The sequence below is a fragment of the Chloracidobacterium sp. genome (genome assembly GCA_016716305.1).
Lineage (GTDB): Bacteria > Acidobacteriota > Blastocatellia > Pyrinomonadales > Pyrinomonadaceae > OLB17.
The window spans coordinates 288,357-403,699 of the sequence record JADJWP010000002.1; the positions used below are offsets into that span (position 1 = coordinate 288,357).

Here is a 115,343-nt window from a genome sequence, read left to right on the forward strand (position 1 = left end):
GAATTCGAACCAGAATACCGAGCCTCAGTTGGCAAATCCCGACGCTGTAAATCCCGTTCCGATCGCAGACACCGATCCAGATCCCAACGTCGCTGTTGTCCCTTCTGGAACCATCGTACGAACTGCGGAATCGGACCTAAGCAGTAAGCCTGTTTGGGGCTTTATTTGGCTGGCAATGACCTTCGGGGCGCTTTCGCTGCTAACTCCATGCGTATTCCCAATGATCCCGATCACGGTATCCTATTTCACCAAGCATGGCTCTGAAACACATCTTGGGGCGATTCGCGATGCGTTGATCTATGCCCTCGGAATCATACTCACTTTTACGGGGCTTGGTGTCGCCTTGGCGCTTCTATTCGGTGCAGCGGGAATCAATCGATTTGCTGCCAATCCGTATACAAATCTCCTTATCACAGCGATATTTCTTTTGTTTGCCTTCAGTTTGCTCGGCGCCTATAACCTCGGAGTTCCGTCCGGGTTGCTGACAAAGCTTGACGGAATGACACGATCGAAGAGTGTCGGCAAGACGTTCGCCCTACTGCTGATGGGGCTCACCTTTTCGCTGACGTCGTTCACCTGTACGGTTCCGCTGGTTGGCGTGATCCTGGTTGCGGCGGCCCAGGGCGAACTCGTTTATCCCATAATCGGAATGCTGGCGTTTTCGAGCGTCTTCGCCTTGCCCTTTTTCGTCCTGGCCATCGCTCCGAGACTTATGCACTCATTGCCGCGGGCGGGCAGCTGGATGAACTCAGTAAAAGTTGTAATGGGCTTTCTCGAGATCGGGGCTGCTTTGAAGTTTCTTTCGAATGTGGATCTTGTTTGGGGCTGGAATATCTTTACGCGTGAGGTTGTGATCGCCGGCTGGATCGCACTTTCGGTCCTTATCTTTCTTTACCTGTTGGGTGTTTTCAGGTTTTCTCACGATTCCGAGGACACTCGTATCGGGCTCGTCCGCGTGCTGAACGCCTTCCTTTTCGGAACTTTGACGTTCTACCTCATAACAGGATTGTTTGGGAGCAGACTGGGCGAGATAGAGTCGTTTCTTCCGCCGGCAAAGGAGTCGGTTTCGGGGCGATCGTCAGCGGGTTCGATCGGCGATGAGTTGGCCTGGATCACGAACGATTACGCCGCTGCCGTTAAGCAAGCAAAGGACGAGAACAAGAACATCTTCATCGACTTTACTGGTTATACCTGTACGAACTGCAGATGGATGGAAGCAAATATGTTCCCCCAGCCCGCGATTCGAACCGAGCTTGAAAGGTACGTCAGGGTGAAGCTCTTTACCGACGGCGAGGGCGATCCCTACGAAGGGTTCCAAAAGATGCAGGAAGAGAGGTTTGGGACCGTTGCGTTGCCGCTTTATGCCATCGTCACTCCGGACGAGAGGATCATCGGGCGATTTGAAGGCCTTACTCGCGACCAGAATGAATTCGCGGAATTCCTAAAGAAGCAATGACCCCGCAAAGTCGGTCTAGCGAAGCGACTTATTGATCGACTGAAGCATCGCATTTCCCGGACAAAGAATGTCCTTTCCGAGCGAGTTCAATGGCAGATCGCTTGTCTTTATCAGTTCATGCAGATCACTTGCTTCTCCGTCCATATACAATAACCCGGTCAATATCTCGCCACGCTGCTTTGCATTCTGAACTGCATTGATCGCGGAAAGCCGATCGAATGGATCCCAGTCCTTGGCTAATTTGTGTAAACGAATGACGGACCCGTCATGCATTGTCAGATCGTTCACAGCGCCAGATTCATATGTCGTCGTGATCTCTTTCATCATCGGCACGAAATCCATCGTTCCGGTCACCTCTACGTGCTCTCGGACATAATCGTATGACTTCGTAGATCCGGGATTATTGTTGAATGTCACACACGGCGAGATGACGTTCAAAAATGCAAACCCCTTGTGTTTCATTGCGGCTTTCATCAGCGGGATCAGCTGGTCTTTGTCACCAGAGAAACTCTGGGCGACGAATGTCGCTCCCAGCTCGATCGCAAGGCTGGCAAGGTCGATGGCTTCGAAGAGGTTCACACTACCAGCTTTGCTCTTGGAACCGGCATCGGCGGTCGCGGAATCCTGGCCTTTGGTCAAACCGTAGCAGCCGTTGTTCATCACGAGGTAAACCATGTTCAGGTTTCGCCGGACGACGTGGACGAACTGCCCCATTCCGATCGAAGCCGTGTCGCCATCGCCCGAGACGCCGAAATAGATCAGGTCGCGGTTCGCGAGATTCGCACCCGTCGCGACGCTTGGCATACGCCCGTGGACCGAATTGAACCCGTGCGAATTCGACAAAAAGTAAGCTGGCGATTTCGAAGAGCAGCCGATGCCCGAAAGTTTTGCCACCCTATGCGGCTCGATGTTCAACTGCCAACACGCCTCAACGATCGCCGCGTTGATCGAATCATGCCCGCACCCCGCACAAAGCGTCGAAAGCGAACCCTCATAATAATCGACCGTGTACCCAAGGTCGTTCTTCGGCAACGCCGGATGTCTGAATGTTGATCGTATGTAGGTCATTGTCTTTATTGGTCTTTAGGAGGAGGTGGGCCTGTCCTGAGGCCGCCCGAATATGTTTTTCGATATTGAGTGATCTCGTCCGCAAGTTTTGCATCCATTTTTCGAAGTTTTGCAATCTCTTCGTCCGTCTCTTTATTCTTGGATTTGAACGTATCTGCCATTTGGACGTAAGCCTTGCATATTGCGTACTGAGCTTGTGCGAAGTCCGGTTTTTTTTCCAATGCCTTCCTAAAGTAAACGATCGCCTTTTCCTGTCTTCCATCTACAACCCAAGACTCACCATCCATCACCATGAGGCCCATTTGAAGCAAGGCCTCTGGGTCGTTCGGTTTCTTCGCAAGCGCATCTTCGGCCTTTTTCTTTTTCTCGGCTCGTTCAAGCAGCGTGATGAAATTGGGGAATGTATTGTCTTTGTCTGACTTTCTCCCGTCCCAAACCTCGCGCGCCTCTTTCAACCGGCCTTGTTCGACAAGTAGCCTGCCTAATTCGAATCGCCCAATCATTTTATTGGGGTCAAGATCCATCACGTTTCTATAGACTTCCTCGGCTCCTTTTTTATCTTTTGAGACCGACAAAAACATCCCCAGATCTTTGTACGCGTTAAAAAGCGTGGGTTTCAGTTTTATTGCTGTGCGGTACGCTTCTATGATCTCGCTATAGTCTTTTGCCCCAATAGACAAGGCATCAGCCAATGCTACGTATGCCTCCGCATATGCAGCGTCAAGTTTTATCGCTTCACGAGCGGCGGCAACAGCCTCTTCTCTCTCGTTGCGATGCCGATCAGCGCGGGATTTATTGACGTGAAGACTCTTTTCTTTTGGGTTTAAGAAGATCGCTTTGGCAAACGCTTCGGAGGCGCTTTTCATTTTCCATTGAGCCATATAAACCGCTCCGGAAATGTAGTGTGGCCGGAAGTCCGATGGTCGCAACTCTACGGCTTTCACGCATTTTGCAAGTGCTTCTTCGTATTTTCGTTGCGAGTAGAGTTGAAAGGCATCTTTGATGAGATCGTCAAACTCGTCCAACACAAAAGGTTGAACTATTTGAGACTCCAGCCGCGCCGCGGGGACGTTTCCTCCGACGAGAATCGGGACACTAACTGCGACCAGCATTATCAATATGAGTCTGTAAATCATTTCAATCTTTCTTTTATCTGCCTAAATATATTATCCGCCGTGATCGGCATGCCGTCGTAGTTTAGGACGGAGATGAGCTTGGCGGCGTCGGTGCCGAGTTCGATCATCATCAGGCTGCGAAATTGAGCATCGCGGTTTTGTTCGATCACAAACAGTCTTTCGTGGGCATCTACGAACTCAACGAACGCCTTGCCGAACGGAAAGCCGCGGGGCCGCATGCCGTCGAGCGTAATACCCTCGGCGGCCAGCATCTCGAGAGCCTCCGCCGCAGCGTATGCCGACGTCCCGAAAAAGATCACGCCATCCGAATGACCAGTGACAACCGCTCCGGGTTCGGATTCATGAGACATCCCCGGACTAAAGAAAACCGGCTGCGGAACGAGCTCCTTAGCCGTTTCCCATTTCTGCGATAGCCGTTCCATATTGCGCTGATAGGCGGAGCCATCCTCAGTATAGACCGCATACTCGTCGCGACTCGACCCACGTGTTACGAAGGCTCCGCGTGTATGGTGCGTTCCGGGGATCGTTCGATAAGGAATTCCATCGCCGTCGATGTCCAGATATCGGCCCCATTTGCCTTTGAACTGTTCAAGCGGTTGAGTTGCCGAGTGGTCACCGTGAGTCTGTGCGTCGAGTTCCGAAAGGGATGCACCCATATGGCCATTTCCGCTGCCATTCGTAACGGGCTGATGCTCATCGACAGCAGCCTGCATTCGGTCTATCGCACTTCCCAGGAACTCCAGTTGCTCGGTCGTGAGAACCTTTCCACGGTCATACGCCCGCGAATCGTCCCAAACAAGCGGATCGGTCACGTGATCGTTCATGCCGAGATCCAGGTCGGTCATGACGATGACCGGCGTTTGCAGGCGTTCGGTCAGATCAAAGGCCTGGGCCGTCATCTCGAAGCACTCTTTCGGCGACGCGGGAAACAACAGCGGATGCTTCGTGTCGCCGTGCGATGCGTAGGCGGCAAGCAGAATGTCCGATTGCTGCGTTCGCGTCGGCATTCCGGTCGACGGGCCTGTGCGTTGAACGTCTATCAGCACCGTCGGCACTTCGGCGAAGTAGCCGAGGCCGAGGAATTCATTCATCAGCGAGACGCCTGGGCCGCTGGTCGCGGTAAAGGCCCGTGCTCCGTTCCACGAGGCCCCCATCACCATCCCGATCGCGGCGAGTTCGTCCTCTGCCTGGACGATCGCGTAGTTGTTCTTGCCGGTTTCGGGATCGACCCGATATTTCGAAGCATATTTCGCAAAAGCGTCGACCACCGATGTCGACGGCGTGATCGGGTACCACGCGGCGACGGTCGCACCGGCGTAGATCGCGCCGAGAGCACAAGCGGAATTGCCGCCGTATAATATCTTCTCGCCGAGCAGATCGCGGCGTTCGACGCGGATGTCGAGCGGGCAATCAAAATTCTCTCGAGCATGATCGACACCGATGTTCAAGGCCCTGATGTTCGGCTCGATCAGCTTTTCTTTCCCTTTGAATTGCTCAGCGATCTGCCCTTCGAGCACTGTAAATTCCAGATCGATCAGTGCCGAAAGTGCACCGATATAAATAATGTTCTTGAACAACTGCCGCTGCCGTGCGTCGGTAAATTCGGCGTTGCAGAGATTCATCAGCGGGATCGGAATGTGTGTTATGTCGTCGCGTTGGTAATCGGGCGGCAGGGGCTTTGACGAGTCATAAAGGAAATAGCCGCCTTGTCGAACATCGGCGTAGTCCTTCTTCATCGACTGCGGATTGACGGCGATCATCAGATCGACGCCTTCACGGCGGCCGAGATGACCTTTCTCGCTCACCCGCACCTCATACCAGGTCGGCAGGCCTTGTATGTTTGACGGAAAGATGTTCTTCGGTGTAACGGGCACGCCCATGCGAAACACCGCCTTGGTAAACAGAGCATTTGCCGATGCCGAACCAGTGCCGTTGACGTTTGCGAATCTCACTACGAAATCGTTGATCTTGCCAGCTTGGGTCATCAGTTTAATATTCTAGACCTCGTAATGTCTTTTGCAAACTACCGGTTGGATTTCAATTTACCTCCCAGGATCGCCATTGGAAGCAGGATCGCCGTAAAGACAAAGTGATGCCAAACGGGAACAAGCGGCCAGGACATAAAGGCCTTCAATAAACCCATTGCGAGCAGCAGAAAGCCGAGCACCAACGGCGCGCGTTTGTTTGCACCGGCGACGATCGCGGCCAGAAAGCCGGCTATTGCCGAGACTACTGTAGCTAGGACAATTTGCGTGAGCAGAAAACTAGTTTCCCCACTGAACGGAGCTTCGTTTTCGATCGCAGCTTGGAACGCACTTTGCTGAGCGCCGAACGCCGGCCAAATGGCCGAAAGGACTATTTCACTGCCAAACCATACGATCGCCCAGCCAAAGAATCCTGAAATAACGCCGAAGATGATACGTAACATATTTGACTCCTATCTGCGCCCGATCAATGCCCCATGGAGCAACACGTCATTATCGCCGACGCGTAAAACCGTGAGTGCGTTTCGTATACTATCACTAGTTCTCTTCTATTTGAGGAGCACCGATTCTAACCTCGCCGTCGCGTGTGTATGTGATGCAGATGTTGCCGTTTGGCGAGATCAGGCTGTCGGTCACCTTGAAGGACGCCGGGATGGTGCCGCTTTCGAATAGACGTTTTCCGGTGCCGAGGGTGATCGGGATTATCATGAGCTCCATCTCATCGACGAGGTCATTTTTGAAAAGCGTCTGAAGCAGGTTCGCGCTTCCGAATACGTACAGATCGGGTCCGTCGGTTTGTTTAAGTTCGCGCACCTTTTCCGCGAGATCGCCGCCCAAAAAGACCGTCGGTTGCCAATCGCTCGAGGTGCGTGTGTTCGAGGCGACGTACTTCGTCGCGGTCATCACATGCGGCCAAAAATGCGAGTGCGTCGGCCAGTACGGCTCCCACATGTCAAACGTCTTCCGCCCTAACAGCAGATCCACCTCTTTTCCCAGTCGCCGCTGTATCACCGCCCCGGCTTCCTCGTCCGTATATCCGAAAAACCACCCTTCATACTTAAACCCGTCCTCCGGGCTCGACTGTATGACACCATCGATCGTCATGAATTCTGCGGCAATTATTTTTCTCATCTTAATTTCATCCCCAACCGAAATCGCCTACCACAATTTCCACCACGATTTTTTATCGTCTTCCATTTTCCAACCATCAGTGTTGCTGAATGTTTCAAAATTGTATTTTGGCTCGTAATCGTAGTCCTCTGATTTTGTTTTTTTGTTGTAAGCATCTGCTGGCAAATACAGCAACGGCTCAAAATCCATCTCTTTTGGCATTTCTGTTGGATTTGCCTTAACTCGGTTGAAATAGTCTTTGCCATTAGCGACCACACAACACCTAACATACAAAAAGTAGTCCACTGAAAAGTGCCCGTCCTCGCCCTTGTAGGATTCTTCACCAATGTTTGAGGCGTAGGTAATTCCGTCTAATAGAAAAAGTTTCTCCGATAAAATATCGGCAAACTTGTAAATGTCCTCGACTGGCATGGACGCGAGATGCTTAACGGCAGGTCGCAAAACAGCGTCGTCGTTGCCGGTCTTTGTCCAGTCAAATAACTTGATTACTTCCCAAAAGATGTCTTCGTCCATCGGTTTGTAGTCCTCAACGGGTTTTGCCTGAACTTGCGACAGTTCGCTAATTTCTTGGTAGCCCTTACCTAACTTTTCGTTGGTGAGTTTTTCGACTTCCTTTCGACACGTTTCTCTGTCCTCGAAAGATTTTGAGGTTGTTCTTCCTTCCGTTCCGATTTTCCCCCAGGTTACTGTATAAGAATTTCCTGCCTGTTCAATAGTCCAAAACTTATTGGAGTCGCCTGTCTGGTTGATGTAAATTCTCTTCATAATTAGATTTTCACACTACATTCTCATCCGCAGTCCTGACTCATGTTTCGACCATTTATGATTTCTGAGCCTCAAACCCAAACCGAATCGCCGCTGCGAGGACATCGGTGTTTATATCTTTTAGAGTTTTGAACCGAATGCAATAGCGGGTCACGGTGGCTTTGCCGAGGGTGCTGGCGTATGTTTCGGCCAGGTATTTTTTGTCTTCGATGCCGAGGATATAGACAGAGATCCCGGTTTTGTTTGCGCTCAGGCCGATCTGATAGAACTCGCGGATCGTCCCATCGGCGTATTTATGAGGGCGAGATCCGTAGCCGATATCCGGATTAGAAACGACCTTACCTTCGCTGTTTTTGCCGTCGAGAAACCACAGCTTACATCCCGGACTGATCTGTAGTATGCGCTCGTGCAGCACTTGCAGATCGCTGCGTTTTGGTTCCGGGTGGCTTGCAATGTACGCGTCGATTTGTTCGTTTACTTTCATCTTAGTGAGGCTGTTCTAGCAGTCTTTTTCAGTCATAGCCCCGTCGTTTACGGCGGGGTAAGCTTGGGTGCAATTTACGAAGGGCGTTTTAACGTCCTTGTTCTTCCGGGCTTAAGCCGCCGGATTTCAAGCCCGTTGAAACGGGCTGAAAAGCATCTCACTACCTACACCCCGCCGTGAACGACGGGGCTATGCTTCCTTCGGGGAGCCCGCGTAAACGAGGCTCAGAAAATTAGCAACATAACCTGGCAATTCTTCCTCTATTTGCTTTACGGCTTCGCATCCAGGAAGTCGTTCACCATCGGCACGAGCGTTTGTCTGTGGTTCATCAGGGTGACGTGGGTGGTGTCGGGCAAAATTACCAATCTCGACGCTGGGCGAGGCTGCATGTCGCCGTGGATGTTGCCGCCGCCTTTTAGGCGGTACATTTCGGCGATGTGTTCGAACCGCACACCGTCGGCGTCGCCGTGGATGAAGAACATCGGTGCCTTTGTCGCTGCAAATTTGTCGGCGCCGAAATCGTACGGTTTCGAAGCCATCGCGACGACGTGCTTGATGAAGTCCGCGAACTTGTCAGGTGTCGGGCTAAGCCTTTTGTACTCAGCCTCCATTGGCGTGCCTTTGAATACTTCCGCCGTGAGATTGGGGAGAGCTTCGCGACCTTCTTTGACCCAGCCGTCGAGGCGGAACGGGGCCGAAATGCTTATGACCTTTCGCACTTTTTCAGGATGACGGATCGCACACTGCATCGCGACACCGGCCCCCAAGCTGTAACCCATTATGTCTGCCTTTGGGATCTTTAGATGATCAAGCAACGCGGAAACGTCGTCGGAAAGATTTTCAGCAGTAATATCGCGATCGATGTCGGCCGTACGACCATGACCCTGCATTTCCACGGCGATCACTTTGCGCGTTTTGGCGAGTTCGCTGATCCAATCATTCCAATCACCCGAGATCGCCATAAACGCCCCATGCAGCAACACCACCGGCTCGCCCTTGCCGTGAATTTCGTAATACATTTTTAGCCCGTTAACCGGCGCATAACCTGTAGTCGGCTTTTGCTGCGCCGATGCGATACCTGCTAACAACGTCATCGTCGTTATGGCGAAGGCGAGTGTCTTCATAATTGGTTTCCTCATGTTAGTTCTGAATCTCATAGCCGTGTTTTGTGCACGATGACAAGAGTTCGATTCGAAATCTCTCAGCGTCGAACCCGCCGAGCTTCTTCTTTTTGTCCACAAGAACAGAGGTAGACATGTAGATCAGACCCAACGCATAACTTGGTACGGAACCAAGTGGCAGATCTAATAACACATCGAAATCCGGTCGGACACTGTAATGTCCAACATTTTCATATACTTCGGTTCGCAGGCCGGTTAGTCTCGAAATGCCGCCACCGACCTTCTTCTGGAACCGAAACGGAAAAGGTGGTCGCCGGTCAATCCCAAACTGGCTTAATTCAAAATCGATCCAAAGATGCTGCATCGTTCCACCATAATCTCTACTTACGTCCTTTTCTATGATGTCGAAAACATCTTGAAGTCGAGCAGCGATTCGCTCCGTCGCAAGGTCGCAAATGTTTGCATTGATATTTACTTTCATACCATCTCATCGATTTTTCGCCCGCATATCGGTCCATCTTACTCTGCTCGCATGCCCTTCAATAGTTCTTCCAAATTTTGCAGCTGCGCCTTCGTTCCTTCGGCGAAGCCGAATTCGATCATTTGCTCGAGGCGTTCCAGCGACTCGTTGTAGATAGAAACGTGAACCGTCGTCTTTCCGTCTTGCTCGCTGAAATTCATGTCCCAATCGGAGCCGGGCAATTGCGGGTTTTCGTTTTCGTCTGCAAATGCGTTAAAGAGCTTGAAATTGGTTTTCGGGGTGATCGAAGTATATTTCTGCAAAACCCAACGCTCGACGCCTTCAGGGCTGACCATGGCGTAAAATCTCTTGCCGCCAACGGTAAAGTCCATGGCCTTTGTCCGTGACGCGAAAGGTTTCGGTGCCCACCACTGGTCGAGCAGCTCGGCCTTCGTGTATGCGTCCCAGACCAACGACAGCCCGGCATCAAACTCTTTGGTTATGGTGACCGTCTTTGTTTCTTTGTTTACGATAAACTCCATATTCATCTCTCTTCTAACAGTGCGGAAGCCCGCGCGTGAGCAAGGGGGTAATACCAACGTTGAACGTTACGCCCTTACTTACGTGCGGGCTTCTGCACTTAATACTTCGTCGAGCCGCGTATAGCTTGTCTCCATGCCGTCGGTCATGCCGGTTGCGAGAGCCGCATCGCGGTCGGCCTGCGACGCATATTTGATCGTGGTCGCGACGTTCGTGATGCCGTCGATCTCGTCGAACGTCACGGTAATGATCGACGGTTCACCGCCCATGGAAATGCCCATATTGCCCGGATCGAAAGCTTGCGTATGAACGATCTTGGCATGCGGAACTACCTCGAGTACGTCGCCGGTAAACCCAAACTCCATGCCGTCTTCGTCATTACGCCAACGCCATTGATACGTGCCGCCGACGCGCATATCCATATCGCAGACAGGCATCGACCAATTAGGCGGACCCGTACACCAGCGACGCAGCAGATCTGGTTCCATATATGCACGCCACACCATCGCGGCGGGGGCATCAAAGCTCCGTTTAACTAGAACCTCGGTATCTGACGACAATGTTGCTTCGGCTGGTTTCATTTCTTTCGCTCCTTTTTGTCCTGTTGCTTTAACTCGGCCAGCAGAACATCGAGCTGCTCGAACCGGCTTTCCCAGATCTTTCTGTATTGCTCCAGCCATTCGTCGATCTCTTTCATTTTTTCGATCTCCAGGCTGTAATAAATTTCGCGGCCGTGTCGCGATTGCGTCACAAGCTCGCATTCGGCAAGTATCCGGAGATGTTTAGAAACCGCTTGCCGCGTCGTGTGAAAATTCTCGGCGATCGCATTCGGCGTCATCGCCTGAATCGCTATCAACGCAATGATCGCCCGCCTCGTCGGATCAGCTATGGCCTGAAAAATGTCTCGTTTCATATCAACGAACAGCAGTATGCAACCATTCAGTTGCATATGTCAAGTGCAACCGAACGGTTTCGTAATGTGATTCGAGCGATTATCTAGGAGAGCGGTTTTATCAGGGTGTTATCTCGCGGATGCGCGATGCAATAAGCGCCTATTTCGGCTTTCGCAAGATCTTCTCCATTGTTTTGCCTTTGGCGAGTTCGTCGATGAGCTTATCGAGCCAGCGGATCTTTTGCATCAACGGGTCTTCGATGTCTTCGACGCGGATGCCGCAGACGGTACCTCTGATCAGTGGGGCGTTTGGGTTGAGTTTCGGGGCCTTTTCAAAAAACTCGCGAAAGCTGGTCCGCGTCTCGATCTGCTTGGCGAGCCCGGCCTTCGTGTATCCCGTGAGCCAGCGAATACATTCGTCGACCTCATCTTTCGTGCGGCCTTTCTTCTCCGCCTTCGCCACATAATGCGGATAAACCCCCGCAAAACTCATTGCATATACTCTGTCGTTTGGCATCGATAACCACCTCAACTCTCGGCCGTTTTCGGTTGCGGATAAGCAACTTGCCGGTCTTTCAATACGCCGGTCGAAATCAACAGGATCAACAGGACACCGAAGCTTGCTACGAACGTTGCGGTTTCATTCAACGAACCTACAAATTCCGTCAAAGGCTTGATCAGATCGAAATAGATCAGCAGTGCGTTGATAAGTTGATTAATCAGCAAAAATGATCCGCCCAGCAAGACCGGCCAACCAAATCTGCGATTCTTTACACAGTACATAATTCCTATGACCAAACAAATCGCAAGGCCAGTCAAAGCGGCGGTTCCGAATCTGTAGAAAGTTTCCGGCCCCTCGATCTTAAATTGGGGCACCCATGCAAGCAACGTGAAAAATATGGCGATACCCATAAACAACAGCGTCGTGCTCAACAGAAATGCTCCATGGATCGCCCGCCTTTTCCGCAGCACAAATCCCATTAGGATTAAGAAACCTAGCTCCAGAGTTCCCATCACGTTTTGGACCAACAAAGCATCGCCTTCGCCAGAGATCATCCCCTTGCGGGCCGAGTGAACTGACATAAGAGCGGTTGAAGCAACCAGCAAAGGGCCGAATAACAAGATCGACAGCCCAACGGTTTTATGACTTAGAAAGCTTTTCTTCCCGATCAGGGTGAGCTGGATAAGCAACAGCAGCAGCCAAGCAAACACCGTAATTACGTGGAGATAGTGATACGTAGTCGGCCTAGCATCAGCCCCGAAAAAGATCTTCCAGAACCCTGCGATGCTTAATAGAATTACGGTTACGATCAGAACATAATCGAGAATGTACTGTCGCACGACCTTCATCTTAATCTCAATTCCTGTCCGTTACCCCGCTCCATTTCCATTCCTTTCGATCTGGACTAGATTGCCTACGACGGTTGGTCCGTATTTGAGGTGGCCGGCTTTGGTGATGTTGTACCAGAAGGCCTGCATGTCCCAGGCGGCGGTGGGGCAGCGTTCGGCGCAGAGGCCGCAGTGGAGGCAGACGTCTTCGTCCTTGACCATGACACGGCCGGTTTTTAGACCGTCGGCGACGTAGATGTCCTGCTTTAGATTCAATGCGGGAACTTTTGTGCGTTGCCGAATGTCGGCCTCTTCGCCGTCTGCGGTAAACGTGATGCAGCTGGTCGGGCAGATATCCACGCAGGCGTCGCACTCGATGCATTTTGGGGCGTCGAAAACGGTCTGCACGTCGCAGTTTAGGCAGCGTTCGGCTTCCTTGTAGCCCGCGAGCGGGTCAAAACCGAGTTCGACTTCTTTTTTGCGGTCTTTGAGCGTGAATTCTTTCGGAGCCTGCGGCACGGCGAGGCGGTCGTATTCGTCGATGGTGCTGTCGTAGGCCCATTCGTGGATTCCCATCTTCATCGAATGAAGATTTACGAAGGGCGAAAGGCGTTCGGTCTTTACGTCTTTGCCGTTGCAGAGAAGATCGATCGAAACCGCGGCCTGGTGACCGTGGGCGACGGCGGTGATGACGTTCTCGGGCCCGAAGGCAGCATCACCGCCAAAGAAGACCTTTGGATGCGTTGATTGAAAACTGACCTTATCAACGACAGGCATTTCCCAATTGTCGAACTCCACACCGCAGTCACGCTCTATCCATGGAAAACTGTTCTCCTGGCCGACGGCGATCAGGACATCGTCTGCCGGATAGAACACGTCGGGTTCGCCCGTCGGCACAAGGCTGCGTTTTCCGTTCGCATCATACTTCGCCTCAACCTTTTCAAAGGTCATGCCCGCGAGTTTACCGTTCTCGATAACAAACGATTTCGGCACATGGTTGTCGATGATCGGTATGTCCTCGTGCATTGCGTCTTCCTTTTCCCAGGGCGAAGCTTTCATCGATGCGAACGGCGAACGGACGATGACCTTCACGTCTTCACCGCCGAGTCGCCGAGCGGTTCGGCAGCAATCCATTGCGGTGTTGCCGCCGCCGAGGACGATAACCGTCTTCCCGATCTTGTCGGTGTGTTCAAAGGCCACCGAGCCGAGCCAATTGATGCCGATGTGAATATTCGCATCGCCTTCCTGACGACCCGGCAGATCCGGCAGATCTCGTCCCCGCGGAGCCCCGGTGCCTACAAAGACCGCGTCGTAATCCTGTTCGAGGATTTCCTTGAGCGAGGAAACGTAATGCTTGAAATGGGTGTGGATACCGAGACGGAGGATGTAATCGACCTCGTCGTCAAGCACCTGCTCCGGCAAACGGAATGCCGGTATCTGCGAACGCATGAAACCGCCACCCTTGATCTGCTCGTCAAACAAATGAACCTCATAACCCAGCGGCGAAAGGTCCCTTGCGACCGTAAGCGATGCAGGACCGGCACCGATCAGTGCGACCTTTTTGCCGTTCGGGGTGAACGGCCCCTGGGGCATGTATGGAATGACATCGTCTCGATTGTCGGCGGCAACGCGCTTCAATCTACATATGGCAACTGGCTCTTCGTCGATACGGCCGCGGCGACAGGCGGGCTCACAGGGTCGGTCGCACGTTCGACCAAGCACGCCCGGGAAAACGTTGGAGTCCCAATTGATCATGTAAGCTTCGGTGTACTTACCCTCAGCGATCAGACGGATGTATTCCGGAACAGGCGTGTGTGCCGGACATGCGTATTGACAATCTACGACCTTATGAAAGTATTCGGGATCCTGAATGTCTGTAGGTTTCAAGTCGATATTTCCTTTTGTTGTGAGTATTTGCCGCAACGTAATGATAAATGATGTTTTGTCACAATGCTAGGAAAATGCTAAGCAAACACCGTGTCGAAGAAGATATTTCGCATACGTCACCAAAAGCAATTGGCAATGTGCGTTTGCGTACAAACAATCAAGTTTCGACTCAATACACTTGTAGGTTATGGCAGAAGAAAATGGAACAGGAAGTAACGCAGTTTGGGCGATCGCACTGGTTGTCGTGGTCGCGATCATTGCAGGTGTTGTTTATTACAGCGGGGTCTTAAGGTCGAAGCCCGCTAAGGAGAGAGACATTGATATCAACGTAACTGTGCCCGCAGCAACCGCCCCTTCACCGGCTCGTTAGTAACTGGAGAACTTATGCAAACGGAAGTAATCGAAGTTGACGGCAAAGAGGTCGTAGTCCGTGAAGATACCGCGAAAGCACATCGATTCGTGATGTGGGGCTACATTGTTGCAGGTATTGGGCTCGGGATCATGGTCGTGCTTGGCATCTTTCTATATATCGTGGCGGCAGTTGATGGAAATCCTGATGCCCCCGCCAACTCAATAAACGCGACCCGCGAATGATCGGTCTCGAAATTCTTAACGCTCTTGCACATAGTCCATCGACGCCGCTATTTATAGAACTGGGGCCAACGAAGCCCTTTCACCATCGTCCATTGGGCAGATTCATCAAGCTGTAACAAAGCTGCTGTTCGGTCACGGAACGGACTACTGAAAAGGCTCTCCTTTTGTAGAACGTCTTCGCGCGTCACAAATATCTTCTCGTTATTTCTATTCGTTGAAGGCGGTGCCGGACTCGAATCCCGCACCGCCATTCATTTATTTTTGAAGCTCAACTGCAAAGCAGAGTTATGGACTTCCTTTGCCAGTTACTGGACAAACGCATTGGGAACCGGCTTGTCCGTTCCCAAACCGAAGGATTGAACACCCATTGTTCCGCTCGAAGTTCTCAAAATGTACCAAGCGCCATTTCGATATATTGCGACATCTGTTTTGCCGTCGCCGTCATAGTCGGCCGGAACCGGGATGTCGGTGCTTAAGCCCCAATTCAAATACACAGCCTGACCATTTGAGCTCTGCTTTATGTACCAGGTTCCATTCCGAAATACTGCAAGGTCGGTTTTCGAATCACCATCGTAATCAGCGTTTACAAACCTATCAGTCGGTAGTCCCCAGAAATCGTATCTGATCTGCAGATTCGAGCTTTGAAGTATGTACCATTCTGAAGTCGATGTCCGAAAGACCGCCCTGTCGCGCTTTCCATCGCCGTCGAAATCGCCAGGCATCGGGATATCGCCCGAGAGTCCCCACGGCAAATAAGTGACGTCGCCTCCAGGATTATTTAGGGAGCCTCTGAAATAAAAGCTGCTCTGCCCGCCGCCGACCGGTGCCCTGAAAACAGCCGGATCAGCTTTGCCGTCACCGTCCCAATCTCCAACGACTGCCGGATCGTCGCCGGTCTGTCCGAATCTCTCGATCCGAACGGTCGTGCTGGAACTTTGAAGGATGTAGAATGCTGCAACTGTTGGATCATCCGGGCGCCATACCGCGATATCTGCCTTGTCATCGCCGTCAAAGTCAGCAGGGGTTATATCGTCGGTTGAGATTCCCCACTGGATAGCGCCGACCCCGTTCGTGGTCTGATTCAAATACCAGGTACCGGTAGATTGACGAAATACGCTGGCGTCCGCCTTTCCGTCGCCGTCAAAATCCGAAAAGCCGTGTCGAATTATCACGGGCGTTGCAGGTTGAGAGACCGCGTTGGTCGTGTAGGTTTGATCGCCGTTATCGTCGTCCTGATTGTCGCCGTGAAGGCCCGCGGCATAAAAGGTCACTGGCCCAACATTGGTTGCAGGTGCCGTCCAATTAAATGTCCACGAAGACGAACCGGTTTGGCCCGGAAAAACGCCAGCGGCGGCCTGTTCGATATAGCTTTTGCTATTAGCAGTCCTGATCCGGGTAGTAGCATTAACATTCGCGAATGTGCCCGCAGCCGTGTTCGATCCGGTGAGCGACGTGAGTTCAAACCCCCAACTTGACCGAGACATATCGGTTGTAGAATTGTGCACTTGGATGGAATATGTTTGTCCCGGTACGTAATTGGTCGGAACGACTATCGAGAACTGTCCCGTTTGGGGATTAGATGCGTGGCAAGATGTACAAGTGGACTCACCTGGAGCTCCCGTCCGACCTGCGGGTGGGCCCGAGGTGGATGCGATCGCTGTCGGAGACACGCGTTCTGTTGAAAAAACGATAAATGAAACGAATCCTGCAAATATCACGATCGTGATGATCTTCAGCGATCTTATAGCGGTTGTCATTATTTTATCCTCCGTGAGACATATTGTATTGCGTGGGCCATTCCGATGCTCTAGCTCGTTCGTGTCCACTCGGTTCGATTTCGTATAGAGAGCAGGCTGTCCATCAGCAGATCCAATATTCCTGGCCGAGAGTTTTCACGATGAGATCGTAAATGCTCCGATCTGGAGTTGGAGCTTTTCGTCCGATCTCTTTATCACGCCGATGGCGGGCTTCAACGCGTGGTACACAAACCTGACGCAATACGGGTGCCACGTTAAAAGTGGTTGATTCCGAGCGTTTCAACATATCTCGTCAGGTATTTTGGTCTTGCTCTCAATTTGATAGAAAAGAGCTGTCGCGAACCAGTGCACGGACGAGCGCGAATAAATTCGCTGTTTTCGGACAATCGTGGCTGCCGTCTTCTTTATGCCGCAATGCGGAATTTTCGGTAACGACCATATGAGATTAGACATTCTCTTGTTTTCACTTTTCCAAAACAGGGCCATCCGGTTTCGATTCGTTCGGCCTCGATCAGATGCAGAAATTGCCGAATATTAGTTTCGGTACGCTTACTTTTAATTTGATGCCAAACGGTTTAAGATTTCGGGGGCTGTCTTCACATCCTTCATCTCGATTTGTGTGCCCAAATTCGCTGACGAAACCTGGAATATCATGACCTTTTTTGTTTCTACCTTTGAGTCGTTCAGCGGCTTGCCCGATGTCGTTGGCTTTATCCTCGTAGGTGTGTTCGGTGCCGCCGTCGGGAGCTTTTTGAACGTTGTGATCCATCGCGTGCCGAGGGAAGAATCCATCGTTTTTCCAAATTCCGCATGCCCAAAATGCGGAGCTGCGATAAAACAGTACGACAACATTCCTATCCTCAGTTGGCTGTTACTTCGCGGAAAATGCAGAGGCTGTAAAGAACCGATCTCAATACGCTATCCGGCAGTGGAGTTGCTGAATGCGGTTTTGTGGCTGCTCGTTTTTTGGCAGTTCGGCCTTAGCCCGCTGTTGCCGGTCGGCTTGGTTCTCGTTTCGGTGATAGTCGCCCTGATGTTCATCGATGCGGAGCACATGATACTTCCAAACGCGATAACCTACCCGTTCTTGCTTTTCGCGCTATCAGTCAGGTTGGTGCTCCCGCTCGTTTTCGGCGACGCAGTTTTCAGCGACATGTCCTATAGCCCGCTTTCCGGTATTCTGGTGGAGTATCCGGCTGCAGCGGTCTCGCTGCTTGGTGCGATCCTGGGTGCGGCGGCCGGAGGTGGTTCGCTTTGGTTCGTCGGCGAGGTTTGGAAACGATTCAGGGGTGTCGAAGCGATGGGTCTCGGAGATGTCAAGATGATGTTTGGCGTTGGTGCTCTTTTGGGCTGGCGATTGTCTTTGCTATCGATCTTCATTGCAGCCTTTGCCGGAGCAATTGTCGGCGGCGTTCTGATCGCATCAAAAAAGGACAAGAGTCTTCAAACTCAGATACCATTTGGGATCTTTCTGGGAATCGGGTCGATCGCGGCCTTTCTGTTCGGTGAGAGGATCATTGCTTGGTACGTGAATAACTTCATTCCTTAAACGGTCTTTGCCGATCCCTCTAGACAGCTTGAAGAACAATACACGATCTTATTTCCGAGCATAATGGCGTTATTTTCTGAAACCCATTTTCCACACTTAGAGCAATTGACAAGAACCTCATTCGAGCGGCCAGGCAAGTCGGATTTGCCGTTATTGACTTTCGGATTTCCGTCTCGAGCGGATTTGATCATCCGCCACATCTGGATCACTGTCCAAATTTGACGCCGATATCGAAAAGCGGTCAGCCCGAAGAGTACCGCGATCACCAATAGAACTAAAAGGGCCTCTCTCATTGTTTTGGCGGGTTCTGGGTCAATATCGACGATAGCTCATTCACCGCCGGACTTTTCGGATTGATGACCTTCAACTGTTCCAAAAGATCGGCGGCCTCGTCCCCGCGTCCCATACGCCAGAGGGTCTGAATCGCGAATTGAAGCGTCTTTTCATTCTTGGGGTCGATCTTTAATGAACGGTCGAATTCTCGCTTTGCAGCGGCCAGATCCTGCGGGTCCTGAAGAAAATAGGAAAGCCCTAGGTCGGTGATCACGTTGCTGTCCGTTGGATTATCCGCTAGCGCCGCTGAATAATATTTCCGGGCTTTTTCAAAACTCTCGTTTTGTTTACCAAAGTAACCCATATCGAAATGAGCATTTCCGGCCGCCACTTTTAGTTCCCGGTCCTTTGGAGAAAGCGAAATTGCTCTTTCGATCAATCTGGCCGATTCACCCAACAGCCGAACGTCCTGCTTCATCGAAGAATATCGGTAAAGCGCAAGGCCCAAATTACGCTGAAAGCCGAGATTTTCCGGACTTGCGTCAGCCTCAGAGATCTTGGCCTGGATCTCATTTTCGGCAAGTTCGGTCTGACCTGTTTGCTGAGCGGAACTGCCCGAGGTCGATCTCAATCGTTCGTTCTCGGCCCGCAGCACATCCATTTCGCCACGATTAAATGTATTTGCAAGGAAAAACCCAAAAGCGAATCCAAGCAAAGCAACGGCAGCAGCAACAAGGAAGGTATTCTTCTCCATGTAAGGTGATTCTAACAAAACCGGCACGTCTAAGAAAAAACGCCGGCCCAAATGGACTGCGGCGTTTTACGTCGTCTGAGCTAATGGGACGTCTGGCTATTTACTGTCGTCGTCAGACGGCGGTATGTAGGGCAGATCTTCGGCACGGCGTCTAGTCGGGGGATCGCTTGCCCTACGGCGCGGGACGGCACCGGTCGTCCGTCGGTCGACGCTTCCGGCCGGCAAGCCTTTTCCGTGTACGGCTTCGACGAGAATTCGGGTTATTTCCTGAGATAGGGTCCTGTGTTCCGCGGCGGCACGACGCCTGAGCGACTCTTTTAGCTCATTTGGAACGTAGGCGCCAATGAATACACCTTTTCTGTTAGCCATACGATCGATTGTTTCTCCTAGAATTACGTGAACGACGGAAAAAGTGCTTGCCGTGGTACAAACCTATAAGCCGAATTTTGTCCTGCCGAAACCGACAGTTGACGATCATTCATCTAGGCCGGACGTTACCATCCGACTCTAGCGACCTACCCGAAAACACCGACGATGTTTCCATCGTACATCGGGCGGGCAGCCCGTTAGCGTTTTCCTATTTGGTCTTGCACCACGAGGAGTTTACCTGGCCGCGCCTGTTTCCATGCACGCCGGTGAGCTCTTACCTCACCGTTTCACCCTTGACCTTCGAAAAGGCAGGTCTGTTCTCTGTTGCACTTGTCGTAATCGCCATATTCTGGCGATTCCCGGGTGTTACCCGGCTCGTTGCCCTTTGGTGTTCGGACTTTCCTCTGTCTTACGACAGCGACCGTCCAGTTCGCCCCACGGCGAAGCTAGAGGATTATAGCAAAAATCGTTCAGTATTAAAACGGTGTAAACAGGGTTTCCCGTCATTGTGGCCATCGAATTGTGAACGGCGTTCAAAATCTGTTCCCGATCAAGAAATCGTCTGGGAACAAATGTGCCCATTTTGACCGGACAGTTGCTATCGCCGATCGCTCGACCTCATCTGCAGTCTTGCATTCTAATATCCGTTCAGCCAGATCCCGTGCCTCCTCGTAAGCAATTCCTCGGATTATTCGCTGGACTCGTTCGATCGAACTGATATTCATGCTCAGTTCCGTTGCCCCGAGACCGACAAGGATCGGCACATAGAATGGCGAACCCGACATTTCTCCGCATAAAATGACGGGCTTTTGACGCTGCCCGGCAGCGGTCAAAACGGATCTGATCGCCTGGATCACAGAAGGATGTAGTGTGCGGTACCAGTTGGCAACATTCTCATTATCTCTGTCGACGGCCAAAAGGTACTGAATTAAGTCATTTGTTCCTAGACAAATAAAATCGACTTCTTCAAGTATCGCGTCAATCACCAGAAGAGCGGCAGGGACCTCGATCATAGCGCCGATTCCCGGCGTGTCTACCGACGTGCCTTTCTTTTCAAGATCGATCCGCTCAAGATTAAGCATGTTCCGAACTTCGCGAATCTCGGCTAATCCCGCGATCATGGGAATGACCATGTCGATGTTCTGCTCCGTATTTGCTCGCAGGATCGCACGGAGTTGTACCCTTAGCTGTTTTGGGTAGGCTAAGCTCAATCGAACACCTCGCAGCCCGAGGGCAGGGTTACGTTCCCGGTCTTCTTGACGTTCGATCAATTGGCCGATACCTATGTCAAAGGTCCTAATTCGCAAGCGGTCCTTTCCGGCGACTGCCGCTAACCTGCGATATGCTTCGAATTGTTGGTTTTCAGATGGAAAGCCTTTGAATCGATTAAAGAGTGACTCCGAGCGAAACAGGCCGATCCCCTTTACTCCGAGCGTCTTAGCCCGCGAGTAAGAAACAGGTAGGTCAGCGTTTGCCCGGATGATCACCTCACGCCCATCTAATGTGGTCAATGGCTTAGACGGCGCGAGCTTCCTACTGGACGCGGTTTTTACGGATCGGGCTTTCGTTAATCGATACTCTTCGGTTGTGGCATCGGAGGGATCAATGATCACAAGTCCATTGTAACCGTCTACAATGGCCTTATCACCGGTTTCCAAACGACGAAGAACGTGCTTCAGGCCCGTGACCGCGGGAATGTTCGATTCGCGTGCAAGAATGAATGTGTGTGACGTCCAGCCACCGTGCTCCGATATCAATGCGACCGGTTTTTTGCCATGCAGTCCGGCAATGGTCGAGGGGCGAAGATCTCTTGATGCAATGATCGAGTTGGGTCCTAATCGGATCTTCGGACTCGCCTTTCCTGCCAAAGCATTCAGAATTCGGTCAGCAACGTCCTCAATATCGATATACCGATCCCTGAGGTGTTCGCTTGTCATTGCGTGAAAGCGAGCGATGTATTCGTCGGCGACACACTTTAGAGCCCACTCGGCATTTACGCACTGTTTGACTACATGATCTTCGATCTTGCTTCTGAGCGTCTTATCGTCAAGTATCAGTTGCTGAGCTTCGAATATTCCAGGACCGGATATCGAGCTCTTTCCTGACTCCGCACTAGCGAGTTCACGAAGTTGCTTTTCAGCGAGGCGAAAGGCAGAACGCAGACGTTTGATCTCTGAAGCGGTCTCTTCCGAAGGTAGATCGACGCGGAAAAACTGTCGATTTCGGCCATGTAGACAAATAACTTTGCCAAAGGCGATGCCCCGGGAAACAGCCTTTCCTTTGATCCGCGTCTCAACTTTGTCGAAAACTGCGGAAGAACGATTTCCGTTGCTTTGAGTAGGCATCTTCGAAATGAGAGCTGCCGTTCGTTGGGACTCAGCTTCCGAAGCTGAAGCCTCCGCCGCTTCCGCCTTGCGATGGGAAAAACGGCTTCAAGAGTCCGGCAAATGCCGCAAGGTTGCGTGTTTGAATGAGAATTTCACCGGGGCCCGTAAACTCGGCGACCATACCTTCACCGCTGAGAAAGCTTCTGAAGAATCCACTCTTCGCAGCTTTGCGAAGACTGTACTGCAGGTGCCCTTCCCACGCGACAAGATGTCCGGTGTCGATCACATACTGTTCACCGGGTCTGAGTACCTTGCGATGTATAGCTCCGAACGATGAAACGAGCAATAGGCCTGTCCCCGTAACCTCTAAAACAAAAAGCCCCTCGCCGCCAAAAAATGATTTCGTCCCGCCAAATTTGGTATCTACCTGCAGTCCAACGTCACCGGCCAAATATGAACTCGATTGAACCTTGAACATCTGGTTCGCCATTTCAATACCGGTTATGTCTCCGGGAGCTCCGGGAGCGAGCGTTACTTCGCCCGGGCCCCCACGAGCCGTGAAGGTCGAAACGAAGGCTGATTCACCGCCAACCGCCCTTTTCAAGGCGCCGAAAACACCACCTTTCATCTCGGAATGGAGATCGATGTTTGCTGACATCGAAACCATCGCTCCGGCTTCTGCGGCGATAGCTTGCTCTGGCTGAAGATTGACAACGGCCAGCGCAAACGAACCGGGATGCTTGATCTCCCAAGTGTATCCACGGCCCTGACCTCTGCCGTCGGCGTCTAAGTGAAACGCACCTGCTGCGGTTCCCTGCTGCATAGGCGGAGCCTGCTGCTGAACGTGGGGAGCCTGCTGCTGATCGGGCGTAGCGGCGGCGAGCGTGAATCCGCATGATCCGCAGAAGCGGGCATTAGGCAAAAGCTCGACGGTACATCTTGGGCAATTCATACAACGACACCTCGCGATTTCTCAACGATAATTCCGCAAGCCTCGTCGGCGTTGTGTGCGAAATCAAGCAGAGCAACGTCCTCAGCCGAAACGACCAGGTTGCTTTGCCACGCATGGACCACATCTTTCCAACAATCACCGATCAGCACCAGCGGGCGACGATCGAGAACGCCCGTTTGAAGCTTGTTCCAAACAAGCGAGATCTCGGTTACGGTCCCCATGCCTCCGCGGAACGCAACGAATCCAACCGAACGCGTTATCAGGTTTTGAAGACGCTCGTAGAAGTGATTTGTTGCGACCTTATCGGTCAAGTAGCGATTTGGCTCCGATTTAAACTGGTTCATCACGATACCGAACACGCGACCGCCAGCCTCACGAGCTCCGCGAGAGGCGGCCTCCATAACGCCAAGGTAACCGCCGGTGCATATCGTGAAACCCGTTTTAGCTAGTTTGAAACCGAGTTCCTCGGCATCTTTGTATTCAGGCGATCCGGGGCCGCACTTGGAGCCGCCAAAGATCGTCACTATTCTGTCGTTTCCACTTACGATCACAATCGTTTGACCATCCTGATCTCACTGATTTCGAACATCTCGATTATAGCCAAGTAATGACGTTTCTCAAATTGCCGCTTTTTTCTCAGCTTCTTCCGGGGTGACATTACCGGCATCATGAATTGCCTGGGTAGTATTCGTGAAAAGAAGGATCAGGCTGCCGGTCACGAAAAAGAAGATCAGCGCCAATATTGCGGGCCTGAACGATCCCGTAATTCCAACGACCACGGCAAATACCAGATTCCCCAACCAAGAAGTACCCTTTTCCGAGATCTCGTACAATCCAAAAAAAGAGGATTCGCGATCTGCTGGGATCATCTGCGAAAACAATGATCGGCTCAGCGCTTGTGCGCTTCCGAGTACCAAGCCGATGAATACCGCCATGATCATCGCTTGGAACTGGCTTTCAAGCAGTGCGTAAGCGTATATCACAATTCCGCACCATATCAGCAGGCTGACAATGATGGTTCTCTTTGCACCGATCAGCCGCGCGATACGCTCGAAGATGATCGCGCCAAATAAGGCAGAAACCTGGGCAATAAGGAAGATTCCGAGAAGAAAGGATTGGCTTGGCTGAAGCCCGTTTGCGACGAATAGTTCCTGTGACAAAAAGATCGACGAATTCAGTATTACGGTCTGGATCCCATCGTTGTAAAAAAGGTACGCAATAAGGAATAGCAATGTGTATTTCAGGCCGACCAGCTCTTTTAGTGTTCGCCATACTTCCTTAAAACCGATGACCATCAAGGGATCGTGGTCCGCGCGAACGCGGTTTGCCTGGCGCGAGCGGATCAAACGGAAGGTCACGATCGCGAAGAGCCCCCACCAGAGCGATGCCGCCAGCATCGAAATACGTACAGCCTCGCCCTCTGTTACGCCTAATGACGAAGCATAGTTGATCATGGCAAGGTTGAGGACAAGCATAACGACCCCGCCCAGGTAACCTGCGGCAAACCCGTAACTCGAAACGCGGTCGCGCCGATCTTCGGTGGTCAAGTCAACAAGGAACGCGTTATAAAATACATTTGCGGCCGCAAATGACATATTAGCTATTACTAACAAGATACAGCCCCAAACATAAGAATCACCCTTAATAAAGAAGAGGAGCGAGCTCGCGATCACGCCCATATAACAGAAGAAGGCCATCATTTTCTTTTTCAGGTGCGTGTAGTCGGCGATCGACCCGAGTATCGGCAGAATGAAGACCTGAAGGAATATTGAAACGCCGAGGGTTGAAGTGACCATGTTATCTGAGGTGACCGTGCCGAGTGGGCCCAGGGTCAACACAGTACCGCCCTTGCCAACGTCGGCTTGAGCTAATGCCGTGAGGTAAGGGCCGACCAAAACTGTTACAACGGTCGTATAAAAGGCCGAATTCGCCCAATCGTAGGTGAGCCAGCCAAATATCTCTCTTCGGTTGTTCTTGGGAAGTCGTTCCTGCATCGAATCATCGTAACAGAACTTGCATAATGAGCATCACCGCAGTGACCATTGCCGACCTTTAGGATTCTGAGGGGAATATCGCATAATCTTGACATCGGACCGGAAAAGTCGTAACTTTCTGACGCTGTTTTCTTTTACCGCAACGCAAAATGCGACTATTCTCTGACATCTCGTTATGAACGGATTCATGCGAGCGGCCAGAATTTTTCAATTTTCCGAGGAGGGAGTATTGCGTATGTCTTGGATGAAAGGTAGGAAGTCCTCACGAACGATCTTTATGGCGGCAGCGGCGATCAGCTGTGTAGTTGGGGCAATCATATTGAACACGAGAGATCAGGCGGTCGAGGCAAGCAAAGCAGTGGCAAAGCCTGTGGCGGCATCACCGGCGGCGGTATTTCCGGCAAATGCGGGGACGCTTGGGCCGATACCGGACAATACATGTACGGGGCCTGGCCGATCGGTGACGTTCACGGTTTCAGGATTGACCGGAGCACCATCGAACATCGTGGTGAATTTCACGTCGGGATCACCGGCCCACAGTTGGGTAGGCGACGTGGACACGGTATTGCTGGCACCGGGTGGAGCACCGACCCACGAGATCTTCACATTCACGAATCCGGCTGGATCAGGATTTGGGGATGATTCGAATCTGGCCGGGCCGTACAATTTCTTTGATGCGGCGGCGGGAAACTGGTGGGCAGCGGCAACGGCGGCGACATCGGTACAGCCGGTAGCAGCGGGAGATTACCGGACTGCGAGCCCGACGGGAACGAACACATCGATGAACCCGGTATTTGCGGGAGTCGCGAATCCGAACGGGACGTGGACGTTGAGATTCAATGACTGTGCACAGGGCGATACGGGCGGCATCACCGCGGCCAATCTAACCATAGAGACCGCTTCGGCACCTGAACCGGCGGAATTCGATTTCAATGGCGACGGTAGAACCGACTATACCGTTGCCCGTGATGTTGGTCCCGGAGCAAGCGGTGCGACAAACCAGATCCGCTGGTTCACCAGAGAGAATGGGTCGGGGACGGTTACAAGTTATGATTGGGGATCCGCGACGACGGATTTCATCACGCCGTCCGATTTTGACGGTGACGATAAAACGGATTATGCGGTTTGGAGAGAAGCAGCCGCAGGTGTGGCCGGATTCTACATTTTGCAGAGCCAGACCAATACCTTTGTGTTCCAGAACTTTGGCCAGACCGGCGATGATCCCGCGATCATCGGCGACTATGACGGAGATGGCAAATCTGACCCGGCGGTCTATCGCTGTCCACCGTTTTCAGACCCGGACGGCCAGTGCTTTTTCTATTATCGCGGGAGCAATGCTAACCCAGGCGGAAATATCACGTTTGTGCCATGGGGATTCGGCGTTCAGGGTGACTTCTTCCCGAATCCGGGTGATTTCGATGGTGATGGTCGATACGACTTTTGTATTCAGCGATCTAATCCGGCGGCACCCGCGCAGGGACAATTCGTCCTCTTGAGGTCCTCCGACAACGGTATTGAGTACATCAACTGGGGAACGTCCTCGGACTTTATTATCCCTGGCGACTACGATGGCGATGGAAAACACGATTTTTGTGTTCGCCGTACAGTCAGCGGTGCCCGGCAACACTGGGTTTTGACTCGAACCGGGGCGACATCATTCGTTCAGTGGGGTTCTACCGGAGACGTCAGTGCTCCCGGCGATTATGACGGCGACGGATCGACCGATTTCGCGATATGGCGTGGGAGTGCAACGCCCGGACAATCGGGATTCTGGGTACGCAACTCGAGCAACGCGGCAGTTTCGTTCGTTCCATGGGGACAATGTCCAAACGTGAGCACCTGTGACTTCGCAGTCGCGAGTTCTTGGGTACACTGATCACCGAAAGCACCTGAAACAGCAAAGGCCGGGGACACCCTCCCTGGCCTTTTTTATTTCAAGCGCTGAAGCAAACGGACATACGACGTGTTCGAAAGGGATTTGACGATGTTAGCAGGGATTCCTAATCCTTGACATAAAAGTCGAAAAGAATTAAGTTACTCGCACTGTTCCGTTTAGTTTCACTAAATCAAAACCAAACTTATCAGCCGAAAGTTTTGATCTTGGCCGAGATTTATGATTAGGCTTTTGGGTGTTTTCTCCGAGGAGGGAGTATTGAGTATGTCTTGGATGAAAGGTAGGAAGTCCTCACGAACGATCTTTATGGCGGCAGCGGCGATCAGCTGTGTAGTTGGGGCAATCATATTGAACACGAGAGATCAGGCGGTCGAGGCAAGCAAAGCAGTGGCGAAGCCTGTGGCGGCATCACCGGCGGCGGTATTTCCGGCAAATGCGGGGACGCTTGGGCCGATACCGGACAATACATGTACGGGGCCTGGCCGATCGGTGACGTTCACGGTTTCAGGATTGACCGGAGCACCATCGAACATCGTGGTGAATTTCACGTCGGGATCACCGGCCCACAGTTGGGTAGGCGACGTGGACACGGTATTGCTGGCACCTGGCGGAGCACCGACCCACGAGATCTTCACATTCACGAATCCGGCTGGATCAGGATTTGGGGATGATTCGAATCTGGCCGGGCCGTACAATTTCTTTGATGCGGCGGCGGGAAACTGGTGGGCAGCGGCAACGGCGGCGACATCGGTACAGCCGGTAGCAGCGGGAGATTACCGGACTGCGAGCCCGACGGGAACGAACACATCGATGAACCCGGTATTTGCGGGAGTCGCGAATCCGAACGGGACGTGGACGTTGAGATTCAATGACTGTGCACAGGGCGATACGGGCGGCATCACCGCTGCGAACCTCACCATCGAGACCGCTTCGGCACCGAGCGATGCTCAGCTCGATTATGACGGCGACGGCCGTTCAGATCACGTCGTTGTTCGAAATGTCGGCGGCGGAGCGAATGGGCAAGTTCGTTGGTTCATTAATCCGAATTCGGGCGGGGCAACTCAATCGTACGATTGGGGATTGGCCAGCGATTTCTTTGTTGCGGGCGATTTTGACGGTGATGCAAAAGATGACATTGCTGTTTGGCGGGCCGGAGCACCGGAAGCCGCAACCTTCTTCATTCTGAACAGTCAAACCAGCACCGCGCGCGTTGAGGCATTTGGCCAGACAGGCGACGACCCAACGGTCGTTGGTGATTATGACGGTGATGGGAAAGTTGACCTCGCAGTTTATCGTGCTGGAGGATCTGGCCAGCAGTCCACATGGTACTACCGTGGATCCCTCAACAATCCCGGCGGCAACGTTGCATTCGTTCCGTGGGGCATCGGCGGTGACTTCCCTGCTCCCGGCGACTACGACGGCGATGGCAAATACGACTTCGTCGTTCAGCGTGGCGGTTCGCCAACGGTGTTCTGGCGGCTATTTGCTACTGGAGCAACGAGCGCGATTCCTTTCGGCGGCTCGAGCGATCTGATCGTTCCCGGCGATTATGATGGCGACGGTGCAACGGATATAGCAGTTGTTCGGGTGAGCGGAGGTAATTTCCAGTGGTGGTATTACGGAAGTAATACTAACACCGGCGTTTACGCGACGACATTTGGCAATTCCGCAACCGATTTTGTCCTTGCAGGCGGTGATTACGACGGTGACGGTCGCGCCGACTTTGGCGTATGGCGAAGCGGCGTCTTCTGGTATCAAAGTTCTGCATCGCTTGCGGTCTCTAACAATTCACTCGGAGCTGCCGGTGACTATCCGGTCGCCAATTTCTCCGTACATTAATTTGAATATTCGTTCATTACGGAATTGGCCGGCTCGCCCGGCCTTTTCCATTTTGCGCGATGACTTCCTACCGAGGAATCGTAGAAAACGACCGAATGTCGCTGGTTTTGGAAATTAACGGCTTTGACGTAAAGTGTTGTTTGTTCCCTCGGGTTTACGGATCCCTTTATGAAAGCAATGATCCTTGCTGCAGGTTTCGGTACAAGGCTGTTCCCCCTGACGATCGACCGAACAAAGCCGGCGATTCCCTTTTTAGGCAAGCCGTTGGTCGGATATGTGGCCGAATACGTAGCTAAATTCGGATTCAACGATATCGTCGTAAATCTGCATCATCAACCTGAGTCAGTGGTCTCAGCGTTGGGCGACGGCAGCAGCTTTGGAGTGAACATCGCATACACGGTAGAGCAACCGAACATTCTTGGTACCGCCGGTGCGTTGGATAATGCCCGACACCTCCTCGAGGATGAGACCTTCCTTATCGTCAACGGCAAGATAATCACAGACATCGATATAAATTCTGCCCTGGAGACGCACCGCCGAACCGGAGCGCTCGCCACGATGGTCCTAAAGCCCAATAGTAAACGTGAGCACTTTACGATCGTCGAGACCGAAGACGGACTGGTGAAAGGATTCGGAGGCTTTGCCGAGCCGCTTTCGGAGGATGAGATCCGCAACACCGAAAGCGACATCGAAAAACCATTGATGTTTACTGGTATTCATATCGTCGAACCTGAGGTCTTCGACTATATTCCGCGCGGTATCTATTCCGATATCGTCCCGACCTTCTACGATCCAGCAATTCGAGAAGGCCGCACGATCGCCGCTCATATCGACGATGCAAGGTGGTTCGAGCTTTCGACGATACCGCGCTATCTGGATATTTCGCTGGCTATGATGAATGAAACGGATGTTGATATCGGCACAGGCTGCTTGATCTCGGGTTCGGCGTCGATCCGCGATTCAGTATTGTGGGACAATGTCACGGTCGGCGACGACGTCCGGCTCTATCGAACGATCATCGCAGATGGCGTTTCCATAGAGGGCGGCGCATGCTTCGAAAATGCTGCTATCGTACGTGCAGAAATGGTCCGAACCTGTTCGGAAATTCCCGAAAAGGCACTTAAGGGCTACATTCAGGGAGAAAACTACGTTGTCCCGCTGAATTGATATCTATGTCTGATTTTCGCTCGAGGCTTGAAAGCTTTCTCGTGGCTCGCAACGAGAAAGGCCTGATTCGGCAACTTACTCCCGACGCCTCTACACGTGAGTACTTTCGGATAGGGTGGCGCGGCGAATTTGCGATCGCTTGCGTCTATCCGGAACCGTTTAGTTCCTCAGAGCAAAGCTATCTCGATGTATCCGAGCTTTTTCTTAGTGCCGGATTGCCGGTTGCCCGCGTGATGGACGTAGACGAGGCCCTCGGGGTCATTGTGATCGAGGACTTTGGCGACCGGATACTGCGTGATGAACTGCAAACTTCGGACGATGAAGGGCGCGAAGAACTTATAGTTAGAGCGATCGATCTTATACCGCATATCCAGGCTGCGACCGCAAAGGCGTTTCAGGTCGGGTCGATTGCATCTAAACTAAAATTCGACAATGAGAAACTGTTCTGGGAGCTTGCTTTCTTTAAGACACATTATTTCGCTACTTTCAAACAGCAGCCACTCGTGCCGACTCTCGATGAGGCCCTGGATCTGGAATTCAGGAAATTGTCGCTCGATCTGGAACGACGCGCGTCCGTTTTGTGTCACCGCGATTTTCACGCTGCGAATTTGATGCTGGATAAAGACGGCAAGCTCAGGATAATCGATCATCAGGATGCACGGATCGGGTCGGTTGCATACGATCTGGTCTCGTTTCTTCTGGACCGAGTCACAGTTCCGCCTTCGGCTGATTGGCTGGCTGACAAACGACGACATTTCTTGTCAGAACGGGTTCGCGTCGGTTTGGAGCCGCTCGATGAGGACGCGTTCAGCACCGAATTTCGTCTTCAGACGATTCAAAGGTGTCTCAAGGCTGTCGGAACATTCTCGTATCAGTCGGTAAATCGGGGCAAAACCTATTTCGTTCCCTTCATTAAGCCGATGTTTCAGATCGTGCATCGCGCCGCAACCTCATTGGGCGGTTTCCCGGTGTTGGTCGAGGTACTGGAAACGGAACTCGAGACCTAAGATATTTGGCCTGCGGCAGGAGTTGGTCTAGATTTTACCAACACCGCTAGACGCGAAAATGGTCGGCCCGCCAGTTTTTGATCGCCATCTTTATTTCCTTTTGGCTCACAAGCTTGCCGGCTGCGATGTCATCGACTAGTCCACTGAGTTCCGCGTCTGAAGCAAATCGAAGGGCGACTATCTGACCAACACGGAACTCTGACGCTTTTGCGGCGAGTTCAGGCGTGAGTACGGCCTTGTACCGGAGCCTTTCCTCCAGTCGAATCAAGCGATCTTGTGCTCTGAGAGCTTGCAGTCTCGCCGCAAAACTGAGCAGGACGACCGCGATCGAGAGCACAAGATACTGAACACGAAACCATTCAAATTCCAAGACCACGCACACCGTCGCCCAAACAAGATTGACGGCGAGCAAGGGGAATATGGCGAAATGAACTAGTGGAAACCAACGCGTGTGATTCCGGTAATTTTGTGATTCGGGCATAGGTGATCGTGCGTGAGGCAAAGATCGCATCGGCGGAAAAAGTCTAGTCTATCGAAGACTCATAGTTTTGTTTGCGCCAATGTTACAGGCGGCTTCGTCGTAAAGTCTTCGCCTGGGTTAACGAATAGGTTCTGCTCGAACCGATACTGCTTATCATAAAGCTGCTTATACCGACCATCGATTTTGATGAGTTCGTCGTGAGTCCCCCGCTCGAGTATCTCGCCTGCTTCGACCACCAGAATCTGATCTGCGCTTCTGATCGTAGACAATCGATGAGCAATAACAAATGTCGTGCGGCCCTTGCGAAGATTATTCAGGCCCTCCTGGATCAGAGCTTCAGATTCGCTGTCGAGACTTGAGGTCGCCTCATCAAGGATAAGTATCCGCGGATCGGCCAACAAGGCTCGCGCGATCGCGATCCGCTGACGCTGGCCGCCAGAGAGTTTCACTCCGCGTTCGCCAACGATGGTGTCGTAACCGTTCGGAAACTTCTCGATGAACTCGTCGGCATTCGCGACCTTGCAAACCGCTCGAATCGACTCGAGGGTCGCGGTCGGGTTTGCAAATCGAATATTCTCTAATATAGAGCCATCGAACAGAAAGTTGTCCTGCAGGACGACACCGAGATGACGGCGGTAATCGCGTAGCTTCACAGTCTGGAGATCTTGACCGTCGATCTTGACAACACCAGCCGTGGGCTTAATGAAATTCAGGACCAGGCTTAAAATTGTCGATTTCCCAGAACCGCTCGACCCGACCAAAGCCGTTGTCGTTCCGGCATTCGAGCGAAACGAAACTCCCTTCAAAACAGGCACACCCTTTTCGTATTCGAACTCGACGTTCTCGAATTCGATCGTGCCGTCCGCGTTTGTGATCGGCCGAAGCTTCGAGTCCTCTTCGTCCTCCGTAGTCATCGCCATGACCTCGCGAATACGATCGAGCCCTGCAAGAGCCTCGGTTATCTGAGTACCTACGGACGTCAATTCAAAGACCGGGATCGCAAGTAAAAAAGTGAAAGAAATGTACATCAGAAAATCGCCCAAAGTCATCGTTCCCGCCTGCACGGCGTTGCCGCCAATGACGATCATGATAACCGCGACCGCGCCGATAACAATTGACGAAAATGATCCAATGGCGGAAACGCCCGTGACCGTTTTCGCAATGTTCCTGAATAGTCTGTGAGCACCCCTGGCAAAGCTCAGGTCCTCGCGTTTTTCAGCAGTGTAGGCCTTAACGACCCGTATGCCGCCAAGGCTCTCGCCTAGCCTTCCTGTAACCTCGGCTGTGATCTCGCCGCGTTCGCGAAAGATCGGCCGCAATACCTTGAATGCATATAGCAACGCACCGCCAAAGATCAGAAGGACCACTATCGTGGCCGCAGTTAACTGCCAGTTTAGGTAGAACAGAACGCCGATCGCTATCACTGCGGTCACGAGACTGCCAAGGATCTGGCCAAGCCCTGTTCCCACAAGGTTCCTGATCCCTTCGGCATCGTTCATTATTCGCGAGATCAGCTGGCCGCTTTGCGTCGAGTCGAAGAACGAGATCGGAAGGCGTTCGATATGACTTTGAACCCTTTTGCGCATTTCGGTGATCGCCCGTTGGGCGGCAACACCAAGGATCTGCGAAAGCGCAAAAGACGTCGTTCCCTGAACGAGAGTGGAAACCCCGATCGCAAGAGCGATCCATTTGATAAGGTCATATCGCTGATTAACAAAAACCTCATCTCCGATGAACTTCGTGGATGCCGGCAAGACCATCCCGGCGAGACGCGAGATCAGCATCAGAACGCTGCCGGCCAACAATCTCCAGCGAGCGTTCCAAATTATCTTCCGGGCTTCCGCCCAGGCGGTCGAATAGTTGACCTTTTTCTTTTCGTGTGCCAAACAATCCGAGTCTGAATATCGTTCTCGGAAAAGTCAAATTGTTTCAGTCCCCGAGTGTCGACGAACCGTCAACCGCCCTTTTTAGTGTCAGATGCGTGAGGTACCTGGTTATTGCCTGATGAGCGTCCGATAGATCAATCCTGGTCTGAGAGGAAATCGATCCCATTCAATTCGTCCACGACATTTATCAAGCGGCTAGGCTCGTGAAAGCGGAACCGGGTTGTTCGAACGCTTATTATATAGCTCTGCCCTGACGCGACACCATTGAATGAAAAATATCCGAGTGAATTCGTGCGAGTAGCTCTTGTGGTTCCGTCCAAAGCTGAGAGCAAAACGGTGATGTTAGGAAGACCCCCACCGTTCGACATCGCGGCTCGACCTGAGATACTGACCTGAGCAGCGGTTGGCGAAAACTCAGGCACCCAGAAGCCGGAAAAGGCCAGCATTGACGGGGTAGAAATTGGGCCACCGCCCGCTGACTGCCCGGTAGTGAAGATAAGTTCAAAGGTGCCTGCCCCAGCCGTTCCACCACCCGGAGCGATCACACTTTTCTCGATCTGGAACGGCCCGCCCATTTGCGACTGCAATAGGACCGGGAAAAATAAGATGACCACAAATATCTTCATTTCTTTTCCTCCTTGACCGAGCAAACATCAGCCGAAGGAAGAACCGAGCAAACCAACCTCGTAAGTTCTCGGATCTGTCTCGCCTGGATCTCGATCTGCTCCTGCTGTTCCTTTATCGCGTTGACGAAAACCGCGGACATCCTGCCATAATTCACACCCTCGATATCCCCATCTTTGTTCTTGAACGTCAAAAGCGGTTCGATCTTCGCAGTTTCCTCGGCAATAAACCCCAGATCCCGGTCGCCCGAAACGATCCAATCAAACGTGACTGGACGCAGCTGACGGACAATGCTCAGACCGGTACGAAAATCTTTAACGTCCCTTTTATACCTCCGCGAGGACGAGCAGAATGAAAAGTTCCCGGTCGAAGTATTCCAACAAACATGGGTGCTCGTCGCGGAATCGAGGTTTTGTACTGAGAGTATACCGTTTGGCGTAACCGCAAGCCGGTCCGTGCCCCCGAGGCTCAATCGGGCTGTGAAACCGGAGGAATAAAGACGCCATTGCGACGTTGGTGTTTCCCGATCGGAAAGGAAATAACCTGCTTGGTTACCGAATGAAAGCATTTCACCGTTGACATGGAGGGTTCTGGTTGGGCTGCTGGTACCGACCCCGACAGTCGTGGCCGTGGCCGTACCCGTCGTTATTGAGCTGGTAGAGATCGAATTGGACGTGATCGAAAATGATGAGACCGAACTCGCATTGATCGTGCTTGTCACGAATAGGGAGCCTGGCACACGAACTGTGTCGGCCGAACGTCCAAGTACAACCGAATTGCTTGCATTCACAGACGCCCCGGCCCCGATCGCTGTTGCAAACGACAGGCCATCAGCGGCCACGTTTGCTGCGCTTCCGACCAACGTGTTGTTGCTTCCGGTCGTATTGCCTACACCGGTTCCGTTACCGAAGAACGCGTTGCTGTTTCCGGTGAGATTTGCAACACCGGCCTCTTTGCCGAAGAATGAGTTGGCAACCCCGGATTGATTTAGTTGACCGGCTGCCATACCGAAAAAGGAATTGTCTGAACCGTGATTCTGAAAACCCGCCGAGTTTCCGAAGAACGAGTTTGAACTGCCGTTTGCTAGACTGTTTCCTGCCGTTCCGCCGACTATCGTATTAAACGACCCTGAAACGAAATTGGTCCCGGTGGAACGCCCCACAAAAAGGTTAGACCCCGGACTATGCAAAATTCTACTGACGCCGATATTGAATTGGATCCCGGCTCTTACGACCGGAGCCTCAAAACTGCCGGCGACGTTTAGCAACCCGGGTACAACCACAGTGTCGGCCGGCCGCGGAATCCCATCGTATGTCCCGGCGGACTTCCCAAGCACGATAGTGTCATCGTCTGAGACTGTGGCGTACGAGCCGATCGCGGTCCCGAACATGCGCGTATTTGAGCCGGTGGACGCGAATGCCCCTACAACAGTATTATTGCTCCCGGTTGTATTCGCCGCTCCGGCCCCATATCCGAAGAATGCGTTGTCGCTGCCCGTCGAGTTGATGAATCCGGAAAGTCTGCCATTAAATGTATTTCGGCTACCCGTCGTATTTTCGCGACCCGATTGAACTCCGAAAAAGCTGTTATCGTCTCCGGATGCTGTATTCTGTCCCGAAAAGAAGCCGGCGAAAGTGTTTCTATTTCCGCTGTTCAAAGTGCTGCCTGACGACATCCCTAAAAAGAGGTTCTGGTTTCCGGACGTTATATTCCCCCCGGAATTAAGGCCGACCACCAGATTCGAAAGACCAGGTGCAGAAAGAACGGGATTCCCTAGAATTCGGTACGCCGTTGACACGTCAAAACCCGAGGCTCGTCCGGTTCCGTTTATTTCAAAACTCGCGGTTTGCTGATTCCCGGACTGGTTTTGAATATAGCTACCGCTACCAGGTAGCGGATCTCGCTGATCGGCCATTCTTGGATCATCGGTACGCACATATTGGGTTGCCGCAATGCCCCCGAGGTTCGATGAATCGAGTGCCTGACTTGCGAAATTCGCATTGACCGAAGTCGCGGCTTGAAGGGCCTGCACCGCAAAGGGCGACGATAGCAACTTCTGACGTGGCGTCAGGGTGACATAGTCGTTCGCGGCAGCTGTGCTTATGCCAACCTCGATCCACCTATCCTCGCCAGACAAGGATGCGGCTCCAAAATCGAGGGTAACCGTGAATATTCCGGCGATCGGCTGGACATTCGCTATATTAAGAGTTGAACCGACCTGATTGCCGCCGAACTGTGAGTCAAAGAGCCGAAATCTAAGGTCGTATTGAATACTTGCTGGCGAACCACCGTCAAGAAGCTTTCCTTGAAAGGTGAATTCGGTAGTTTGAGCGGATACCGCTGCTGCACATGCCGCAATGATTATCGTTCGCAATAGCTCCTTCATTAAATACCTCCAAAATGCAATTCGCCGGTGAGTTTGATGTGTTCCGTTACGGCTTCCCGGCGACTTCGAACCCCATCGGAATCTCGATATAACTCCAGATCAACGGCGGATAAGAAAGCCCGCGACAACAAGGACGAAGCCGAAAAGTGTCACTATCACAGCCGTCACCATTGACCTTTGTGCCCCGGCATTCATTTCGGCACACGTTTTCGCCCAACCTTCTGCGATAGCTCCTCGCTTCCGAAGTTCATCTTGAGCTTCTGAGGCCGAATGTTCTACAGCCTCAGCTCGATTGAAAGACTCGAAGGCCGCATCGAGTTTCACTCTTTCCCTTTCAGCTTCGACACAGGCGATCCCTCTGTTGCCGGATATGGCTCCACGAATGCCCATCAGCGAGAAAATTCCTGCACCGACGAATATCAGTAGCCCAAGGACCAAAAGAAGGGTTCCGAGTCCGGTCATCTTCTTCGGAATCTTGGCCAATTCATTGCTCGAGTCTTCCATAACCTCTAACCCTTGTTTCTTCGTGAGATCCTTTGGTGCTGAGGTCCGCATCGACGTCCGACGATCTGACCTTCTGAGCCAGAGCGAGCTATCTGGTTTGAGGTGGACGTCATATCAAACCACTGCTTTTTTTCTTCGTCCTCTGAAAACGAAAATTCCAGAAGCGAAGAGGATCAACCCGCAAAACGCGATGAATCCGAAAATTAGGACCACCGGCAGGTCTTTTTGTCTGACGGCCAGACATAATTCCCTGGAATCCTTTTCGATCTTTTGAATGTCGATCGTCTGAGACCGTCTCGATGCTTCGTCTTTGTACTTTCTTGCCATTTGTTCTTCACAAGGGTCAGACCATTTTTCAACGAATCCCCAGCCAAGGATGGTGACCGGTGCAAGGAATGTAAATAGCCCTAGGATCATAAGAACAACCGCAATGAAACGACGGAGTAACGATTTCTCCGGTGCTTTTTCGATTTGCATAATTGCCTCTCATCGATGTGCGACGCCCTGGTCGCCGAAGTTCGTACGACCACCTTTCGACGGGAGTATTGAAAGACGTGCCCCCGCGAAGCCGTCAGGAACAGGTCTAGTACGTACTATTTTCCCAACGGAAAGTTCGCCAGATTTCCGTACAGTGGTTCAGTTAACGAACCCGCAGGATTCCGTTTGTCGAGGGTTCCCAGGATCTTGACCGGCGTTATTACTCCCCCGTAAACCATTGGCATATACTGAGCCCATGGATTCGCGGGGAGAAAGCCCTGTGAGTCGATCGTAAATGACAGTTCGCGAACCTGAACTCCTTTGTAAAATATCTTCACGGTATAATCACCGGGTTTGTCGCGGGTGAATGTTGCCCTTGGGTATTTCGTTCGGCCATAGTCGTTATTCTCGATAACGAAGTTTGTCCAATAGAACTTCCATAGTTTGTAAGAGCAAACATCCGGTTGAAGGAAGCAGTCTTCGCCACGCGACCTTTGGGAATTGACATAACCTCCATCGTCCGTCGAGGCGACCATTGCTCCGTTGTGAAAAAGCCTTGCTTCAAAACTCTTTGAGTCGAGATTGCCTTTGAACCAAAGGAAAACCGAGGGGTTCAACTGATCGCTGTGCCAATTATCAAAATCCAGGCCTACGGCGCCAACTGACAAACTCCAGTCCTGATCGACATAAAAAAGGCTATAGGTGGGTTTGGGCGGATCGGACATCGGTAATTTCGCGACCCTGAATATGCCCTGAAAAACGACACTGCCGGATTTTGAATCAGTCACTTTCACCCCATACGTACCCAACACGTTTGTTGCGTTCTGTTTAAAGGAGGCATCGTCATTAGGACTCTTAAGGCTGGTGAACGCCTCTCGATAACTGTTCGACGCGTCAAGTTGTTCAGTAAACCACGGTCCTCCGTTAGGCTTTGTCCATTCAGCCACATACCGAAGTACAGTGCTCTTGTCGAAATAACTGTCAAAGCTGATACGAGGTATGAATCTGGAGACCTCGTTCAAATGTTCAGTTTTGACGCTGATCTCGATGGTTGTTCCGAGTAGCTTCGGTGTGCTCGTAGCTTCTTCATAGGTAAATTTGGGGTAACCGGCAGCCGATTTGGTTTGTGTTGACCCGGCAGGACCCGGACGATTCTGTGCAGGTTCCTTGGTCTCAACTTGTTTGGACTGGTCCTGTCTGGGCTGCTCGTTTATCTTGGGCACCTTCGGTATCCCGATCTTTATCTGAGCGGTCCCAAACGAGTGAAGCGTCACAAGCAAAATTGTTGTGATCAAAATTGTTGATTGTGTTTTCATTTTATTTCTCCGTTATCGTTTCGGCTGAATGAGTAATGGTCGGACAGGTCGCCCTTGACTCGTATCGTTAACTGGGTATATTCAACTCTGCCTCACCGGCTGCAACCCGATCGTATCTGCAGAATGTCGTACGAGAACCATTGCGTTCACTACGTTTATTGGCATAAACTTCTGCTACTCACTGCGATCGAGCCATATGTTCAATCCGTAGAAGCACATCGTTGGCTGGTTCGTATTTTTGAGGTTAAGGTAGGATCTCCGAAAAATACTTGAGAAAACTTCCGTTTTTTCTCCAAAAAACTTCCAGTACATGAAATGAGCAAGAAAAGGTCGAAGATCTATGAATTCGCAGATTTCCAACTAGTGCCGACCGAGGGGTTGCTCCTGAGAAACGGTGAACCTGTCCCGCTTGCGCCAAAAGCATTCAGCACATTGTTAATGCTTATTGAAAACAATGGCCACCTTGTCGAAAAAACGGAATTGATCGAACGTGTCTGGGCCGATGCGTTTGTGGAGGAAGCTGCGGTTTCGCGATGTATCTGGACAATACGAACAGCCTTGGGTGTCGATTCGAATGGCCAAAAGTACATCCAGACAGTCCCAAAACGAGGTTACAGATTCGTTGCGGAGGTAAACGAGTTCGACGGTGAAGAACCGGGCGCCAAGTCAATATCGAAAGAAACAGCCGCGATCCAATACTCAGCAGTACGTCTGCTATCTGATGCCCGCCCTGCCAATACCACTTCAGGCGCGAATGATGTTGTTTCGAAACCGCCCGGTGGTCTATCAGTAGCCTTCGACGATCAAACAGGCAAACTGGAAGATGCGCCTCCGAAACCCGTTAATACGGGACTCGTGTCGCGAAATAATCGCAGATTTGCGACATTTGTGATAGCGGCTCTTTTAGCGGTGGGCGGGATCGTCACTGCTGCCTTTTTGGGAATTTCGAGTGGTCAGTACGATACACCGATCGTTTCCCGCAGTCTTAGTGTCGAACGCTTGTCCAACGACGGCGGAGCGCTTCACGCGGTGATCTCTCCGGATGGAAAACAGATCTTCTATGCACGCGAACTGGGCGATCTTCAGAGCATCAGGCTTCGTGATGTTGAAACCGGAAACGATACAGAAGTGATCTCTAGTGCCCAGACCCATTATTTTGGGCTTACGATCGCCCCGGACGGAAGAACCCTTTACTTCGTCCGCAGGAGCGAAGGTAATCAAAGATCAGACCTGTTCCGTGTCCCAGTAACGGGCGGCATTCCACAAAAGATAGCCGAGAACGTACAGGGCTGGACCGGGATATCATCGGATGGCGATCGTATTTCGTATGTTAGGTGCCTTCGGCTTCAAGAAGACTACTGCTCGCTTTTCATTGCAGACACGACAAATGGCGGTAACGAGAGAAAGTTGATCACACGGGCTGCACCGGTTCGAATCGGCGACAGCATCTTTACACCGGATGGCGCCGACGTCATTTTCGCCAATGGGCAATCGCTAACGGGCGCGAACGAATTCATTTTGAGCAAGGTGAATATAGTGACCGGCGAGGAACTGAATCTCTCATCCGAACGGTTCTTTGACATAAAGAACATCGAATGGCTCAAAGGCAGTAGATCCCTGCTCATGACGGCTGCGAGGGGAAGGAGCGATCGGTCGGGCTTCTGGAAGGTCGATTCCGATACATGGCAGGCAGTCCCGCTCGGGGGATTTAGCGGCAACTTTAATAACGTGAGTCTGGATCAGGCCGCGACCATTTTGGTTGCGACCGAAGTAACACCGGATTTCCGCCTTCGGGTCCACGGACTCGGGGAAACATCCGAAACCATCACACTCGCGCACGGTGGTGCATCCGATTTTACCCCTGACGGAAAGATCGTTTTCGGTTCAAACATATCGGGGCAACTGGATATTTGGATGTCGGATCCGGATGGACGCGGCCTCCGTCAACTTACCAACGCGCCTTCTGAAGAACGAACGGTGATCGCCGGTCATGATGGCCGTTCGCTTTTTTATTCGAGCAACCGATCAGGTGATCTGCAGGTTTGGAAGATGAATCTGGATGGTTCAGAGCCAATTCGAATAACGACGAAAACGGGCGGTTATCCGACGTCCGTTTCAGTCGACGGCAGATGGGTCTTTTTTGAATCACATATCGACAATACCATATGGCAAGTTAGTACCGATGGCTCGGTCGTGGAACGACCGATCACGAAAATCTCATCATGGCCTGTCTCGATTTCACCGGACGGATCAACACTCGCATATACCGAAACGGTTGGACAGTCCTCGCACGTTTTCCTTACCAGAACCGACGGGAATGCTCGCGTTCGGAGCTTTGACCCGGTACCCTTGGGAGGAAGGATCGAGAGTCTGAAATGGTCGGCCGACGGAAGAGCGATCTACTATCTTCTCCGCGGCCCGGCTGACGGCACCTCGTCGATATACAAGCAACTGAAAGAGGGCGGTTCGGCCATCAGGCTCCATGAGATCCAAGTTGGGAACGTCATCGCGGTACACAGTTTTGCAGTTTCGAGAAACGAGCGACTGGCGATAGTCTCGTCCGGGGAATGGAAACATGATCTGGTACTGATAAACGGGATCAAACAAAAAGAACGATGACTTCGGTTCGAACAAAAGCTTTTCGTGAATCCTTCCGTTTCCAGCTAACTCGGACGCTGCGAAAGGCAGCGCCCATCGCTTAGGTTGTTTCTTGCATTTCATCTAGAATTGTATTTTCGCCTAATTATGAATCAAACATACATCGAGCATTTAAGGGACCACGTTGGCCAGGACGTCACACTCAAGGGCTGGCTTTATAATTCGCGATCGAGCGGCAAACTCGTCTTCTTGCAGCTTCGTGACGGTACCGGGATAGTTCAATGCGTCGTATTTAAGGGCAACGACGAGGCACTTTTTGAGGTAGCCAAGGGCCTAGGACAAGAATCGTCGATCATCGTCAAAGGCAGCGTCAAGGAAGATGCGCGTTCGGCCATCGGCGTCGAGATCGACGTTACCGGCATCGACGTTCTTCAGAACGTTCACGATTATCCTATAACGCCGAAAGAACACGGCACCGAGTTTTTGATGGATCACAGGCATCTGTGGATCCGTTCAAAACGCCAGCACGCGATCCTTAAGATCCGGCATACGGTTATCAAGGCGGTTCGGGACTATTTCGATGATAACGGCTTCACATTAGCCGACACACCGATATTTACACCTGCGGCATGTGAAGGCACGACGACGCTTTTTGAGGTTGATTATTTCGGCGACGATAAGGCCTATTTGACCCAGTCGGGCCAGCTTTACAATGAAGCGACCGCAGCTGCATTTGGGAAATCATATGCTTTCGGCCCGACCTTTCGAGCGGAGAAATCCAAAACTCGACGCCACCTGACCGAATTCTGGATGGTCGAACCCGAGGTTTCATACGCCGGCTACGAAGACATGATGGACCTTGGGGAAGGCCTCATTTTGGCGATCGTTGACCGCGTACTCAACGACCGAAAACAGGAGTTAGCGGCACTTGAACGCGACGCGGATGTCCTCGAAGCGATCAAAGGCCCCTTTCCACGGCTGCATTATGATGATGCAGTGAAATTGCTCCAGGAAGGCCACGCAAAAGGCGAACTGGAAAACGACTTCGAATGGGGCGGAGATTTTGGCGCACCGGACGAAACATACCTCTCGAAGCAGTTTGGGCTTCCGGTTTTTGTGCATCACTTCCCGACCGCGATCAAGGGCTTCTATTTTGAAGTGGATAAGGAACGCCCCGAGTGTGCTCTCGGCATCGATCTTTTGGCGCCAGAGGGCTATGGCGAGATCATCGGCGGTGGCGAACGAGCTGCCAACCTTGATTACCTGATCGAACAGCTAAAGGCACATGACCTGCCGCAGGAGACATTCGAATGGTACCTCGATCTGCGTCGTTTTGGCTCAGTTCCGCACGCGGGATTCGGCATGGGCATCGAGCGCACCGTCGCCTGGATGTGCGGTATCGAACACGTGCGGGAGACGATCCCTTTCCCAAGAATGCTATATCGCTTGAGGCCGTGAACAAGATCTCAGTAGTTTGATACGAGTTCAGGCATTGGCCGGAACTGGTCAACCTTCAATCGATGCGTTCCCAAATGTCGGTCAATGTTCGGCCTGATCGCGACAATTGAGCCGCATCTGGCCGATCAGAAGGCCGGCTAGCAGCCCAACTCCGATCCCGACCCCAAAAGTGACGCCGACCGCACGAAACGGTTCCTTTTTGATCAGATGTTCCGTGTCGTCGATCATATCCTCGGCGGCATAGCGGCCCTTCTTTGCCAATCGCTTTGCATTGTCGACCGCATCTTCGACGAAATGTTCAGCCTTATCTCTGAATTCCTCGACACCATGTCTAGTCCGAGCTGCTGCGCTTTCGACTGCCTCGACCGCGTCATCAAACATCGCTTTGCCATTGATCTTTTCGATTTGTTCGATCATTTCTCCACCTCCTGACATTCGCCCCTGTGCATCCCGGAATACCGTGTCGAGATAAGGGGCTATAATTGAATCCGATAAGACTGATCGCAAATTACGAGCCAAAGCCATTTACGGAAATCATCGAGATTTCCGGCATTCCCCGATCGTGACCTGAACGATTCGAAGCATTTGTTCGCGCAAATGCGAATAATTCCCCAGCGCAGATTCATCAGGTAAAATACTTTCAAAGGTATATGAGACACGTGAAAGATATCATCCCCGCGCGGCAATCGCTGCTACCGGGCGGATTCATCGTCTATCGAGCATTGCCGCATCGGCAGTTGCGCAGGGTCGGAGGATTCGTTTTTCTCGACCATTTCGATCAGCCCGACATATCGCCGGAAATGTTCGACGTGCCGCCCCATCCGCACATCGGGCTTCAAACCGTAACTTATTTGTTCGACGGTTCAATACTTCATAACGATTCGCTCGACCACGAACAAATGATCTTTCCGGGGGAGGTCAACTGGATGACAGCTGGCCGTGGAATTACGCATTCCGAGCAAGTCGTCACGCGTCAACCTCGACTTCACGGTCTGCAAACGTGGGTCGGGCTGCCGCACGACAAACGAAAGATCGAGCCAGGATTCGAACACTTCGGTACCGGCCTTCTGCCCGCACTCGATCACGAAGGGGTACTTATCAATGTCATTGCCGGTGAACTCTTTGGAAGGCGCTCTCCGATCCCAACGCACCAATCGCTCGTCTATCTCGATATCCGGGCACACGCAAATGGCAACGCGGAATTTTGGGTCGAGGGTTCTCACGAACTCGCAGTCTATGTCTGCGAGGGGACCATCGAGATCGGTGGTGAACCGATCAGCAAATATGATCTTGCCAGTCTTTCCGCCGGCGAAGCGTTCGGCTTTTCGGCGGTGAGCGACGCACGGTTCGTTCTGTTTGGAGGAGAACCGCTTCACGAGCCGACGGTCATCTACTGGAACTTTATTGCCGATTCGATCGAAGAGGCAAAGCAAGCCGAACGAGATTGGGAATCCGGAAACTTCCCTTCGGTCTCAAGGTACAGGTCGTCGTCTATACGTGATGAATCCGACCGAACATTGCTATGAGACCTTTTCAGAATCGGTTAATTTCGTACTTGCGCCTCCCAGCGACAGCTGTGTTAGTCTTTTGGAGTAAGCACTTACCATATCTTTCATTGAATGAGGGAGGGAACGACTATGTCCAAATCGCCGGGCGATCTGCGGACATAGGATAATCAACACAACTTATGCTCAAACCGATACTCACGAACTTGTTAAAAAGCGTTTCTGTAATTGTTTTGTTCGTCTTTACGGCTGCCGGACAGCAGCTCGTATCCTTCGAGCAAAATGGCAGAATGTCGGCGGCTGAACTTAATGAACGCATGGCAAAAGTGTATGGCAAATACGCTGTGCCCGCCGCGAACGCCGACGTCGAACTTTACAGACTCACATACAAGTCGCTTGACGCCCGCGATCGCGAAACCGAGCTTACGGGCCTGATCGCCTGGCCGGTCGGCGGTGCTCCAAAAGGATTAGTGGTCTACTGCCACGGCACGACAGTCGATCGCGATCGGTCGCCTTCCCGTTTCAAGGGTAAGGGAGAGGCCCCCGAAACGGTCGAAGCGATCACCGGTTTTGCGACCGGCGGCTATGCCGTTGTTATGCCTGACTATATTGGTTTGGGCGATCATATGGCGGCCCATCCGTACCCGTTGAGCATTGTGAACGCTCGTTCGGGTATCGATATCATTCCAGCCGCACGCGAGGCCGCGCGTCAAAAGGGTTTCGAGATCGGGAAAGGCCTCTTCGTCACCGGATATTCCGAGGGTGGCGGTGTCGCGATGGCGTTGACACGGGCGTTACAGGCCTACACCGGTCCGGAATTCGCCGTGACTGCATCGGCACCAGCGAGCGGTCCGTATGATCTTTCCGGGACAACACGAAAGTTCATGCTCCAAGAGACCGGGGAACAAGTTGGGTTTATCCTCCGCATTTATCTGATGTCATACGCAGTGAATTATCTTGTTAAGGATAAGGGGCTTAAGTGGCGCGATTTCTACAAGCCGACACTTGCCAACGCGCTGGCGGTCAACTATAACCTCAAACCGACAGATGACGGTGTGATCAAGAATATCGGTATAACCACAACTTTGATGAGGTCTCAAAATCGGCTTGCTAACGTGATGCAGCCCAAATTCATGACGGCCTTGCGAAATAATGACCGTCGAAATGCATTTGTGAGAATGCTGCAGGAGAACGACGTCTACGATTGGTCGCCGCGCGTTCCAATGCTGCTTATCGCGCTCGAAGGCGATGTGGTCGTTAGTCCCGAAAATACGACAGTGGCTTTCAACGCGATGCGCCGACGCGGCGTAACGAATTCGACGCTTCGACGCCTGATAATGAAAGACGCGGAACTCAACCACTTGAACGGCATTGCACCTGCGCTTTCGTTTGCACGAACATTTTTTGACAATGGGTTTCCCGCACTTCGTGATGCTCAGTGATTAACTTTCAAGGTCAGACAAGAAAAAGCCGGGCTATCATTCCCGGCTTTCCTTTTTCGCTCGATCTGGAACTACTTCTTTTTGGCTATCTCGGTCCCGAACCGCGTTGAGCCCTGGCCGCCCCATTTTCCTTCGAGTGTCCCGGTTTGCGTTACCTCGTACATAACGAATCCACACTGCTGCCCGCCAAAACCGACTGCCGACATATCACCCATGCGAATTCCGAATCCCTTTAGTTCCGAGGGGGCTGCTCCCCACCGAAATGAATAACCGTCGCCGTCCTTTTCGATGTTGAGGCCGAGGCTGTAAGCCTTTCCGTCGGGGCTTTTTCCGCTTGCTTCGTACTTCCCTTCAAGATCACTTCCGCTGATCCGCTTGGCCTTTTCAAACTCCGCCTTGTTAACGCCCCAATAGCCCGCCTTTCCGTCAAGACTGCCGTCCGTTCCGATCTTATAGAGCACCACGCCGCACCCCTTTCCGTTTTCACCTTCAGTGAACGAAACAGCAACGATATCACCAGTCTGAACACCTACGCCGTCATAAGTCCGGCCGCCACTCGACCATGAAAACTGAAACACATCGTCGCGCGGCGTGATCGTCAGGCTCCCGGTGTAGTCGCCCGCCCCATCAACGTTCTTACCCGTGACAGTATAATCGCCCGCGATGGGCGCTGTTTTGCTTGGTGGTTCAGATGCTGGCGAAGGACCCGCGTCGGCTTTATTGACAGTGGCAGTATTGGCGGTTGGGGGAGATTGATTTGTGCTGCCGCAGCCGACGATAATGAAGGTGAGGATAGCTGTTGCTATAACAAATGAGAGGCTATTGTTCGATTTTGTCACACGATTCTCCTTGAATAAGCTGTTCTGAATGAACTTGGACAAATCTTATACCACTTCAGGTAAAGGCGCCATCATCAGCTTGCGTAAGATGATAACGAGATCAGTTTCGCGTTTGTGCGGTCTAGCGGCCGTTCTGCTTATCTTTGTCCATTCACCTGCAGTACACGCGCAGCAAAGGATCAGCGATCTGGAGTCAACCGTGATCCTTATTTCGATCGATGGATTTCGGGCTGACTATTTCGAAAAACATCAGCCTCCCTTTATCACTGAACTCCTTAGACGCGGCGTGCGGGCTCGATGGATGACGCCTGTCTTTCCGACGAAGACCTTCACGAATCACTACACTCTAGTCACCGGGCTTTATCCTGATAATCACGGGATGATCGAGAATAATATGTACGACCCGGGTATCGGAGCGGTGTTTGGCATCAGCAAAAAGGAGCAGGTTACCGACCCGAGGTGGTGGGGAGGTGAACCGATCTGGCGGACAGCCCAAAGGCAAGGGCAGATTTCCGCATCGTTTTTCTGGCCGGGTTCTGAAGCACCGATCGGGGGTATGCTGCCGAACTTTTTTAAAGAGTACGAGCACACAACGCCGCATGAGGTCAGGGTCGATACCGTGCTTGGCTGGCTCGATCTTCCGCGAGGCCAACGCCCGAGGATGATCACGACCTATTTTTCCGATGTGGACGACGCGGGTCATGCATATGGCCCCGACGATCAGCGAACAAGACAGGCAGTCCTGAAGGTCGATTCAAGCATTCGTCGTCTTTTCGAAGGGCTGCGGGCCCGCGGCATCGAGAAAATGGTCAGCGTTATACTTGTTTCCGATCACGGGATGTCGCCGTACCGTGTCGGTGACAGCATCGTTCTTGATACAATGTTCGATCCGAATGACGCGGAACGCGTTTTCTGGGTCGGCGAATTCACGCAGATCTTCCCAAAACCCGGGCGGGCCGATGCGATCTTCGACGCCATAAGGTCGAAACTGCCGCCGACCGCTACGATATACCGGAACGGCGAATTTCCGCCGCGCTTCAAATTTGGAAAGAATAAGCGGATCGCTCCGATAGTCGTAGTCCCAAATGAAGGGTCTGTCATAACTACGAAAAGCCGTGCTGAATCGGCGAGACGCGATGGTCGGTTCGATAACATCCGCGGGGCGCACGGCTACGATAACGGCCTGGAATCAATGCGCGCGATCTTTGTCGGGCACGGCGGTCGTTTTAAGCGCGGAGTGGTCACCTCACCGGTCTCCGCAATAGATGTGTATGAGTTGATGTGCAACATTCTGAAAGTGAAACCGGCAAAGAACGACGGTAGTTTGAAACGTATCCGCCACGTCCTTAGATAACGAATGTCTATGGTTTTCTGGGCGCCCGTAGTGTGAGTACAGCGATCTCGGGCGGCACCAGAAAACGGAACGGCATGATGCTTGTACCTATGCCGGTCGTTACAAAAAGGTGCCTGCCGTCTTCCTTTATATGGCCGGAAACATACTTCTGACCGAAAGACGAAGGCACCAGCGGCGAGCCGACTATCGGTAGCCAGACCTGCCCGCCGTGACTGTGGCCGGCGATCATGAGCCGGAAGCGGTCACCGAGACTCTTGTGATAGTTGAGAACGTGAAAAACGTCGGGACTGTGTTCTAGAACAATAAAATCGCCGTTGGCATACGGCTGGCTGACCCCGCGGACCATTGCATCGAACGTGTACCACGAATCGAGCCTAAGATGGTCTTTCAGCCCAAGGATGTTTAGCTTTTTTCCTCCCCTTTCGATAACGGCGATCTCGTTTTGCAGGACAATATACCCAATGTTACCGAGTGATGAGGCAATTGTCTGATCACTGTGCCACCCGTCGTGATTTCCCAAAACGACAAATACGCCAAACTTCGATTCGATCCCCGAGAGCCCGTCCGCGATCTCGCTAACGGGCATGAGTATCGATTTCCGATCGGACGTGTTCGCTACATAATCGCCGAGCATGACGACCGCGTCAGGTTGCTGTCGGTTTATCTGTCTGACGATCTCGCGAAGCTTCTCGTGATCGATTCCGTTCGAGCCGCCGTGAATGTCGGAAACTGCTACGATCTTTAGTCCGTCAAATGCCGGTTCGAGCCCCGTAACAACGATCTCGCTGCTGTTTATGACAAGACGTCTCGGTTCAATGAAATATGCATATCCCAACAAAGCGAACGCGACAGCGGTCGTTAGCAGAACAATGTAGATATTTTTGATCGGGAATGCCATCTATTGGGCGGCGTTCAACGTGACGACATTGATCTCTGGCGGAACTCGGAATCGGAACGGCAGGACACTGGTCCCAACACCGCTGGAAACATACACATGCTTGCCGTCGACGATGGCATGGCCATCCATGAACCGTTTGTCATTAAAGACAGCGAACGGGCCTATGATCGGCCAATTGAGTTGTCCTCCGTGCGTATGCCCCGAAAACATAATGGCGAAGCCCTCAGGCATTTGCAGCGAGGAATCGGGATTATGAGTCAGGGCGATGATGTTCGTTTTTTCGGCAAGTGCCTCAAATGGTTCGAGCGGTACACGCCGGTTGCGGTAAAGATCTTCGATGCCCCAAAGCCTCACCTTTTCGCCGTTGATCTCTATTTCCTGGATCTCGTTCTGCAGGACGGTGATCCCGGCAACCTCTTCGAACTTGCGATGGATGTTCGGCTCGTTGTGATACCAATCGTGGTTGCCAATGATCGCAAATACTCCGTATTTCGCCTTGAAGCCCTTGAGGCTGGCAGCTATGTCATCGACCGGAACCCATAGTTCAGTTCGGTCCGTTCCTTCTGGCTTCCGTCTTGCCTCGCGGTCCCAAACGCGTTCGCTGACGTAATCGCCGAGCAGAACGATAAGGTCGGGGTTCTGCGCATTTGCCTGTTCGACGACGTAGCGGATGCGCTCAGGCGGCGCCCAATTCGAGCCGGTATGAAGATCGGCGATCGTAACGACCTTGAGTCCGTTGAGATTCGGACTCCAATGCGGGATAGTCAGTGTGTCGTGTATAACAACGAACTGCCGCGGTTCGATAAAATAGGCATAAGAAAGAAATGCCGCCAAGAGCAAAATTATCACGCTGAAAACGATTCCGATTCGCTTAAGCCATTTCTTCATTCGATAAGCTCCTGCTGACTCTTGTTTACGACCGACCAAAATACTCGTTCCAACGTTCATCGACGAGCTTGGCGATATCGGCTCGAACCTCGACGACACCGGGATACCAAGGCTTCATACGAGCGTCGATGACTATCGGCGACCCATAAGCGATATGATTGTTCCGGACTTCCGCGGTTCCGGCCGAAATATCGGTTGCCGGATCGAACCGAGTCCACGTCGCCCAAAGGAACTTATCCGTGTATCTCGCGACATCGGCGTCGTCGTGGATCACGACGACCTGCCAATCGTCGAACATGCCCGAGGCGGCAAGGCGTTTCCCGAGTTCCCTCTCACTCTCGAACGCTTCGCCCTCGACGACCAGACAACCGCCGCAAACCGGCAACGCCTTCCGGACGCCGGGCGGAAGCTCGCCGCTGAACTCGCGAACGAGGTCTCTTCTCGCATCACCGGTCCCCATCAAAATGGCTTTACTGCCATGATTTATCTTTCCACTTGCGTAATCGAGCGTATCGAAAGCCGTTTGGGATAAGATGAAAAGATCACGCTGCCAATCGACCCGGGCGAGAATGTACTCGAACAGCGACCCAAAATCGCGCAGGTCCTGTTCTTTGTCGGTAAGCAGCAAGAATTTTGTCAGAGCAAGCTGTCCTTCTCCAAGTATCCGGAATCCTGCAGAGAGCGCCTCACGGCCGTATCGTTCTTTCACGACTGCCGCAGCGAGCGAATGAAAACCAGTCTCGCCGTAACTCCAAAGATCCTTCACCGCCGGCATCACCAGTGGGAAAAGGGGCGAAAGCAGTTCTTGCAAATAATCGCCGATAAAGAAATCTTCCTGACGCGGCTTTCCGACGACGGTCGCCGGATAAATGGCATCCCTTCGGTGAAAGACGGCGTCCGCGTGGAAGACCGGATACTCATGCGCAAGCGAATAATAACCGTAATGATCGCCAAAAGGCCCCTCGGGACGGCGTTCGTCCGGCGGAACATAGCCGCAGATCGCAAACTCTGCTTCCGAGAGCAAACGGTGGTGGCCGGCGATCGGGTTGTCAGCGACGCCGATCTTCGAATCGGCGAGTAAAGATGCGAGCATGAGTTCGGGAACGTCCTCCGGCAAAGGCGCGATCGCTGCAAGGATCATAGCCGGCGGGCCACCGAGAAAGATCGTAACCGGAAGTGATTCGCGTCGCTGTTCGGCTTCGAAGTAATGAAATCCGCCGCCCTTGCCGATCTGCCAGTGTATTCCGGTCGTATTCTTGTCATACCGCTGGATACGATACATGCCGAGATTCGGCTTGTGGGATGAGGGGCTCTCTGTGTAAACCAGCGGCAGCGTGATGAAATGCCCGCCGTCCTCATGCCATAGTTGAAGAAGGGGTAGCTTTTCAAGATCGACCTGCGGCTGACGCGATTCGAGCACCGGCGGACTTCGAACCGTTCTGGTTCCCAGCCGCAATGCGGTCAAACCCATATCTCGGTAGCCCCATAGCTTCCCGATCTTGGGTGGGACGAGAATATCGACCATTTCGACGGCTCGTTTTACAAACTCTAGCGGACGTTTCCCAAATGCCAGTTCAATACGCTTTACGGTGCCGAATAGATTAGTGACAACCGGGAATGTGGAACCCTTTACATTGGAAAAAAGCAATGCCTTGCCCTGCTCTTCGATAACACGTCGATGTATCTCAGCGATCTCAAGATACGGATCAACCTCGGCTGAGACCTCGGTGAGTTGATCCTCTTTCCGAAGGACTTCGATGAACGACCGCAGATTCTTGTGCATATTTCCGTTACAACGCTAAAATCAATTGAAACAAAGCAATCGCGAAACGGCAAACCAAAGCCAATATCAAAACTTCTACATGCGAGAGAAACCATTATTCAGCACTCCGCATCAAACCCAGCCTAGCTTATCGGATCCCGATATGGTCACGGTCACAATTATGCTAATCAGAACTCTCCTCGTTTCATTGCTTGTTAGCTGCCACTTTACTGTATTCGCGCAGACGGCTGACCAGATGCGCTCCGCTGCCGAGGCAGAGCAGGCAGCCGTCAAGGCCTACCGGGCAAGAGAAAACGGCGAATTCCTTCTTCAGATCGCGAAAGCCAATTCAGATCGTCCAAATCATCCGCGGCTGATCTACAATCTCGCCATTGCTAAAACGCTTAATGGCCTGCACACCGAAGCTCTGGATCTACTCGAACGGTTGGCCAAAATGGGTCTTTCTTACTCCTTTGAACGGAACGAGGACCTGAAGCCCTTGTTCGAAAACGAACGCTTCAAAGCGATCGTGTCACAGATCGCAAGCAATCGGATCCCGATTAATGCCAGCGAGAAGATCTTCGAGGTCGATGACAAAACACTCATCGCTGAGAGCGTTGCTTTCGACCCGAGGTCCGGATCGTATTTTGTAGGCAGCGTGCATCGCCGAAAGATCATTGAGATCGATAGAACCGGAAAGCAATCCGAATATTCAAGGCCAGAGGACGGACTGTGGAGCGTGCTTGGTTTAAGGGTCGATACGGCACGCGGTTACCTTTGGGCTGCAAGTTCGGCTGTACCGCAAATGGCGGGATTTAAGGAATCTGACAAGGGGCGTGCCGGAATCTTTAAGTATGACCTTCGTACCAGAAAACTGCTGCGGGCCTTTCTCTTGCCGACCGGTGAGTCACACCTTCTCGGTGATCTATTGGTCGATGGCGAGGGCAATGTCTACGCGACCGACAGCGTTTCACCAAACATCTACAGAATAGATCTTCGAAAGAACGAAATTTCACTATTTCTTAGTTCCGACCGTTTTTCCTCTCTCCAGGGTCTGGCATTTGGGAAGCGGAACGAGGAGTTGTTCGTTGCCGATTATTCCAAGGGTGTATTCCGTATCGACGTCGCGACAAAGGCGATCACGCAGATGAAGCCCGCCGATCACGTTACATTATTGGGTATCGACGGCCTTTATTACTATCGGGGGCAGCTGATCGCGATCCAGAACGGTGTGAATCCTAACCGCGTCGTTCGTTTTCAACTGCGCGGAAACGAGATCAGTGAGACTCGAACGCTGGAAGCCAATCATCCGGACTTCATGGAACCAACTCTCGGTACTCTCATCGGTGACGAACTGATCTACGTAGCCAACAGCCAGTGGCCATTAGTGAACGAAAAAGCCGAACTTACGCTTGAAAAACTACGTCCTCCCGTGGTTCTTAGGCTCAATCTAAAAAAGGCGCTGGCAAAATGACCAACGCCTTAACATCGTTGTCTCAGACAAACTCAACTGGTTTTTCTTAAACCCGGTCTCGTGATATCCAACTCCGCCACCGGGATCACGTTGACAGCCCTATCCGGGAATCTCTTGGCAAGATCAGCCTTGAACTTCGAATAGTCGCCGACGATTATTATATCGCCGCCGAGAAGATGGGCCTTTGCGAAATCCCGGATCTGGGCGTCGGTCACACCGCCGACGTCTGTCACATATGAATTCAACGTTGTATTGGGCAAATCGAACGTATAGAGGTCAGCGAGTGCATTAACGAGTCCGCCGGTTGTCTCGATATTGCGCCCAAATCCACCTGTGAGTACGGCCTTACGCGGATCCAGTTCTGCCGGCAGCACTTCACCAGTCGTTAACCTGTTTACTTCGGCGATCATCAGCTCAGCCACTTCCGGCGCTGATTCATTCTTCGTTTGGGTCCGAGCCGTGAACCGTGCGGCGGCGGGTCGCCATGCAAATCCGCTGCCCGCCCCGTAGCTCAGACCCCGTTTAATCCGAATTTCCTGGTTCAGCCGCGATGAATAACCGCCACCGAGTAGCGAGTTAAGAACAGCTGACGGGTAAAAATCAGTCTTTTCAAACCGCCGAACGCCGTTCAACGATCTGGCGTAGGTTACGGCCGCCTGTCCGGAATCCGGTACGTCGATAACCAAAAGCCGATTTGATGCTGTCGAGTTTGAACCTGACGACGGAAGAGCCGTATATCTTGCCTCCTGAGCATCGCTCGCCCAAGAACCAAAATATTTCTCAGCGAGTTGAGTTGCCGCGGCCGCTGAAATGTCACCTGCGAAGATCAGGACCGAAGATCTAGGACCTATTTGTTTATTGTAGAAGGCGCGTAGATCATCGACCGCGATACTTTCGATGCTTGCGGTCGTGCCACCCGCGGGGTGTTCATTAAAGGTATATCGGCTGGCGACATAGCCGGCGATAAAACCGGGCTGCGTAAGGTTGTAAGTCAGTCCGTCGATCGCCTGAGTTTTGAGAAGATCTAGTTCGGACCGTGGAAAGGTCGGATTTCGAACGACATCGGCCATGATGGACATTGCTTTTTCGATCTTGTCCGACGTAACGCCGATCGTCACAGCCGAACTGTTCCAACCCGCGCCTGAATTGATGCCGCCCCCCAGAAACTCGATCTCTTGTGCTATCTGTTCAGCGGAGCGCGTTCTCGTTCCTTTCGTCAGCATCGACGTGGTCAGATCAGCAAGGCCCGCCTTTTCCAACGATTCGTTGTAAGCTCCGGTGCGAATTAGTAGTTGTACCGTTATCATCGGGATCGACCGCTTTTCAACGACCGATACCGTCAAACCATTCTTCAACGTTGTCTCTTTTATCGCCGGAATCGTTACCGAACGTGCCGGGCCGGGCCTCGGTTCCTGCGATAAAGATGGAACGACCGAAGCGCAAATGATGATCATCGTGACGAAGATCGTAATGATCGCCGCGGTTCTTGTCGTATTATGCTGATACTGACCTGCGTGTCGATCTCTGCCGATTGGCGACCGGAGAGGTTGATTAGTTTTCATTGGTCTTCACCTCCGCCTTCGCTTGGTTGTAATAGATCACGACGCGATTGTTGTCTTTCATATATTGCCGCATTACACGCTGGATATCGGCCGGCGTCACGGCCTGTAGTTTTTCGACCTCATCATTTACAGCTTTCGGATCGCCAAGGTAAGCAATGGCTCGCTCGATGATTATCGCCCGGCCATCGTTATTTTCTCGTTGTTGGATCGCCGATGAGATCACTTGATTCTTAGCCTTTTCCAACTCCTGGGCCGTCACGGGTGCATCCTGCATCTTTTTGATCTCGGCCAGCAACCCCTTTTCAAGAGACTCCGACGTACCGGTATCGGAGGCGATGCCGACCAACGTTATCAGCCCTCTATCTACCCTGATGTCTGCCCGGAAAGACGCGTCCTGAGCTATCTTTTGATTACGTACGAGTTCAATATACATTCGTGAGCTTGCGCCGCCTGAAAGTATATTCTGAGCAAGAATTAGAGCCGGCACGTCGGGGCTCTTTGGACCTGGGGCGAGATATGTAATGGCGACCGCCGGAAACGGCACGATCGGGGCAAATTCGGCATATCGCCTTTCGGCAGTCCAGTCAGGCTCGGTGACATTCACTCGAGGAATATTTCCGGCTGGTTTCGAGATCTTTCCAAAATACTTATCGACCCATGCAGTCAACTGCGCTTCGTCAAAATCGCCGACGACGATCAGGACCGCGTTGTCCGGACGATAAAACTCGCGATAAAACTTCTGGGCATCCGCCGGAGTTGCTGCGTCAAGCTCTTCAAGATTTCCGATCACGCCTCGCCGATACGGATGCCTTTGATATGAAAGGCTGTCTATCAACTCAAAAAAACGTCCATAAGGATTCGCCAGCACTCCCTGGCGAAACTCTTCTTTCACAACATCGCGCTCTGAATTGAAGTTTGTCTCGTCGACGTTCAGATTTACCATCCGGTCGGCCTCGGCCCATAACAGAACTTCAAGATGGTTCGATGGAACGACCTCGTAATAATTCGTGTAGTCTGGCCAGGTCGAAGCGTTGTTAAAACCGCCTACGTCCTCGGTCAACCGGTCCAACTTTTCGTTTGGCATGTTTTTGGTCGATTTGAACATCATGTGTTCGAACATATGTGCAAAACCGGACCGTCCGGGGGGATCGTTCTTGCCCCCGACGTTATACCAAACATGTATCGAAACCGTCGGGCTCGAGGTGTCGCGATGGGTCACGACTCGCAGCCCATTTGAAAGCGTGCGTTCCTTGATCGCCAGCGGCGGCACCTTAATCTGGGCGACCGCCGTAACACTAAGCAGCAACAACGAACAACACAATATCTTCAGCATTTTCATATTTCACCAAATGAAATTTAGCAGCGACCGACGTACGAGAAAAAGTAGTTCGTTACCGATCGCATCAACTTGGATGCGAGCTGTCGCCAAACGGTGACGGGCGTGTATGCGCTATTGAGCGTAGTCGTAAAAGCCCTTTCCGGACTTTCGTCCGAGCCAGCCGGCATCGACGTACTTTTTAAGCAACGGGCACGGACGGTACTTGGGGTCGCCTAGGCCTTCATGGAGGACGTTGAGGATCGCGAGGCATACATCAAGGCCAATGAAATCAGCTAAGGTTAACGGACCCATTGGATGGTTCATGCCGAGTTTCATGATCTCATCGATCGCTTCCTTTGTAGCAACGCCTTCATGGAGGGCAAAAACGGCCTCATTGATCATCGGCATGAGTACACGGTTAGAGACGAATCCGGGATAGTCATTACATTCGACCGGGACCTTCCCGAGTCTTTCCGATAGTTGCTTTACCGTCGCATATGTCTCGTCAGAGGTCGCGATCCCGCGAATTACCTCAACCAGCTTCATTAATGGAACTGGATTGAAAAAATGCATTCCAATGACCCTATCAGGCCTGGCCGTTACAGCAGCGATCTTCGTGATCGAGATCGAGGAAGTGTTCGATGAAAGAATAGCGTCCGGCCCACAGATCGAATCAAGCTGTTGAAAGATGCTTTTCTTTATCTCGAAATTCTCGGTTGCCGCTTCGACGACGAGAGCACATTCCTTGAGGTCATTAAGTTCGGTCGTAACCTTGATGCGTCCGAGGATCTTCGACCGCTGTTCCTCGGTCATAGTCTCTTTTTTTACGAACCGGTCAAGACTCTTTCCAATGTTCGCGAGGCCTCGTTCGACGAGTTCAGGTTTTACGTCACACATAACGACGTCAAATTCCGCGCCAGAGGCAGTCTGGGCGATGCCGTTCCCCATTGTTCCGGCACCGATCACTCCGATAGATATGGTCATTTGCTTTATCCCTTTAGAATTGATTTGGATCGAGAACGGAATAGAATATCGAAAGCCACCTGCGAAAACAAAGACAGTGACGGGCAGCGTGTGTGGGCCGGTGATTTTGGTTCAAATCTATTCAGTCCGGTCGGCGGAACATGCAATATGATAACGGGTCGAAAAACAAACGTCTTCCAACCCGCACAAACTACCGAACTGGCCATTGGCGCTATTCGCGCTCAATCGCCATCGCAACTGAGTTGCCGCCTCCGAGGCAAAGGCCCGCTACCCCTCGCTTGGCCCCTCGGCGTTTCATTTCATATAGCAGAGTTGTTAGCACACGTCCGCCGGAATTGCCGATCGCGTGACCCATGGCAACCGCGCCGCCATTGACATTGACCAGTTCAGGATTGATCCCAAGCTCTTTCATGACACCAAGAGCCTGGACCGAGAACGCCTCGTTCAGCTCGAATAGGTCAACGTCCTCGAGCGACCAACCAGCTTTAGCGACAGCGCGTCGGATGCCCTCGACCGGTGCGAGCATGATGTATTTCGGTTCGATGCCTGAAACTGCATACGATACGATTCGTCCCAGCGGTTCGATACCAACCTCTGCAGCCTTGGCAGATGACGTGACGACAAGAGCCGAAGCTCCGTCGTTCACTCCTGGTGCATTGCCGGCGGTGACGGTTCCGCCATCTTTCTTGAATGCCGGCTTGAGTTTTGCGAGAGCTTCGATCGTGGTTTCCGGACGGACCGGTTCGTCGTGATCGAGCAAGATCGGATCGCCTTTCTTTTGGGCTATCTCGATCGGGATGATCTCGTCCTTGAAGCGGCCGGCTGCCTGTGCTTCCGCAGCCTTGCGGTGCGAGTTGAACGCAAATTCGTCCTGGAGTTCACGTCCGATCTGATGTTTTTCCGCAACCACCTCACCCGTATTGCCCATGTGCCAGTTTTCGAACGGACACCAGAGACCGTCATGGATCATCAGGTCTGTAGCCGTCTGATTTCCCATTCGAAATCCCTCACGCGCCGTTTGCAGGGCGTAAGGGATGTTAGACATCGATTCCATTCCACCGGCAACGACGAGGTCGCTGTCGCCCAACTTAATAGATTGTCCGGCAAGCGCTACCGCACGCAATCCCGAACCGCAGACCATATTGACCGTGAGCGCTGAAACCTCGGGCGGTAATCCTGCTTTCAATGCAGCTTGTCTCGCCGGCGCTTGCCCAATGCCGGCCTGGACCACGCAGCCCATTATCACCTCATCGACCGCTGCGGGATCGACACCAGCACGTTTGACAGCTTCCCTTATCGCGATCGCACCAAGCTCTGGCGCGGTGAAACCCTTCAAAGCACCCTGAAATTTGCCGGTCGGCGTTCGAGCGGCGCTGATTATTACTGCTTCATTCTTGATCGTCATAATTGGTAATATCCGTTATCAAAATAGCTCACTATAACACTCTAATTCTAAGCTCTCTATTCGTCCGTTTCAATCCGGAGGTGTCCAGACGTCTAAAGATTAATACCAGAGAGCATGCAAAACATAATACGACAGCGATCAGATATTGACCTTAATTTCGCAACGTGTAAAATTGGTCTATCCGAAAGTTCTCTAACGAAACATACGTCCACAAATTAGGATTAGGAGGCCGCGATGTTACTTGCCCTCGAAGGAAGCTCGCCAACGATCTTCGGCGAAAACAACTATAAATATTACGTTTGGGAAGCTTATCTTACTACTAAAGAGCCGCATGGCATCTACATACCGGGACCGGCAGCGATCTCGAATTCCTTCAGCGGCATTAACATCAGAAAAATGGCCGATCGCGCCTGTTCCTACATCGGCTCAAATAGCGGAAAAGTTTGCCTGATCGGGTGGAGCCGCGGTGCGGCGGCGTGCATTCAGGTGGCTCATAACCTCAAGGGCCGAGGCACAAAGGTGGACGCAATGTTCCTTTTCGACGCGGTCGACCAGGATACGTCAACAAATAGCGACCTCGATCTTATCCCCGACAGCGTCGTGAATGTGTACCACGCCGTTGCAACCAAAAAGAGTTGGATGGATAGACAATTATTTCCCACTTGTGGAAAACGGGTGGCGAAAGGCGTCAATCTCGATCGGAAGGACTTCGACACATCTCATGGTGGAGTTGCCGGTGCAGGGGACGACGACGCCGGTTCAAAGGTTTGGATGTGGGAAAAAATGCGGAACGAAGGCGTTATTTGATGTGCCTGCTTAAATTTGATCGCGATGGTTCTTATATGCGCCGAAAGCGCTCTGAGGAACTTCGCTCAAGATCTTCGCGATGATCGGGATGAGCAACTGCGATAAGGGCAGCGGCCCTTTGCCGGAGGTTCTTTCCATAAAGATCTGCTACCCCATATTCGGTCACGACGTAATGCACGTGTGCTCGGGTGGTGACGACTCCTGCACCTTCCTTAAGAAAGGGAACGATCTTGCTTTCGCCCCTCGAAGTGATGGATGGCAACGCTATGATCGGCTTTCCGCCTTCTGATAACGAAGCCCCTCGGATAAAATCCATCTGACCGCCTACACCCGAATACTGCCTTGTCCCGATCGAATCAGCGCAGATCTGACCTGTAAGATCGACCTCGATCGCGCTGTTGACAGCGATGACGCGGGGATTTCGTCGGATGACCGCGCTGTCATTGACGTAGGCAATATCCAGCATTAGAACCTGCGGATTATCGTCGATGAAATCGTAAAGCCGTCGCGTCCCCATCACGAAGCCAGCTACGATCTTCCCAGGATGCTTTGCCTTTTTACTTCCGGTAACAACACCTTTTTCGACGAGTTCGATCAACCCGTCCGAAAACATTTCGGTATGGATCCCAAGATCCTTGTGTCCGAGCAGGGACGCAAGCACTGCATTTGGTATCGAACCAATTCCCATCTGAAGCGTTGATCCATCTTCGATCATTTCAGCAACATAGCTGCCGATCGCCCGATCGATGTCGGTGAGTTCGGGCATCTTGACCTCAGGCAGCGGCGTGTCGACGAAAACTGCGTGATCGATATCGCTGATGTGAACCAGAGCATCGCCATGCGTTCTTGGCATTTGCGGATTGATTTGAGCGACGACGATCTTTGCACACTCGACCGCCGAGCGTGCGATGTCGACCGAAACGCCCAGCGAACAAAACCCGTGCTTGTCTGGCGTCGAGACGTGGATCAATGCGACATCGATGGGTAAAACTCCACGTCGAAAAAGCGCGGGTATCTCGGAGAGGAAGACCGGGATATAGTCAGCCCTGCCATCATTGACCGCGCTACGAATATTTGGGCCGACGAAAAATGCATTTACCTTGAAACTCTCAACATAGGCCGGCTCCGCATAGGTCGCTTTCCCTTCTGTGTGGAGGTGCACGAACTCAACATCACGCAGCTCCGCTGCCCTTTCGACCAAAGCGTCGATAAGGATCTGCGGGACCGCCGCAACGCTGTGAACGAAAACGCGGTCATTGCTCTTCACCGGCTTTACGGCATCTTCTGCTTTATTGTGGATTTCCATCTGGGGTTTCTTTCATCACGTCCGTATTTCTATGTTCGCCTGTTGTTTTTTAATTATGCTAAGGTTTTCCAATGCCTTTAGAATTTTTGCCGGGCGATTATCTCGTTTTCCAGCTCGAATCCGGATTCGGAATTTTAAGAATATTGCATCGGGACGATTCAACCGATGGCCTGATTTGGCACATTGCCGTGTATTCGGATCTTTTTCTAGACGTAGAGTCGATCGAAAACTCGGACAGTTGGGCTCATGATCTGAGTGTCGCGTTACCTCACGTTGCGATGACCAACCGTTCGTTCGAAAGCACCCAAGTAGCTTTTCTCGCTAATATTCCACTGAGTTCGCATGAACTGATCCCGCTTGAGAAGTGGCGATCGGATCCAGATAGGGCCGTCGTCGATCGGTCGGTTCGGCTTATGCTCGGGCTACGGTAAATACTACTGTTTTGGCAAATTGATCTTCGTTGCAGTGCTTTTTGAAAAACTGGCTGTGACAAAATCGGCGTAATTCGCGGCGTTGATCTATGCAACCGAAATCGGCACGCTCTCGCGTTTTGGCCTCAACATATCGATCGGCATTTTCACTATTCCGGTTCTTACATAAGTCTGGATATGCCACGCGGTCATCGCGAGCAAAAACCCTGCTGCCGGATAGATCACCCGTGGGACACCTTCGCGGCACCAAAACGTATAATGGACAACTATCGCAAAGATAAGCGAAACGGCAGCCGTGATCAGCGTAAGAAACGAATCTGAAGTTAAGTGAACTTCGATAGGCTGCTCTTTCTGAACGACGCCATCCAAATCAGGAACAAACGATCCGCACATCCGGCAAAAGTTCAAAGGTTCCTGCTCACCAGTTCCGCAATTCGGACCGATAATAATATGTTTGATCATACGAACCGAAGGATGGTTCAGTTCATTTGCGTCTTCGCCGTTCCATTTCCCTTTCTAGCAGCACGAGTTCGCGGCTCACTTGACCTGCCGTTGAGGTATTCTCTTCCGCCCGTCTAATCAAATATGGAACAGCATCCTTTACAGGACCGTAAGGAACATATTTTGAGACGTTATAGCCATGTTTCGCCAAAACATACGAAAGGTTGTCGCTCATCCCGTATAGCTGCGAAAAATTGACGTGAGGATGCTTTGGCGGAACGTTCTGGTCATGAAGCTGCTCGACAAGGCGACGGGTACTGGCTTCATTGTGCGTGCCCGCGACGAATGCGATCTCGTCCAAATGAGACAGGCAATAATCGACTGCAGCATCGTAATCGGCGTCCGTGGATTCTTTATCGGGCTGGATCGGCGAATCGTAACCCATGTCAGCGGCACGTTCGCGTTCTTTTTCCATATAAGCTCCGCGGACAAGTTTCATCCCAAGAACGAACCCCTCGCGTTTCGCAAGCTTTCGCGAATCGCGGAGAAACTGCAAGCGGTCTTTTCGATAGAGCTGGACCGTATTGAATACGATCGCCCGGCCGACGTTGAACTTTGCCATCATCTCGTTCGCCATTCGATCGATCGCATCCTGTATCCAGGATTCTTCAGCGTCGATGAATACCGGCTGGCCGAGCCTGTGCGCAAGCGAGCATATTTCCTCGACCCGGGCATGGATCGCCTCGCATTTCATTTGGCTTTTCGCGTCGAGTTTCTTCTTCGAACTCATTCTTTCGAGCGTGCCTAAAGGGGCAATTCCCGAGACCTTGAAGACCGCGAAGGGAATATTCGGGTCGTTCTTGGCGCGTTCGACGGTCCGCATTATTTCGGCCTTGGTCTCATCGAATTCTAACTCCTTTGTCTTTCCTTCAACGGAATAATCGAGAATCGTCCCAATACCCGCCTTACCGAGCCGCTCGATCACGAGCTGGCATTCCTCGATAGTCTCTCCACCGCAAAACTGCTCGTATATCGTGCGTTTTATCAAGCCTTCCACCGGCAGTCCCAGACCGAGCGCGAATTTAGCCGCTCCGGTGCTTATTGCATTCAGAAAAGGCGAATTCATCATTCTGAAAAGTCTGTACTTTTCCTGGAGTTCTGTGTCTGATTTATCGGCAAATGCAGTTGCGGTGTCCTGGAAATCGATTGCAAGTTCGCTCATATGATCGTCGCGGGTTCGGCAAGAACAAAGCCACAGATTATGCCATAGAAATACTTTTGTAAAATTGTGACTTTGCGTAATTTGCTTTAGTATCTTTGTTTTACGAGAACTAAAGCAGCGAAACAGTTATGAGCAAAGCATTACCGAAGCGATCCGAGAATTATTCGGAATGGTATAACGAAATTGTCAAGCGCGCGGATCTTGCCGAAAACTCGGCGGTACGCGGATGTATGGTCATCAAGCCTTACGGCTTTGCAATATGGGAAAAGATGCAGCGTGCTCTGGACGACATGTTCAAAGCAACAGGTCATCAGAATGCTTACTTCCCTTTGTTCGTCCCAAAATCGTTTCTGGAGAAAGAAGAAGAACACGCCGAGGGCTTCGCAAAAGAATGTGCTGTCGTGACGCATTACCGTCTCAAAAGTAATCCTGACGGCCCTGGGCTCGTTGTTGATCCGAACGCGAAGCTTGAAGAAGAACTCATCATCCGGCCGACGTCGGAAACCGTCATTTGGAACGCCTACAAGGGTTGGATACAGTCGTGGCGTGACCTTCCGGTTTTGGTGAACCAATGGTGTAACATTGTTCGCTGGGAGATGCGCACCAGGATATTCCTCCGTACGGCAGAGTTCCTTTGGCAGGAAGGGCACACCGCACATGCGACCGAGCAGGAAGCGATCGCCGAGACCGAGCAAATGCTTGGTGTTTATGCCGATTTCGCCGAAAACTGGATGGCGCTGCCTGTCGTCCAAGGCGTAAAGACGCCAAGCGAACGGTTTGCAGGCGCTCTGGAGACTTATTGCATTGAGGGCATGATGCAGGACGGAAAGGCTCTGCAATGCGGCACGTCGCACTTTCTCGGACAGAATTTCTCGAAAGCGTTCGATGTAAAGTTTGTCAACAAAGAGAATCAACTAGATTTTCCGTGGGCGACGAGCTGGGGCGTCTCAACACGACTGATGGGAGCGCTCATCATGGCGCATTCCGACGATCAGGGACTTGTTCTTCCCCCAAAACTTGCTCCGATCCAGGTGGTCATTATCCCGATTTACAAGACCCCCGAGGATCTCGCTGCTTTGAGCGAGAGGATCGGTCCGATCCTCAATGCGCTTAAAGCGGCCGGCATATCCGTAAAATACGACGACAGCGAAAACCAAAGATCCGGGTGGAAATTTGCCGAATACGAACTCCGCGGAGTTCCGGTTCGCCTTGGCATTGGCATGCGCGATCTCGAAAATGGCACGGTCGAGGTCGCTCGTCGTGACACGCTGTCAAAGGAATCACGGCCCGTCGAAGGAATAGTTGAGTATTTAAGCTCCTTGCTTGACGAAATACAGGCAAATATTTACCGAAAGGCGATGGAATTCCGCGAAACGAATACATTCAATGTCGACACTTGGGATGAATTCAAGGAACAGATAGAAAAAGGCGGCTTTTTGATGGCTCATTGGGATGGCACAGCCGAAACTGAAAATAAGATCAAAGAAGAGACCAAAGCCACTATCAGGTGCATACCTCTTAATTCGCTGGAAGAGGCAGGAAAGTGCATTTATACGGGTAACGAATCGGGCAAACGCGTTGTTTTCGCCAGGGCCTATTGAAACAAGGAAATCCGGTTGAAGTTTGGACGGCTACGCGCCGTCCTTTTTCTTTTTCAACAGAAATCTAATCTGTTACACACCACTCATTTCGACTTTTTCGGGTTTTGACTCGTCCAAGAATGTGAGAATGCGAATGTTTCGCGTTCGTTTCCGCAGATGCGGTATTATTCTCGTGCAAGATCGTTCGCCTACACGAGTAGATGTTTAAGAACTTTACGGATGAGCAACTTGTCGAATTGGCAATTTCGGACGACCCCGAAGCTTTCGGCGAAATCGTTAAACGCTGGGAACGAAAGATCTTCGCTCTCTGCTTCGGTATGCTTACACGTGAAGATGAGGCAAGAGATGCCGCGCAGGAGACTTTCATCGCCGCGTATCGCAATTTGGCAAAATTCCGCGGCGAAGCAAAGGTGTCGTCTTGGCTTCATCGAATCGCGGTGAACCAGTGTTTGACAACCAAGCGTCGAAACAAGGCCCGCTCAGAGGATTTTCTCGATGACGAATCCAATGAGGAAGATAGGGTCTTCGTGGCACCGGCCAAGTTTTCGCCGATGATCAATGCAGAGCAAGGCGAGCGACTGGTGATCGTCAGGCAAGCGGTCGGTTCGCTTCCGGTCGAACTGAGGCAAGTGATCGTCATGAAAGAGTTTGAGGATATGACGTTTCAAGAGATCTCAGAGACCCTGGAGCTTCCGCTGAGTACGGTAAAAAGCAGGCTATATACGGCGTTGAGGCAACTTAGGATGAAATTGGAACGGTTACCGATCGAGGTGGCATAAATAAAATGACCGAGAAAGTGGAAAAGCACAACTGCAACTTCAGCGGGCAGATCGTTGCATATATCTATAACGAAATGCTTGCGGCCGAACGGGAGAGTTTCGACGATCATTTGCCGAAATGCAGCTTTTGTATCGATGAACTTGCGGGACTGTCTAATGCAGCCTTTTCGCTGCGTGAATGGAAGGATGTTGAATTCGCTCCTTTGTCCGACCCCGTAATAGAATTACCGAGCGTTGCTGATACATCGTTAGGTCATACGCCAGGTTGGTTTGACGGTTTTCGAGCGATTTTTCAAGTTCCACGTTTGGTCGGAGCCGGTTTTTCTGCAGCCGCGATCGTGGGAATATTGGTTCTTGCAGGATTGGTCCTCGACCTTCGCGTACCGGTTGACGTTGCCGTCCTCGAAAATCGCAATTTGCCCGCACCGTCGCCGGAAAAAGTATCTGCAGTGAGCAGCAATGAGGGTGCTATTAGAACGGTTGGCGAAACCGTGGTCAGCGATACCCTTCAGACTTCGCGATCAGATACGGTCCTTCCGGTTCCTCCTAGTGCGACCCCGACGAGATCCGAACCGGCGAAAGCGATCAGGACATCGTCGCGACCGACAGAACGACGAACGAACGCAACCCGTCCGAATCGCGGTTCGGAGACCACAAATATAAGGTCTCCGCGGTTGCTCGAATATGAAGAAGATCAGGACGACAGCCTTCGTTTGGCTGACCTTCTGGAAGACATTGAAACAAGTGATTGAAGCCCATGTTTAAGACCGTATTTAAAGAATGTGCCCTTTTCGGGAATTTGTTTCTGGCATTTCTCCTGTTCACTGTCGGTGTGTCAGCCCAGGTCACGCAACCGGTTGACCGCCCCGAAGGGCCCCCGCCTGATGGCCAGGCAATTCGGCAGCCTAATCTGTTGCGCGAACTCGGCCTGACACAACCGCAGATACGGCAGTTGCGGCTTTTGAACGTTGAGGGCCGGCCGTTGATGCAGGAAGCACAACGCAAACTGCGGGAAGCGAATCGGGAACTCGACCTTGCGATATATGCTGATAATATGCAAGAATCCGAGGTCGCTGAAAAGCTTCGAGCGTTTCAGTTGGCTCAGGCCGAGGTCGCAAAGCTTCGCTTCCAGGGTGAGCTCGCGATCCGCAGAATTTTGACTCCTGAGCAACTTGTCAAATTCAGAGAGCTACGAGCGCGTTTTGGACAGATGAGAGAAAATATGCAGCAACGGCGCGGGAATAGGCCGGCTCAACCTCGCGACGGCGTGCCGGGCCCAAAAAGGCCCCTAGATCCGCCTAGTTTATAGGTTCCCCCAAAGCAACGGCAAAAGCAGTCGACCTTAACCGGCCGGCTGCTTTTGTTTGGTGTTTGCTTTAGTTCGTTGTAACCTTTAGCAGTTGATCCAAAAGCCTTACCAATTTTTCGTTTGACGATGAATCCAGTCGCTAAATTTCTCTCCGAACTGCAAGATATAAGTCTGCTTATTTGGCGTGGGATCGTAAGCCTCGCCACGGGGCCGCGTTATCTTTCAGAAACTGTAAGGCAAATGGATCTTATCGGGGTCGGTTCATTACCGATCGTCCTTTTGACTGGATTCTTCACAGGCGGCGTCCTCGTTCTTCAAACATTCCCTACCCTTGAATATTACAGTATCCAAAGTGAATCGGGCCGTTCGGTCGCGACGTCTCTCATCCGCGAATTGGGCCCGGTCCTATCTGCGTTAATGGTCTCTGGACGCATCGGATCGGCGATCTCCGCTGAGTTGGGGTCAATGGTCGTCTCGCAGCAGATCGACGCAATGCGGGCATTAGGTACGGACCCGGTCCGTAAACTGGTAGTTCCGCGAATAATTGCCTTGATAATGATGCTTCCGCTTTTGACCGTTGCAGCAGATATCTTCGGCCTGATCGGCGGCGGCGTTGTCGCGAACTACCTTTACAACCAGGACGTCAATGTGTTTGTCGAATCGGTCCGAAACGGAATTTCAACGTCTGACATCATTGGCGGCATGATAAAACCGCTGTTCTTTGGATTGGTCATCGGAGCAGTTTCGTGTCACAAGGGATTGAGCACCTCGGGTGGCACGGTCGGCGTGGGCCGTTCGGTCACGAACGCTGTTGTGATCTCGTCGATCTGGGTCATCATTTTCGACTTTTTTCTTTCGAAGGCGCTCCAGTACGTTCTCGACATCGGCCGTATCTAGACCCTATAATCGGTGAAATCTTATGCTTGCGTCCGATATTGATGAACACAAAGACTCCCACGGTTTCAATATCGAGGACGCCGAAAGCATCCACGATGCGGTCGACGAACCCGATCGGATATTGCCGGTCATCGAGTTTCGAGACGTGCATTTGGCATTTGACGAAAAGAAGATCCTTGACGGTATCAGCTTTTCAGTTCGAAGGGGCGAGACAAAGATCATTCTTGGGCGCAGCGGCGGCGGCAAATCGACGATCATTCGGCTGATCCTCGGACTACTGAAGCCGGATTCGGGCGCGATCCTTATCGATGGTGAGGACATTACGGCATACGACGAGCCTGAAATGATGCCGGTGCGGCAAAAGATCGGGATGGTCTTTCAGGAAGGAGCATTGTTTGACTCGATCTCGGTGCACGACAATGTCGCATACCGTCTATTGGAACAGGGCGTATCGGAGGACGAGGTCGAGATCGAAGTAAAACGAATGCTCAGGTTCGTCGATCTCGAGGACGCGGTCGATAAGATGCCAAGTGAGCTATCAGGCGGAATGCGAAGGCGAGTCGGGATCGCACGGGCCCTCGTCGGCGATCCTCAGATCGTACTCTTCGATGAACCAACCGCCGGCCTGGATCCCCCGACCGCTCGAACGATTTGTGAACTGGCAATAAAGCTGCGCGATCTTCAGGATGTCTCGTCGATCTTTGTCACGCATGAGATGAACAATGTAAAGTACCTTTCATCCGAATACGCGACCGTGAATGAAAACGGCGAGATAGTACTTGAAAAGGAAGGCGAAAGGCTTTGCCTCGTCAATACCGATATCCTGATGCTCCGCGACGGTAAGATCACCTTCAGCGGAAGCGACGAACAACTATCCTCGAGCGAAGATCCGTATATCAGGCGATTCGTCTACGGCAAGTGAGAGATCGATACAAATGGTGCAAACACGCAAAACACTGACATTTACGCAGCTGAGAGTTGGCATTTTTGTGCTTTTTGGCCTTCTTATCCTCGCATTTCTGATCCTCAATTCCACGGGTGACTTTAATCCGTTCGAGAAGAAGATCATACTCAAGGCGCGTTTTGCAGCGGCTGACGGACTTCGAGAAGGCTCTGAGGTTCAATTGGCCGGCGTCAGAATAGGAAAGGTACGCGAGGTCGTTCTACTCCCGCCCGATTCGCCGGAAGAAGCCAAGATCGAGGCTGTAATGGCCGTTGACGGCGAATTGAACGGTAAACCGATATCCGAGCGGATACGAACGGACTCGACCGCGCAGCTCATAGCTGTATCTGTACTTGCAAACGACAAGACGATCAATATCTCTCCGGGAACCGCAAAAGGCTCGCCCGTTGCTGAAAACCATATTCTGGAATCAAGCGAGGCCATTTCCATCAATCAGCTTACGAAAACAGGAAACGATCTGCTTCAGCAGATCAATAAGCTCGCGGTTCCTGCGAATGAGATCCTAAATAAGGCCAATCAAGGCGAAGGCACCATCGGACGGATCGTCAATGACGAGTCACTTTACAGAAACCTTGACGCAACGGTAGCAGAAACCAAACTGACGATGGTAAAGCTGCAGACGACGATCGAAAAGATCAACAAAGGTGAAGGAACCGCCGGCCAATTCATCAACAACCCGGATCTCTATAACAATCTCAACAAGACCGTCGCACAGCTTGAAGCTATTTCAAACGATATCAAAGCTGGCCGTGGTTCGGCCGGCAAGTTTGTCACCGACGATGCTCTTTACAATGAGACCAGGGCTGCCATCACCGATCTTCGCACGTCCGCAGCAAAGATAAACGCGATCGCCGACGATTTTAAGGCCATATCAACCGACCTTGCAGAGGGTCGCGGAACGGCCGGAAAATTCCTCAAGGACGAACAGTTTTACGAAGATGCCCGGAGTGCGCTTGCTCGGTTCAACTCCACTACGGCCAAGGTTGAATCCATACTTGCGGATGCCCAGGCTGGAAAAGGCACATTGGGACGTTTCGTTACCGACGAAACGCTCTACAACAACATCAACCAAACCGCGTCGAACATCAATCAGTTCTCGAGCGAGGGAACCAAACTCCTCTACGATTTTCGCCAAAACCCCAAAAAATTCCTTCGGATAAAGCTCGCAATATTTTAGCGACAAAAAGCGGACCGTATTTGACGCGTTGTATATTTCTCTCCTATACTCTGTATATATACAATGTATATACAGTATATGTGTATGCATACGGGAAATATGTCAAAAAGCCAAAGACAAGAGACTCTTCGAAATATCGTTGCTGCGAAACGTATCGAACGTCAAGACGAACTTGTCAGGCTGTTGCGTAGAAATGGTTTCAATGTGACCCAGGCGAGTATTTCCCGCGATCTGGATGAACTCGGGATCGTTAAGGCCGGCGGTAAGTATGTATTGCCGGGTATCGATGCCAAACAGTCGAAACTTGGTCTCCGCCGCGTCGATCTGGCAGGCGAAAATCTCCTCGTGGTTCGTTGTTCTCCGGGATTCGCGTCAGCGGTCGCGTCGATGATCGACGCCCTGAATGATCGCTCGGTCGTTGGTACTATCGCCGGTGACGATACGGTATTTGTTGCCGTAAATGACCGCACGGCGCAAAAGTCTGCTTTGGCCGCTATCTCAACCTTAATGGAATCGTGAACCGATGAATACTGGGGAAAAAATAAAGGTCGCTATATTTGGAGGGTCTGGTTATGGCGGAAGCGAACTTTTGCGCATTTTGCTCTTCCATCCGTTTGCCGAGATAGTCTTCGTCACCGCAAATGAACATGCCGGACGAGCGGTCAGCGACGTGCATAAAAACCTCCTCGGCCTGACAGATCTTGTTTTTGTGCAGAATTTGGACTCGATTGGATTGCTTGCGGGCGTTGATTTGGCCTTTTTCGCGTTACCGCACGGTCAGGCATCGGATCTGATTCCACAGTTACCCGATCATGTCAGGGCTATTGATCTTTCGGGAGACTTTAGGCTCGATGATCCCAAGACGCACGAGCAATATTATGGTCGGAAACATGCAGGTGAGCTTCAGAGTCGTTTCGTTTACGGACTTACAGAAACAAACCGCGACGCGATCAAAGACGCGCAATACGTAGCAAATCCGGGTTGTTTCGCCACAGCGATCACTTTGGCGCTTGCACCAATGGTCAGGAGCGGTCTGATAAACGGGAAAGTGATCGTTGACGCTAAGACGGGTTCGTCCGGTTCGGGAGCAAAACCGGCTGCCAATACGCATCATCCGCAGCGAATTAACTCGTTTTACGCCTATAAGCCATTTGAACACCAGCACTTACCCGAAGTAAAACAGCATCTTCGTTTATTTGGGGGATTTGACGGCGACCTTATCTTGATGACGCACAGTCTACCGGTGTCGCGGGGTATTTTCGCCTCTTGTTATCTAGAAACGACCGTCGAGATCACAAATGAAGATGCCATGAACCTGTTCAAACATACCTATTCCGATTCTTTTTTTGTTCGTCTTAGGGATGGCTCTCCTGATATCAACTGGGTGAAAAACACCAATTTTTGCGATCTAAGCGTTCGCACGAGTGGTCGAAACGTGGTCATATTTTCGGCCATCGACAACCTTGTCAAAGGCGCCGCAGGGCAAGCAGTACAAAACATGAATTTGATGTTCGGATCGAAAGAGGAAACCGGGCTCGTATTTCCGGGAAGCAACCCTTGATCAATAACTGTCTGAATACATCAATTATCCGATAACCGATGCGATTTCAAGAAATACAGCGTACGGAAGATCTATACCAGGTCGAAACGTATCAAAAAATGGGTATCTCGGTCGCTCGCGGATCGGGTTCGCGGATCTGGACCAACGATGGTGAAGAATACCTCGATCTTTACGGCGGGCACGCAGTCTGTGCGACCGGACATTCGCATCCGCATGTAGTTCAAGCCATTAAAGATCAGGCCGACAAGGTCATATTCTATTCAAATCTTGTCTACTCCGAGGTACGTGGTCGTGCCGCAGAGAAACTTGTCTCTGTAGCGCCAGATGAACTGAACAAGGTGTTTTTCTGTAATTCCGGGACAGAAGCCAACGAAAACGCAATGCGAATGGCTCGCATGACGACTGGAAGAGAAAAGATCGTGTCATTTTCAGGGGGCTTTCATGGACGTACTGCCGACTCGATCTCGGCGTCATTTCTCGGCAAGTACCGCGAGATCGGGAAACCGAATGTTCCCTTCCATATTGAAGCCGAATTCGGGATTGTCGAAAGCGTTCAGGCCGTCATCGATAACGAAACGGCCGCAGTCATCATCGAACCGATCCAGTCGATGGCGGGCGTTTCCGAGGCGAAGCCGGAATTCTTCGCGGCACTCAGGCGGTTGTGCGACGAACACGGCGCGATGCTGATCTTCGACGAGGTGCAAACAGGGCTTGGTCGAACAGGCAGATGGTTCTTTTCAGGTAGTGAACTTGCGGGCGGCGTCGTTCCTGACGTTCTGACACTCGCAAAGTCGCTCGGAAGCGGGGTACCGGTCGGAGCCTGCTTGGTGCGCGAATCGATCTCAGACAATCTCCAGATCAATGATCTTGGGACGACCTTCGGCGGCGGCATGATCGCAATGGCCGCGGTCCTGGCGACGCTTGAGGCGATCGAAAATGACGACCTGATAGCGAATGCGGCACGCATCGAACAACAGCTGCTCGATGCGCTGCGAGGTCATGAGTCGGTCGTCCGCCTTCGAGGGAAGGGGTGTTTACTTGGGGTCGAGTTAGATCGGCCATGCAAGGCAATGCATCAACTTCTGTTCGAGAACAAGATATTAACGGGTACATCAAGCGATCCGCATGTACTGAGAATTCTTGCCCCACTTTGCACGACGCACGATGAGATCGACCGGTTTCTTGGAGTTATCTATGGATAGTTTCTTAAGCACATCCGGCCTTGATCGGGCATCGCTCGAGTATTTGGTCGAAAATGCCGTCGGGTTCAAGGAAAGACGAGATTCGGACAGCAAGCCCCTTTCAGGCCGTTCTATCGCACTCGTATTCTTTAATCCGTCGCTTCGAACGCGTGCATCGATGCAGGTCGGCATTTATGAACTCGGCGGTAATGCGGTGATCTTGGAGCCCGGGTCTACATCGTGGACGCTCGAGCATCGAGAAAGCGTGGTCATGGACGGCGACAAGACCGAACACTTGAAAGAGTTCGTCCGCGTGCTTGGGCGATATGTTTCGGCCATCGGCGTAAGGACATTCGCCGAGTTGAGAGACTGGAATGTCGAAAGGACCGACCCCGTACTTAATGCATTTGCTCGATACTCTACCGTACCGATCATCAATCTTGAGTCATCAATGCACCATCCCTGTCAGGCGATGGCGGACATGATGACGATTCGTGAAAATCTCGGGGTCGGTGGTAGAAAGGTCCTGTTGACATGGGCCTGGCACCCAAAGGCTCTGCCAATGGCCGTTCCGAACAGTTTTGCCCTTGCGGCGGCCCAATTCGGGCACGAGCTGACGATCGCCTGTCCTGAAGGTTATGAACTGGACGATGCATTGATGGCTCAGATACGATCCGAGGCTCAGTCAAACGGGGGAACAGTCAGTTTAACGAACAACGAAACGAGCGGATTCGATGAAGTTGACGTTGTGTATGCAAAGAGTTGGGGCAGTAAGAACCACTACGGCGATCTGGAGCGGGAAATCAGCGAGCGCTCGTTGTACCGCGGGCAATGGATGGTCGACGAAGCGAAAATGTCACGGACGAATCGAGCGAAATTCATGCACTGTCTTCCTGTCAGGAGAAATGTGATAGTTTCCGACGCAGTTATCGACTCTCCAGATTCAGTCATTATCGACGAGGCCGAAAATCGCCTTCATATTCAGAAGGCGATCTTGACGGAGATGCTTAAATGAACATTGAGACCTTAGACCTGCTTCGCGAGGCTCTTCCCTATATCCAGCGATTTCAGGGAAAGACGTTCGTGGTCAAATTCTCAGGGAAGGTAACCGAGGACAAAGAAAATCTCGCTTCGCTTGCCGAGGAGATCGCCCTGCTCCACCAAGTCGGCATCCGCATCTGCGTAATTCACGGCGGCGGAAAACAGCTTAGCGAGCTTGCTCAAAAACTCGGGGTTGTTCAGACGGTGGTCGAAGGCCGGCGCGTGACGGACGACGATACACTCGATCTTGCGAAAATGATCTTTCGCGGCAAGATAAATACGGAGATCCTATCTCAGTTACGGCGGCGAGGGGTCGATGCTGTCGGGCTTTCCGGTGTCGACGGTGGGGTAATTAAAGCTGTCCGAAGGCCGCCCAAGAACATGTTGAACAAACAGACCGGCGAAATTGAATCGATCGACTTTGGCAATGTCGGCGACATCGTAGAGATCGATACGCATCTGCTCGATCTCTTGCTCGAAGGCGGCTATTTGCCCGTGATCTCGTCGCTCGGAGCTGACGATGAGGGGAAGGTCTTCAATATCAACGCAGATACGATCGCGGCCGAGATCGCCGTTAGCATGAAAGCCGAAAAACTGATCCTGCTTTCTGATGTCGACGGTATCTATACCGACCCTACTGATCCTGCGACAAAGATCGATCGCTTGACAACGATCGGCGCAATAAAAATGATGAAAAGCGGTAAGGCTACCGGTGGAATGATCCCGAAACTGCAAAGCCTGACGTCGCTACTATCGAGAGGCGTCGGATCTGCACACGTGATAAGCGGCACTGCGAAAAATGCACTACTGGCAGAGGTGTTTACCGACGAAGGATCGGGAACGATGATCTGCAAATAGAAAACAATTGTTCAATGATCAACCAGAAAACTTGGTGCTGAGGGCGGGACTCGAACCCGCACGGATTGCTCCACACGCCCCTCAAACGTGCGCGGCTACCAATTACGCCACCTCAGCAATTGAAAGATCTAATTATTCGCCGGCGAATTCCCCGCATTGTTTGCCGGCGTCGCGTTCAAATCCTGCTGATTCGATGCCGGAGCCGATTCGGCGTTCTGGGCGTTCGGTTCGGTCGGAACTGAGTTTGAGTTCGAATCGACAACGGCCGGTCCGGGATCGGTCGTCGTATCAGTGACAGTCTGAAGCACCGAAACGTTCCCCTGCAAAGCCGGCATCGAGATCAAAAACGCTGAGACCATGAACACCGAGGCCGCGACGATCGTTATCTTTGAAAGGATCGACGCAGTTCCACGAGGACCAAACGCAGCACTCGAAACATTACTTGTAAACAAAGCACCGGCGTCAGTCTTCCCGGGCTGGAGCAAGACCGTTGCCACAAGTACGAGGCACGCTATAAAAAATAGTCCGTAAAGTATATAAAGCAATCTAGTGTCCTACCTGATGATCTTAGATCTCTCGTCTTCCCAGCAACTTATCGATAATTCACGATCCTCGAGAAGCTTTGATGGTCAAGACTTGCCCCGCCAACAAGAGCACCGTCGATGTCCGTTTGCGACATCAACTCCGCAATATTTTCGGGTTTGACCGATCCACCGTACAGTATTCTCACTGAAGCCGCAACGACTTCGCCATGCGATGAAGAGAGAACCGTGCGAATATGACGGTGCATTTCTTGAGCCTGTTCCGGCGAGGCGGTTTTACCCGTACCGATCGCCCAAACAGGCTCGTAAGCGATAATGATACTTTCCGCGTCTTTTGCTGTCAAACCATCAAGTGCTGCGACTATTTGGTGTTCTACGATCGCCTCGGCCTGCCCGGCTTCCCTTTCATCGAGACGCTCACCGACACAGACTATCGGTTTCAGGTCCGCAGATATCGCCGCTTTTGTCTTTGCGTTTACAGATTCATCGGTTTCGCCGTAAAATTGGCGACGCTCGCTGTGTCCGATGATAACGTGCGAACACCCGACGTCCTTTAGCATGACCGGTGCTATCTCACCGGTGAGTGCGCCAAATTGGTTCTCTACGGCGCAGTCCTGTCCGGCAACCGAAATGTTCGATCCCTCGAGGCGATCTGAAACCGTTTTTAGTGCAGTGAAGACAGGTGCGATGATCACTTCGCAATGATTCGCATTGGCGACCAGCGGCTTCAAAGCAAGCGCAGTTTCGACCGCTTCGCCGAGAAGCTTATACATTTTCCAGTTTCCCGCAATTACCGGTTTTCTCATTTACTTGTCATCCAATGCGGCAACGCCGGGTAAGACATCGCCGGCAAGAAATTCAAGCGTCGCACCGCCGCCGGTCGAAATATGCGAGATCTTGTCAGCGAGTCCGGCCTGATTGACCGCCGCGACCGAATCGCCGCCGCCGACTATCGACGTTGCTCCTTTATCAGTTGCCTCGGCGACAGCATTCGCGATAGCGATCGTACCCTCGTCAAACGGCTTCTCCTCGAACATCCCCATCGGGCCATTCCAAACGATCGTTCTGGCACCCTGAAGCGCGTGTGCGAACAACGCCGCCGTGTCCGGGCCAATATCGAGGCCAACTAGTCCGGCGTTCGTGAATTCGATCTGGATTGCCTTCCGCGAATTGATCGGGTCGTACGAATCGACGACCTGATGATCGGTCGGCAGCAAAAGTTCGACGCCGGCATCTCTTGCTCTCGCTTCGATCTCAAGGGCCTTCGGCATCATGTCATCTTCGACCAGCGACTTTCCTACCGTAAACCCCTGGGCCTTGAAGAATGTGTAAGCCATCGCACCGCCGATAAGTAGTTTGTCGACCTTTCGTTCGATCAGCGATTGTATAACCGGGATCTTGTCTGAAACTTTCGCCCCGCCGAGGATCGCAACGAACGGGCGTTCTGGATCGTTCAATGCCTTACCGAGAAATTCGAGTTCCTTCTCCATCAAGAGGCCCGCAACACAAGTCTCGACATAGTGCGTGATTCCCTCGGTAGAGGCATGTGCCCGGTGGGCGGTACCGAACGCATCATTGACGTAGACATCGATCCCCTCGGCCAGCGATCGTGCAAATACAGGGTCGTTCTTCTCTTCTCCGCTGTTAAGCCGCAGATTTTCAAGCATCAAGACTTCGCCGGCATTCAGCTCTGCGATCTGATCGGCGAGTTCGTCACCCTCGAACTTCACGGTCGTTGTTAGCAGTTCGGATAATGCCCCAGCCACCGGGCGAAGTGAGTATTTAGCTTTGTTGAACGGTAGACCTTTTTCTTCGGCCTTCTTCTGATCTTTCAGGGGCCGCCCGAGATGCGAGGCCAGGATTATCCTGGCTCCCTGGCCGCGAGCGAATTCTATTGTCGGAACAGCGCCTCGAATTCGAGTGTCATCCTCAATTTTCCCATCCTTGATCGGCACATTGAAATCCACGCGGATGAAGACAGTTTTATCCTTAAGCTCAACATCCCCAATACTTTTCTTCTGCATAAAAGATCAAACAAACTACCAGTCCAAGCTTCGTGTCCGCAATTCGTTTTAGCATGCGGCATCAGCGGCAGTGCGTCTCTGGCTCATATTCCCTTCGATGCAATGAATTTCACGAGATCGCGGACGCGGCAGGAATAGCCCCATTCGTTGTCATACCATGAAAGGATCTTGATCGCGGTTCCGCCGATGACCTTCGTGTTCTCGGCGTCAACGATCGAGGAATTCGGATTGCCGCGAAAATCGATGGAAACGAGCGGTTCTTCAGAAAATGCCAGAATCCCCTTCATCTCTTCATTTGCGGCGTCTTTCAACACCTGATTCACTTCTTCCGTCGTTGTTTCCTTTTCAACGTTCATGACAACGTCAACGAGCGAAACGTTCGGCGTCGGGACGCGGACTGAAATACCGTCGAATTTGCCTTTCAACTCAGGTATAACGAGGGCAACGGCCTTTGCTGCTCCGGTCGAAGTTGGGATCATTGACATCGCGGCTGCACGCGCCCTCCGGAGGTCCTTATGAGGCAGATCCAAAAGTTGTTGGTCATTCGTGTAGCTGTGGATCGTATTCATCAGAGCGTTCTTGATCCCGAACTTTTCATGGATGACCTTTGCGACCGGTGCGAGACAGTTCGTCGTGCACGAAGCATTGGAAATTATGTGGTGATTGGCAGCGTCATACATGTCCTCATTGACACCCAGAACAATTGTCACGTCTTCGCCTTTTGCAGGTGCGGAAATAATGACCTTTTTAACAGTTCCCCGCAGATGTTTCGACGCGTCTTCAGCTTTTGTAAACCGTCCGGTCGATTCGATGACGATCTCCGCTCCTACCGATTCCCAATCGATCAGTGCCGGGTCCTTTTCGGAGAAGACCTTGAATGAATCTCCATCGACCGTGATCAGGTCGCCTTCGGCAGAGATCTCATTATCGAGATTGCCCATTATCGAGTCGTATTTCAGAAGGTGCGCGAGGGTTTTCGTGTCAGTAAGGTCGTTTACTGCCACAAAATCGATGTCTTTATCACCCAAACAGGTTCTGAGAACGTTTCTGCCGATCCTTCCAAAACCATTGATGCCAACTTTGATGCCCATTGTTTAACGGTTCCTCCTCCGATGCGGTCGTATTAAAGAGTTAGTAAAACTCTGAAGATAACCTAAATCACACCAAAGTTCAAAAGACACCCGAATCGTATCGGATGAGGGTATTTTCCGCCCCATTCGTCCCAAAATTGTTGAAACAATACGAATTACGGCCTCGTAGTAAGCGATTGAGTTTTACGCGGTGAAACCACCGCATTGACCTAAAACCGGAGCAAACCGTAAATGACCATTTCTCGTCGTAAACGAATCAATTTTCTTGCCGTCTGTTTATTTGCTACTGCGGCTGTCACGGCCGATGCACAGGATCAGCAGGTCGCAAAGGTTGTTCCATCGCCGGCAAAGCTGACGTCTGCCGTTGATGATCCTGTTCCGACACTCGGTGATGGCCGGGGCATAAGCTTTGACACGGGGCGAACGAACCTCGCGAGAGTTGGTGTTCAGACCGGAACGACCCTGCCGTTGACGCTCGATGACGCGATTCGCAAAGCATTGGAGAACAACAACAACATCGAACTGACTCGTGACGACGTGAGATTTCAGGAAACACAGATCCGTTCGATCCAGGGATTCTATGATCCGGTATTTTCAGTGACGCCTACCTACACGAGAAATTCAACTACCGGATCAAGCGCCACTAACGATTTCAACATCAATTCAAATTTGCTTCAGCAGCTTGGCACCGGTGGAAATTTCTCTGCTTTCTTCAACACTTCCAGGACCGAGAACGCATTTGCTCAGGCGCAGGTAAGCTCCGGTCAATTGGTCTCGTCCGGATCGAGCATATATACGTCTAGCTACGGTATCCGTTATACCCAGCCATTATTCCGAAATCTCAAGACGGACAGCACACGCCGCAATTTGAAGATCGCCAGGCGCCGGCTCGAACAGACCGACGCCGATTTCAGGCGGCAGACGATAGAGACCATCGCACAGGTCCAGCGAGCATATTGGGATCTGGTATTCGCATTACGAGATCAGCAGAATCGCCTGGCGAATCTCGAATTAACCCGCGAAAGTCTGCGCCAGGTAGATGCACGGATCGCGGCAGGAGCCGCGGCGCCACTTTCAAAGGCAGAGGTCGAGACCGAACTTGCAAACCGTGAAGGCGACCTGCTGATAGCGACACAGCAGGTATCGATCGTTGAGAATCAGTTGAAACAGCTGTTGCTTCGTGACGTGACAGCAGCTGAATGGTCGCAGACGTTTGTGCCGACCGATCGCCCTGCCTTCAGCACCGATCCGATCAGTCTTGACGATGCTGTCAAAGATGCCATGGACAACCGTTATGAGCTTCGTCGTCTCAAGCTCGCAAAAGACATCAACGACATCGATATTGACTATTTCAGGAATCAGACCAAGCCGCAGATAGACCTGAATACGACATTTTCGTTGGATGGCTTATCGCAAGGCGGCACGAATTCTGCGTTCACGACAACACTTTTGACATCGCAGCAGGACATCTTTTTACTTGCTCGCGAGAATGAAACACGCGCGATCTTGAATCTTCCCGGCCTGCCGCAGGTTGTCAATCCGCCCGTTTTCGTGCCGGCCCAGCCGTCATTTCTCTTTGGTGGATTCGGGCGCTCGCTGGCGAATACGTTCAGAAGCGATGCTCCGAATTTTTCGGTCGGCGTTACGATCTCGTTTCCATTCAGGAATCGTACGGCAAAGGCCAACCTTGCCGGGGCCGAGATCCAGAAAAGTCAGATCTCAACACAGTTGCGGGCTCAAGAGCAAACGGTGATCGTCGAGGTAAGAAACGCCGTACAGGCGGTCGAGACCGCCCGCCAGCGTGTTTTAACGGCAAGACGAGCCCGTGAGAATGCGCAGATCCAGGCAGACGGCGAGAGGCGGCTGTTCGACTCAGGCCGATCAACGACCTTCTTGCTATTTCAGCGGGAAAACGCCCTGACCAATGCGCGAAATGCAGAGATCCGTGCCGAGACTGACTACAATAAGGCCCTCGCGGATCTTCAAAAGGCAACATCCACGACATTCCGTGTGAACAATATCGACGTGCAGTCACCGATCGATAGATGATCTGCCTTCTGATCTGATCCGAACTACATCCGCCGGAGAATAAAAGCGTCTCGTTCGAGACGCTTTTAGTTTTTCAATAACTTTGCGACAATCGAGCCGGTGAAGATCTCAGCGGTAATAATTTCCTTTAACGAGGAAAAGAACATCGAGTCCGCGATCCGCTCCGTCGATTGGGCGGACGAGGTCCTCGTGGTCGATTCCGAAAGTACCGATCAGACCCGCGAGATCGCCGGAAGACTCGGCGCCAAGGTTATCGTGAGGCCTTGGCCAGGCTTTGCCGAGCAAAAACAGTTCGCAACCGACGCCGCTGAGAACGACTGGATATTCAGCCTTGACGCTGACGAAAGAATGACGCCACGTCTAAGGGACGAGATCCTCGAACTCGAACGATCGAATGACATCGCCGACGGGTATCGAGTTCGACGGCTTTCTTACTATATGGGAAGACCGATCCGACACAGCGGTTGGTATCCGGATCGTCAACTACGTTTTTTTGATCGGAGAAAAGCAAGCTGGAAAAAGCAGTTGATCCATGAATCGGTCGTTATGGTTTCAGGTTCAGCGACTTCAGATCTTGACGGCGATATCGAGCATTTCAGCGTAGATAATGCAGCCCATCATCACAAGATGATCGGCGAACGCTACGCTCCACTTTCGGCTCAACAGATGTTTAATTCGGGTCGGAGAACCACACCGCTGAAGGTCGCTTTTGTCGGCCCCGCAGCGTTTCTTAGATCATTCATTTTGCGACTTGGTTTCCTCGATGGCCTTCCTGGGTTCTGCATCGCCAGGTTTGGCGCATATCACGCGTTTCTGAAGCATCTTTTGCTATGGGAACTTCAAACCAGCGCAAAGAATGGCGGACAAATGTCCCCTCCGACAACCAAACAGGATTAAACAACATCAAACCTTTCGTACATTCCTGTTTTTGCGTTATATTTTAAAAGGCCCTTGTCGATCGTGATAATTATGAAAGCCCTAATAGCTTCGTCCATTTTGATGGTCCTTGTTTCGGCCGGCGTTTCTGCGCAAAAAGGTATCGACACCCAAACCCAGAAGATCAAAGACGATACGAACAAAACTACGTCACGCGAAACAGATGTCACCCGATCGTTCGACTGGGGCAAGGGAAAGACACAGACGCGTGAACGACTTGCGAACCCTTATCAACTGAACGCGAGACGCGATGTTCTCGTCGAAATGATACAGCAGGTCCTACGCGAAAAGAAGATCGTTATTGACGAACCGTCGTCCAGGCTGAATGATGGCATCATCATCACTCAACCGTTCGTGTTTGGTAAGGGGCCAACGATCGCAACGGCCGAGCTGAAGAGATACGGCATTCTCGAATTTGCTGATACTGCCTGGTCGAGAGGACAGTACAGTCTGACCATCGAAGTTCAATCGATCGATGGCGTTAAGAATAATGTTTCTGTCAACGCAAAGGTCGAGGGCCGGTCAGGCACCGGTTTGACGACGGAATGGGTGACAGTTAGGAGTTCGGGCCTTGCTGAAGAGGAATTTTTGACGAAGCTCGTCGAGGCCGTCACTGGCCGATCTCTTGACGAGCCGCAGACCATAGATCAGGAATAGGAATGGAATCCATTGCTCGAAAGACGCTTTTTTTGGCCGTGTTGAATTTTACGGTCTGTGTCTTTATGTCCAATGATCTGTTTGCTCAGTCGAGTTCTGCGGAAAATCCGTTCCCGAGTCGTAACAGCGGCCGCATTGAGTTGCCAAACAACATGCAGGAAATGCTTCAAAAGCAGCGGTCGGCAAAGTTGAAGCGCGAACACGAGGAAATGCTAAAACGCGGCGAGACCGCACTTTCCATAGCGTCCGAGTTAGACGAAGCGTACGCAAAAAATGAGTCCCTCACGCCCGCCGAACGCAAGAAACTGGAAGATCTCGAAGAATTGGTTGAAAAGATCCGTAAAGACCTTGGCGGCGACTCCGATGGTGTAACGGACTCTCGGCTTGTTGACGATGCCGAGGAAAAGCCTGCATCAACTAAAGACGCGATCAGCTTTCTTAAGAATTCTACGGTAAAGTTGTTTGACGAACTTAAGAAGACGTCGCGATTCACGATCTCCGCTATCGCGATCCAGAGTTCCAATACCGTTATACGATTGGCTAGATTTCTTCGACTTCACAAGTAGTACACTTGACGCCACTATGCAAGCCGCAGTCCGATCGTTGTTCCTGATCGCAGCGATATTCACACTCCCCGTTGTTGTCCTCGGCCAAACAGATGAAGATGATGTCTTGGAGGTCGATTCAACATTAGTTGTGTTGAATGCTGCGATCACGGACTCAAACGGCCGCCATGTAAGCGGACTCCTGCAGCGTCAGTTTTCGGTACTCGAAAATGGCATTCCACAGGATATCTCGTATTTTGCCGCAGAAGAGACACCCTTTGCCGCTGTCATTTTGCTCGACACATCGGGCAGTATGGGCCGAAATGTCAGCCTGGCCCGTGCAGCGGCGATCAGGTTCCTGGACGGCATCCGCTACAGCGACGCCGTCGCGATCTACCGGTTTGATTCGAAAGTGTCCCTTGTACAGGATTTTTCAAACAGCCGCGACGTATCCGAAAAGATCTACGATCTGAGATCAGACGGAATGACCGTTCTGAACGATGCGATCTATGTCGCAGCCGAAAAGCTTGCGAACCGACCCGAAAAGCGTCGTGCGATCATCGTCCTCTCAGACGGCGCCGATACGCAAAGCGGGCGGTCGGCCGATCGGGCGCTAAAGGCCGCACTGGCCGCAAACGCGGTCCTCTATACGGTTGACATGACACCCGTGGATGGGCGATCCGGCAGCGGCGGAATGAATCGGGAGACCCTTAAACACTTCGCGGAAAGGTCGGGCGGGACGTTTGTTGCGACACCTGCCGGGACGGCCTTACGTGAAGCTTTCGAAAAGATCGTCGACGAGCTTGGCGTTGTTTATACGATCGGATATTCGCCGAAGAACGAGAACAAGGACGGGAAATGGCGCTCGATCGAACTACGAGTCGCCCGGCCAAACCTGACGATCCGCACTCGTAAGGGCTATCACGCTATCAAGATAAAATGACTGCTAATCATCGTCTGCGAGCACGAACGTCAATATCATCGTGACCCGATATTCTGTGATCGAACCCGACTCGATATTCACCTTCTGATCTTTTATCCACGCACCTTTGATATGCTCTATCGTTTTCGAAGCTCGGGCGATACCGGTTTTCACCGCGTCTTCGAAACTTACCGTTGAAGATGATGTTATCTCGATATTCTTTGCTACTGTCATTTTGTCCCTCCTTTTGATCGTTAAGCTTTGTCCGCCAAAGAGGTCAGGTTGCGGGCGCGGTCGGCATACCGCTCGAATGCAAGCTCGATCAGCCTGTCGATCACTTCACGGAATGCAACGCCGCTTCCCTCCCACATTTTCGGAAATCCCGATGCGTCGGTTAAGCCAGGCATCGTGTTTATTTCGTTGACAAGCAATACGCCGTTGTCCTGTCGCAGGAAGAAATCGACCCGAGCCAACCCCGATCCATTTATCGCTTTGTACGCCTTGATCGCCATTTCTTTGATCTTGGCTTCAAGTTCCCCGGAGACCGGCGCGGGAACGACGAATTCGTTGTTCCCCGTGCCTGAATATTTCTCTGTGTAATCCAAAAAGGCCTTTTCCTTATTACGGATTATATACTCGCCTGGACGGCTCGCCTCAGGTTCGTCATTTCCGAGGACAGCACATTCGATCTCGCGCATTTTTAATGCTTCTTCGACAATTATCTTATGATCAAAGACCGCCGCATGGTCGATCGCGGAAGCGAGACTTTCAAGATCGTCAGCGGGCGAAATGCCGACCGATGACCCTAGATTCGCGGGTTTGACGAAACACGGTAGGCCAAAGTTCTCTGACAAGCGATGAAGGACCCTTTCACGGTCGTTTTCCCATTCACGCCTTAAAAACCACGTGTATTTGCAGATCGGTAATCCGGCATCCCGAAATAGCGATTTCATGACCGCTTTATCCATTCCACATGATGAGGCAAGGACGCCGCAGCCAACATAGGGAACGCCAGCCATTTCAAAAAGCCCCTGGATCGTGCCGTCTTCGCCAAACGTCCCGTGCAACACCGGAAAGAAGACATCGATCTTGATGCTTTCAAAATCGGCCCGTCCGATCTCAGTCAAGCCCTTGAAGCGGGGATCGCCGACCATGACAAGGTTTGCCCCCTCGAACGGCTGAAGTATTGCCCTGAGCCGTTCGGTGGTCTCCTCAGGAAAAAGCCCGGCCGAATCTATCGGATTAAGCCAATGCCCATCGCGCGTCACCCCGATCGGGATAACGTCATATTTATTCGGATCGATCGTTTCGATGACGGCCTTCGCCGACCGGATCGAAACATCGTGTTCGCCCGAGCGCCCGCCGAATACCAAACCTACAACCTTTTTCATAGACACAATTTATCCAATTATCAGAGGATGGTCTTACCGAGTGCGGAAAGTATTAGCTCGCAAGCCAGTTCGACCGTGATGTTCGATTGATCAAGAAGCGGGTTGACCTCGACTATCTCGAAAGAGCGCATCCCGCCGTGTTTGGCGATCAATTCAAGAGCAAGGTGAGCCTCCCGATAGGTCGTTCCGCCACGCACAAGCGTTCCGGACCCCGGAGCGAATCGCGGGTCGATCATGTCGACATCGAATGTCACGGCAAATCCGCCGCTGGCCTTTGAAGCGATATTGATCGCATCGGTCACACAAGCAAGCATGCCGCGCTCGTCGATGTCGCTCATTGTGAAGAAGTGGTCTCTGAGGCCATGTTCGTGCACGCGGCGGCGTTCGCCCGAATCGAGGTCCCGAGCTCCAATATGTGCAAAGTATTCAGGCTTTAGTTTCGGTTTAAAGCCCTCGATATCCGTGAGTTCAGGCACTCCTTCGCCCAACAGGACGGCGAGCGGCATCCCATGAATATTGCCCGTTCCTGAGGATTCGGGCGTGTTTATGTCGGCATGCGCATCGAACCAGATAAGCCCCAGATCATTGCCGCCGGCACGACTTGCCGATGCTAGGCCCGAGAACGTGCCAATAGCGATACTGTGGTCGCCGCCGAGAATGACCGGGATCGCATCGTTCTCCAAAGACGCCTTCACCGCTGCCGCAGCGGCCATAGATGAACTCGACATTTCGGCGACGTATTTCGGGTTCTCCGAAGGCGATGCCGGCTTCTGAGGTTTGGTGATCTCAACGTCACCGGTATCAATGATCTCGTAGCCGAGGTCGGCTATATGTTCATGCAGGTATCTTCCGCGGATCCGCGAAAGCCTCATTGCATCTACCCCAAGTTCGCTGCCAGTCTGGCCGGCGCCAAAACCTAGCGGCACGCCTACGATCGCCACTTTTTTCCCCAAACCCGGTTGCTCGATAAAAGACATAAGACAATCTACCTAAATTTCCCCAAATCCGTTCTCGAAGAGGGCTCTGACCGCGTCATATGCAGTAACGGCATCGGCGCCCTCGACCTTTAATTCAAGGGTCGAACCGAATGCAGCTGCCAGCGTCAGCACGCTCAAGATCGATTTCGCATCTGCGAAAATGCCTTCATCCGTCCGCGCGATGATGATCCGACTTTCAAAGGTGCCGGCGAGCCTTACCAACTGAGCTGCGGCCCGAGCATGCAGGCCGAGCGGATTGACTATTTTAACGGTGCCCTCGATCATCGGGTCAGGCCTTATGCGGTTCCAACAATGCTCCGGTCCGGTAGATCGCTTGACGGCCCTGTTCTTCGACGATCTTCGCTACATCAGAGAGCGTAGCTTCCTTATTGTACGATGCCAGTTTTATGACCATCGGAAGATTGACGCCGGTAACGATCTCTACCTCGCCCTCTTTCAGGAACATTGCAGAAATGTTCGTCGGGGTCCCTCCGAACATATCCGTCATGATCAAAACGCCTGCTCCTTCGGAAACCTGCTTTATGGCGCGCTCGATCTCGTCCTTGGCAGCTTCGACATCGTCATGCCACCCGATTGAAACTGCCGTCAGGTGCCCAAGATCGCCAACAACGGTTTCGGCTGCAGCAAGTAATTCTGTTGCCACTTGGCCATGTGACACGATAACACCACCGATCCTCTTCATAAGTCCACGTCCTATTTTTGCATATCACGATGAACCACCGAAAGTTCGTAACCCGACTTCTTCAATCGCTTTCGCAACTCATTTGCGACCATCACCGAACGGTGCTTTCCGCCAGTGCATCCAACGCCGATCGTCAGATAGGATTTGCCTTCATGCCTATAGAAAGGCAAAAGATATTCGAGTAGGTCAGCAAACCTATCGATGGTCTCCCGAACGTCGTCGCTTTTCTTCAGGTATCGCACGATCGCCGGATCCTCGCCCGTCTTGTCGCGAAGCTTTAGATCGAAAAACGGATTCGGTAGATGCCGGACATCAAATAGAATGTCCACATCATGCGGGTTGCCGTACTTATGTCCGAAACTAAGGATCTGTACTTTCAATGGCCCGGCTTCGCCGGCATGACTAAAGCGTTGAATGATCGACCGCCGCAGTGTGTGAACTGTATGATCCGAAGTGTCGATGATCAGATCGGCCATCGACCGGATGACCTTCATCGCCTTTTTTTCCGATTTGATCGCGGCAAGGAGCCCCTTGCCCGAGTCGGCGGGGTGTGGCCGACGCGTCTCAGAGAATCGCCGCCGAAGAACATCGTCCGATGCTTCGAAAAAGACAACGAAGGGTTCGATATCGCGTTTGGCCAGCTTCTTGACCTCTGATGGAAATTCGGCCAAAAACTGCCGCTCCCGGATATTGATCACGAGCGCTGCTTTGTTTATCGCGGCAATGTCTTCGACGGAGGGCGACAATAATCGCGCAAATGTAGAAAGCAGCGTAATGGGTAGATTGTCGACACAGAAATACCCGAGATCTTCGAACGCATTTGTCGCCGAACTCATACCGGAACCGCTTAAACCGGTAATGATGACGAGCCTCGAATCGGACGGATGCGCGATCTGGCTGGATGACATATATGCGTTAGCCCATTGCTCGGGTCACGGTCGCGTTCCCGGCGTTCAGCATTTCGGAATGTGCGTCGATCAGTCTTTGAGCTGCGTCCGAACCGTTTCGACGAAGCAAAAAGACCCTTACTGCGGTCTCAAGCAGGGTCGAAAGATTTCGCCCTGGCCTGACCGGCAAAACAAATTTAGGGAGGGCGACGTCAAAAACGACCGTTTCATCCATATCGAGGCCGATACGTTCGATCGTTTCAACGTCTTCCCATTTTTTCAATTCTATACACAATTCTATCGCCGTCGGCCCGCATACCGAAGTACTCCCAAAAAGCTCTCGCACATCAACGATGCCCAGGCCGTGTATTTCGAGGTGACCGGCTGTTAGCTCCGGCGCCGAACCTACCAATCGTTTGCCGACACGTTTGATCCGAACAGCATCATCTGCGACAAGCCGATGTTTTCTTGATACCAGATCCAACGCACTTTCGGATTTGCCGATGCCGGAATCGCCGACAATGAGAACACCGAGGCCGAACATCTCCATCAAAACGCCATGACTTGTTTTCTCAGGGGCGAGCTCCTCTTGTAGAAGTTCCGTCGTCAGGCCGATCGCCCGCGAACTTATTGCTGAGGTCGACAACAATGGCAGGTCGTTCGATTGGCAAAATTCGATCAATTCCGCGGGCGGGCTGATACCTTTTGTCACCAGGATACAGGCGATCAGGTCGGGCGATAGATTCGCCAGTGCCCTTCGTCGTCCTTTCGGATCCATCGTACTAAGAAAAGCGACCTCACTCTTGCCGATCATTTGGATCCTTCCCGAATGGATGTAATCGGGGAATCCGGCCAGCGCGAGTCCGAGCTTCTGAACCCGCTCCGAAGTAAGATAACGCGCGTCGCAGCCGTTGGTTCCGGCAAGAATGACAAACGCAAGTTCGTCGGGGGCACGTTCGACCAAATGACGTATTGAGAGCCTTTTTTGCGAAGCCGGCGGAGTATCGTTCATACGCATCACGGTTCAATTAGCCCGTAATTACCGTCTTTTCGTGAATAGATCACAGACGTCCGTTCATTTTCTGCATTTCTGAAAACCAAAAACGTGTTGTCTTGGGCATCGAGTTCCAATATCGCCTCTTCTGCGGTCATCGGTTTAACGGAATAACGCCGTGTACGAATGATACGCGGCGAGTTAGGCGTCGGCGACACCTCGGCGACGCGGCCTGTGATCGACCCCATCTTTTTTGCTTTATGCGACTTATCGATCACCTTGTTCTTAAGCTTGAGTGCTTGCTTTTCGATCTTGGCGATAGTCTGCGAGAGCGAAAGATACATGTCGGAATTGTTGGTCTCGGCCGTCAGCACCTCATTTCGCCACTTGACGATGATCTCCGAACGATGCCGCCCACGCTCGACCTCGATGATCACGTGAGCCTTTGCGGGTTTGCCCTTGAAGAGGTGGTCAATCTTGTTGAATTGCTCCTCAACGTGAGCACGTAAAGCCTCGGTCACCTCGATATGACGTCCTGTGTATTCGTATTTCATATTAGATAGTGGTCTATCGATAGGATAGATAGGCCGGAACAATTCCGGCTAAATTACTGTTCTCCGCTCGCGAGAGCCCGGTATGTTCATTTGGTCGCGATATTTTGCGACAGTCCGTCTTGAAAGCTTAACACCTTCTTTGCTTAGTATTTTTACGATTTGTTCGTCGGTGAGGGGTTTCTTCGTATTCTCCTCTTCAACTAGCTTTTTGATCCGCAGTTTCAGAATACGGGTCGATACCTCTTCACCGTCTTCGTTCATCATTCCTTCGCTGAAGAACCGGCGGAGCTCGATCACACCTTGCGGCGTGTGAGCATACTTTCGGTTGACGACCCTCGATATCGTCGAAAGATGCATTCCAATGTCTTCGGCAACGTCCTTTAACATCATCGGCCGAATATACTCAACGCCCTTGTCCAGAAACTCCTTTTGACGGTCAACGATACACTCAACAACCCGATATATGGTCTGACGCCGGTGTTCGATATTGCGTAGCAGGTCAACTGCTGAGCGGACCTTTTCCTTGATAAAATCCTTGGCTTCTTTTGACGTATCGTTCTGATCGAGGAGCTGATGATACGTCTGGCTTATCCGAAGCCGCGGACTGCCGTCATCGGTGAAGTAAATGAGGTATTCGTCGTCGATCTTCTCGATATAGACTTCCGGAGCGACAAATACCGCTTCGTCGCTGGAATATCGACGCCCGGGATACGGGTCCAGCACGCGGATCTTCTTGATCTCATCATCCAGTTCGTGCAGGTCCCGACCAGTGGCTTTTGCGAGGTGCTGGAGCCGATGCGGCTGCAGATCTTCAAGGTGTTCGCGAATGAGTTCTGCGGCCAGGCTTTGACCCTCTCCGTCGGCGTATAACTGCGCGTAAAGACATTCTTTAACGTCAAATGCACCACATCCGACCGGCTCGAGTGCGAGGACCTCCTGGCGAGCGGCCTCAGCGGTCTCGATCGTGCAGTCGGACATGGCCGCGATGTCATCCAGACTCGCTTTGAGACGTCCGTCCTCGTCCAAATTCCCAATGATGCTGATCGCCGCCCGCCTTACATCTTCGGGGATCTGAAGCATCCCGAGCTGCCATTCAAGATGCTCGCTTAAAGAAGGTGTGTGAGATAGAAACTGCTCAAAGCTCGGTGCGTCGTCTTTATATTCGATCTCCTGCGTCTTATATCCGGGATCGAGGTAATCTTGAAATTCCCTGCCATAATCGATCTCTTCGAACGAATCCGAGCGGTCGACGGCCGGGTCATCTCGCTGTTCAATATCAAGCGATCGAAGTTCATCGCTTCCGTTTTCGTTTTGAACATCGGGCAGATAAAACTCAGCGTTCTCGGCATCATCGGGGAATTCCTGTCCGGAGCGGACGATGTCGCTGATCGAAGATCCGTCAGAGAAGGAGTCGAAGCCCTCGGCATTCTGATCGAGTATGTTGTCAGAGATCTCCTGTACCTCATCGCCCGGCTGTACTTCTTCAAGTACAGGGTTCGCGACAAGCTCCTGTTCGATCAGCTCGTTCAATTCAAGCGATGTCATCTGCAGCATTTCGATCCGCTGTCGCAATTGCGGCGTGAGGACCATTTTTTGCTGCAATTGGGCAGATAGCCTTAACGTTGACATAGCTTAGAGAGGAGATCGATCACAGCCGGATAAAAGAACCGAGCCATACATTCGATAACCAAATTATACGTTTTATGCGAAAAAGAGGAAACCAGGCGGCTCACAATGTGAACCGTTCGCCTAAGTAAAGACGGCGGACGTCGGCGTCTTCAACGAGCTCTGTTGGGACACCGCTCTTGAGGAGCCTGCCCTCCGCCATTATGTATGCACGGTCAGTGATCCCGAGCGTTTCGCGAACGTTATGATCGGTGATCAGGATGCCGATGCCTTGCTGCTTGAGGTACGTGATTATATCGCGAATATCATCGATCGCCAGCGGATCGATCCCGGCGAACGGCTCGTCCAAAAGGATATACTTGGGCTCGGTCGCGAGACACCGTGCGATCTCGGTCCGCCGGCGCTCACCGCCCGAAAGCGCATCGCCGCGAGTCTTGCGGACATGCTCGAGGCCGAATTCTTCCAACAGTTCTTCGAGCCTTTCGAATCGGACGTGACGCGAGATCGGAAGCGTTTCCAACACGGCGAGAATATTCTGTTCGGTCGTGAGTTTTCGAAAGATCGAGGCCTCTTGCGGAAGATATCCGAGTCCGAGCCGTGCCCGAAGGTACATCGGCAAATGCGTAACATCTTTACCGTTCAAAATGATCCTTCCGTGCTCGGATCGCTCGAGCCCGACGATCATATAGAAGGTCGTTGTCTTTCCGGCGCCGTTAGCTCCCAATAGCCCGACTATCTCACCTTCTTGTACCGACAATCTAACATCATCCACAACAAGGCGTCGCCCGTAGGTCTTTCTCAAGCCATCAGCGATAAGAGCATTATCGGCGGGCCGACTGCCGTTGCCGTTCGCGGGAGAATTCTTTGGACTGATTTCCTGATCCACCTGATATCCGGTTCAATTGGTTTTGACTTTATAGACCGATCGCAGCCTTCCTGACGGATCGCGCTGAGAACCGCCGACGCCGATGACACGATTGTCTTTGACGAACATCGTAACTTCGGTTCCTTGCGTCGCCCCGGCCTTTGCATCATCGATGCGGGCGGGGTTGCCGCGGATCACGAATTTGTCATCCGCCGCTATGTACTGGGCAAAATCACCGGTCGCCTTTCGGCCGGGCTGATTGATAATGACGCTGCCTTCGAGATCTGTACGCGTGATCTCATTACTTTCATCCAGGAAAATATTCGCGATAGCACCGGTGATCCGATCGCTGCCCTGCCGAATGTCTACATTGCTCTCGTACCGCAGTAGACGCCCGTCTCGTTTATAAATGATCCTGTCGGAAGCGACATAGACCGGCGATTTAGCAGCCTTGGCATCTGCTGACGGTTTCGTATCATATAACAGACTCTGGACGGCCCCTTCACCAAAAAGTTCACCTTCGACCTGTTTGATCGTTAACGTGTTTGCTCGCACGTAGTTATCGTCCTGCCAGGCTCGGGCATTGCCTTTGTACACTGCGACCTCCGATCGATGATCGATCGACGCGTTCGCCGCTGTTATGAAAACCGGTTTTCCCGATTGTGAAAACGGCGTTGCACCTCTTGTCTGAGTTTGGCTGTAGTAAGTGGTACTGACGCCCCCTCTTAATTCTGATCTTTGATTCTTGGTGTCCCAATCGATCTCTTTTGCTTTTCCACGTGCACGCGAATCCCATGCCGTCGGATCATTTCCACGGAGTCTGAGCATTCCTTCCGATGCCGAGTATTCGAATCGTCCGGACGACGCAGTTCGGTCAAGCTCTGAGAACTTCGCCTTTCCAATTGCAGTCATTGACGAGACGTCGTTAGACCCCTGATCGAAAGCGGCGGCAAGACTGTCAGCCGTGATGATCTGATCGCCGACCCCAGGCCTGGCAACCGTAGGTTTTCGTAAGGCCCGGGCACTGACCGACGCAATGCATGATCGGACATTGTTCCCTGTCGGAAAGAACTCGCAATCAAAACGCGGCGCGTTGATGGTCGTAAGATAATTTCGCTCGCCGGCGGTATGCGGGGTCACGATCAACTCAGCACTGCCAACTGCAGACGCCGTCTTCATGTTTTTGCCGTCAGCCGCAAATTCGGTTTTGACGGTATCGGCGACAACCTTTTTGTCTGCGGAATCCACACCGTTATTCGGAGCGGTCAATACAATGGTAGTGCGCCCCTCCGTCAATATTTCGCCTAAAGATCCAGCCGACTTAAAGAACGCTTTTATCGAGCGTTGAGCCGACAACGTCAGCAAAGTGAATTGCCCCGCCGTAGTCGGACTCATCTTGACCGTCGACCCTCCGACACTCGATGCATTCTTTATCTGGCCGTTCGCTTCAAATTCGGCATTGACCTCATTGCCGCTGATCTCAAGTATCCGTTCCGGCTGCGTCTGTTTCAAATAAGCATTTTGTCGGACGACAGCGCTTTTTAAGCTGCCGCTTTTGCTCAACAGCGCATTTATTGTCTCGCCTTTGACGATCTCAGCACCCTGAACGATCTCGGCACCGCCGTTCAACGCAAGCTTGCCGGCGGTACGCTCGTAAACCGCGTTGTTTGCGCGGATGGTGGTCGGCTGCTCACCTTCGGCCGTTACGATGTTCACGTTCTCACTGAGGTCAAAGCGATCCGGGAGCCGATCGTATTTTGCATAACCGGAGGAGATCTTCGTCGTCTGGCTGCCAGTTTCGACCACAGTAATGCCAACGTCGCGGAATAGCTCGGCCGACAGCAGGTCGTGGGTCGAGGCCTCGATCTTTGTCAATCTGACGACCCCGTCAGCTGAAGTGATCTCGACCGTTTTTCGCCCGGCCGCTGACTGCTCGGTAGAGACGATATTTACCCCACCGTTCATCTTTATCGTCTCGCTGACCTGATCGTAAATGGCCGAGCCCGTCTTGATCTTTGTCGCCGAATTGCGTGCGACATCGGCGGGATCGGCGTTTATCTCAATGCTCACGTCCTTTGCGAGCGTGATGCTCTTGGCACCCGCGTTGACGCTCGCACCGATCGAGGTTCCCTTGATGCCGCCGCGTTCAAACTTCACGAATTCTTCTGCGGTCGCGGTTTCAGCGGCTCGCTCATATTTCAATTGTTCCGTGTTTACCTTTAGAGCATCGCGGGTTTCGATCGCAACATCGCCGGCGAAGAACGCGGTGAAATCCTTGTTATCTCCGGGTATGTATATCGCCTTTTGCGAAGTGATCTTTTCGGAGCCGATGCCCGTCGCATTGAAAACCTCTATCAATACCCCTTCAAGTTCCTGATGTTGATCTGAAAAGGTCGTAGCTTTATCGGCCTTGACGTAATAGCGCAGAATGTCGCCGTCGACCTCTTTGCGTTCGTATGCATCTACCGTGGCGACGACGTCTTTTGAAAGCGAAGCCGGAAGGCTTTTCATTCGAAACTCGGCACTACCGGTGTTGCGATAGAACGCGATGGCTATGACGACCACGATCACACCGACAAGAATGACCGCCGCTGAACGGAAATAAAGCGGCAGCCTGGCGCGAACCGAGTAATCCTTTTCTTTGCCGGGCGTTACCGATGTCATCCGTTCAATTATGTTCTCTGATGTCTTCCACGACAAGTTGGAGCCTGGTATTTCCCTGCCATTTATTGGCTTCAGGGGTGTAAGCGAGTTGGATGCGAGTTCCGGGTGTCAGCGTTCGCCCGATTGATCGCTCAACGCCATCCCACCAGACGGCTTCAAATCGCCTCCCCCCGCTGTCGATCAGATAGAGTTTGAGGTGTTTGTCCTTCATCACCGTTGGGTCGAACCTTATCTCGAGCCCATCGGTCAAAAAAATTGGCTTCGGGTTGCCTGCGCCGAACGGTTCAAGCTTCGCTATCTCGTCAAGAAGTTCCAAAGAAAGGCTTTGTGACGCGACCCTCGCATCGATCCGCAAAGCCGGCGTACGATCTTCGACCGAGATCGCATTCTCGGCGTAAACGTTCAATCGATCTCGAAGCTCGTCGATGTTCTCCGCGCTCATTTTCATTCCGGCCGCAGCGGCATGGCCGCCGTATTGATCGAACAGATCGCCGCAGGAGGACAATGCATCGAGAAGGTGAAAGTTCGGAATGCTTCGTGCACTCCCGTGAGCAATGCCGTTCTCGGTCGAAAGAACGATCGATGGCCGGTGAAGCCTTTCGGCGATCCGTGAGGCTGCAAGGCCGATCACACCGCGATGCCAGCCTTCGCCTGCAACGACGATGAATCCGAGGTTACCGTTGCTCTCTGATTGTTCGATCGCCTTCTCCGTTATCAATTGCTGAATTGTTTGGCGCTCGCGGTTCTTTTTGTCGAGGAGTTCGGCGATCTTTCTTGCCTCTCCAAACGACCCAGCCTCGAATAATTCGATAACATGATTTGCGACGTCCATTCGCCCTGCCGCATTGATCCGGGGAGCGATCCGAAATCCGATATCGTAGCTGGTCATGTCGGATCGGCATCCGGCCGCCTCCATCAAAGCACGAAGGCCGAAATTCGTCGTCGCGGTAATATCTCGAAGCCCGAGTGCCACGATGGATCGATTTTCGCCGCTCAGCCGCATTACGTCTGCGACCGTACCGATTGCAGCTATTTTTAAGAATGACCGGACCACCTCGTCACGGCCATGATCGCGCAGCAATGCCTGCGCCAGCTTGTACGCAACCCCGACGCCGGCGAGATCCTTGTCCGGATAAGGACAGCCCGGCTGATTGGGGTTGACCACGGCGACCGCCGGCGGATTGCCTCGTTCAGGGTCAGAAATGTGGTGGTCGGTCACTATCACGTCCAGGTCATTGTCCCGAGCCCATTCCAGCGGTTCAAAGCTGCGTATTCCGCAATCTACGGTGATCACCAGCGAGCAGCCGCGCTGCTTTGCCGCCGCCATTGCAGGGATGTTGAGTCCATATCCCTCTGTAAATCGATTTGGTACGTGATATTCGCTATCGAGTCCGAGGATCCTTAAGGCCTTTCGCAGCAGGACCGTTCCCGTTGTTCCATCGACGTCGTAATCGCCCCAGATCAAGATCTTCTCCCGGCTCGCGACCGCGGCCGTAAGACGCTCAAGCGCTGTGTCGATCCCCGCGAGCAGAGAAGGATCGCTTAAGTTGGATTCCGAGGGGTTGAGAAAGCTCTCGGCTGCGGCGACCGTATCGTACCCCCGGGCGATCAGAAGCGCAGCCGTAAGCGGCCGCACACCGATCAGGCCCGCGAGTTCCTCGGCAGCCCGATGGTCGTGTTTAGCGATCTCCCATCGTTTTTCGAGCATTCTTCGGTCAAATGTTGATCTGCGGGCTCAGCACACCCTGCCAAAGCAGAACGATGATAACCGTTCCGAGTATCAGGCGGTAGACAATGAAGATCAGTGTTGAATTCTTGCGCAGGAACGCGAGAAGGAACCAGATCGAAAGATAGCCGACAACGGCGGAAACGATCGTTGCGACGAAAAGCGGCATGAAGCTGTTCTCGGGCAGGATGTTCCATGCCTCGCGCAATTGAAGCAGGCCCGCGGCCGTGATCGCCGGGACAGAAAGCAGAAACGAGAAGCGCGCGGCTGTTTCGCGTGTTTGGCCTGCGAACAAACCGCCCATTATCGTGGATCCCGACCGGCTAGCACCGGGCATCAATGCCAGAACTTGGGCGAAACCGACGACCAACGCGTCAAAAGCGCCAAGCCTTTTCAGTTCTTTTCGTTGGCTTCCTACAAGTTCCGCGATTCCAAGCAAAATTGCGATCCCGATCAGCATGAACGATATGGTCCATAGATTTTTGGTATCGGGCCCCTCAATGTACTCCTTGAACCAGAACCCGACAATCCCGATCGGGATCGATCCGATTATTATCAGCCAGCCAAGCCACGCCTCTTCCGATAGCCAGATCGGCCTAACGCCGCCTGTTCCGGAGTGTCGAACGGGACGCTTTCGGGTCAACACGCCCCAGTGGTCGCGGATGAACGCATTTGCAATTCCGAGAATGTCACCGGCGAAATAAACAAGTACCGCGGCGATCGTACCCAGTTGGATGACCGCCATGGTCGCAGTGATTTGTTCGGGATTCCCGTTATAAAGATCGATCCAGCGACTAGCAAATACCAAATGAGCGGTCGAACTTATAGGAATGAATTCGGTAAGGCCCTGGACGATTCCTAGAATTACAGCCTGAAGATATGTCATAAACGCCGCGCTTTGTGGGCGAAAAAGGGCAAGAATGGGGAAACTGCGGAGATTATACCGCTTTCGAGCGAACGAATCTATTCACGGTATCGTGCTCTACCCGCGATGCGGTCATACAGCCAGGCGGGCATGAGCTTACCGGCTCTGACGATCGTGGCAAGCTGCCATGGAAACGCGGCGAACTTCTTCTTTTTCTCGATCGCCCTGATGAAATTCGGGATCGCATCGTCGAGTTCCATCAGGAACGGCATTTTGTTCGCTCGTCCGGACGTCAAAGGAGTGCGGATAAATCCGGGCTGAATGATCGTAACATCGACGCCGGTGTGCCTGAGATCGAGCCTGACACTTTCAAAAAACGCTGTCATACCGGCTTTGCTTGCCGAATATGCGGCCGACTTGGGCAAACCTCGAAATCCTGCAAGGCTGGAGATCGCTACGACCTGGCCATATCCGCGTTCGACCATTTTCGGCACGACGGCGTGGACTGCATTGACCGCTCCCATCAGATTGGTATCGATCACCTTTTTGACCGCAATCGGTTTGTACGACCGTGTCTCATCGTCATTGCCGCCAATACCGGCGTTGGCGATCAAAACGTCAATGTGTCCGAATTCGGAACGCATTTCATCCGCCGCATCGTAAACGGCAACTTCATCGGTAACATCGAGCGCGTACGATCGTGCCTGGCCGCCCGCAGCCCGGCATCGGTCAGCAAGATCGTCCAACATCTCCCTCCGCCTTGCAACGAGCCCTACAATTGCTCCTCGTGTCGCAAGCGCAAGAGCAAGTGCCTCGCCGATGCCGCTAGAAGCACCGGTTAAGAAGATCACCTTGCCATTCCAATTCATTCGCGTAACTCTAACACAATCTGAACCAAGGTTCGAAAAGTGAAACGGTTCCGAATCGGATATCGATTCTGGGTAATCGATCGAATGATAAACACATTTCGCAGCAATATCAGCGCCGTCTAGCGTTGTAAAAACGAAACCCCGCCGATCGATAACATCGGCAGGGTTCAAATCATTGGTCTGACAAAAAGGTGATCCTATTGGGGAGCACAGACCTCTCATGTCAAAAAGTTCGCGAGACCTCTCGCGGTCTAACCTCGTCGGCCTCTGTACCAAAAGCCGCCGCCACCCAAAAGAAGTACCAGTACAACTATAACGATTAAGAGTGTTGTTGAGTTCATTGATCTAGTTCTCCGCCGACCGAGTTACGGCCGGTTTTGGTTGTTCGCGTTCACCATCGAATTTGATCGATTCATGCCGTTGACGGGACTTGCGGAATTCGCTGCAGATGAATCCGTGCGACCCGCATTTGTCGTCATCGGGGAAGAATTTGAATTGTTCACCAAATAGGCATTGTTCGAGTTTGAACCCCGAGTGTTCGCATTATTTGCGGTGGATGTACATCCTGTCATTACGCACATGGCGAGTGACAAGATGATCGCAGTTGTCTTGCTTTTCATAAAATTTTCGTTTCTTACGTCTCAGTTATTTCTGTCGAGGAATCGCTTTGGAGTTTGAAGGAGAAAGGAAGACCTTTTCTTCGCGACAACCTCTTGAGAATACCCGGGACGCGGCTAACTCTCGCTGCGTCCCGGGTATGAGCAAATACTGTCTATCTGTAGATATGCTGCCCGTTATGCTTGGTCTTCCATTCGCTTTCAAAGAACTCTGCATCTTCAGGCGACTTCGGCGTTACGCCGAGAACAGTTCCACCGTTACCAATACCAGTCTCATAAAGCTTTGCCCGGTCTTCCGGAATCCCCCAACCAACAAGGGCTCCAACCAACCCGCCCGTTATACCGCCCGCACCTGCTCCCGCAAGCGCGGCCGCAAGTGGGCCCCAAACGATCAGGCCGAGGCCTGGCAAGATCAGGTTTGTGCCGATCGCGGCCACTCCGCCTATGATGGCTCCAAGTGTTCCGCCAATTGCGCTTCCAATTCCAGTTCCCTCGGCGGCCTTGCTGCCGAGTTCAGATTCTGTATCATTCTTGTAATACTCGTCGCGCGTCGAATCAGACATTATTACATTGATCTCGTCGTCGGAGTAACCCCGATCGCGAAGCGACCTGTAAGCGTTCTCGGTGCTGTCTTTGTCGGTAAACATACCGGTTAGCATTCCGTCCTCGGTTTTTCGACTTGTGGCTTGATTTTCCATATTATTTCCCCTTTATTAAGTGCTTCAAAATGAGTGTGGGCACGATTCTGACCTAATGTGAATCAGGGTATAAATTGATATTAGGTTGCGTGTCAGCGCGGGTCTGTGTGTTCTCACACATACACGAAAATGGCGAAAAGAAATGCGCGAGATTTCAGTTAGAGAGGTGTCGGAAATAGCTCTTTGTAATGAACACAAAGTGCATTCCGATCGCATGAGCCGCCGTGCGGGCCATACAGATCAGCAAAGCTCTTTGACGTGTGGGCCGAGCGCCTTAAGGGCTGCTGCCAAATGCATCTGCTTGATCAGAAGATGGTCACGAGAAAACGCCGATAGCGGCAATATCGGAATTTCAGCAGCCGCAAGTATTCGCGATACTTCAGCGATGAACCCGATCACATCGAAATCCATGACAGTATCGAACGTCAACAAACGATACCCGGTTTCGATCTTCGCGTCTTCCAGCCCTGGCCTCATTTTGGCGAGATCGATCTCATCCAGCACCATTGTCACTTCATACTTGTCCATGAAGACCATGAAAGGAGCAGTCATCCGCGGACTACGGTCCGGTTCCGAAACGAGGCGGTGCCACGTGTCGAAACTGACAGAAACGATCGCAAACGATTCGGGGGCGATCTCAACCGATGTCCTGAGCAGTATGTCTATCGCACTTTCCATCAATAGACCTTCTTGTATCGCTTGCGAAGCATTAGATAAATGAGGGCACCGAGAATGCTGCCGATGAAGACTACAATGATCCATAGGATCTTGTCGTTTGATGCTCGAAAGTCGCTTCTCAAAACGTCAAGAACTGCGTAGAGCCAAATGCAGAAAAGAACTATGAAGATCAGGAAGGCAAACAAGTACGGAAGTGAGTCCATCGGGCAACTAGACCTCGACTATTGTGGTAACGATAACGGGCTTGGTCCCGAGCTCTTTTTGAACAAATCGCTTCAAATGGATCCGCAGGTTTTCCTTAAATACCGTCTTGTCGGCGATCTGGTCACGTTTCATTTCACCTACCGCATCGGCGATCGCACGGCGGGCATCCGACGTGAATCCGTTGGTCAGATCGAGACCGGCGACGCCGTTGAATGATATCTGCGGTTCACCGACCAGTTCATGCGTCGACCGGTTGACCGTAACGACGAGCGAAACCGCTCCGCCATAAGCCAACTTCTTTCGCTCGCGGACAACATCGTATTCGATCTCGCCTAGTGACTCTTCGTCAATAAAGGTCTTATGAAGCTCGTGATTTGCGATGACTCTCGCGCCATATTCATCGAGTTCGAGGACATCCCCGTTCTCGATGAGGACAATATTCTCATCCGTATAGCCCGGGATGTGGTTTTTTACGAACTCCTTGTGGCGAAACAGCATTCGATACTCGCCATGGATAGGAATCACATAGCGTGGGCGTGCCGCCTCCACCATGATCCTGATATCTTCCTGAGATGCGTGGCCTGATACATGAACGAGCCTTCTGCGTTCTTCGATTATGTTGGCACCGCGTTTATAGAGATGTCCTATCAGGCGGCTGATACTCTTCTCGTTACCTGGGATTATCCTTGCTGAGAGCACGACCGTATCACCTTTTTCGATCTGCATCCCCTTGTAGGTTGACGTAGCGATATTCCACAATGCGGCACGCGTCTCTCCCTGTGAGCCGGTGACCAGATAACATATCTCGTCGTCATCGAGCGCGCGGGCGTCGCTAAGATCGATCTTCGTTCCATGACCGATCTTCAAAAGCCCCTGTTCTTCGGCGATCTCGACGTTCTTCATCATCGATCGCCCAAGAACACAGACCTTTCGGCCGTACTCATGGGCAACGTCAAAGACGATCTGGAGTCGGTGAAGCGATGACGAGAAGGTCGCGACGAACAGCCGGCCTTCGGTCTCCTCAAAAATCTCACGAAACGCCGGGATCACGGCCTGTTCAGACGGTGTGCGGCCAGGAACGGTGGCATTTGTAGAATCTCCGAGAAGCGCGAGCACACCTTCGTCGCCGATGCGATTCAGCGTCTTTAGATCATACGGCCGGCCAATGACCGGCGTATCGTCGATCTTGTAGTCGCCGGTATGGATTATCGTGCCGATCGGCGTCGTTATCGCAAGCGAAAAGCAATCAACCAAAGAATGCGATGCATGGATGAACTCGATCTGAAAGTTGCCCACCTCGATCTTATCGCCTGCAGTGACGCGATGAAGCAAAACATCGTCGAGCATTTTGAACTCCTCGAGCCGCTTTTCGGCGAGGGCATGCGTGAACCGCGATGCATAGACCGGAAGGTTGAACTTGCGAAGGATATAGGCAAGCGCCCCGATATGGTCTTCGTGGCCATGAGTGAGTATCAATGCCGTCAGGTCGTCGCGATACTCTTCAAGGAAATCGAAATTCGGGATCGAAATATCGACACCGAAAGGGGTCTCTTCCGGGAAACCCATTCCGGCGTCAACGACGATCATCTCGTCGCCATAACGTATACCCATGCAGTTCATTCCGAACTCGCCGATACCGCCGAGCGGAATTATTTCGATTTTAGACAAGCTGTTTGTGCCTCGTTCCCTTTGAATATCAAACGAAAATGATATCACATCTGTCCGTCCGCCCTGCTCATCCGTATCGGCCGGTCGACGGCCGACGTTGGTCACCGGCAATCAGAAAATGTGAAATCTCTCCAATTCTGTAATAAAATCGACCAAATTCGCGGTAGCTGCGTCATATTGAGAGTTTTCTGAGACGGCTTCTGCTTCCTTATGTCCACCTTTGTGCGTCGATCCATCATCGTTAAATCAGCGGTCATCCTTATTTTTTCGATCGCGGCGTCGATACATGTCTCTGTCAATGTCGCTCGGGTCGTTGATGCTCAAACCGGTTCGGGTTCATTGAATGCACCTTCTAATGTCAGCGCAACCGATAATGTTTATGCGTCAAAGATCGGCGTTGAATGGAGTACGGTAAGAGGCGCAGCCGTATACCGTATTTTCCGGAATACGGTAAATGATCTCTCAACGGCAACTGAGATCGGCTCGACCCCGGCAAACTCCTTCTTTGATAGCGACGCCGTTGCCGGCCAGACCTTCTTCTACTGGGTGAGGTCTGAAAACGGAGCTCTGATCGGAGGTACCAGTGCATCGACGCAGGGGATTCGTGCGATCGGCAGCCCGCAGGGGCCGGTTCCGCCGCAGGAGCCGCCGCCGATGCCGCCGGCAAATCAGGTCACGGCAGCAAAGATCGAACTCGGCAAAGCCTTGTTCTGGGACGAGCAGCTTTCGTCCACACGAACGGTCTCGTGCGGAACGTGTCATATTACTTCAAGGGGTGGTTCTGACCCGCGGACGCTGGCAGCGAATTTGGCGTCGAGGAATCCGGGCCCGGACGGGGTTTTCAATAATGCCGACGACATCCTTGCATCTCCCGGCGTGCCGATCACGAGGCCCGACGGAACGTTCCAGTGGTCTTCGATCTATGGAATCGACGAACAGGTTACGGCCAGGAAAGCGAATTCGACCATAAATGCCGCGTATTCTCCGACACTTTTTTGGGACGGACGCGCGACACCGACGTTTCGTGATCCGCTAACGAATATTATCGTCATCAACGCCGGCGGGGCCCTCGAAAGCCAGTCGATCGAACCTCCGACAAGCGGTGTCGAAATGGGACATACGGGCCGCGATTGGGTAAATGTCGCAGAGCGTATTTCTGGATCAAAGCCCCTGGTTCTTTCGCCGCAGGTGCCCGCCGATCTGAACGAATGGATCGGCGGCCGCAGCTACCCGGATCTATTTCTTGAGGCGTTCGGATCGCCCGGCGTCACGCCGGTTCGCATTGCTATGGCCATCGCGACCTACCAACGCACCTTATTTTCCGATCAGACCCCGTTCGATCGGGCCGCTGGCGGAATTCAACCGCTGACAGCTCAGGAACAGCGAGGACGCGGTGTATTCAATCAGGTGAGCTGCAATGTCTGCCACGCCGGAACGAATTTTACCAACAACGCTTTCATAAATATCGGGATCCGGCCGCAAAACGAAGATACTGGGCGCTTTCAAGTAACGGGGAATCCGCTGAATATCGCCGAGTTTCGAGTGCCGAGCCTCAGAAATGTTGAATTACGCGCGCCTTATATGCATAACGGTCGTTTCGAGACCCTCGAACAGGTTGTCGACTTTTATGACCGCGGCGGCGATTTTCCAAATGCGCCGAACTTCCCCTCGAACCTGGTTCAACCGCGAAACCTTACGGCCGGGCAGAAGGCCGACCTCGTCGCATTCCTGAAAAGGCCGTTAACTGACACACGGGTCGCGAACGAAACGGGAAAGTTCGCTCGGCCCGCCCTGTACACCGAATCTGACCGGGTACCAACGATCAGCGGAACCGGAACCGTCGGGACAGATGCTCTGGTGCCTGAGATTCACGCGATCTCACCGCCGCTTTTGGGCAACCCCAACTTTATTGTCTCTCTATCGAATGCTCTGCCAGGCTCGGAAGCGACACTGGTCATCAGCGGCTCGGATCCCGGAAATTCGGGCACGGTTCCCCCGTACGGAACGTTTTCGCGCGTCACCGCTCCATTGGAAACAGCATCGAACGGACGCGGTTATGCTTCAGTTAACATTCCGCTTCCTTCGACGCGCGCGCTTGCTGGCCGAACCTTTTACGGCAGGTGGTACGTCCCTGATCCGGCAGCCCAAAATGGATTGGCTGTCTCACGGTTGTTGACCTTCAAACTTTTTGGTGATTCGAGCTCCGTGGTTGTGCCGCAATACGTCGATTTCGACGGCGACCGCAAGACCGATATTTCGGTATATCGCCCTATCGAGGGAAACTGGTATGTTTTTCGCAGTTCCGATAATTCGGTGAGCATTGTCAACTTCGGACTTCCGACCGACCGCCTTACTCCGGGCGATTTTGATGGCGACGGCCGAACCGATCACGCAGTTTTTCGTGACGGAATCTGGTATCTACTTCGCTCAACGGCGGGCTTCGCGGCTTTGCAATTCGGGCTTGCGGGCGATATTCCGCAGCCCGGCGATTATGACGGCGACGGAAGCTCCGATCTCGCTGTCTTTCGGCCGAACGACCGAACGTGGTACATCCTGGGCAGTAGGGACGGGTTTAGAGCGGCTCAATTTGGGCTGCCTGCCGACAAAGCCGTTGCTGCGGATTATGACGGTGACGGGCGCTTTGACCTCGCGGTCTACCGCGATGGAGTTTGGTACGTTCAGCGAAGCCAGGACGGATTCATGGCGATACAGTTCGGCCTGCCAGACGATAAACCAGTGATTGGTGATTATGACGGTGACGGCCGCTCAGACATCGCGGTATGGCGGCCCGGAAATGGTGTCTGGCATCTATTGAAGAGCTCGGATCGATCGTATTCGTCGGTGCAATTCGGATTGAGTAACGATACGCCTTCGCCCGGGGATTACGACGGCGATGGGATATCGGATCTCGGCATCTATCGTCCTGACGTCGGAACATGGTTTGTTTATTCTTACGGCACGGGAAGCGTTAGGATACAGCAGTTTGGCGTAAGTTCTGACCTTTCGGTACCAGCATCGAACGTCCCGTGAAACCGAGACCTGCCCTATCGCATTTGGTGTTTCTCAAATGCGTTTGAAAGCCTGATCCATTCTTCGAGCGAAAGTGTCTCGGCTCGGCGGCCGGATTCGATCTGCGCGGTCTCCAATAATGTAGATGCCTCCTTTGAATACAACTTCAGGTTGTTGAGGATCGTTTTTCGCTTCTGCACGAAGCCCGCCGATACGATCGTTCGAAACAAATGTTCGTTTACATCAATTGAACTTTTGGGGATCAGGCGAATCACTGAACTCCAAACCTTCGGCATTGGTTCGAATGCCGTTGGCGGCACGTCAAACAGGTGCTCTACTTCGAACGCGGCTTCAACGAGTACGGTCATAAAGCCTCGAGCCGATGAGCCCGGCTCTGCCGCGATCCGTTCGGCAACTTCACGTTGAAACATCAATACCAATCGGGAAAACGCCGGACGCTGATCGGCAAGCACCTGAAGGATCGGTGTAGAGATATAGTATGGAAGGTTAGCAACCAGCTTGGCCGGGGAAGCCGTATTCCCGTGCCACACTTCACCGTATTTCACGGTGAGAGCGTCCTGCTCAAGTATCTGTACCGCACTATTTCCCGCGTATCGTTCTCTTAAAGGCCCTATCAGATCACGGTCCAATTCGATCGCCGCTACCGTTGCATTGGAATCGACAAGGCGATCCGTGAGCGCTCCGCGGCCTGGGCCGATCTCGATGACGCGATCGCCGGCGTCAATATCGAGAGCATCCACGATCCGTTCGATGATCGTCTCGTCAACCAAAAAGTTCTGTCCCAGACTCTTTTTGGCCCGCTTCGCTGTATGTTTCGAGCCCTTCATCTGATCCGCAGCCGCAACCCATTTACAAAAACAAATCTTGATTTTCCCGTAAATATAAACTATACAGGGAGAGTTGTCTTTTTCGCGTCACTTTCGTTTTTGTCCGTCACGTACTTTGCCCCGGAGTCCGAGTATGCGCAAAATTCTTCGCTCGCTGCCTGCAGTAATCACTGCGCTTGCCATTACCGTCAACATTTCTGGTCAGGCCGATCCCGACCCTAATTCTCCTGCCCCAATGGTCATCGCGATCAAATCGAATGGTCGATCGGCTGGACGCGAGATCGTTGACCGGCGTCAAACGACCCGCGTTGAGCCGGGTTCGACGATGACCCTCATTTTGAACGGGTTGGAATTGATGCCGTTCGAGGGACAGAACTCGTTCCGGGTGTTCTTGCGGCAAAAAAGCGGCAAAACGTTCGAACTCCAAAACACCGATCTCTCCAGTTACGACAAAGATACTTTGGCGCTTAGCGTTCGTATTTTCGATCGGCACGGCTTTCGCGGTCAGCCGTCTGCGGACGGCGAATCGTTGGTCTATCTGACTTGGCGTGGATTGATGAGCAACGTCGTAAAGATCAATGTTGGTAAAGGCGATCGCCCGATCGATCTTCCGAACGACCTTGCGTATGCGTCCCAATTTTCGAATGTGTCGGAAGCCGCTGGCGGCTATCGGTGGTCCGGCGACCGAAAGCGCTTTCTTGAACAGGCGACGTTCGGGCCGTCGTCACTGCTTGACTCGCGTTTGCGCCGGATCGGCTTACGGACCTGGCTGGCCGAGCAGTTCGAAGCACCTTATCCGTCATCGCCGTACCCGAATATAACGCAGATGCCGACGACGCCTCCGAGCAATTGCACAGCCGCGTCACACCCCGCGTGTTACCGAGAACATTACACGATGATGCCCCTGCAGAAGTGGTTTTTCCTCGAAGCAATGTACGGCGAGGCGCAGCTGCGGCATCGTGTAGCATGGGCGTTGAGTCAGATATGGGTCACGTCCGGTGTCGGCGTTCAACAGGCAAGCCACCAGATCGCCTACTACAAAATGCTCGGCGACAATGCCTTCGGAAATTACCGATCTCTGATGGAAGCCGCAACCTTGAATCCGGCGATGGGCCACTATCTCGATATGGCCCGCAGTACAAGAACGAATCCCAACGAAAACTATCCGCGCGAGATCCTACAGTTGTTTTCGATCGGATTGTACAAGCTAAACCTCGATGGCACCGTTCAGCTCGACAATAATGGCAACCCGATAGAGACCTACGATCAGGATGACGTTAACAACTTTACGAAAGTCTTCACGGGTTGGACATTCTGCAACATCACCTGTGAGAATTCGCGACCCGGCATCGTCAATTACAAGGATCCGATGATCGTCGTTCCGGGGAATCACGATCTGACGGCGAAGACCCTTCTCGATTATCCAGGCGCACCTGTCACCTCGATCAGCGAATGTACTGACTGCACAACCCCCGAGCAAACGAGGCTTTATGCTGAAAACTCGTTAAGAGCGGCGTTGGACAATATATTTCATCATCCGAATGTCGGACCCTTTATTGGAAAGCTTCTTATCCAGCACCTCGTGACAAGCGATCCGTCACCTGCTTATATCGAACGGGTCGCGATGAAATTCAACGATAACGGCAATGGCGTCCGAGGTGACATGCCCACGGTGATCAGGTCAATATTGCTCGATCCTGAGGCTCGCGGCGATATGAAGACAGCTCCGCGCTATGGCAAGCTTCGCGAACCTGTCCAATTGATCACAAATCTCGGCCGCATCTTTCCGGCCCGGGACTTTAGCGGCGAGAATATCAGCGACGGAGCATTGGCAAGCCATGCCGCAAAGCTCGGGCAGCACCCGTTTTATTCACCGACGGTATTCAATTACTTCGCGCCTGATTACGTGATACCGGGGACCACGATCCTTGCTCCTGAGTTCGAGATACTGAACACCGGTCGAGCCGTCGCTCGTACAAATTTCCTTCATACGTTCGTTTTTGAGGGACTCACTGCGAATGCGACCGATTCTCTTCGCGGAACGTCGCTCGATATCAGCGAGTATCTGCCGTTCTCGCAGGACGATGCCAGCGGATCACTTTTGCTCGACATCCTTAACCGAAAGATGCTCCACAGTGCGATCTCTGATGGACACCGAAGCGCGATACTCAACGCCATTCAGGCTGTTCCCGAAACCAATCACCCTTTGCGGGTCAGAACCGCAATCTACCTTATCGCTGCCTCATCGCAGTACCAGATCCAGAGGTGAACGTTATGAATGAATCACGACGCAAGTTCCTTCGAGGCACCGCCTGTGGATTGTCGATGGCGACCCTCGCGATGCGGCCCGACTATTTTGGCCTGATCAACACCTACGCACAGGCAAAAGGATCGCGGCCAGGCTCGGTCGTCCCAACGGACTACCGGGCCTTGGTCTGCATCTACCTCAACGGCGGGAACGACGGGAATAATATGGTCGTGCCGATACACAATGACGCAGGCGTCAGCAACTATTCGGCATACAGCGCCGCACGCGGCTCTCAAGGGCTGGCGCTGAGTCAGAGCACTTTGCTGCCGATGTCGGTCCCACGGATCGGCGGATTGCAGTATGGTCTGCATCCGGCTCTCGGAACCGTCAATGGCGGGGTCAATCCGGGCATCCATCCGCTCTATGGTACCGGACGGCTTGCCGTGGTCACGAACGTCGGCACACTTGTCCAACCGCTTACGCGGCAGCAGTATATCGACGGTTTGCCGCGGCCAAGACAGCTTTTCTCTCATTCCGATCAAACAAATCAGCACCACAACGCCAGCGCGGATATCGTGATGCTCTCGGGCTGGGGTGGCCGCATTTCGGACCGAGTAACGATCCCCGCCAATCCCAATCGGCTTATACCGACGGTCAGTTCGCTCGCGGGCACGCGGCTTTTTACGGTTGGTGAAGACACCCAACCGCTTTCTCTTGCGCCCGCCCCGACGCCGCTCAGCACCGTCCTTTCGCTCACAGGCTACAATGGAACGCCGATCGCAAATGCCCGGCTCGCGGCGCTGAACGCCGGTAATCTATTGACCGAAGGGAGTGATATCATCGCCGCCTCGAACGAGATACATCGCGAGGCGATAAGAATAAGCCAAAGTCTGAACAACGGTTCAGAGGTGACAGCCGTCTTCCCGAACACAGATTTTGGAAATCAATTGAAGCAGATCGCCAGGCTGATAAAGTCGAGAACGACCGTTGGGGTAAACCGTCAGATCTTCTATTGCTCAATGGATGGTTATGACACCCATTCGGGACAGTTGGGAGCGCAGAACGCATTGTTCATCCAATTAAGCCAGGCGATGCGTGCCTTTTATGATGAAATGACGGCTCAGGGAATTGCTGACAAGGTGACGCAGTTCACGCTTACGGACTTCAACCGAACATTCAACCCCGCCTCATCAGGAAGCAACGTTGGCAGCGACCACGCTTGGGGCAATCATGCATTCGTTCTCGGCGGTGCGGTCAATGGCGGCGACTTCTACGGAAATAACACAAGCAACGGAACGCCATTTCCAACGCTTGTTCAGAATGGCCCGGACGACGCTGACACGAATTCGGCCGCGCGGGGCCGCTGGATACCGACGACGTCGGTCGAGCAATATGCCGCGACGCTGGCTCGCTGGTTCGGCCTGGAGCCAGGCGACATGGACTACGTGTTCCCGAACCTGCAGAACTTTACCACGACCGACCTCGGCTTCATGCAGTCGAGCTGATATTGATCAGAGTATTTGCTTCTTGGGTAAGACATCGGAGCATTAAGCGCCGGTGTCTTTTTCTTGCGGATACCCGGTTATCTCCAGATCGCTGCCGTGCAACCTATGGGTCACGTTCGCAAGTCTCAAGGCCTCGTGAACGTTCGCGGGCCCGGCGCCGCCGATCGCAACAGGAGCTGATCGGCCGCCGATGATCATCGGCGAAATGATGAAAGTGAACTTGTCAACGAAACCGGAATCGACAAACGAGCCGGCGACCTCAGATCCGCCTTCGACCAGAACGCTTTGAATTTCGCGCTTGCGAAGTTCGCCAAGCACGGCCCCGATATCCCGGCCGCCCATGTCAGATCGAACTACGTCGACACCCATTTCCGTCAGCGCTCCGATCAGGCTCTCGTCTCCACTATTCGTGAAGATCATCGTCGGAATTTCCTTTGCGGTTCGAACTAATTTGGATTCAAGAGGTGTCTGTAACCGGTTATCCAGGACGATCCGGACAAGAGGGCGTCTTCGTTTGCGCAAGCTTCGGTCGGTAAGATTCGGGTCGTCTATTGCGACGGTCGCGGCGCCGACGAGGATCGCGTCGTGTTCGTGCCTTATTTCCTGAACTCTGTTTCTGCCCGCTTCTCCGGATAGTGCAGTAGACACGCTCCCGTCGACCGAGATCCTACCATCGAGCGATATCGCAAGCTTCAAATGGACGAACGGCCGTTGTGCTTTATGCCAGTGAATGAACTTCTCGTTCACCAGAGACGCTTGTGTAGAGCCGATCCCTTTGACGACTTCGACACCGGCGTTCTTAAGTCGTTCGAATCCCCGCCCGGATACCAGCGGATTTGGGTCGTCGATCGGGCAAACGACGCGGCGGATACCGGCGTTGATCAAGGCTTCAGTGCACGGAGGCGTTTTTCCGAAGTGATCGTGCGGCTCGAGTGAAACGTACGCTGTTCCGCCCTTTGCCTGCTCGCCGGCCTGTTCAAGGGCGATGACCTCCGCGTGAACGATTTTCTCTTTGATGTACGTCCCCTCGCCGACGACCTGTCCGGCTGCAGAGACGATGACACAGCCTACAAGAGGATTAGGAGAGACCTGTCCCGCACCGGCCCGCGCAAGTTCAAGGGCGCGTTCGGTCATCTCAACGTCGATTGTGGTTTGATCGATCAATTTGCTTTTCCAGCATTCAAGCGTCGGACCGCTGTAATCAACTAAACAGGCTGTTCACGTAATTCTCGGCATCAAAGACCGTCAGATCGGTCACCTGTTCGCCGATGCCGACATACCTGATCGGCAGATTAAGCTCCTTCGCGATCGCGATCGCAATACCGCCCTTTGCAGTTCCGTCGAGTTTTGTAAGCACGATGCCGGTAACATCTGCGACCTTGGTAAACTGTCGTGCCTGTTCTAGCCCATTCTGCCCGGTTACGGCATCGATCACCAAAAGCGTCTCGTGCGGTGCACCTACTACTTCCCGACCGGCGATCCTTTTCATTTTCTCGAGCTCCGCCATAAGGTTCGCCTTATTGTGCAAACGGCCCGCGGTGTCAACGATCAAAACGTCAGAATTCCTGGCCTTTGCCGACTGCAATGCATCGAATAGCACAGCCGCCGGATCCGTCCCCTGTTTTTGCTGCACTATCGGAACACCTGCCCGTTCTGCCCAGATCTCAAGCTGATCGGACGCAGCGGCCCTGAATGTATCGGCAGCACATATGAGGACGTCGTTACCTTCGTCTTTGATCCGTTGCGACAATTTCCCGATCGTTGTTGTTTTCCCGACACCGTTCACGCCGACGACCATCAACACGTAAGGCTTGATGGTATCGTCGACAGCCGTCTCTGAGGCAACACCGTGTTCGGTCGAATGCTTAAGGATATCGAGCAATTCTGACTTCATCACGGCCTTCAAGGCAGCGATGTCGTTTATCTCTTTGCGAGACACGCCGGTTCTCACGGCCTCCAGCACCTTGAGCGTCGTCTGCACGCCGATATCCGTCGATATGAGCATTTCCTCGAGCTCGTCCAGAAGAACGTCGTCGATCTGTTTACGGCCTTCGAAGATCGTGTCAAGCCTTGTGTTTATTGAATCGCGGGTCTTCGAAATGGCATTTGAGAACCGGACCCCAAGCTCCCGTTCGACGGCCGCCTCTTGTGCCTTTAGTTCCTCGATCGATCGGTCGAGTCCTAACACTGATGACGAAAAGCCATCGTCCTTCTTTCGCTTCCAGAAAAATGCCATACATCTATTGTCCGAGCACGCTCTGCATCGGCAAAACCCTAATTATAGAAAAATATCGCACGACCAACAACGTGCGATATTATTCGACCTTTGATGATGTGAGTTGAATTATCTCGGAAGCTTGAGACGGCCCGAGGCTTTGAAGAGCATTAGGCCTAATATGCACGAGAAAACAACGCTGAAATAGAACCCGAAAAGGGCTGCAAACGCCTTGGCCGGCAGGTTACCGATCCCCGGCATGGCAAATGGCGAAAAGACCGCAGCAAACAGGCCGCTTACGAAAGAAGCGGCGATCACGATGACCAGGCCCATCAAGAGGACCTTAATATAATCGAGCCCGAGCCGTCTGATAGTATCGAGCCCGACCAATGGATTTATCGTTGCCATGAACGATCGTGTATATCCGGCAACCGCACACGCGGCCGGAAAGAAAAAAGCACCCCAAAGGAATGCGATCGCTCCTATCACCACGAGCGGTGCCGCTAATTTGAGAAAGCCGCTGACCATGGCCTGAAACTCTATTTGTTCTTCTTCGGGCGTCTTTCCTGCTATCGCTTCGATCTGCTCTCGGCGCGCGTCCTGAACCGAGCGCCACAACTCTTCCTGATCGAGCGTATCCTGGTCGATATTTGTCGGCGCGATGCCTCCAAATGTGTTTTCTGGTTCCGATGTGATCGGTTGCGTTCCGCTTTCGGCATTACGACTCACCCTATCGAGTTCGTCCGCTCTTCGCTGGACGTGCTCCTCCAAAACCCTTCGGACTTCTTCAGATTGAACGTCCGGTTCGCGTCCGGCGTAATACGGCGTTCCTGGAATTCGCTGCAGATCGGCCTGTATCGATTCAACATGCGACGAAACCGCACTCAGGACCAGATATACTCCGATGATCGCAGTAGCAAAGAACGGTCCGAATGACACGAGGTAGGCAGCAATGCTTAAAAAGAACGGATGAACAACGTCATCCCAGATCGAAAACTCATCGAAGCTCGGCATAAAATCCGCTGCGAGCTGACCGCGAGTAAAATTATCGATCGTATTTGCCAACACACCGAAGGTGAGAGTATTCGCGAACATCAAACAGATGAGAGACGCCGCCGAGAGCATTATGCCGCCGATTCCCCACGCCGACTGGCCGAGCGTGGAAAACATGTACATAACACCGCCCATGATCAGACTTGCACGAAACCCAAACGGAAAAGCGATCGCATAAGCAAAATCGGTCATTCCAAAAGGCTGGTCCATTCCAGCCGAAGTGGTGTGAGTTTTCCGATCGCCGGAAGGTGAGCTATCGATCTGCTGGCATAGCTGTCCGCAATCAGGGCATATCTTTACAGTGCCTCCGTAGGAATTTGGACACGCCTTGCAGTAAGATCTGCCGCAGCCGCCGCAGACGTATGTCGCTGGTGCATCACGGTGACGCGAGCAAACCGTCGGATCGGCAGAACCAGTTTGGATCGCGGGCCGGGGGTCAGGCGAGACGCTTGCCGTTTCAACGACCGCGGTCAATGCTGGTTCATTTCGATGAATCTGATGGGCCGCAACTTCTTCGCTTGCCTGGGCCGTTGATGATGTGCTTACAACCACTGACGGCGTCCTGCCCGCGGCCTTTGCATTAAAAAATGGGATCAACGCCGGAACGCGCCGGGCTTCGATCCAACGCAGATTTCCGCGGCGGACCTTATCCTCAGGCTGCAGCGATCCCTCGCCGATCCATTCGGATAATTCGGTAAACGGCGCCTCGTAGATCTTTCCGGCGACCTCAACCTGCCATATCTCTGTTTGAATTTGCTCGCTCATTCGGATGGACGGACAAAGGCGGGATATCGAGTAGGTCGTCGGCGGCCGGTGAACTCTCAAGCGAACGGGCCACCCCTACATTGATCTGTTTTTCGGTTCCGCTTTGTGCGTTTGCTATGAACTGGACCACCCCTCGCCCGATCTCGCCAGACTCGCAGCCTTTTACAAGCGCCGTGACGACGCTCTGGTCGTACCGTGTGCCGACGAGTTCCTGGATCTTGTCCAATGCTTCCGGCAGCAGCATACCCTTCGAATATGGCCGATCGATCGTCATTGCATCGAAGGTGTCCGCAACAGATACGATCTTTGCCTGAAGCGGTATCTCGGCGTCTTTCAGGCCCTGCGGATATCCCTGACCGTTGACCATCTCGTGATGCATATACATCCCGGGCAGGAAGTCCTTCATTGCCGGTATCTGCGACATGATCTTGTAACCCTTTACCGGATGGGTCTTCATTATCTCGAATTCTTCTTTGGTCAATGCAGCCGGCTTTTTGAGAATACTGTCGTCGATGGCGATCTTGCCGACGTCGTGAAGCAATGCGCTTATCCTGAGCGTTTCTAGTTCCTCTTCACCCATACCCAGTTGTTTTCCGATCGCTACCGATATTCTCGCGACGCGTTCTGAGTGGCCGCGCGTATATTTGTCCTTGCCGTCAATTGCGGCCGCGAGCGCCTTGACCGTACCGACGAAGAGCTCGCGGTTTTCGCGGGCGGCCTTTGCCAGGCTTTCGATATACTGCTCGAGCCGATCGCTCATCGTATTGAACGATTCGCCGAGGGTTCCGATCTCGGTTATATTTCTCGATTCGACGCGGGTTGAAAGGTCGCCTGCAGCGATCCGCTCGGCGGCTGAAGATAGTTTCAGGATCGGCGAGGTCAAAGAACGAGCTGCGAATGAGCCGATCAACAGCGCCAGAAGTGCAAAGAGAAGGCTGATAAGCCATGTCTGCGTCCGCATTTCGCCTACAGATGCAAGTGCCTTTGCTTCGTCCTGCATAGTGATGACGCCGAACTTGGTTTGGTTCGCGATGTTCACAGTCGAATAGGCCCCGATCATATCGTGCGTAACGTCGTCGAAGCTCGCGGAAAAAGGCACCAGTCCGGACTGGATCTGATGATTCGACTGCTGCCATTCGTCAACGATACGGAGTTCGGTAAGCGATCTTTGGTCACGAACCAATGCCGGGTCCGGATGAAATACGGTTCGACCGGATTGATCGACCACATAAATGATCGGAAGCCCGGATTTCCATAGATCACTCTCGGTCATCGCATTTGAACCGACCACTCGTCTCGAGATCTCGCGAAGTGAAACGATCGCCGTAACCGATCCGATCTTTGTTCCGTCCACGATTATCGGCGAGGCCATCGCCATTACAGATTCTTTCGCAGAACCGATAACCTTCGGCTCGCTGATCAGGATCTTCTGATCGGACAGGCCGTCCAGTATCTGCGTTGCGATCGTTTGTATCTCTTCCCGTCCGATATTGCCGGGACGATAAAGCGAAAGCGGTTCGGCGCTTGACGGACTGACGTAGAGAGCTAGAAGGTCTGGGTTTTCCCGCAGCGTGGCCTCCAGTTTTGCGTCGGTCTTGGCAGACGAGAAAACGGAACCCTCGCCGGCAAGTGAAAATGCCGTTGCCAATCCGACAACCAGGTCCGAATGACGCTGGCCGAACATTTCGATCTGACGCGCCTTTTCTTGAACTAACTGGATCTGATAGCGATTTTCGACCGCCCGAAGTTCCTGGCCGCTTCGTTCCGACAGAAACCAGCCGGTCAATACAAGCGGAACCAGCCCAACGAGGAGAAGGGTGCAAATGACAAAGTAAACCAGGCTGATTTTCGTTCGTTTCGGGGGCATTGAGGTGAGAACAAGGTAGGACTCCAGAACAAAGTTTACGACAAATAGAGACGGTGGTCAACAATTTTTAACGTCGGAACGATGCTCAAGATAGCTGACCAAACCGGCTTTTCTTTCCGCGCCTCGAATTGCCGAATACCGCTGAATAGATTAGCGCGCGATTTCCGTTATAATAGAGGGCAAATGTTGCCAGAGCAGTGGAAAGCCATTGAAGAGATATTTTCCGAGGCAGTCGACCTGAACACCGCGGAACGCATGCGTTTCTTGGACGAACGCTGCAAGGGTGATCTTTTCTTGCGGCGGGAGGTTGAAAGACTGCTTGAGGGCGACGATGCGGCCTCTGATTTTATCGAGTCACCGGTCTGGACCGACAGCAGTTTCCTCAACACAAACGTAAAAAAAGAGATCTCCGACTCGCTCGGCAGCAGAAACGAAAAAGACGATGTTGATTCACTTTTGGGTGAGCAGATCGGAGCCTTCCGAATAGTTCGCGAGATCGGTAGAGGCGGGATGGGTGCGGTTTACCTTGGCGAACGGGCCGATGGTGAATTCACGCAAAAGGCGGCGATAAAGGTGATCAAGCGTGGCATGGATTCCGACTTCATCGTCCGTCGTTTTCGACACGAACGCCAGATCCTCGCGTCGTTCGAACATCCGAATATCGCCCGGCTACTCGACGGTGGAACTACAGTGGACGGTGTTCCTTATTTCGTAATGGAATTTATCGAAGGCGAGACGCTGTACAACTATTGCGATTCGCGGCGCCTTAGTATTCCTGAGCGGTTAAGGCTCTTCAGAAAGATCTGCTCGGCGATTCAATACGCCCATTCGAGACAGATAATTCACCGTGACATCAAGCCGAGCAATATTCTGATCAATGCGGCCGGCACTCCAAAACTCCTTGATTTCGGCATCGCTAAGATCCTCGATCCAAACCTGATACACGAATCGGTCAACCCGACGGCGTCCATGCTCCGTATGATGACGCCCGATTATGCTAGTCCGGAACAGGTCGAAGGAATGGACGTCACGCCCGCCAGCGATATCTACTCGCTCGGAGTTCTCCTTTATGAACTGTTAACGGGCCATCGACCCTACAACTTTGCCGGGCGAGCCTTGCATGAGGTCACAAAGGTCGTTTGCGAGGTTACGCCTGAACCGCCAAGCGCCATCCTCTCAAAAAGAGTCAATCTTCTCCCTCAATATACCGAAAACCCTTCATCGTATCTTGATGTTCGGCGGTCAAACCTTTCGACTTTGACCGCGGGTCTTAGCGGCAACATCGATAGCATCGTAATGAAGGCTCTATCAAAAGACCCGGCCGATCGATATTCGAGCGTTGAAGCGTTCTCTGAGGATATAGGCCGACATCTGAACGGTGCTCCGGTCACCGCACCGAGATTCGTTCCCGGCCCAAAGGCCGCGAAGGGAACGGTCAGAAAGCCCTCGGACAGCGGCAAGGCGGTGGCCGTTCTGCCCTTCAAATTCATCAATCTTGGCAATGCGGGCGACACCGAGGACCGGTTTCTAGGGCTCGGGCTCGCAGACGCATTGATCACGCGATTGAGCAAGGTCAGGCGATTCGTCGTTAGGCCTACGAGTTCGATCATAGCCT

105 protein-coding genes, 1 tRNA gene and 1 other RNA gene (2 of these 107 cut by a window edge) are annotated in these 115,343 nt (G+C 52.4%); 37 read left to right on the forward strand and 70 right to left on the reverse strand.

What is annotated here, in order from left to right; translation table 11 throughout:
• Positions 1 to 1,456 carry the 3' portion of a thioredoxin family protein gene (locus IPM28_03170; GenBank protein MBK9171993.1) on the forward strand. The gene continues 596 nt to the left of window position 1, outside the view, so 1,456 of the gene's 2,052 nt are visible here — the last part of the coding sequence; its start codon lies off the left edge, out of view; the stop codon is at positions 1,454 to 1,456.
• A 15-nt stretch (positions 1,457 to 1,471) separates the two neighbouring features.
• On the opposite strand, the gene IPM28_03175 is transcribed toward IPM28_03170, so the two are convergent.
• The 15 genes from IPM28_03175 to IPM28_03245 all read right to left on the reverse strand — a co-directional run bounded on the left by IPM28_03175 (position 1,472) and on the right by IPM28_03245 (position 14,254).
• Positions 1,472 to 2,524 (reverse strand): 2-oxoacid:ferredoxin oxidoreductase subunit beta, encoded by a 1,053-nt coding sequence (locus IPM28_03175; protein ID MBK9171994.1) that lies wholly within the window; start codon positions 2,522 to 2,524, stop codon positions 1,472 to 1,474.
• 5 nt (positions 2,525 to 2,529) lie between these two features.
• Positions 2,530 to 3,549 carry a hypothetical protein gene (locus IPM28_03180; protein MBK9171995.1) on the reverse strand — a complete coding sequence of 340 codons (1,020 nt, stop codon included), beginning with the start codon at positions 3,547 to 3,549 and terminating at the stop codon, positions 2,530 to 2,532.
• Positions 3,550 to 3,656: 107 nt separating this feature from the next.
• Complete coding sequence (locus IPM28_03185; GenBank protein MBK9171996.1) at positions 3,657 to 5,645, reverse strand: 2-oxoacid:acceptor oxidoreductase subunit alpha; 1,989 nt, start codon at positions 5,643 to 5,645, stop codon at positions 3,657 to 3,659.
• A gap of 38 nt (positions 5,646 to 5,683) precedes the next feature.
• The gene (locus IPM28_03190) at positions 5,684 to 6,088 is read right to left on the reverse strand and encodes a hypothetical protein (protein ID MBK9171997.1); all 405 of its coding nucleotides are present in this window, start codon (positions 6,086 to 6,088) and stop codon (positions 5,684 to 5,686) included.
• A gap of 94 nt (positions 6,089 to 6,182) precedes the next feature.
• Complete coding sequence (locus IPM28_03195) at positions 6,183 to 6,776, reverse strand: dihydrofolate reductase family protein (protein ID MBK9171998.1); 594 nt, start codon at positions 6,774 to 6,776, stop codon at positions 6,183 to 6,185.
• Between the two features lie 27 nt (positions 6,777 to 6,803).
• Positions 6,804 to 7,541 carry a DUF4240 domain-containing protein gene (locus IPM28_03200; GenBank protein MBK9171999.1) on the reverse strand — a complete coding sequence of 246 codons (738 nt, stop codon included), beginning with the start codon at positions 7,539 to 7,541 and terminating at the stop codon, positions 6,804 to 6,806.
• 55 nt (positions 7,542 to 7,596) lie between these two features.
• Positions 7,597 to 8,025: a DUF1801 domain-containing protein gene (locus IPM28_03205; protein MBK9172000.1), complete on the reverse strand. Its 429-nt coding sequence runs from the start codon at positions 8,023 to 8,025 to the stop codon at positions 7,597 to 7,599.
• 269 nt (positions 8,026 to 8,294) lie between these two features.
• Positions 8,295 to 9,119, reverse strand: coding sequence for an alpha/beta hydrolase (locus IPM28_03210; GenBank protein ID MBK9172001.1), 825 nt, complete (start codon positions 9,117 to 9,119; stop codon positions 8,295 to 8,297).
• 46 nt (positions 9,120 to 9,165) lie between these two features.
• Entirely contained in the window at positions 9,166 to 9,627 is a 462-nt protein-coding gene (locus tag IPM28_03215) for a hypothetical protein (protein MBK9172002.1), read from the reverse strand.
• A 38-nt stretch (positions 9,628 to 9,665) separates the two neighbouring features.
• On the reverse strand, positions 9,666 to 10,154 hold the full coding sequence (locus IPM28_03220) for an SRPBCC domain-containing protein (protein MBK9172003.1): 489 nt from the start codon (positions 10,152 to 10,154) through the stop codon (positions 9,666 to 9,668).
• 72 nt (positions 10,155 to 10,226) lie between these two features.
• Complete coding sequence (locus IPM28_03225) at positions 10,227 to 10,727, reverse strand: SRPBCC family protein (protein ID MBK9172004.1); 501 nt, start codon at positions 10,725 to 10,727, stop codon at positions 10,227 to 10,229.
• Positions 10,724 to 11,059, reverse strand: coding sequence for a winged helix-turn-helix transcriptional regulator (locus IPM28_03230; protein MBK9172005.1), 336 nt, complete (start codon positions 11,057 to 11,059; stop codon positions 10,724 to 10,726). The genes IPM28_03225 and IPM28_03230 overlap by 4 nt, the downstream gene beginning before the upstream one ends.
• 139 nt (positions 11,060 to 11,198) lie before the next feature.
• Positions 11,199 to 11,555, reverse strand: a complete 357-nt coding sequence (locus tag IPM28_03235; GenBank protein MBK9172006.1) for a DUF2200 domain-containing protein — start codon at positions 11,553 to 11,555, stop codon at positions 11,199 to 11,201.
• An 11-nt stretch (positions 11,556 to 11,566) separates the two neighbouring features.
• On the reverse strand, positions 11,567 to 12,250 hold the full coding sequence (locus tag IPM28_03240) for a hypothetical protein (protein MBK9172007.1): 684 nt from the start codon (positions 12,248 to 12,250) through the stop codon (positions 11,567 to 11,569).
• Positions 12,251 to 12,409: 159 nt separating this feature from the next.
• A complete protein-coding gene (locus IPM28_03245) occupies positions 12,410 to 14,254 on the reverse strand; it encodes an FAD-dependent oxidoreductase (GenBank protein MBK9172008.1) in 1,845 nt (614 codons plus the stop codon).
• Positions 14,255 to 14,441: 187 nt separating this feature from the next.
• Between IPM28_03245 and IPM28_03250 the strand changes: the two genes are divergently transcribed.
• Positions 14,442 to 14,624, forward strand: a complete 183-nt coding sequence (locus tag IPM28_03250; protein ID MBK9172009.1) for a hypothetical protein — start codon at positions 14,442 to 14,444, stop codon at positions 14,622 to 14,624.
• 14 nt (positions 14,625 to 14,638) lie between these two features.
• Complete coding sequence (locus IPM28_03255; GenBank protein ID MBK9172010.1) at positions 14,639 to 14,848, forward strand: hypothetical protein; 210 nt, start codon at positions 14,639 to 14,641, stop codon at positions 14,846 to 14,848.
• Between the two features lie 305 nt (positions 14,849 to 15,153).
• Here the strand turns inward: IPM28_03255 and IPM28_03260 are convergent, their stop codons facing one another.
• Positions 15,154 to 16,605, reverse strand: coding sequence for a hypothetical protein (locus IPM28_03260; GenBank protein ID MBK9172011.1), 1,452 nt, complete (start codon positions 16,603 to 16,605; stop codon positions 15,154 to 15,156).
• 652 nt (positions 16,606 to 17,257) lie between these two features.
• On the opposite strand from IPM28_03260, the gene IPM28_03265 reads away from it, so the two are divergent.
• Entirely contained in the window at positions 17,258 to 18,154 is an 897-nt protein-coding gene (locus IPM28_03265) for a prepilin peptidase (protein MBK9172012.1), read from the forward strand.
• Positions 18,155 to 18,443: 289 nt separating this feature from the next.
• On the opposite strand, the gene IPM28_03270 is transcribed toward IPM28_03265, so the two are convergent.
• The 7 genes from IPM28_03270 to IPM28_03300 all read right to left on the reverse strand — a co-directional run bounded on the left by IPM28_03270 (position 18,444) and on the right by IPM28_03300 (position 24,823).
• Positions 18,444 to 19,181 (reverse strand): tetratricopeptide repeat protein, encoded by a 738-nt coding sequence (locus tag IPM28_03270; protein ID MBK9172013.1) that lies wholly within the window; start codon positions 19,179 to 19,181, stop codon positions 18,444 to 18,446.
• 96 nt (positions 19,182 to 19,277) lie between these two features.
• Positions 19,278 to 19,550, reverse strand: a complete 273-nt coding sequence (locus IPM28_03275) for a hypothetical protein (GenBank protein MBK9172014.1) — start codon at positions 19,548 to 19,550, stop codon at positions 19,278 to 19,280.
• A 50-nt stretch (positions 19,551 to 19,600) separates the two neighbouring features.
• Positions 19,601 to 19,987, reverse strand: an RNA gene (gene rnpB, locus IPM28_03280) — RNase P RNA component class A.
• 96 nt (positions 19,988 to 20,083) lie between these two features.
• Complete coding sequence (gene ptsP / locus IPM28_03285) at positions 20,084 to 21,895, reverse strand: phosphoenolpyruvate--protein phosphotransferase (protein MBK9172015.1); 1,812 nt, start codon at positions 21,893 to 21,895, stop codon at positions 20,084 to 20,086.
• 31 nt (positions 21,896 to 21,926) lie between these two features.
• Positions 21,927 to 22,700: a TIGR00266 family protein gene (locus tag IPM28_03290; protein ID MBK9172016.1), complete on the reverse strand. Its 774-nt coding sequence runs from the start codon at positions 22,698 to 22,700 to the stop codon at positions 21,927 to 21,929.
• 125 nt (positions 22,701 to 22,825) lie between these two features.
• Positions 22,826 to 23,380: an LOG family protein gene (locus IPM28_03295; protein MBK9172017.1), complete on the reverse strand. Its 555-nt coding sequence runs from the start codon at positions 23,378 to 23,380 to the stop codon at positions 22,826 to 22,828.
• A gap of 66 nt (positions 23,381 to 23,446) precedes the next feature.
• On the reverse strand, positions 23,447 to 24,823 hold the full coding sequence (locus tag IPM28_03300) for an MFS transporter (GenBank protein ID MBK9172018.1): 1,377 nt from the start codon (positions 24,821 to 24,823) through the stop codon (positions 23,447 to 23,449).
• 235 nt (positions 24,824 to 25,058) lie between these two features.
• Here IPM28_03300 and IPM28_03305 point away from each other — a divergent pair, with 235 nt between their 5' ends.
• The 4 genes from IPM28_03305 to IPM28_03320 all read left to right on the forward strand — a co-directional run bounded on the left by IPM28_03305 (position 25,059) and on the right by IPM28_03320 (position 30,730).
• A complete protein-coding gene (locus IPM28_03305) occupies positions 25,059 to 26,699 on the forward strand; it encodes a hypothetical protein (protein ID MBK9172019.1) in 1,641 nt (546 codons plus the stop codon).
• A gap of 282 nt (positions 26,700 to 26,981) precedes the next feature.
• Entirely contained in the window at positions 26,982 to 28,556 is a 1,575-nt protein-coding gene (locus tag IPM28_03310) for a VCBS repeat-containing protein (protein ID MBK9172020.1), read from the forward strand.
• Positions 28,557 to 28,724: 168 nt separating this feature from the next.
• Positions 28,725 to 29,723, forward strand: coding sequence for an NDP-sugar synthase (locus IPM28_03315; protein MBK9172021.1), 999 nt, complete (start codon positions 28,725 to 28,727; stop codon positions 29,721 to 29,723).
• A gap of 5 nt (positions 29,724 to 29,728) precedes the next feature.
• Positions 29,729 to 30,730: a phosphotransferase gene (locus IPM28_03320; protein MBK9172022.1), complete on the forward strand. Its 1,002-nt coding sequence runs from the start codon at positions 29,729 to 29,731 to the stop codon at positions 30,728 to 30,730.
• Between the two features lie 46 nt (positions 30,731 to 30,776).
• Here IPM28_03320 and IPM28_03325 read toward each other — a convergent pair whose 3' ends face one another.
• From IPM28_03325 to IPM28_03355, 7 genes are all read right to left on the reverse strand, one after another.
• On the reverse strand, positions 30,777 to 31,211 hold the full coding sequence (locus IPM28_03325; protein MBK9172023.1) for a hypothetical protein: 435 nt from the start codon (positions 31,209 to 31,211) through the stop codon (positions 30,777 to 30,779).
• Positions 31,212 to 31,270: 59 nt separating this feature from the next.
• On the reverse strand, positions 31,271 to 32,995 hold the full coding sequence (locus tag IPM28_03330) for an ABC transporter ATP-binding protein (GenBank protein MBK9172024.1): 1,725 nt from the start codon (positions 32,993 to 32,995) through the stop codon (positions 31,271 to 31,273).
• A 236-nt stretch (positions 32,996 to 33,231) separates the two neighbouring features.
• A complete protein-coding gene (locus tag IPM28_03335) occupies positions 33,232 to 33,723 on the reverse strand; it encodes a carboxypeptidase regulatory-like domain-containing protein (protein MBK9172025.1) in 492 nt (163 codons plus the stop codon).
• Complete coding sequence (locus IPM28_03340; protein MBK9172026.1) at positions 33,720 to 36,107, reverse strand: tail fiber domain-containing protein; 2,388 nt, start codon at positions 36,105 to 36,107, stop codon at positions 33,720 to 33,722. The genes IPM28_03335 and IPM28_03340 overlap by 4 nt, the downstream gene beginning before the upstream one ends.
• A gap of 99 nt (positions 36,108 to 36,206) precedes the next feature.
• Entirely contained in the window at positions 36,207 to 36,611 is a 405-nt protein-coding gene (locus tag IPM28_03345) for a hypothetical protein (GenBank protein ID MBK9172027.1), read from the reverse strand.
• Between the two features lie 114 nt (positions 36,612 to 36,725).
• Positions 36,726 to 37,088, reverse strand: a complete 363-nt coding sequence (locus IPM28_03350) for a hypothetical protein (protein MBK9172028.1) — start codon at positions 37,086 to 37,088, stop codon at positions 36,726 to 36,728.
• 116 nt (positions 37,089 to 37,204) lie between these two features.
• Positions 37,205 to 38,404, reverse strand: a complete 1,200-nt coding sequence (locus tag IPM28_03355; protein MBK9172029.1) for a hypothetical protein — start codon at positions 38,402 to 38,404, stop codon at positions 37,205 to 37,207.
• 315 nt (positions 38,405 to 38,719) lie between these two features.
• Between IPM28_03355 and IPM28_03360 the strand changes: the two genes are divergently transcribed.
• Positions 38,720 to 41,023 carry a PD40 domain-containing protein gene (locus IPM28_03360; GenBank protein ID MBK9172030.1) on the forward strand — a complete coding sequence of 768 codons (2,304 nt, stop codon included), beginning with the start codon at positions 38,720 to 38,722 and terminating at the stop codon, positions 41,021 to 41,023.
• 126 nt (positions 41,024 to 41,149) lie between these two features.
• Complete coding sequence (gene asnS / locus IPM28_03365) at positions 41,150 to 42,460, forward strand: asparagine--tRNA ligase (protein ID MBK9172031.1); 1,311 nt, start codon at positions 41,150 to 41,152, stop codon at positions 42,458 to 42,460.
• Between the two features lie 81 nt (positions 42,461 to 42,541).
• On the opposite strand, the gene IPM28_03370 is transcribed toward asnS, so the two are convergent.
• Entirely contained in the window at positions 42,542 to 42,877 is a 336-nt protein-coding gene (locus IPM28_03370) for a DUF883 family protein (protein ID MBK9172032.1), read from the reverse strand.
• A gap of 233 nt (positions 42,878 to 43,110) precedes the next feature.
• On the opposite strand from IPM28_03370, the gene IPM28_03375 reads away from it, so the two are divergent.
• Complete coding sequence (locus IPM28_03375; GenBank protein MBK9172033.1) at positions 43,111 to 43,986, forward strand: pirin family protein; 876 nt, start codon at positions 43,111 to 43,113, stop codon at positions 43,984 to 43,986.
• A 161-nt stretch (positions 43,987 to 44,147) separates the two neighbouring features.
• Positions 44,148 to 45,407, forward strand: coding sequence for a hypothetical protein (locus tag IPM28_03380; protein MBK9172034.1), 1,260 nt, complete (start codon positions 44,148 to 44,150; stop codon positions 45,405 to 45,407).
• 71 nt (positions 45,408 to 45,478) lie between these two features.
• Here the strand turns inward: IPM28_03380 and IPM28_03385 are convergent, their stop codons facing one another.
• A complete protein-coding gene (locus IPM28_03385) occupies positions 45,479 to 46,246 on the reverse strand; it encodes a hypothetical protein (protein ID MBK9172035.1) in 768 nt (255 codons plus the stop codon).
• A gap of 28 nt (positions 46,247 to 46,274) precedes the next feature.
• On the opposite strand from IPM28_03385, the gene IPM28_03390 reads away from it, so the two are divergent.
• Complete coding sequence (locus IPM28_03390) at positions 46,275 to 47,600, forward strand: alkaline phosphatase family protein (GenBank protein MBK9172036.1); 1,326 nt, start codon at positions 46,275 to 46,277, stop codon at positions 47,598 to 47,600.
• Positions 47,601 to 47,607: 7 nt separating this feature from the next.
• Here the strand turns inward: IPM28_03390 and IPM28_03395 are convergent, their stop codons facing one another.
• The 3 genes from IPM28_03395 to IPM28_03405 are packed head-to-tail and all read right to left on the reverse strand — an operon-like array spanning position 47,608 to position 51,169.
• On the reverse strand, positions 47,608 to 48,498 hold the full coding sequence (locus tag IPM28_03395; GenBank protein MBK9172037.1) for a metallophosphoesterase: 891 nt from the start codon (positions 48,496 to 48,498) through the stop codon (positions 47,608 to 47,610).
• Positions 48,499 to 49,386 carry a metallophosphoesterase gene (locus IPM28_03400; protein MBK9172038.1) on the reverse strand — a complete coding sequence of 296 codons (888 nt, stop codon included), beginning with the start codon at positions 49,384 to 49,386 and terminating at the stop codon, positions 48,499 to 48,501.
• Between the two features lie 25 nt (positions 49,387 to 49,411).
• Positions 49,412 to 51,169: a UbiD family decarboxylase gene (locus IPM28_03405; protein ID MBK9172039.1), complete on the reverse strand. Its 1,758-nt coding sequence runs from the start codon at positions 51,167 to 51,169 to the stop codon at positions 49,412 to 49,414.
• A gap of 160 nt (positions 51,170 to 51,329) precedes the next feature.
• Between IPM28_03405 and IPM28_03410 the strand changes: the two genes are divergently transcribed.
• On the forward strand, positions 51,330 to 52,622 hold the full coding sequence (locus IPM28_03410; protein ID MBK9172040.1) for a hypothetical protein: 1,293 nt from the start codon (positions 51,330 to 51,332) through the stop codon (positions 52,620 to 52,622).
• Positions 52,623 to 52,654: 32 nt separating this feature from the next.
• Here IPM28_03410 and IPM28_03415 read toward each other — a convergent pair whose 3' ends face one another.
• The 4 genes from IPM28_03415 to IPM28_03430 all read right to left on the reverse strand — a co-directional run bounded on the left by IPM28_03415 (position 52,655) and on the right by IPM28_03430 (position 57,885).
• Complete coding sequence (locus IPM28_03415) at positions 52,655 to 54,184, reverse strand: insulinase family protein (GenBank protein ID MBK9172041.1); 1,530 nt, start codon at positions 54,182 to 54,184, stop codon at positions 52,655 to 52,657.
• Entirely contained in the window at positions 54,174 to 55,517 is a 1,344-nt protein-coding gene (locus IPM28_03420) for an insulinase family protein (protein MBK9172042.1), read from the reverse strand. The genes IPM28_03415 and IPM28_03420 overlap by 11 nt, the downstream gene beginning before the upstream one ends.
• Before the next feature lie 117 nt (positions 55,518 to 55,634).
• Complete coding sequence (locus IPM28_03425) at positions 55,635 to 56,486, reverse strand: 3-hydroxybutyryl-CoA dehydrogenase (protein MBK9172043.1); 852 nt, start codon at positions 56,484 to 56,486, stop codon at positions 55,635 to 55,637.
• A gap of 211 nt (positions 56,487 to 56,697) precedes the next feature.
• Positions 56,698 to 57,885: an acetyl-CoA C-acetyltransferase gene (locus IPM28_03430; protein MBK9172044.1), complete on the reverse strand. Its 1,188-nt coding sequence runs from the start codon at positions 57,883 to 57,885 to the stop codon at positions 56,698 to 56,700.
• A 240-nt stretch (positions 57,886 to 58,125) separates the two neighbouring features.
• Between IPM28_03430 and IPM28_03435 the strand changes: the two genes are divergently transcribed.
• Positions 58,126 to 58,698, forward strand: coding sequence for a hypothetical protein (locus IPM28_03435; protein ID MBK9172045.1), 573 nt, complete (start codon positions 58,126 to 58,128; stop codon positions 58,696 to 58,698).
• A gap of 31 nt (positions 58,699 to 58,729) precedes the next feature.
• Here IPM28_03435 and IPM28_03440 read toward each other — a convergent pair whose 3' ends face one another.
• Entirely contained in the window at positions 58,730 to 60,004 is a 1,275-nt protein-coding gene (locus tag IPM28_03440) for an acetyl-CoA hydrolase/transferase family protein (GenBank protein ID MBK9172046.1), read from the reverse strand.
• Positions 60,005 to 60,075: 71 nt separating this feature from the next.
• On the opposite strand from IPM28_03440, the gene IPM28_03445 reads away from it, so the two are divergent.
• Positions 60,076 to 60,435, forward strand: coding sequence for a hypothetical protein (locus IPM28_03445; protein ID MBK9172047.1), 360 nt, complete (start codon positions 60,076 to 60,078; stop codon positions 60,433 to 60,435).
• 87 nt (positions 60,436 to 60,522) lie between these two features.
• Here IPM28_03445 and IPM28_03450 read toward each other — a convergent pair whose 3' ends face one another.
• Both IPM28_03450 and IPM28_03455 read right to left on the reverse strand, forming a co-directional pair.
• Entirely contained in the window at positions 60,523 to 60,897 is a 375-nt protein-coding gene (locus IPM28_03450) for a hypothetical protein (GenBank protein MBK9172048.1), read from the reverse strand.
• A gap of 22 nt (positions 60,898 to 60,919) precedes the next feature.
• Positions 60,920 to 62,098 carry a proline dehydrogenase family protein gene (locus IPM28_03455; protein ID MBK9172049.1) on the reverse strand — a complete coding sequence of 393 codons (1,179 nt, stop codon included), beginning with the start codon at positions 62,096 to 62,098 and terminating at the stop codon, positions 60,920 to 60,922.
• Between the two features lie 128 nt (positions 62,099 to 62,226).
• Here IPM28_03455 and IPM28_03460 point away from each other — a divergent pair, with 128 nt between their 5' ends.
• The 12 genes from IPM28_03460 to argB all read left to right on the forward strand — a co-directional run bounded on the left by IPM28_03460 (position 62,227) and on the right by argB (position 73,466).
• The gene (locus IPM28_03460; GenBank protein ID MBK9172050.1) at positions 62,227 to 63,699 is read left to right on the forward strand and encodes a proline--tRNA ligase; all 1,473 of its coding nucleotides are present in this window, start codon (positions 62,227 to 62,229) and stop codon (positions 63,697 to 63,699) included.
• A 200-nt stretch (positions 63,700 to 63,899) separates the two neighbouring features.
• Positions 63,900 to 64,478 carry an RNA polymerase sigma factor gene (locus tag IPM28_03465; protein ID MBK9172051.1) on the forward strand — a complete coding sequence of 193 codons (579 nt, stop codon included), beginning with the start codon at positions 63,900 to 63,902 and terminating at the stop codon, positions 64,476 to 64,478.
• A 5-nt stretch (positions 64,479 to 64,483) separates the two neighbouring features.
• Positions 64,484 to 65,230: a hypothetical protein gene (locus IPM28_03470; GenBank protein MBK9172052.1), complete on the forward strand. Its 747-nt coding sequence runs from the start codon at positions 64,484 to 64,486 to the stop codon at positions 65,228 to 65,230.
• Entirely contained in the window at positions 65,227 to 65,787 is a 561-nt protein-coding gene (locus IPM28_03475) for a periplasmic heavy metal sensor (protein ID MBK9172053.1), read from the forward strand. The genes IPM28_03470 and IPM28_03475 overlap by 4 nt, the downstream gene beginning before the upstream one ends.
• Before the next feature lie 126 nt (positions 65,788 to 65,913).
• Positions 65,914 to 66,684: an ABC transporter permease gene (locus tag IPM28_03480; GenBank protein ID MBK9172054.1), complete on the forward strand. Its 771-nt coding sequence runs from the start codon at positions 65,914 to 65,916 to the stop codon at positions 66,682 to 66,684.
• A 22-nt stretch (positions 66,685 to 66,706) separates the two neighbouring features.
• Positions 66,707 to 67,606: an ATP-binding cassette domain-containing protein gene (locus IPM28_03485; protein ID MBK9172055.1), complete on the forward strand. Its 900-nt coding sequence runs from the start codon at positions 66,707 to 66,709 to the stop codon at positions 67,604 to 67,606.
• Between the two features lie 13 nt (positions 67,607 to 67,619).
• Complete coding sequence (locus tag IPM28_03490) at positions 67,620 to 68,825, forward strand: MCE family protein (GenBank protein ID MBK9172056.1); 1,206 nt, start codon at positions 67,620 to 67,622, stop codon at positions 68,823 to 68,825.
• 99 nt (positions 68,826 to 68,924) lie between these two features.
• Positions 68,925 to 69,344, forward strand: coding sequence for an arginine repressor (locus tag IPM28_03495; GenBank protein ID MBK9172057.1), 420 nt, complete (start codon positions 68,925 to 68,927; stop codon positions 69,342 to 69,344).
• Between the two features lie 4 nt (positions 69,345 to 69,348).
• On the forward strand, positions 69,349 to 70,386 hold the full coding sequence (argC, locus tag IPM28_03500; GenBank protein ID MBK9172058.1) for an N-acetyl-gamma-glutamyl-phosphate reductase: 1,038 nt from the start codon (positions 69,349 to 69,351) through the stop codon (positions 70,384 to 70,386).
• Between the two features lie 38 nt (positions 70,387 to 70,424).
• A complete protein-coding gene (locus IPM28_03505) occupies positions 70,425 to 71,588 on the forward strand; it encodes an aspartate aminotransferase family protein (protein MBK9172059.1) in 1,164 nt (387 codons plus the stop codon).
• On the forward strand, positions 71,581 to 72,582 hold the full coding sequence (locus IPM28_03510) for an N-acetylornithine carbamoyltransferase (protein ID MBK9172060.1): 1,002 nt from the start codon (positions 71,581 to 71,583) through the stop codon (positions 72,580 to 72,582). Before IPM28_03505 ends, IPM28_03510 begins: the two co-directional genes overlap by 8 nt.
• Entirely contained in the window at positions 72,579 to 73,466 is an 888-nt protein-coding gene (argB, locus tag IPM28_03515) for an acetylglutamate kinase (GenBank protein ID MBK9172061.1), read from the forward strand. The genes IPM28_03510 and argB overlap by 4 nt, the downstream gene beginning before the upstream one ends.
• 32 nt (positions 73,467 to 73,498) lie before the next feature.
• Here the strand turns inward: argB and IPM28_03520 are convergent.
• The 5 genes from IPM28_03520 to gap all read right to left on the reverse strand — a co-directional run bounded on the left by IPM28_03520 (position 73,499) and on the right by gap (position 77,123).
• Positions 73,499 to 73,583, reverse strand: a tRNA-Leu gene (locus tag IPM28_03520).
• An 11-nt stretch (positions 73,584 to 73,594) separates the two neighbouring features.
• Positions 73,595 to 74,011 carry a preprotein translocase subunit SecG gene (secG, locus tag IPM28_03525; GenBank protein ID MBK9172062.1) on the reverse strand — a complete coding sequence of 139 codons (417 nt, stop codon included), beginning with the start codon at positions 74,009 to 74,011 and terminating at the stop codon, positions 73,595 to 73,597.
• Positions 74,012 to 74,058: 47 nt separating this feature from the next.
• A complete protein-coding gene (locus IPM28_03530) occupies positions 74,059 to 74,814 on the reverse strand; it encodes a triose-phosphate isomerase (GenBank protein MBK9172063.1) in 756 nt (251 codons plus the stop codon).
• The gene (locus IPM28_03535) at positions 74,815 to 76,032 is read right to left on the reverse strand and encodes a phosphoglycerate kinase (protein MBK9172064.1); all 1,218 of its coding nucleotides are present in this window, start codon (positions 76,030 to 76,032) and stop codon (positions 74,815 to 74,817) included.
• Positions 76,033 to 76,115: 83 nt separating this feature from the next.
• Complete coding sequence (gap, locus tag IPM28_03540; GenBank protein ID MBK9172065.1) at positions 76,116 to 77,123, reverse strand: type I glyceraldehyde-3-phosphate dehydrogenase; 1,008 nt, start codon at positions 77,121 to 77,123, stop codon at positions 76,116 to 76,118.
• 231 nt (positions 77,124 to 77,354) lie between these two features.
• On the opposite strand from gap, the gene IPM28_03545 reads away from it, so the two are divergent.
• The 5 genes from IPM28_03545 to IPM28_03565 all read left to right on the forward strand — a co-directional run bounded on the left by IPM28_03545 (position 77,355) and on the right by IPM28_03565 (position 82,253).
• Positions 77,355 to 79,172, forward strand: coding sequence for a TolC family protein (locus IPM28_03545; protein MBK9172066.1), 1,818 nt, complete (start codon positions 77,355 to 77,357; stop codon positions 79,170 to 79,172).
• A 99-nt stretch (positions 79,173 to 79,271) separates the two neighbouring features.
• Positions 79,272 to 80,069, forward strand: coding sequence for a glycosyltransferase family 2 protein (locus IPM28_03550; GenBank protein ID MBK9172067.1), 798 nt, complete (start codon positions 79,272 to 79,274; stop codon positions 80,067 to 80,069).
• A gap of 72 nt (positions 80,070 to 80,141) precedes the next feature.
• A complete protein-coding gene (locus IPM28_03555; protein ID MBK9172068.1) occupies positions 80,142 to 80,765 on the forward strand; it encodes a hypothetical protein in 624 nt (207 codons plus the stop codon).
• 2 nt (positions 80,766 to 80,767) lie between these two features.
• Positions 80,768 to 81,331: a hypothetical protein gene (locus IPM28_03560; GenBank protein MBK9172069.1), complete on the forward strand. Its 564-nt coding sequence runs from the start codon at positions 80,768 to 80,770 to the stop codon at positions 81,329 to 81,331.
• Between the two features lie 16 nt (positions 81,332 to 81,347).
• Positions 81,348 to 82,253 carry a VWA domain-containing protein gene (locus IPM28_03565; GenBank protein ID MBK9172070.1) on the forward strand — a complete coding sequence of 302 codons (906 nt, stop codon included), beginning with the start codon at positions 81,348 to 81,350 and terminating at the stop codon, positions 82,251 to 82,253.
• 3 nt (positions 82,254 to 82,256) lie between these two features.
• Here IPM28_03565 and IPM28_03570 read toward each other — a convergent pair whose 3' ends face one another.
• The 18 genes from IPM28_03570 to IPM28_03655 form a co-directional block, all read right to left on the reverse strand.
• Positions 82,257 to 82,466: a dodecin domain-containing protein gene (locus tag IPM28_03570; protein ID MBK9172071.1), complete on the reverse strand. Its 210-nt coding sequence runs from the start codon at positions 82,464 to 82,466 to the stop codon at positions 82,257 to 82,259.
• Between the two features lie 20 nt (positions 82,467 to 82,486).
• Positions 82,487 to 83,623, reverse strand: a complete 1,137-nt coding sequence (locus tag IPM28_03575) for a D-alanine--D-alanine ligase (GenBank protein ID MBK9172072.1) — start codon at positions 83,621 to 83,623, stop codon at positions 82,487 to 82,489.
• A gap of 20 nt (positions 83,624 to 83,643) precedes the next feature.
• Complete coding sequence (rocF, locus tag IPM28_03580) at positions 83,644 to 84,600, reverse strand: arginase (protein ID MBK9172073.1); 957 nt, start codon at positions 84,598 to 84,600, stop codon at positions 83,644 to 83,646.
• 12 nt (positions 84,601 to 84,612) lie between these two features.
• Positions 84,613 to 84,885: an HPr family phosphocarrier protein gene (locus IPM28_03585; protein ID MBK9172074.1), complete on the reverse strand. Its 273-nt coding sequence runs from the start codon at positions 84,883 to 84,885 to the stop codon at positions 84,613 to 84,615.
• A 4-nt stretch (positions 84,886 to 84,889) separates the two neighbouring features.
• Positions 84,890 to 85,303 (reverse strand): PTS sugar transporter subunit IIA, encoded by a 414-nt coding sequence (locus tag IPM28_03590; GenBank protein MBK9172075.1) that lies wholly within the window; start codon positions 85,301 to 85,303, stop codon positions 84,890 to 84,892.
• Positions 85,304 to 85,314: 11 nt separating this feature from the next.
• A complete protein-coding gene (gene rapZ, locus IPM28_03595; GenBank protein ID MBK9172076.1) occupies positions 85,315 to 86,211 on the reverse strand; it encodes an RNase adapter RapZ in 897 nt (298 codons plus the stop codon).
• Positions 86,212 to 86,218: 7 nt separating this feature from the next.
• Complete coding sequence (gene hprK, locus IPM28_03600) at positions 86,219 to 87,202, reverse strand: HPr(Ser) kinase/phosphatase (protein ID MBK9172077.1); 984 nt, start codon at positions 87,200 to 87,202, stop codon at positions 86,219 to 86,221.
• A 5-nt stretch (positions 87,203 to 87,207) separates the two neighbouring features.
• Positions 87,208 to 87,738 (reverse strand): ribosome-associated translation inhibitor RaiA, encoded by a 531-nt coding sequence (gene raiA / locus IPM28_03605; GenBank protein MBK9172078.1) that lies wholly within the window; start codon positions 87,736 to 87,738, stop codon positions 87,208 to 87,210.
• Positions 87,739 to 87,786: 48 nt separating this feature from the next.
• Positions 87,787 to 89,367, reverse strand: coding sequence for an RNA polymerase factor sigma-54 (rpoN, locus tag IPM28_03610; protein ID MBK9172079.1), 1,581 nt, complete (start codon positions 89,365 to 89,367; stop codon positions 87,787 to 87,789).
• Positions 89,368 to 89,467: 100 nt separating this feature from the next.
• Positions 89,468 to 90,238, reverse strand: coding sequence for an LPS export ABC transporter ATP-binding protein (gene lptB, locus IPM28_03615; protein ID MBK9172080.1), 771 nt, complete (start codon positions 90,236 to 90,238; stop codon positions 89,468 to 89,470).
• A 24-nt stretch (positions 90,239 to 90,262) separates the two neighbouring features.
• Positions 90,263 to 92,893, reverse strand: coding sequence for an LPS export ABC transporter periplasmic protein LptC (lptC, locus tag IPM28_03620; GenBank protein MBK9172081.1), 2,631 nt, complete (start codon positions 92,891 to 92,893; stop codon positions 90,263 to 90,265).
• Between the two features lie 4 nt (positions 92,894 to 92,897).
• A complete protein-coding gene (gene recJ / locus IPM28_03625; protein ID MBK9172082.1) occupies positions 92,898 to 94,601 on the reverse strand; it encodes a single-stranded-DNA-specific exonuclease RecJ in 1,704 nt (567 codons plus the stop codon).
• A 7-nt stretch (positions 94,602 to 94,608) separates the two neighbouring features.
• The gene (gene uppP, locus IPM28_03630; protein ID MBK9172083.1) at positions 94,609 to 95,505 is read right to left on the reverse strand and encodes an undecaprenyl-diphosphatase UppP; all 897 of its coding nucleotides are present in this window, start codon (positions 95,503 to 95,505) and stop codon (positions 94,609 to 94,611) included.
• A 77-nt stretch (positions 95,506 to 95,582) separates the two neighbouring features.
• Positions 95,583 to 96,353, reverse strand: coding sequence for an SDR family NAD(P)-dependent oxidoreductase (locus IPM28_03635; GenBank protein ID MBK9172084.1), 771 nt, complete (start codon positions 96,351 to 96,353; stop codon positions 95,583 to 95,585).
• 772 nt (positions 96,354 to 97,125) lie between these two features.
• Positions 97,126 to 97,668, reverse strand: coding sequence for a hypothetical protein (locus IPM28_03640; protein ID MBK9172085.1), 543 nt, complete (start codon positions 97,666 to 97,668; stop codon positions 97,126 to 97,128).
• A 240-nt stretch (positions 97,669 to 97,908) separates the two neighbouring features.
• Positions 97,909 to 98,346 (reverse strand): ACT domain-containing protein, encoded by a 438-nt coding sequence (locus IPM28_03645; GenBank protein MBK9172086.1) that lies wholly within the window; start codon positions 98,344 to 98,346, stop codon positions 97,909 to 97,911.
• Positions 98,346 to 98,549 carry a PLDc N-terminal domain-containing protein gene (locus IPM28_03650; protein MBK9172087.1) on the reverse strand — a complete coding sequence of 68 codons (204 nt, stop codon included), beginning with the start codon at positions 98,547 to 98,549 and terminating at the stop codon, positions 98,346 to 98,348. Before IPM28_03650 ends, IPM28_03645 begins: the two co-directional genes overlap by 1 nt.
• Positions 98,550 to 98,556: 7 nt before the next feature.
• Positions 98,557 to 100,218 carry a ribonuclease J gene (locus tag IPM28_03655; protein ID MBK9172088.1) on the reverse strand — a complete coding sequence of 554 codons (1,662 nt, stop codon included), beginning with the start codon at positions 100,216 to 100,218 and terminating at the stop codon, positions 98,557 to 98,559.
• Between the two features lie 210 nt (positions 100,219 to 100,428).
• Between IPM28_03655 and IPM28_03660 the strand changes: the two genes are divergently transcribed.
• On the forward strand, positions 100,429 to 103,248 hold the full coding sequence (locus tag IPM28_03660; protein MBK9172089.1) for a hypothetical protein: 2,820 nt from the start codon (positions 100,429 to 100,431) through the stop codon (positions 103,246 to 103,248).
• 14 nt (positions 103,249 to 103,262) lie between these two features.
• On the opposite strand, the gene rsmA is transcribed toward IPM28_03660, so the two are convergent.
• On the reverse strand, positions 103,263 to 104,075 hold the full coding sequence (gene rsmA, locus IPM28_03665; GenBank protein ID MBK9172090.1) for a ribosomal RNA small subunit methyltransferase A: 813 nt from the start codon (positions 104,073 to 104,075) through the stop codon (positions 103,263 to 103,265).
• A gap of 133 nt (positions 104,076 to 104,208) precedes the next feature.
• Between rsmA and IPM28_03670 the strand changes: the two genes are divergently transcribed.
• On the forward strand, positions 104,209 to 106,344 hold the full coding sequence (locus IPM28_03670; protein MBK9172091.1) for a DUF1800 domain-containing protein: 2,136 nt from the start codon (positions 104,209 to 104,211) through the stop codon (positions 106,342 to 106,344).
• A 5-nt stretch (positions 106,345 to 106,349) separates the two neighbouring features.
• Positions 106,350 to 107,828 carry a DUF1501 domain-containing protein gene (locus IPM28_03675; protein MBK9172092.1) on the forward strand — a complete coding sequence of 493 codons (1,479 nt, stop codon included), beginning with the start codon at positions 106,350 to 106,352 and terminating at the stop codon, positions 107,826 to 107,828.
• A gap of 42 nt (positions 107,829 to 107,870) precedes the next feature.
• On the opposite strand, the gene ribD is transcribed toward IPM28_03675, so the two are convergent.
• From ribD to IPM28_03695, 4 genes are all read right to left on the reverse strand, one after another.
• Positions 107,871 to 108,962, reverse strand: coding sequence for a bifunctional diaminohydroxyphosphoribosylaminopyrimidine deaminase/5-amino-6-(5-phosphoribosylamino)uracil reductase RibD (ribD, locus tag IPM28_03680; protein MBK9172093.1), 1,092 nt, complete (start codon positions 108,960 to 108,962; stop codon positions 107,871 to 107,873).
• Positions 108,963 to 109,029: 67 nt separating this feature from the next.
• On the reverse strand, positions 109,030 to 110,064 hold the full coding sequence (gene ftsY, locus IPM28_03685; protein ID MBK9172094.1) for a signal recognition particle-docking protein FtsY: 1,035 nt from the start codon (positions 110,062 to 110,064) through the stop codon (positions 109,030 to 109,032).
• Positions 110,065 to 110,172: 108 nt separating this feature from the next.
• Complete coding sequence (locus tag IPM28_03690; protein MBK9172095.1) at positions 110,173 to 111,861, reverse strand: hypothetical protein; 1,689 nt, start codon at positions 111,859 to 111,861, stop codon at positions 110,173 to 110,175.
• Complete coding sequence (locus IPM28_03695; protein MBK9172096.1) at positions 111,824 to 113,728, reverse strand: HD domain-containing protein; 1,905 nt, start codon at positions 113,726 to 113,728, stop codon at positions 111,824 to 111,826. The genes IPM28_03690 and IPM28_03695 overlap by 38 nt, the downstream gene beginning before the upstream one ends.
• A 183-nt stretch (positions 113,729 to 113,911) precedes the next feature.
• On the opposite strand from IPM28_03695, the gene IPM28_03700 reads away from it, so the two are divergent.
• Positions 113,912 to 115,343 carry the 5' portion of a protein kinase gene (locus IPM28_03700; protein ID MBK9172097.1) on the forward strand. 2,912 nt of this gene lie beyond the right edge of the window, so the window shows 1,432 of its 4,344 coding nt (coding positions 1-1,432); the start codon lies at positions 113,912 to 113,914; its stop codon lies beyond the right edge, outside the window.

Bases quoted from the DNA above. Each gene is read 5' to 3' on its own strand.
- IPM28_03235 (MBK9172006.1), bottom strand. From the start codon at position 11,555: ATGCCAAACGACAGAGTATATGCAATGAGTTTTGCGGGGGTTTATCCG.
- IPM28_03645 (MBK9172086.1), bottom strand. From the start codon at position 98,346: ATGGAAAGTGCGATAGACATACTGCTCAGGACATCGGTTGAGATCGCC.
- IPM28_03415 (MBK9172041.1), bottom strand. From the start codon at position 54,184: ATGAAAACTAATCAACCTCTCCGGTCGCCAATCGGCAGAGATCGACAC.
- IPM28_03570 (MBK9172071.1), bottom strand. From the start codon at position 82,466: ATGACAGTAGCAAAGAATATCGAGATAACATCATCTTCAACGGTAAGT.
- IPM28_03290 (MBK9172016.1), bottom strand. From the start codon at position 22,700: ATGCAGCAGGGAACCGCAGCAGGTGCGTTTCACTTAGACGCCGACGGC.
- hprK (MBK9172077.1), bottom strand. From the start codon at position 87,202: ATGAACGATACTCCGCCGGCTTCGCAAAAAAGGCTCTCAATACGTCAT.
- IPM28_03545 (MBK9172066.1), top strand. From the start codon at position 77,355: ATGACCATTTCTCGTCGTAAACGAATCAATTTTCTTGCCGTCTGTTTA.
- IPM28_03315 (MBK9172021.1), top strand. From the start codon at position 28,725: ATGAAAGCAATGATCCTTGCTGCAGGTTTCGGTACAAGGCTGTTCCCC.
- IPM28_03465 (MBK9172051.1), top strand. From the start codon at position 63,900: ATGTTTAAGAACTTTACGGATGAGCAACTTGTCGAATTGGCAATTTCG.
- IPM28_03425 (MBK9172043.1), bottom strand. From the start codon at position 56,486: ATGACCATATCTATCGGAGTGATCGGTGCCGGAACAATGGGGAACGGC.
- IPM28_03205 (MBK9172000.1), bottom strand. From the start codon at position 8,025: ATGAAAGTAAACGAACAAATCGACGCGTACATTGCAAGCCACCCGGAA.
- IPM28_03565 (MBK9172070.1), top strand. From the start codon at position 81,348: ATGCAAGCCGCAGTCCGATCGTTGTTCCTGATCGCAGCGATATTCACA.
- IPM28_03390 (MBK9172036.1), top strand. From the start codon at position 46,275: ATGAACTTGGACAAATCTTATACCACTTCAGGTAAAGGCGCCATCATC.
- IPM28_03660 (MBK9172089.1), top strand. From the start codon at position 100,429: ATGTCCACCTTTGTGCGTCGATCCATCATCGTTAAATCAGCGGTCATC.
- raiA (MBK9172078.1), bottom strand. From the start codon at position 87,738: ATGAAATACGAATACACAGGACGTCATATCGAGGTGACCGAGGCTTTA.
- IPM28_03345 (MBK9172027.1), bottom strand. From the start codon at position 36,611: ATGGAAGACTCGAGCAATGAATTGGCCAAGATTCCGAAGAAGATGACC.
- IPM28_03535 (MBK9172064.1), bottom strand. From the start codon at position 76,032: ATGCAGAAGAAAAGTATTGGGGATGTTGAGCTTAAGGATAAAACTGTC.
- IPM28_03260 (MBK9172011.1), bottom strand. From the start codon at position 16,605: ATGACAACCGCTATAAGATCGCTGAAGATCATCACGATCGTGATATTT.
- IPM28_03270 (MBK9172013.1), bottom strand. From the start codon at position 19,181: ATGGAGAAGAATACCTTCCTTGTTGCTGCTGCCGTTGCTTTGCTTGGA.
- IPM28_03400 (MBK9172038.1), bottom strand. From the start codon at position 49,386: ATGAAGAAATGGCTTAAGCGAATCGGAATCGTTTTCAGCGTGATAATT.
- IPM28_03220 (MBK9172003.1), bottom strand. From the start codon at position 10,154: ATGAATATGGAGTTTATCGTAAACAAAGAAACAAAGACGGTCACCATA.
- IPM28_03650 (MBK9172087.1), bottom strand. From the start codon at position 98,549: ATGGACTCACTTCCGTACTTGTTTGCCTTCCTGATCTTCATAGTTCTT.
- IPM28_03210 (MBK9172001.1), bottom strand. From the start codon at position 9,119: ATGACGTTGTTAGCAGGTATCGCATCGGCGCAGCAAAAGCCGACTACA.
- IPM28_03675 (MBK9172092.1), top strand. From the start codon at position 106,350: ATGAATGAATCACGACGCAAGTTCCTTCGAGGCACCGCCTGTGGATTG.
- ftsY (MBK9172094.1), bottom strand. From the start codon at position 110,064: ATGGCATTTTTCTGGAAGCGAAAGAAGGACGATGGCTTTTCGTCATCA.
- IPM28_03640 (MBK9172085.1), bottom strand. From the start codon at position 97,668: ATGGAAAATCAAGCCACAAGTCGAAAAACCGAGGACGGAATGCTAACC.
- IPM28_03320 (MBK9172022.1), top strand. From the start codon at position 29,729: ATGTCTGATTTTCGCTCGAGGCTTGAAAGCTTTCTCGTGGCTCGCAAC.
- IPM28_03695 (MBK9172096.1), bottom strand. From the start codon at position 113,728: ATGCCCCCGAAACGAACGAAAATCAGCCTGGTTTACTTTGTCATTTGC.
- IPM28_03215 (MBK9172002.1), bottom strand. From the start codon at position 9,627: ATGAAAGTAAATATCAATGCAAACATTTGCGACCTTGCGACGGAGCGA.
- uppP (MBK9172083.1), bottom strand. From the start codon at position 95,505: ATGACATATCTTCAGGCTGTAATTCTAGGAATCGTCCAGGGCCTTACC.
- IPM28_03575 (MBK9172072.1), bottom strand. From the start codon at position 83,623: ATGAAAAAGGTTGTAGGTTTGGTATTCGGCGGGCGCTCGGGCGAACAC.
- IPM28_03690 (MBK9172095.1), bottom strand. From the start codon at position 111,861: ATGAGCGAGCAAATTCAAACAGAGATATGGCAGGTTGAGGTCGCCGGA.
- rocF (MBK9172073.1), bottom strand. From the start codon at position 84,600: ATGTCTTTTATCGAGCAACCGGGTTTGGGGAAAAAAGTGGCGATCGTA.
- IPM28_03450 (MBK9172048.1), bottom strand. From the start codon at position 60,897: ATGATCAAACATATTATTATCGGTCCGAATTGCGGAACTGGTGAGCAG.
- IPM28_03200 (MBK9171999.1), bottom strand. From the start codon at position 7,541: ATGAAGAGAATTTACATCAACCAGACAGGCGACTCCAATAAGTTTTGG.
- IPM28_03375 (MBK9172033.1), top strand. From the start codon at position 43,111: ATGAGACACGTGAAAGATATCATCCCCGCGCGGCAATCGCTGCTACCG.
- IPM28_03670 (MBK9172091.1), top strand. From the start codon at position 104,209: ATGCGCAAAATTCTTCGCTCGCTGCCTGCAGTAATCACTGCGCTTGCC.
- IPM28_03510 (MBK9172060.1), top strand. From the start codon at position 71,581: ATGGATAGTTTCTTAAGCACATCCGGCCTTGATCGGGCATCGCTCGAG.
- IPM28_03460 (MBK9172050.1), top strand. From the start codon at position 62,227: ATGAGCAAAGCATTACCGAAGCGATCCGAGAATTATTCGGAATGGTAT.
- rpoN (MBK9172079.1), bottom strand. From the start codon at position 89,367: ATGTCAACGTTAAGGCTATCTGCCCAATTGCAGCAAAAAATGGTCCTC.
- IPM28_03635 (MBK9172084.1), bottom strand. From the start codon at position 96,353: ATGAATTGGAATGGCAAGGTGATCTTCTTAACCGGTGCTTCTAGCGGC.
- IPM28_03395 (MBK9172037.1), bottom strand. From the start codon at position 48,498: ATGGCATTCCCGATCAAAAATATCTACATTGTTCTGCTAACGACCGCT.
- IPM28_03370 (MBK9172032.1), bottom strand. From the start codon at position 42,877: ATGATCGAACAAATCGAAAAGATCAATGGCAAAGCGATGTTTGATGAC.
- IPM28_03495 (MBK9172057.1), top strand. From the start codon at position 68,925: ATGTCAAAAAGCCAAAGACAAGAGACTCTTCGAAATATCGTTGCTGCG.
- IPM28_03590 (MBK9172075.1), bottom strand. From the start codon at position 85,303: ATGAAGAGGATCGGTGGTGTTATCGTGTCACATGGCCAAGTGGCAACA.
- IPM28_03275 (MBK9172014.1), bottom strand. From the start codon at position 19,550: ATGGCTAACAGAAAAGGTGTATTCATTGGCGCCTACGTTCCAAATGAG.
- IPM28_03480 (MBK9172054.1), top strand. From the start codon at position 65,914: ATGAATCCAGTCGCTAAATTTCTCTCCGAACTGCAAGATATAAGTCTG.
- IPM28_03230 (MBK9172005.1), bottom strand. From the start codon at position 11,059: ATGAAACGAGACATTTTTCAGGCCATAGCTGATCCGACGAGGCGGGCG.
- IPM28_03405 (MBK9172039.1), bottom strand. From the start codon at position 51,169: ATGCACAAGAATCTGCGGTCGTTCATCGAAGTCCTTCGGAAAGAGGAT.
- IPM28_03300 (MBK9172018.1), bottom strand. From the start codon at position 24,823: ATGCAGGAACGACTTCCCAAGAACAACCGAAGAGAGATATTTGGCTGG.
- IPM28_03355 (MBK9172029.1), bottom strand. From the start codon at position 38,404: ATGAAAACACAATCAACAATTTTGATCACAACAATTTTGCTTGTGACG.
- rsmA (MBK9172090.1), bottom strand. From the start codon at position 104,075: ATGAAGGGCTCGAAACATACAGCGAAGCGGGCCAAAAAGAGTCTGGGA.
- IPM28_03410 (MBK9172040.1), top strand. From the start codon at position 51,330: ATGCTAATCAGAACTCTCCTCGTTTCATTGCTTGTTAGCTGCCACTTT.
- IPM28_03195 (MBK9171998.1), bottom strand. From the start codon at position 6,776: ATGAGAAAAATAATTGCCGCAGAATTCATGACGATCGATGGTGTCATA.
- IPM28_03530 (MBK9172063.1), bottom strand. From the start codon at position 74,814: ATGAGAAAACCGGTAATTGCGGGAAACTGGAAAATGTATAAGCTTCTC.
- IPM28_03440 (MBK9172046.1), bottom strand. From the start codon at position 60,004: ATGGAAATCCACAATAAAGCAGAAGATGCCGTAAAGCCGGTGAAGAGC.
- IPM28_03490 (MBK9172056.1), top strand. From the start codon at position 67,620: ATGGTGCAAACACGCAAAACACTGACATTTACGCAGCTGAGAGTTGGC.
- asnS (MBK9172031.1), top strand. From the start codon at position 41,150: ATGAATCAAACATACATCGAGCATTTAAGGGACCACGTTGGCCAGGAC.
- ptsP (MBK9172015.1), bottom strand. From the start codon at position 21,895: ATGCCTACTCAAAGCAACGGAAATCGTTCTTCCGCAGTTTTCGACAAA.
- lptC (MBK9172081.1), bottom strand. From the start codon at position 92,893: ATGACATCGGTAACGCCCGGCAAAGAAAAGGATTACTCGGTTCGCGCC.
- IPM28_03250 (MBK9172009.1), top strand. From the start codon at position 14,442: ATGGCAGAAGAAAATGGAACAGGAAGTAACGCAGTTTGGGCGATCGCA.
- IPM28_03185 (MBK9171996.1), bottom strand. From the start codon at position 5,645: ATGACCCAAGCTGGCAAGATCAACGATTTCGTAGTGAGATTCGCAAAC.
- IPM28_03175 (MBK9171994.1), bottom strand. From the start codon at position 2,524: ATGACCTACATACGATCAACATTCAGACATCCGGCGTTGCCGAAGAAC.
- IPM28_03350 (MBK9172028.1), bottom strand. From the start codon at position 37,088: ATGCAAATCGAAAAAGCACCGGAGAAATCGTTACTCCGTCGTTTCATT.
- IPM28_03470 (MBK9172052.1), top strand. From the start codon at position 64,484: ATGACCGAGAAAGTGGAAAAGCACAACTGCAACTTCAGCGGGCAGATC.
- IPM28_03265 (MBK9172012.1), top strand. From the start codon at position 17,258: ATGACCTTTTTTGTTTCTACCTTTGAGTCGTTCAGCGGCTTGCCCGAT.
- argC (MBK9172058.1), top strand. From the start codon at position 69,349: ATGAATACTGGGGAAAAAATAAAGGTCGCTATATTTGGAGGGTCTGGT.
- IPM28_03335 (MBK9172025.1), bottom strand. From the start codon at position 33,723: ATGAAGATATTTGTGGTCATCTTATTTTTCCCGGTCCTATTGCAGTCG.
- IPM28_03485 (MBK9172055.1), top strand. From the start codon at position 66,707: ATGCTTGCGTCCGATATTGATGAACACAAAGACTCCCACGGTTTCAAT.
- IPM28_03340 (MBK9172026.1), bottom strand. From the start codon at position 36,107: ATGAAGGAGCTATTGCGAACGATAATCATTGCGGCATGTGCAGCAGCG.
- IPM28_03505 (MBK9172059.1), top strand. From the start codon at position 70,425: ATGCGATTTCAAGAAATACAGCGTACGGAAGATCTATACCAGGTCGAA.
- IPM28_03330 (MBK9172024.1), bottom strand. From the start codon at position 32,995: ATGCTGATCTCGCGTCTCGCCGGGATGGTCTTGCCGGCATCCACGAAG.
- IPM28_03445 (MBK9172047.1), top strand. From the start codon at position 60,076: ATGCCTTTAGAATTTTTGCCGGGCGATTATCTCGTTTTCCAGCTCGAA.
- IPM28_03190 (MBK9171997.1), bottom strand. From the start codon at position 6,088: ATGTTACGTATCATCTTCGGCGTTATTTCAGGATTCTTTGGCTGGGCG.
- rapZ (MBK9172076.1), bottom strand. From the start codon at position 86,211: ATGTCATCCAGCCAGATCGCGCATCCGTCCGATTCGAGGCTCGTCATC.
- gap (MBK9172065.1), bottom strand. From the start codon at position 77,123: ATGGGCATCAAAGTTGGCATCAATGGTTTTGGAAGGATCGGCAGAAAC.
- IPM28_03435 (MBK9172045.1), top strand. From the start codon at position 58,126: ATGTTACTTGCCCTCGAAGGAAGCTCGCCAACGATCTTCGGCGAAAAC.
- IPM28_03555 (MBK9172068.1), top strand. From the start codon at position 80,142: ATGAAAGCCCTAATAGCTTCGTCCATTTTGATGGTCCTTGTTTCGGCC.
- IPM28_03560 (MBK9172069.1), top strand. From the start codon at position 80,768: ATGGAATCCATTGCTCGAAAGACGCTTTTTTTGGCCGTGTTGAATTTT.
- IPM28_03225 (MBK9172004.1), bottom strand. From the start codon at position 10,727: ATGAAACCAGCCGAAGCAACATTGTCGTCAGATACCGAGGTTCTAGTT.
- IPM28_03255 (MBK9172010.1), top strand. From the start codon at position 14,639: ATGCAAACGGAAGTAATCGAAGTTGACGGCAAAGAGGTCGTAGTCCGT.
- recJ (MBK9172082.1), bottom strand. From the start codon at position 94,601: ATGCTCGAAAAACGATGGGAGATCGCTAAACACGACCATCGGGCTGCC.
- ribD (MBK9172093.1), bottom strand. From the start codon at position 108,962: ATGACCGAACGCGCCCTTGAACTTGCGCGGGCCGGTGCGGGACAGGTC.
- IPM28_03380 (MBK9172034.1), top strand. From the start codon at position 44,148: ATGCTCAAACCGATACTCACGAACTTGTTAAAAAGCGTTTCTGTAATT.
- IPM28_03325 (MBK9172023.1), bottom strand. From the start codon at position 31,211: ATGCCCGAATCACAAAATTACCGGAATCACACGCGTTGGTTTCCACTA.
- IPM28_03305 (MBK9172019.1), top strand. From the start codon at position 25,059: ATGTCTTGGATGAAAGGTAGGAAGTCCTCACGAACGATCTTTATGGCG.
- argB (MBK9172061.1), top strand. From the start codon at position 72,579: ATGAACATTGAGACCTTAGACCTGCTTCGCGAGGCTCTTCCCTATATC.
- IPM28_03310 (MBK9172020.1), top strand. From the start codon at position 26,982: ATGTCTTGGATGAAAGGTAGGAAGTCCTCACGAACGATCTTTATGGCG.
- IPM28_03455 (MBK9172049.1), bottom strand. From the start codon at position 62,098: ATGAGCGAACTTGCAATCGATTTCCAGGACACCGCAACTGCATTTGCC.
- IPM28_03420 (MBK9172042.1), bottom strand. From the start codon at position 55,517: ATGCTGAAGATATTGTGTTGTTCGTTGTTGCTGCTTAGTGTTACGGCG.
- IPM28_03585 (MBK9172074.1), bottom strand. From the start codon at position 84,885: ATGATCGAGGGCACCGTTAAAATAGTCAATCCGCTCGGCCTGCATGCT.
- IPM28_03360 (MBK9172030.1), top strand. From the start codon at position 38,720: ATGAGCAAGAAAAGGTCGAAGATCTATGAATTCGCAGATTTCCAACTA.